Source organism: Shewanella sp. NKUCC05_KAH (assembly GCF_019345585.1).
In the GTDB taxonomy this organism is placed as follows: Bacteria; Pseudomonadota; Gammaproteobacteria; order Enterobacterales; family Shewanellaceae; genus Shewanella; species Shewanella oncorhynchi.
In genome coordinates, this window is record NZ_JAHKQZ010000007.1 from 1 (window position 1) to 115343 (window position 115343).

Annotated in this window: 90 protein-coding genes; 36 read left to right on the forward strand and 54 right to left on the reverse strand. The window is 46.4% G+C overall.

From position 1 onward, the window contains the following. Window positions 1–159: 159 nt before the first annotated feature. The 6 genes from KO533_RS08210 to KO533_RS08235 form a co-directional block, all read right to left on the reverse strand. Complete coding sequence (locus KO533_RS08210; protein ID WP_219253626.1) at window positions 160–543, reverse strand: hypothetical protein; 384 nt, start codon at window positions 541–543, stop codon at window positions 160–162. Between the two features lie 52 nt (window positions 544–595). After that, window positions 596–1537, reverse strand: coding sequence for a hypothetical protein (locus tag KO533_RS08215; protein WP_219253628.1), 942 nt, complete (start codon window positions 1535–1537; stop codon window positions 596–598). A gap of 805 nt (window positions 1538–2342) precedes the next feature. Beyond that, window positions 2343–3173 carry a hypothetical protein gene (locus KO533_RS08220; protein ID WP_219253630.1) on the reverse strand — a complete coding sequence of 277 codons (831 nt, stop codon included), beginning with the start codon at window positions 3171–3173 and terminating at the stop codon, window positions 2343–2345. Between the two features lie 97 nt (window positions 3174–3270). After that, a complete protein-coding gene (locus tag KO533_RS08225) occupies window positions 3271–3984 on the reverse strand; it encodes a LysE family transporter (protein ID WP_219253632.1) in 714 nt (237 codons plus the stop codon). Between the two features lie 137 nt (window positions 3985–4121). After that, a complete protein-coding gene (locus KO533_RS08230) occupies window positions 4122–4964 on the reverse strand; it encodes an AraC family transcriptional regulator (RefSeq protein WP_113939990.1) in 843 nt (280 codons plus the stop codon). Between the two features lie 271 nt (window positions 4965–5235). Next, window positions 5236–7266, reverse strand: coding sequence for a TonB-dependent receptor (locus tag KO533_RS08235; protein ID WP_346014698.1), 2031 nt, complete (start codon window positions 7264–7266; stop codon window positions 5236–5238). A gap of 354 nt (window positions 7267–7620) precedes the next feature. Between KO533_RS08235 and KO533_RS08240 the strand changes: the two genes are divergently transcribed. Continuing rightward, entirely contained in the window at window positions 7621–8436 is an 816-nt protein-coding gene (locus tag KO533_RS08240) for a hypothetical protein (protein ID WP_219236020.1), read from the forward strand. A 147-nt stretch (window positions 8437–8583) separates the two neighbouring features. On the opposite strand, the gene KO533_RS08245 is transcribed toward KO533_RS08240, so the two are convergent. Further along, window positions 8584–9546: a hypothetical protein gene (locus KO533_RS08245; RefSeq protein ID WP_219253635.1), complete on the reverse strand. Its 963-nt coding sequence runs from the start codon at window positions 9544–9546 to the stop codon at window positions 8584–8586. Between the two features lies 1 nt (window position 9547). Beyond that, entirely contained in the window at window positions 9548–9934 is a 387-nt protein-coding gene (locus KO533_RS08250) for a PadR family transcriptional regulator (protein WP_105251375.1), read from the reverse strand. A 411-nt stretch (window positions 9935–10345) separates the two neighbouring features. On the opposite strand from KO533_RS08250, the gene KO533_RS08255 reads away from it, so the two are divergent. The 3 genes from KO533_RS08255 (at window position 10346) to KO533_RS08265 (ending at window position 11614) form a co-directional block, all read left to right on the forward strand. Then, the gene (locus tag KO533_RS08255) at window positions 10346–10999 is read left to right on the forward strand and encodes an excalibur calcium-binding domain-containing protein (RefSeq protein WP_219253636.1); all 654 of its coding nucleotides are present in this window, start codon (window positions 10346–10348) and stop codon (window positions 10997–10999) included. A 55-nt stretch (window positions 11000–11054) separates the two neighbouring features. Then, entirely contained in the window at window positions 11055–11204 is a 150-nt protein-coding gene (locus KO533_RS08260) for a hypothetical protein (protein ID WP_168825540.1), read from the forward strand. A gap of 62 nt (window positions 11205–11266) precedes the next feature. After that, the gene (locus KO533_RS08265) at window positions 11267–11614 is read left to right on the forward strand and encodes a thioredoxin family protein (protein WP_105251374.1); all 348 of its coding nucleotides are present in this window, start codon (window positions 11267–11269) and stop codon (window positions 11612–11614) included. A gap of 19 nt (window positions 11615–11633) precedes the next feature. Here the strand turns inward: KO533_RS08265 and KO533_RS08270 are convergent, their stop codons facing one another. The 3 genes from KO533_RS08270 to KO533_RS08280 all read right to left on the reverse strand — a co-directional run bounded on the left by KO533_RS08270 (window position 11634) and on the right by KO533_RS08280 (window position 14488). After that, window positions 11634–12149 (reverse strand): NifB/NifX family molybdenum-iron cluster-binding protein, encoded by a 516-nt coding sequence (locus KO533_RS08270; protein WP_105251373.1) that lies wholly within the window; start codon window positions 12147–12149, stop codon window positions 11634–11636. Beyond that, window positions 12146–12442 carry a DUF134 domain-containing protein gene (locus KO533_RS08275; RefSeq protein WP_012088215.1) on the reverse strand — a complete coding sequence of 99 codons (297 nt, stop codon included), beginning with the start codon at window positions 12440–12442 and terminating at the stop codon, window positions 12146–12148. Before KO533_RS08275 ends, KO533_RS08270 begins: the two co-directional genes overlap by 4 nt. A gap of 531 nt (window positions 12443–12973) precedes the next feature. Continuing rightward, window positions 12974–14488: an ATP-binding cassette domain-containing protein gene (locus KO533_RS08280; RefSeq protein ID WP_219253637.1), complete on the reverse strand. Its 1515-nt coding sequence runs from the start codon at window positions 14486–14488 to the stop codon at window positions 12974–12976. A 326-nt stretch (window positions 14489–14814) separates the two neighbouring features. Here KO533_RS08280 and KO533_RS08285 point away from each other — a divergent pair, with 326 nt between their 5' ends. Further along, window positions 14815–15066 (forward strand): DUF2999 family protein, encoded by a 252-nt coding sequence (locus KO533_RS08285; protein WP_006083102.1) that lies wholly within the window; start codon window positions 14815–14817, stop codon window positions 15064–15066. A 159-nt stretch (window positions 15067–15225) separates the two neighbouring features. Here KO533_RS08285 and KO533_RS08290 read toward each other — a convergent pair whose 3' ends face one another. The 7 genes from KO533_RS08290 to KO533_RS08320 all read right to left on the reverse strand — a co-directional run bounded on the left by KO533_RS08290 (window position 15226) and on the right by KO533_RS08320 (window position 21443). After that, on the reverse strand, window positions 15226–15612 hold the full coding sequence (locus tag KO533_RS08290) for a carboxymuconolactone decarboxylase family protein (RefSeq protein ID WP_219253638.1): 387 nt from the start codon (window positions 15610–15612) through the stop codon (window positions 15226–15228). A 118-nt stretch (window positions 15613–15730) separates the two neighbouring features. Further along, window positions 15731–16306: a hypothetical protein gene (locus KO533_RS08295; RefSeq protein WP_219253639.1), complete on the reverse strand. Its 576-nt coding sequence runs from the start codon at window positions 16304–16306 to the stop codon at window positions 15731–15733. Between the two features lie 242 nt (window positions 16307–16548). After that, window positions 16549–16818 (reverse strand): hypothetical protein, encoded by a 270-nt coding sequence (locus KO533_RS08300; protein ID WP_219253640.1) that lies wholly within the window; start codon window positions 16816–16818, stop codon window positions 16549–16551. 493 nt (window positions 16819–17311) lie between these two features. Then, entirely contained in the window at window positions 17312–18613 is a 1302-nt protein-coding gene (locus KO533_RS08305; protein ID WP_219253642.1) for a HipA domain-containing protein, read from the reverse strand. A 3-nt stretch (window positions 18614–18616) separates the two neighbouring features. Next, the gene (hipB, locus tag KO533_RS08310; protein ID WP_105253052.1) at window positions 18617–18853 is read right to left on the reverse strand and encodes a type II toxin-antitoxin system antitoxin HipB; all 237 of its coding nucleotides are present in this window, start codon (window positions 18851–18853) and stop codon (window positions 18617–18619) included. A 604-nt stretch (window positions 18854–19457) separates the two neighbouring features. Then, window positions 19458–21095 (reverse strand): chaperonin GroEL, encoded by a 1638-nt coding sequence (gene groL / locus KO533_RS08315; RefSeq protein WP_011847850.1) that lies wholly within the window; start codon window positions 21093–21095, stop codon window positions 19458–19460. Window positions 21096–21152: 57 nt separating this feature from the next. Next, on the reverse strand, window positions 21153–21443 hold the full coding sequence (locus KO533_RS08320) for a co-chaperone GroES (protein WP_006086113.1): 291 nt from the start codon (window positions 21441–21443) through the stop codon (window positions 21153–21155). Window positions 21444–21667: 224 nt separating this feature from the next. Between KO533_RS08320 and KO533_RS08325 the strand changes: the two genes are divergently transcribed. Then, a complete protein-coding gene (locus KO533_RS08325) occupies window positions 21668–23035 on the forward strand; it encodes an MATE family efflux transporter (protein ID WP_173246972.1) in 1368 nt (455 codons plus the stop codon). 1 nt (window position 23036) lies between these two features. On the opposite strand, the gene KO533_RS08330 is transcribed toward KO533_RS08325, so the two are convergent. Next, a complete protein-coding gene (locus KO533_RS08330; RefSeq protein WP_006086115.1) occupies window positions 23037–24026 on the reverse strand; it encodes a LysR family transcriptional regulator in 990 nt (329 codons plus the stop codon). Window positions 24027–24154: 128 nt separating this feature from the next. Between KO533_RS08330 and KO533_RS08335 the strand changes: the two genes are divergently transcribed. The 3 genes from KO533_RS08335 (at window position 24155) to KO533_RS08345 (ending at window position 30006) form a co-directional block, all read left to right on the forward strand. After that, the gene (locus tag KO533_RS08335; RefSeq protein ID WP_173246975.1) at window positions 24155–25237 is read left to right on the forward strand and encodes an efflux RND transporter periplasmic adaptor subunit; all 1083 of its coding nucleotides are present in this window, start codon (window positions 24155–24157) and stop codon (window positions 25235–25237) included. Window positions 25238–25240: 3 nt separating this feature from the next. Continuing rightward, a complete protein-coding gene (locus KO533_RS08340; RefSeq protein ID WP_219253644.1) occupies window positions 25241–28327 on the forward strand; it encodes an efflux RND transporter permease subunit in 3087 nt (1028 codons plus the stop codon). A 692-nt stretch (window positions 28328–29019) separates the two neighbouring features. Further along, window positions 29020–30006 (forward strand): DUF3187 family protein, encoded by a 987-nt coding sequence (locus KO533_RS08345; protein WP_251073392.1) that lies wholly within the window; start codon window positions 29020–29022, stop codon window positions 30004–30006. A gap of 281 nt (window positions 30007–30287) precedes the next feature. Here KO533_RS08345 and KO533_RS08350 read toward each other — a convergent pair whose 3' ends face one another. Next, window positions 30288–30872 carry an FxsA family protein gene (locus KO533_RS08350; RefSeq protein WP_219253646.1) on the reverse strand — a complete coding sequence of 195 codons (585 nt, stop codon included), beginning with the start codon at window positions 30870–30872 and terminating at the stop codon, window positions 30288–30290. 225 nt (window positions 30873–31097) lie between these two features. Between KO533_RS08350 and cutA the strand changes: the two genes are divergently transcribed. The 5 genes from cutA to KO533_RS08375 all read left to right on the forward strand — a co-directional run bounded on the left by cutA (window position 31098) and on the right by KO533_RS08375 (window position 37755). Beyond that, window positions 31098–31421, forward strand: coding sequence for a divalent-cation tolerance protein CutA (gene cutA, locus KO533_RS08355; protein ID WP_113940010.1), 324 nt, complete (start codon window positions 31098–31100; stop codon window positions 31419–31421). Beyond that, window positions 31418–33253: a protein-disulfide reductase DsbD gene (locus KO533_RS08360; RefSeq protein ID WP_219234540.1), complete on the forward strand. Its 1836-nt coding sequence runs from the start codon at window positions 31418–31420 to the stop codon at window positions 33251–33253. Before cutA ends, KO533_RS08360 begins: the two co-directional genes overlap by 4 nt. 181 nt (window positions 33254–33434) lie before the next feature. After that, window positions 33435–35090, forward strand: coding sequence for a cation:proton antiporter family protein (locus KO533_RS08365; RefSeq protein WP_173246987.1), 1656 nt, complete (start codon window positions 33435–33437; stop codon window positions 35088–35090). 295 nt (window positions 35091–35385) lie between these two features. Next, window positions 35386–36531, forward strand: a complete 1146-nt coding sequence (galK, locus tag KO533_RS08370) for a galactokinase (RefSeq protein WP_028761840.1) — start codon at window positions 35386–35388, stop codon at window positions 36529–36531. Between the two features lie 189 nt (window positions 36532–36720). After that, the gene (locus tag KO533_RS08375) at window positions 36721–37755 is read left to right on the forward strand and encodes an aldose epimerase family protein (RefSeq protein ID WP_173246993.1); all 1035 of its coding nucleotides are present in this window, start codon (window positions 36721–36723) and stop codon (window positions 37753–37755) included. Window positions 37756–37889: 134 nt separating this feature from the next. Here KO533_RS08375 and KO533_RS08380 read toward each other — a convergent pair whose 3' ends face one another. Next, window positions 37890–38294 (reverse strand): hypothetical protein, encoded by a 405-nt coding sequence (locus KO533_RS08380; RefSeq protein ID WP_105251357.1) that lies wholly within the window; start codon window positions 38292–38294, stop codon window positions 37890–37892. A gap of 490 nt (window positions 38295–38784) precedes the next feature. Further along, window positions 38785–39786 (reverse strand): NAD(P)H-quinone oxidoreductase, encoded by a 1002-nt coding sequence (locus tag KO533_RS08385; RefSeq protein ID WP_173246996.1) that lies wholly within the window; start codon window positions 39784–39786, stop codon window positions 38785–38787. A gap of 409 nt (window positions 39787–40195) precedes the next feature. Here KO533_RS08385 and KO533_RS08390 point away from each other — a divergent pair, with 409 nt between their 5' ends. Next, window positions 40196–43312, forward strand: a complete 3117-nt coding sequence (locus tag KO533_RS08390) for a M9 family metallopeptidase (RefSeq protein ID WP_219253648.1) — start codon at window positions 40196–40198, stop codon at window positions 43310–43312. A gap of 158 nt (window positions 43313–43470) precedes the next feature. Here the strand turns inward: KO533_RS08390 and KO533_RS08395 are convergent, their stop codons facing one another. The 4 genes from KO533_RS08395 to KO533_RS08410 form a co-directional block, all read right to left on the reverse strand. Beyond that, complete coding sequence (locus KO533_RS08395) at window positions 43471–45288, reverse strand: sel1 repeat family protein (RefSeq protein WP_173247002.1); 1818 nt, start codon at window positions 45286–45288, stop codon at window positions 43471–43473. A 180-nt stretch (window positions 45289–45468) separates the two neighbouring features. Continuing rightward, window positions 45469–48540, reverse strand: coding sequence for an efflux RND transporter permease subunit (locus KO533_RS08400; protein ID WP_219253650.1), 3072 nt, complete (start codon window positions 48538–48540; stop codon window positions 45469–45471). After that, window positions 48540–49754 (reverse strand): efflux RND transporter periplasmic adaptor subunit, encoded by a 1215-nt coding sequence (locus KO533_RS08405; RefSeq protein ID WP_219253651.1) that lies wholly within the window; start codon window positions 49752–49754, stop codon window positions 48540–48542. Before KO533_RS08405 ends, KO533_RS08400 begins: the two co-directional genes overlap by 1 nt. Before the next feature lie 296 nt (window positions 49755–50050). Then, the gene (locus KO533_RS08410; RefSeq protein ID WP_219253653.1) at window positions 50051–51406 is read right to left on the reverse strand and encodes a leucine-rich repeat-containing protein kinase family protein; all 1356 of its coding nucleotides are present in this window, start codon (window positions 51404–51406) and stop codon (window positions 50051–50053) included. A gap of 210 nt (window positions 51407–51616) precedes the next feature. Between KO533_RS08410 and KO533_RS08415 the strand changes: the two genes are divergently transcribed. Next, window positions 51617–53050, forward strand: a complete 1434-nt coding sequence (locus tag KO533_RS08415) for a LysM peptidoglycan-binding domain-containing protein (RefSeq protein ID WP_219253655.1) — start codon at window positions 51617–51619, stop codon at window positions 53048–53050. Between the two features lie 176 nt (window positions 53051–53226). Here the strand turns inward: KO533_RS08415 and KO533_RS08420 are convergent, their stop codons facing one another. Next, complete coding sequence (locus tag KO533_RS08420; protein ID WP_105251349.1) at window positions 53227–54348, reverse strand: sterol desaturase family protein; 1122 nt, start codon at window positions 54346–54348, stop codon at window positions 53227–53229. A 233-nt stretch (window positions 54349–54581) separates the two neighbouring features. Beyond that, a complete protein-coding gene (locus tag KO533_RS08425) occupies window positions 54582–55952 on the reverse strand; it encodes a DUF4397 domain-containing protein (protein WP_219253657.1) in 1371 nt (456 codons plus the stop codon). 372 nt (window positions 55953–56324) lie between these two features. Between KO533_RS08425 and KO533_RS08430 the strand changes: the two genes are divergently transcribed. After that, entirely contained in the window at window positions 56325–59054 is a 2730-nt protein-coding gene (locus KO533_RS08430; RefSeq protein WP_219253660.1) for a DEAD/DEAH box helicase, read from the forward strand. A 46-nt stretch (window positions 59055–59100) separates the two neighbouring features. Here KO533_RS08430 and KO533_RS08435 read toward each other — a convergent pair whose 3' ends face one another. From KO533_RS08435 to ansB, 6 genes are all read right to left on the reverse strand, one after another. Beyond that, window positions 59101–59442, reverse strand: coding sequence for a hypothetical protein (locus KO533_RS08435; protein ID WP_173497146.1), 342 nt, complete (start codon window positions 59440–59442; stop codon window positions 59101–59103). 57 nt (window positions 59443–59499) lie between these two features. Further along, window positions 59500–59943: a hypothetical protein gene (locus tag KO533_RS08440; protein WP_173497145.1), complete on the reverse strand. Its 444-nt coding sequence runs from the start codon at window positions 59941–59943 to the stop codon at window positions 59500–59502. A 230-nt stretch (window positions 59944–60173) separates the two neighbouring features. Further along, window positions 60174–61133: an HTH-type transcriptional regulator YidZ gene (yidZ, locus tag KO533_RS08445; RefSeq protein ID WP_131524386.1), complete on the reverse strand. Its 960-nt coding sequence runs from the start codon at window positions 61131–61133 to the stop codon at window positions 60174–60176. Then, window positions 61108–62298 carry an MFS transporter gene (locus KO533_RS08450; protein WP_173497144.1) on the reverse strand — a complete coding sequence of 397 codons (1191 nt, stop codon included), beginning with the start codon at window positions 62296–62298 and terminating at the stop codon, window positions 61108–61110. The genes yidZ and KO533_RS08450 overlap by 26 nt, the downstream gene beginning before the upstream one ends. A 254-nt stretch (window positions 62299–62552) precedes the next feature. Next, the gene (locus KO533_RS08455) at window positions 62553–65387 is read right to left on the reverse strand and encodes a M16 family metallopeptidase (protein WP_251073395.1); all 2835 of its coding nucleotides are present in this window, start codon (window positions 65385–65387) and stop codon (window positions 62553–62555) included. A gap of 477 nt (window positions 65388–65864) precedes the next feature. Beyond that, window positions 65865–66923: an L-asparaginase 2 gene (ansB, locus tag KO533_RS08460; protein ID WP_219253662.1), complete on the reverse strand. Its 1059-nt coding sequence runs from the start codon at window positions 66921–66923 to the stop codon at window positions 65865–65867. A 556-nt stretch (window positions 66924–67479) separates the two neighbouring features. Here ansB and aspA point away from each other — a divergent pair. From aspA to KO533_RS08490, 6 genes are all read left to right on the forward strand, one after another. Further along, window positions 67480–68919, forward strand: coding sequence for an aspartate ammonia-lyase (gene aspA, locus KO533_RS08465; protein WP_105251342.1), 1440 nt, complete (start codon window positions 67480–67482; stop codon window positions 68917–68919). 114 nt (window positions 68920–69033) lie between these two features. Next, complete coding sequence (locus KO533_RS08470) at window positions 69034–70335, forward strand: anaerobic C4-dicarboxylate transporter (RefSeq protein ID WP_219253664.1); 1302 nt, start codon at window positions 69034–69036, stop codon at window positions 70333–70335. A 139-nt stretch (window positions 70336–70474) separates the two neighbouring features. After that, on the forward strand, window positions 70475–71200 hold the full coding sequence (locus KO533_RS08475) for a fumarate reductase cytochrome b subunit (RefSeq protein WP_219253666.1): 726 nt from the start codon (window positions 70475–70477) through the stop codon (window positions 71198–71200). Window positions 71201–71351: 151 nt separating this feature from the next. Further along, window positions 71352–73361 carry a fumarate reductase flavoprotein subunit gene (locus KO533_RS08480; RefSeq protein WP_219253669.1) on the forward strand — a complete coding sequence of 670 codons (2010 nt, stop codon included), beginning with the start codon at window positions 71352–71354 and terminating at the stop codon, window positions 73359–73361. Further along, window positions 73358–74083, forward strand: a complete 726-nt coding sequence (locus tag KO533_RS08485; protein WP_105251338.1) for a fumarate reductase iron-sulfur subunit — start codon at window positions 73358–73360, stop codon at window positions 74081–74083. Before KO533_RS08480 ends, KO533_RS08485 begins: the two co-directional genes overlap by 4 nt. A gap of 228 nt (window positions 74084–74311) precedes the next feature. Then, on the forward strand, window positions 74312–75379 hold the full coding sequence (locus KO533_RS08490) for a porin (RefSeq protein WP_219253670.1): 1068 nt from the start codon (window positions 74312–74314) through the stop codon (window positions 75377–75379). A gap of 176 nt (window positions 75380–75555) precedes the next feature. On the opposite strand, the gene ssb is transcribed toward KO533_RS08490, so the two are convergent. Together ssb and KO533_RS08500 are read right to left on the reverse strand one after the other, a co-directional pair. Beyond that, window positions 75556–76266: a single-stranded DNA-binding protein gene (gene ssb, locus KO533_RS08495; RefSeq protein ID WP_219253672.1), complete on the reverse strand. Its 711-nt coding sequence runs from the start codon at window positions 76264–76266 to the stop codon at window positions 75556–75558. Window positions 76267–76374: 108 nt separating this feature from the next. Beyond that, on the reverse strand, window positions 76375–77742 hold the full coding sequence (locus tag KO533_RS08500; protein WP_168825599.1) for an MFS transporter: 1368 nt from the start codon (window positions 77740–77742) through the stop codon (window positions 76375–76377). A 403-nt stretch (window positions 77743–78145) separates the two neighbouring features. Between KO533_RS08500 and uvrA the strand changes: the two genes are divergently transcribed. The 6 genes from uvrA to KO533_RS08530 all read left to right on the forward strand — a co-directional run bounded on the left by uvrA (window position 78146) and on the right by KO533_RS08530 (window position 85865). Further along, window positions 78146–81028 carry an excinuclease ABC subunit UvrA gene (gene uvrA / locus KO533_RS08505; protein ID WP_219253675.1) on the forward strand — a complete coding sequence of 961 codons (2883 nt, stop codon included), beginning with the start codon at window positions 78146–78148 and terminating at the stop codon, window positions 81026–81028. A gap of 188 nt (window positions 81029–81216) precedes the next feature. Further along, window positions 81217–82371 carry a M28 family peptidase gene (locus KO533_RS08510; RefSeq protein ID WP_219253676.1) on the forward strand — a complete coding sequence of 385 codons (1155 nt, stop codon included), beginning with the start codon at window positions 81217–81219 and terminating at the stop codon, window positions 82369–82371. A gap of 194 nt (window positions 82372–82565) precedes the next feature. Continuing rightward, window positions 82566–84488 carry a DEAD/DEAH box helicase gene (locus KO533_RS08515; protein ID WP_011847889.1) on the forward strand — a complete coding sequence of 641 codons (1923 nt, stop codon included), beginning with the start codon at window positions 82566–82568 and terminating at the stop codon, window positions 84486–84488. 140 nt (window positions 84489–84628) lie between these two features. After that, window positions 84629–84784, forward strand: coding sequence for a hypothetical protein (locus KO533_RS08520; RefSeq protein WP_173247071.1), 156 nt, complete (start codon window positions 84629–84631; stop codon window positions 84782–84784). Between the two features lie 67 nt (window positions 84785–84851). After that, window positions 84852–85211, forward strand: coding sequence for a hypothetical protein (locus tag KO533_RS08525; protein ID WP_168825605.1), 360 nt, complete (start codon window positions 84852–84854; stop codon window positions 85209–85211). A 141-nt stretch (window positions 85212–85352) separates the two neighbouring features. Further along, entirely contained in the window at window positions 85353–85865 is a 513-nt protein-coding gene (locus tag KO533_RS08530) for a hypothetical protein (RefSeq protein ID WP_219253678.1), read from the forward strand. Window positions 85866–85921: 56 nt separating this feature from the next. On the opposite strand, the gene KO533_RS08535 is transcribed toward KO533_RS08530, so the two are convergent. Together KO533_RS08535 and KO533_RS08540 are read right to left on the reverse strand one after the other, a co-directional pair. After that, complete coding sequence (locus KO533_RS08535) at window positions 85922–86530, reverse strand: HAD family hydrolase (protein ID WP_219253680.1); 609 nt, start codon at window positions 86528–86530, stop codon at window positions 85922–85924. Window positions 86531–86559: 29 nt separating this feature from the next. After that, window positions 86560–87534 (reverse strand): DMT family transporter, encoded by a 975-nt coding sequence (locus KO533_RS08540; RefSeq protein ID WP_219253682.1) that lies wholly within the window; start codon window positions 87532–87534, stop codon window positions 86560–86562. Window positions 87535–87852: 318 nt separating this feature from the next. Between KO533_RS08540 and KO533_RS08545 the strand changes: the two genes are divergently transcribed. Both KO533_RS08545 and KO533_RS08550 read left to right on the forward strand, forming a co-directional pair. Continuing rightward, the gene (locus tag KO533_RS08545) at window positions 87853–88674 is read left to right on the forward strand and encodes a hydratase (protein WP_219253684.1); all 822 of its coding nucleotides are present in this window, start codon (window positions 87853–87855) and stop codon (window positions 88672–88674) included. A 196-nt stretch (window positions 88675–88870) separates the two neighbouring features. After that, window positions 88871–89980, forward strand: coding sequence for an energy transducer TonB (locus KO533_RS08550; RefSeq protein ID WP_219253686.1), 1110 nt, complete (start codon window positions 88871–88873; stop codon window positions 89978–89980). A 7-nt stretch (window positions 89981–89987) separates the two neighbouring features. On the opposite strand, the gene KO533_RS08555 is transcribed toward KO533_RS08550, so the two are convergent. The 7 genes from KO533_RS08555 to slyA all read right to left on the reverse strand — a co-directional run bounded on the left by KO533_RS08555 (window position 89988) and on the right by slyA (window position 97116). Next, complete coding sequence (locus tag KO533_RS08555; RefSeq protein ID WP_219253688.1) at window positions 89988–90317, reverse strand: cysteine-rich CWC family protein; 330 nt, start codon at window positions 90315–90317, stop codon at window positions 89988–89990. 702 nt (window positions 90318–91019) lie between these two features. After that, the gene (locus KO533_RS08560) at window positions 91020–91862 is read right to left on the reverse strand and encodes a hypothetical protein (protein WP_219253690.1); all 843 of its coding nucleotides are present in this window, start codon (window positions 91860–91862) and stop codon (window positions 91020–91022) included. Window positions 91863–92407: 545 nt separating this feature from the next. Next, window positions 92408–93475: a c-type cytochrome gene (locus tag KO533_RS08565; protein WP_131524369.1), complete on the reverse strand. Its 1068-nt coding sequence runs from the start codon at window positions 93473–93475 to the stop codon at window positions 92408–92410. 10 nt (window positions 93476–93485) lie between these two features. Next, window positions 93486–94109 carry a c-type cytochrome gene (locus KO533_RS08570; RefSeq protein WP_219234516.1) on the reverse strand — a complete coding sequence of 208 codons (624 nt, stop codon included), beginning with the start codon at window positions 94107–94109 and terminating at the stop codon, window positions 93486–93488. Between the two features lie 225 nt (window positions 94110–94334). After that, window positions 94335–95363, reverse strand: coding sequence for a DUF2955 domain-containing protein (locus KO533_RS08575; RefSeq protein WP_113940046.1), 1029 nt, complete (start codon window positions 95361–95363; stop codon window positions 94335–94337). 212 nt (window positions 95364–95575) lie between these two features. Continuing rightward, window positions 95576–96634: an HlyD family secretion protein gene (locus KO533_RS08580; RefSeq protein WP_219253692.1), complete on the reverse strand. Its 1059-nt coding sequence runs from the start codon at window positions 96632–96634 to the stop codon at window positions 95576–95578. 8 nt (window positions 96635–96642) lie between these two features. After that, window positions 96643–97116: a transcriptional regulator SlyA gene (gene slyA, locus KO533_RS08585; protein ID WP_105251323.1), complete on the reverse strand. Its 474-nt coding sequence runs from the start codon at window positions 97114–97116 to the stop codon at window positions 96643–96645. 223 nt (window positions 97117–97339) lie between these two features. On the opposite strand from slyA, the gene KO533_RS08590 reads away from it, so the two are divergent. Further along, the gene (locus tag KO533_RS08590) at window positions 97340–99241 is read left to right on the forward strand and encodes a methyl-accepting chemotaxis protein (protein ID WP_219234544.1); all 1902 of its coding nucleotides are present in this window, start codon (window positions 97340–97342) and stop codon (window positions 99239–99241) included. Between the two features lie 56 nt (window positions 99242–99297). On the opposite strand, the gene metF is transcribed toward KO533_RS08590, so the two are convergent. The 3 genes from metF to metB all read right to left on the reverse strand — a co-directional run bounded on the left by metF (window position 99298) and on the right by metB (window position 103971). Beyond that, on the reverse strand, window positions 99298–100185 hold the full coding sequence (gene metF, locus KO533_RS08595; RefSeq protein ID WP_173247104.1) for a methylenetetrahydrofolate reductase: 888 nt from the start codon (window positions 100183–100185) through the stop codon (window positions 99298–99300). Between the two features lie 217 nt (window positions 100186–100402). Then, entirely contained in the window at window positions 100403–102796 is a 2394-nt protein-coding gene (locus tag KO533_RS08600; RefSeq protein WP_105251321.1) for a bifunctional aspartate kinase/homoserine dehydrogenase II, read from the reverse strand. A gap of 11 nt (window positions 102797–102807) precedes the next feature. Further along, the gene (gene metB / locus KO533_RS08605) at window positions 102808–103971 is read right to left on the reverse strand and encodes a cystathionine gamma-synthase (RefSeq protein ID WP_219253694.1); all 1164 of its coding nucleotides are present in this window, start codon (window positions 103969–103971) and stop codon (window positions 102808–102810) included. A gap of 210 nt (window positions 103972–104181) precedes the next feature. Here metB and metJ point away from each other — a divergent pair, with 210 nt between their 5' ends. Together metJ and KO533_RS08615 are read left to right on the forward strand one after the other, a co-directional pair. Beyond that, the gene (gene metJ / locus KO533_RS08610; RefSeq protein WP_105251319.1) at window positions 104182–104496 is read left to right on the forward strand and encodes a met regulon transcriptional regulator MetJ; all 315 of its coding nucleotides are present in this window, start codon (window positions 104182–104184) and stop codon (window positions 104494–104496) included. 134 nt (window positions 104497–104630) lie between these two features. Further along, complete coding sequence (locus KO533_RS08615; RefSeq protein WP_219253696.1) at window positions 104631–105374, forward strand: sulfite exporter TauE/SafE family protein; 744 nt, start codon at window positions 104631–104633, stop codon at window positions 105372–105374. Between the two features lie 106 nt (window positions 105375–105480). Here the strand turns inward: KO533_RS08615 and nrfD are convergent, their stop codons facing one another. The 5 genes from nrfD to KO533_RS08640 all read right to left on the reverse strand — a co-directional run bounded on the left by nrfD (window position 105481) and on the right by KO533_RS08640 (window position 110971). Then, the gene (gene nrfD / locus KO533_RS08620) at window positions 105481–106428 is read right to left on the reverse strand and encodes an NrfD/PsrC family molybdoenzyme membrane anchor subunit (protein WP_219253698.1); all 948 of its coding nucleotides are present in this window, start codon (window positions 106426–106428) and stop codon (window positions 105481–105483) included. A gap of 2 nt (window positions 106429–106430) precedes the next feature. After that, window positions 106431–106997 (reverse strand): 4Fe-4S dicluster domain-containing protein, encoded by a 567-nt coding sequence (locus KO533_RS08625; protein ID WP_219253700.1) that lies wholly within the window; start codon window positions 106995–106997, stop codon window positions 106431–106433. 12 nt (window positions 106998–107009) lie between these two features. After that, window positions 107010–109292: a thiosulfate reductase PhsA gene (gene phsA / locus KO533_RS08630; RefSeq protein WP_219253702.1), complete on the reverse strand. Its 2283-nt coding sequence runs from the start codon at window positions 109290–109292 to the stop codon at window positions 107010–107012. Window positions 109293–109721: 429 nt separating this feature from the next. Further along, window positions 109722–110384: a pentapeptide repeat-containing protein gene (locus KO533_RS08635; protein WP_219253704.1), complete on the reverse strand. Its 663-nt coding sequence runs from the start codon at window positions 110382–110384 to the stop codon at window positions 109722–109724. Between the two features lie 104 nt (window positions 110385–110488). Further along, window positions 110489–110971: an SRPBCC family protein gene (locus KO533_RS08640; RefSeq protein ID WP_198573395.1), complete on the reverse strand. Its 483-nt coding sequence runs from the start codon at window positions 110969–110971 to the stop codon at window positions 110489–110491. 244 nt (window positions 110972–111215) lie between these two features. Here KO533_RS08640 and KO533_RS08645 point away from each other — a divergent pair, with 244 nt between their 5' ends. Together KO533_RS08645 and KO533_RS08650 are read left to right on the forward strand one after the other, a co-directional pair. Further along, window positions 111216–111644: a hypothetical protein gene (locus KO533_RS08645; protein WP_219253707.1), complete on the forward strand. Its 429-nt coding sequence runs from the start codon at window positions 111216–111218 to the stop codon at window positions 111642–111644. Continuing rightward, entirely contained in the window at window positions 111631–112734 is a 1104-nt protein-coding gene (locus KO533_RS08650; RefSeq protein WP_219234510.1) for a phosphoribosylaminoimidazolesuccinocarboxamide synthase, read from the forward strand. The genes KO533_RS08645 and KO533_RS08650 overlap by 14 nt, the downstream gene beginning before the upstream one ends. Window positions 112735–113205: 471 nt before the next feature. On the opposite strand, the gene KO533_RS08655 is transcribed toward KO533_RS08650, so the two are convergent. After that, complete coding sequence (locus tag KO533_RS08655) at window positions 113206–114810, reverse strand: tetratricopeptide repeat protein (protein ID WP_219253709.1); 1605 nt, start codon at window positions 114808–114810, stop codon at window positions 113206–113208. Window positions 114811–115343: the final 533 nt, after the last annotated feature.

Genomic DNA, 115343 nt, shown 5'->3' on the forward strand with positions numbered 1-115343 from the left:
CATGTCTGCATAAAAGTCTCTTTCAAAATACGACCTTGATACCTTCAAATTCTCAATCCGCTATTTGCATAATAAAGTGTCAACAACCAGCATCGGGCTTGTTCAACACTGAGATAAGGTCGCGGCTACGCGCGGCCTATCCTTATTTGTTAGGCATTTCTACTTCCGGCCCCTCGAAATATAGTCGGCATATTCATCTTGAATCATAAACTCGTTCAATAACCTTTCAGATGATCCTGCGAATCGTTGCTCAATAAACTCTATCGCTTGGCCAAATGAAGTGAATGATTTGACCTCATTGGCATCCTCTAGCTCTAGGTCTGGATCTAATGGACCAAACTCATAAATATTAAGGAATGATTCATCACCCAAATCAGCAGTTTCGTAAACTGAAACATCTATTTCGGATTTGGGACCTCGAACGCTTAGCCACTGAATACCAGCACGGCCATACCGTTCACAGCCACCAAGAAAGCACTCAACTGCTTTCCCTCGCTTAAGCGCCGACTCGGCTTCTTGAAGATTAAGGTATCTACGGCTCATTGTGTATGCCTAACGCCGCGCAGCGGAAAATTTGTCCGACAGCAGCGCCTTGTTAACTGCAGAACTCAATTCTATAGCCTCTGGCTGTACTGTATTTTAAATCATTAAATGTGTCGCATATAACGGAACCATCAAAGAAACTAGATGCTTCATTTGTTTTCCCTTTAGTTCCGAGACCAAGTACAAGCCGCTGCAGCACTGGCAAACTATCATTTAGCTCAGAAAACAATACAGGATCTATCTTCGAATTAATTACAGCCAATTCGTTAATTGAGCTGCCTTTAATACCTGACAAAGAGGAAAGTCCATTCATGGTATCCATGACCAAGCTCTTAAGGTGCTTTAGATTGGAAACATCTGGAATGGATGTAACTTGCTTTAGAGTACTTAAATGCAATATCTCAAGAGATGTCAGGTTTTCCAGGGCACTTAGGTCGTGTAATTTCTTTACCCAAAGTATTTCTAGGCTTGTTAACTTAGATAATCCTTTAATAGCATTTAGGTCTTCAAATGTGCCGAAACCCAAATATAAACTTTCTAAATTACTCAGACTAGCAACATGCTCTATTTGTTTTTCTTGATACCCTGAAAGGGTTAGGTCTCTAAGGCTAGTGAGCGTAGCTATAGAATCGATATCTTTCTTATTTTTGACCAAACTCAGAGAATTTAACTTATTCAGATCTGATAGAGGCCTTAAAGATACAGTTTTTTTATTAAGCTCTCCCAGACTCAAAAACTCTATTTCGTTTACATGCTCAGCAATAGCATCAATACTTGTTAGCGCAGGAAGAAAAATCTCTAAAGCTCTAATGCCCGAATAGTGTTTCAGGAAATCTAAACTATAATCGTTACCCGCAGACCATGTAGGACCAAAAGCACCACCTAAGTATGATAGAGATATACCATCGATTTTTCCTTGGCGTATTTCATCCGCGATAGATGAATGTTCTTCATCGCTCAAATTGTCGGCTATCTTTTTTAGTTTTACGCGCATAATCTCAATTCTAGGTAGCAGTTAACGTCTTAGTATTTATGCGCTGCGCTGTTTGCAGGGCATAAATCGCTTGTTGACTAAATCTCAAATATGGCCACTGCCACATCCATGTAAATGGGTATAAATGATGCTATAGGAATTTGCTTTTTTGCGGTAGCGGTTTTTTATACAGTTTGATGGGTAATCACTTGATATCGTTTTAGCTTTCTCATTTTTCGCGCTTATTTTTTGCTGTTCAATCGCTATCTAACGACTCAAAACTCCAAGGAATACACCTCCACTCGGAGTTGCCGCAGGGCGAATAGAGCTCTTGATTTAATAAAAAGTGCGTGAGTTCGGTCATGGATGACCGACTAGCTTTCGCAGGGGCAGGGGCGAATGAACATCGGTGATTTTCGCGCTTATGAGCGAGAGGCTAGGACTGCCGAACTGGAGGGATTTACATGGATGTAAAGCGCATCCTTCGGAAGCAATAGCAAATTTGGCAATGAGCACAAGGGGCTTTCAACTCCGTTGGGGGCGTCTTGGAGCATCCAAAGGCGAAGGCCTACGGCCGCTTTGAGCGCGAGATATGGATATCGAGCTGGCTATTTAACATGGACGTTTTTGATAGGACGAGCAGTCCTCCTTGGTCGGGTGTGGGGTGAAGCCCCACGACTTTGATTTTGATTAAAGCATTCAAACTACGAAACACACTTTGGGGCAATAGCTTCTAGCTAAAGGAAATCGTTAGGATTACTAAAGCAGCGACCATCAACGGATAGTCGCTGCTTTAAATCTCACTCATAGTGATATGGAAACGAGACTAGTTTGCTTTAATGACAGCTTGTGTCAGTATTTCTTGGTCATTCTTAAACACCACTAGCTCGCCTAGAGGACTATCGCTGCCGCCTAAGACGGTGACATAACAATAATACTGGTATGGGCCGCTGCGAAATTGATATGAATGGTTCCCCCCACTGCCATCAAACACGAGTTTGCCTTTATTCAGCACTAAATCTGGCTTGTCGCTCAATGACTTACCCTTTGCCCATGCGGCATAACGGTATTGGCTGTTCCCCATATCATCGACACGAATGGTAAACTTGGCAGTCTCCCAAGATAACGCTGGGCTGACAAACTCACTCACACTCGGATGTAATGCCGTTTGTTGCTTAGCAATAAACTCTGCTTTCAGTTTTGCCTCTACCGGTGTTTGATAGTTAATGGCGATGATCTTGCCATCAAAATCCAGCCACACAACGCCGCTACCGAGCATAATGCCGCGCCAGCCCATTGTCTGCCAATCGGCTTCAATCTTAGAATGGGCGATCTGCTCAAGCAGCTTAGGATCAAAAACCTGATCGAAACGTGCGATCATTTCCTGCATATTTTGAATCGCGGGGATAGGATATTCACGTTTAAGCGGGTAAGCCACACGCTTAGCAATCGCCTCAAGATCATTGGCCTTGGCGGCGTCGATAAGCCCTTGCACCAGAGGGATATATTCCTGTGGCATGGCTTCATCAGCGGCGTTTGCATTGATGCTTAAACCCATAACGCTGAATATTAACGCCGCAGAAAACGCGATATTCATCAGTGTAACTTGGCTGAAAACAGCTAATTTGCTTCCCTTGAGTCGTGAGGCGAATGGCATCTTTATCCCTTACTCCAAATGTCTCTGCTGAGACTAAAGGCCAAGAATACCATAAGTGCCTCAGACTAAAACCTAAGGTGATTTACACTGCGCCTAACTAAGCGGTTAATAATAGGTTTGAGTAAATCGCCAAGGCTACCGACATAAAGATGACACCAATAACCGCATCGATAACCGGTGTTAGTCGCTGCAATTTAAGTTGCACCTGCGCCTTTGACAACATTACCGCTAAAAAGCCAAACCATGCCAATGACAAAGACAACAACAAAATAGCTGAAGCAATTTTAGTGCTCGTTGTAACACTTGGGGTAATCAAGGCCGAAAACAGGGTTAAGAAAAATACTAATGCTTTCGGATTCAATAGATTAGTATAAAGCCCAGTCAAAAAACCTTGCCTGCGTGACATAGCGCCACCTAAGCCACCAGCAACAGACGCCACACCTTCAACGTCACCAGCGCTAATAACAGCATCATCATTTTTCCCAGCATGGACTCTGGCACTCATTTTACGTTTAGCGAGTATCGCAAGACCGGCACGCAGGGCACCAAACCCCATCCAAGCGAGGTAAGAAGCGCCCACAATTTGCACTAAGAGATACAGAGTGTGCGAACTCTTAATGAGTAGACTCACACCGGTCAGACTCAAAATCGTATGAGCTAAAATGGCTATTGAAATCCCCACAGCGGCGGCAACCGCAGTGCTTCTGGACTGCTGAGTCGCAATCTTCACCATAATGGCAAAATCGGGTCCGGGACTGATTAAAGCAACGGCATGGATTACAGCCAAGGTGAGTAATAAAGATAAATCCATAGATATGCGGCTCCGCAAAAAAGGTTAATAACGATAACTGAGGCAGCCAGTATGGCAATTTGTCGCAGCGCTGAATTGTAATAAATTGCACTATTCAGTGTTTTTTAAAATCAGCGGCAGTTGAAAGACGGGGGAAATTAGAGCATACGCCGCTGAAATTGCACTGGCGATAATAGGAATGCCTGCTTAAAAGCTTTGTTTAAATGACTTTGATCGAAAAATCCGAACTGCTGCGCCACATCCGCCACTAACGCGCCATGACTTAAGGACTTTTTCGCCAACTCTAAACGCACCCGCTTGAGATAAGCATGGGGAGTCATCCCTGTTGCCTGTTTAAATTGCCGTAAAAACTGAAACTTACTTAAATTCACTTCATTGGCTAAGGTTTCAAGTTGAGTATTATGCCAAGGCTCATCGTGAATTCGCTGTTTCACTAAGCTCACCTGCAACTTAGATAACCCCTGCGGTTGATTCGGTTTAGATAGGCAAGATGAAATACCGCTTGGGTAACGCTCCAGCAGCAGATGAATAAAATTCAGTAAGTGGGACTCACCCGCAAGCGCACTGCATTGGCCTTGAATTAATAGCTCGTGTAGCTGAATAAAATATTGATAAAGCGTAGGGTCATCCACCATAGGCGCGCTGAAAAAGTGCTCCTTCAAACCCAGTTCTTGACTGACTTCATTCATATATTCCACGGGGATCGACATCACTTTCACCCGATAACCGTCGGCATCGCGGCTCTGACCATCGTGGGTTTCGTCGGGATTTAAGGTCGATAAACTATGCTGACCAAGCTGATAACTGCTGCCCTTATTCACAAACTGCTGCGCGCCTTGAGTGACGACACCTAAGTGGTAATCCAGATGCACATGTTTATCAAAACTGAAATGCGTAAATTCCGCCTGACTCAGTTCTATGCCTGATAAGCTAGGATGACGCCAATAATTAATGTTTTCAATGGGTGTTGCAGTACTCATAACTCGCGGCGATTACCTATAGCATCAGCTGTAAAACAGGGGAAAACTCAGATCAACTCGTCATCATTCTAGCCTCCATTGTCAGCGCGGGAATAGTAAATTATTGCAGCCACATAGTTTGAAGCGATTTGGGCTTAGATTAGTGCTTAAATTAGCGCTTAAATGAGTGCAGCAGAAAAAAGCGCCCAACTATCTGGACGCTTAATGAGATACATTTTTGCTCGGCGAAATACGTAATAACCTTCGATATCACCTTAACCGATGAATACCACTAGAAATGATAACTCACGCTGACTCTCACCATTCGTGGCTCAACAGGATGATAATGCTGATCTTCAACCCCTTCGGCTGCTTCGCCGGGCAAACGAGAGGCATAAAAATAATCTATGTCGTGATCTTTACTATCAAACACATTGAGCAGCTCAAGCTTAGTGTCAAAGCGGCGGAACTCGTATCCTAATGCGAGGTTAACTAATGTGGTCGCATCAGCCTTGTGGTCATTAAAGCTGTCGAGCACCCGCTCGCCAAGGTGCCGCACGCGTACACTCGAATATAGGCCATCGCCGTCGGGTCGATAGGTGATGCCCGCACTGGCAACAAAGGGAACCGCGCCATCGATATACTTGCCCTCTTCAAATTCATTTTCAGTAAATCTGGCGTTAGTCCACGCTAATTCCATATCGATACTGATTGCCTCATTCAACCAATAATAAGCCGTTAATTCAGCACCATAACGTTCAGATGCACGACTCGGCTCAGTGTTCCCCGCATCGCCCACAAATACTAATTCTGAATCTAGTTGCAGATACCAGATCGCAGCAGAGAAATTAATAAAGTCTCTGTCATAGTATTTCACCCCAAATTCGCCGCCATTTGAGCGCACAAGTAGATCGACTTTTTCGACCTCATCGCCACTCACAGGGTCAACCTTGATCGTTGCACCGCGGGCATCGTTCGAATGTAGCCCTTGGCCTGCATTAACATATAACTCAAGATTATCGCTCCACAAATAAGAAGCACCGGCTTTGAGGCTGAACATACCATCGGACGCATCGCCACTGTTAAGCGGATTATCACTGTCGACCTGCACATCAAAATAATCGTAACGCAGCCCAAGATTAAAACGCCATTGATCAGCTGGCAGCCACTCAACTTTGCCAAAGATGCCACTCGACAACTCTTGCACTTCATCAAGCCTTACCGTATTCAGCCGTTGTCGCGCCTGAGTGTTATACAAACCCACTGCGCCAATATCGTCATAACGCACATCGCCGCCCACACTGTAATTCAGTTGAGTGCCACCAAGTAAAGTCTGCCAATCACGCTTAAGATCGCCGCCCCAAATCGTGCGTTCATCGACTTGTTCAAACTCATCACCATTGATGGGATCGTTTAAGAAATAGGTAAAATTAGAGAATAAATTCATAGTCGAGCGAATGGCGTAGACATTTCCCTGCCAATCACCCGCATCGTAATTAGCTGAAACGCTATAACGGTTAGATTCACCGCCGACGTCTTTATCTAAAGATCCATAAAAATCAATTAATCCAGAATCCACCGCACGGGCGGGGATCTGATCCGCCGAATTCCAGCTGTTGTCGTAGGCCATCATAGTGACGCTCAAGTCACCCTCGCCGAGTCGAGTTAAATAACGCCCGACGACACTGATCTTACTCACATCCTCATCAATATCCGTCCACGGGCCATCATAGGTTTGTGCCTCACCACCCCAAATAAAACGCCCCATGTCAGTGTTTAGCTCCTGAGTCGCCACTAGTCGCTGGTAGCCATATTCACCCAACGTCACCCCAACTTGGTTATGGGGGAGTTGATCAGCCAGCAGTAATTGTGCAGCACCCGCGCCAGAAAAATCGGCCACCTCAGGATAATAAGCGCCTTTGGCATAACGGATCTCACCTATAAGTTCAGGGATCAAAAAGTTAAGATCCGTATAACCCTGACCGTGCCCATGGGTTCGCATATTCACAGGCATACCATCGACTCGAGTATTAAAGTCTGTGCCATGATCCAAATTAAAGCCGCGTAAGAAATACTGATTCGCCTTACCCGAACCACTGTGCTGAGTGACTATCATCCCAGGAACAAATTCGAGGATTTCTCCGGTTCGTAATAGGGGTCGACTCTCGATTTCTGCCGCGCCGACTATCCCCTCAGATGCCGAAGTACTATGGCCTAAGGTGTTAATTTGCCTGCCGCGCACCTCAAGGCGTTCGATATTGTCCGTTGCCGCCTCTGCCACTACGGCACTCGATAAACAACAAAGAGGTAATAACCACGTCATTGATAACCAAAGCTTTGATAACCGCATTCCTGATAATCCCAGTCCCGATTTCATCCTTTCTTTCCTACTACAGGTGATAGACGGCAGGGATTTAACGCCTTATTTACAAGCAAAAAACCGATCAAGCTCAAACTCTGATGAATAAAAAACCAGCAAAATACAGGCAAATATCATTTCTATGTGCCGTATCGCACATTTTTAAACCCAAAAGGACAAAATGTCCGCCAGCAGATCACATTTCAACCGTGTGTTAGTGCGAAATCATGGTAATGAAATAATCTTGCTTGAATAAAAATGAACCCATTTATCAGGCTAGCTATACTCTAAATAACTCAACACTTTGAGAGACACGCTATGCAACGATGGAGCAATATGCACATTTGGAGTGTGTGGGTAGGCCTTTTCTTTTGTGTCTCGGTTCATGCAACCAGTAAATCAACAGCAGAAACCACAGCGATGATTGCTGATAAACCTATCATTACGATGGCGTTTTATGAGGATCCCAAACATAACTTCTACTTTAAATGGGCTGAACTGATTTACGCCCAAGCCTTTGAACGCTTAGGATATGACTTCTCCTATCAAGTGGTTCCCGCAGCCCGTGCCAGTATGATGGCGGACTCAGGTAAAGTGGATGGCGAGCCTGGGCGTGTATCTCATTATGGCGAAAAGTTTACCAACCTCATTCGAATTGAAGAACCGGTTATCGATACCCATTTAATAGCCTTCGCGCACAATCCCGAAATCAAAATACCTAACTGGCAAGCGCTGCAAAAGAGTCGATACAAGATCGAATACTATCGAGGCGTGTTCCTCGCAGAACAAAAGCTAAAGGGACTCATTCCTAAGGAGCGTCTGACTGAATCTTCATCCCCTGCGAGCTCCTTTCGTAAAATGCTCCGCGACCGAATCGATATCTATATTGATACGGAGGCAAGCTCATTGGATCTATTACAAACGCCTGAGTTTCAAGGCAGCAAAATAATCGCGATTGCCACCCTAGAAGAACTCACCAGCTATGGTTACTTAAATAAACGTCACGCGGCACTCGCCGTTAATCTTGCTCGGGAGCTCAAACAGATGAAGCAAGAAGGCATATTTGACACCTACAAACAACAGGCTCAAGAATCGCTTAATAATGAAATGAATCATGGCGATACCCCAGAATAAATCAGCATCGAATGTAAATGTCGTGGCTTACTTTTCTCCACAGAAGATGGCACAAATATAAAAAGCCTGTTCAATCATGCTGATCAGGCCATGTATTCGATAAAAAAGTGAATAAAACTCACCTACAAAACCTAGGTTAAACCTTACTTATTTGCTTGCGAGTTTACGCCAACGCACCCCATCGCGAATCACTTCATAGCCAGGGAACATAGCGGCAATCACTAGAGTATAACTTAGCCAATGTTCTAACTGTAATAACGTAAATTCCCCATTTAATTCAGCTCCTTGGTTTTGTACTTGGCTTTGTAATAGTGGCGAACTAAAGGCCAGAAAGACTAAGAACAAGGCATAAGCAAGATTGATCCCCATATTCGCCAGTAACAATTCAGTAGTCCACACTCGGCGGCGTAGTTGCCAGAGACTATTCCCCATAGACAGCAAAATAATAGGGCTAAACCATTGCAGTAATTGCTGAGCATTGACGCTGAAAATCACAGTCCGCGCGGCTAATTGCTCGCTACTCATCCACACAGAACACCAGATCACAAATAAGAGAAAAAGATATGTCGCCAGATCGGTAAACACATCGCTTAAACTAATATGCTGCCAACCGGGCCCAACCTTAGGCAAATTCTGCGGCTGCCATTTTTGGCAATTGCTGCCAGATAGGGGTTTCCCCTGAGCCGAGAAACTCCAAAAGGCCAACAGGATAGCGGTAAAGGCAAGACAGGCATCGCCAATAAAACCTTTGGCAATATGGTGGATAAATCCTAATAGATCCCCCTCTGCAGAGCCCAACCATTGAGTCGTGCCGCCCACAACCTGCAGCACAAACAAGACCCCAAGCACAGTGAAAAGTGTATGTTTAAAAAGCGGAATATCCTCAGAGGCAATAATAGGCACTGCCGGAACAAATTGCTGCGCGACCTTACAGGGATGACCCATTTGCTTTAATACTGCGACAATTTGCGCTTCAGTCAATTCGCCTTGTTCAGATAGGGCATCCAATTGGTCGCAGATATTGGCTTTTAATTCACGGCCAATTTCCTGACGTTTATTCTCGGGCAATTCTCGCTGCACCGCGGCGATATAGCGATCGACTAATTCCATATCAAATCTCCTCTGCACTCTCGTCTGAGCTTTTCATATCTGAGCCATTAGTGTCAGCGCTTTGCTCCAGTAAAAAAGCCAAGGCACCATTAAGTTGCTGCCATTCATCGGTAAGTTGACTGAGCAACTCAGCGCCCAATGACGACAATTGGTAATAACGACGCTCACGCCCTTCGGCCTGTCGCCACTCACTATCCAACAATCCTTGATCGGCTAGGCGGCGCACTAAGGGATACAGAGTCCCTTCGTCAATATCGATACCACCTTCCTGCAACTGTTTGCGGAGCGAATAACCGTAGTGGGCTTGTTTTAATAATCCCAGTACCGCCAACACTAATACCCCACGGCGCAACTCGAGTCGCATTTTGACTAGCTGTGAACTTGTCATTGTCGAATTCCTGTCCTTAACACTGTGTCACACACACTGTGTGCCACACAGCAAATACTATGTAGCACACAGTAAAATTGCAAGTTTTCATGCACGTTTTTTGTTCGATTTGTTTATTATTAATGCAATCTATTGTTTGTATTGAATTTACAAAAATGCCAACCGTTTCTGCTAAGTGCTCACATTTCCCCACCGCCATACACTCAAAGCGAATGAGTCACACATAAGCAAATTCAAGATAAAAAATTGCAAAACTTTCTATGCTTGAGTAACTTAGCTGCCAACATTGAATCGCTGACTCGTCAACCTAAGTACGGTTTGCTCCTTAAAAAAGATAAATCGGAGCGACTCAAGTAAGTATTGATATTCAATAACTAAAAATATTAAGCGGTTAAATTAAGGACATAGAAAATGCTCATGGATAGAGGCGTGCTGGTACGCTGGAACGATGAAAAGGGATTTGGCTTTATTCAGCCTGAAAAAAACGCAGCCCAAGATGTGTTTATTCACATTTCGGTGCTGAAAAAGATGGCGAGAAAACCCATAGTGGGCGACAGCATTCTGTTTCAAACGGAAGTGCAAAATGACGGCAAAAGAAAAGCGGTTATCGCCTCGATTGAAGGCGTCGCTGTCGTTGCAGCGAGTGCAACACCGCGCTCCCACTCTCATGTCCAATCACGCAATGAAAACTTCAACTTCAATAACAAAGATAAAGCGCATCACCATAACTCACGAAAATCGTCCTTTAATACGATAATCCCGCTGCTAATAATCGTGGCCATAGTTATCTTTGGCTTTAAACAATACCAAGAATTCAATGAAGCTCCTGCAATCGATGAAGTACCTGTCCTCACGAATGAAGACACTCAGCCAATGCCCATGTATGAAACTAAAGCGCGAACACAAGCAACGGCAACACCAAGTTTCCAATGTGAAGCGGGTAAAACCCATTGCAGCCACATGAGTTCCTGTGCTGAGGCGACTTTCTACATCCAACATTGCCCCAATACTCAAATGGATGGTAACGGTGATGGCATTCCCTGCGAGCGTCAGTGGTGCAGTTAGCGATGCGACATATGTAAAGTCACGCGGGTAACCTTAAGCCTGAGCAGGTAGTAAAATGATAAATAATCTAAAACAATGGCGAGATAGCCTGACAGGCTTACAGCAAATCGGAGTGATTGCTGCCAGTATCGGGCTTCTCATGCTTGGCTTATTCTACCTTGGTCAATTTATCAGTAGTAGCGTGGTAAAAATGGGCTGGCTTTAACCCTAGAAATACGCAAACTAGCCCATGAATTCATACTCATCACAACTTCCAAATGGCAACGCATGCACACCGATATCATCACGCACATTGATTCACCTGAGATGCTTGAGTCCATGTTAACCGAGCATGCTGCGGTGCTGTTGTTATTTGGCGCGCCAAACTGCGGTGTATGTCAAACGCTCAAACCGAGAATTGCTGAGATGTTGGCGCAAGCGTTCCCGCAGATGCGGATGGCCTATATTGATTGCCAAGCCCAAGGTGAGATAGCGGCGAGCCGCAATGTATTTGCCTTGCCTGTGGTGGAATGTGTGTTTTATGGCAAAACCTTTGGACGGTTTTCCAAGGTGTTTTCATTAGCGGATATTCGAGGGGCGCTTGCCCGCCCCTACGCTTTAACTGTGGAGGAATAATCCAAATTAGACAGTGAGATTATTTATTTACCAGCGGTCTAAACCCAGCGTAATGCACTGACTTATCGAGCTTAACCTGTACTGCTGGCGTGCTTATAAGACGTGTTGAGCTAGGTGCTGCTTTAGCTTTACCGCTGCAACCACAGCCGTCACCTGTAGAATGACAACATCCGCCCTTGGCTGCATGTTTGAGTGAAGCGCGGCCTTGGGATGCATCCGTCAATCTAAGATTAAGATCCGCCGTTTGTGCCAGCAAAGTCGCCACTGTTTGACTCGCACTACCTTTGCTCACACTAATCCCCGCATCGAGCAACTTTCCTAACATGCGCTCACCGATATTCTGCACAAGTACAATGTCGGTACCTTGTTGGATAATCAGCTCTAATAAGGCTTTTTTGGCACTACAGTCACCTTCAATGGCCGGGTTATCGACCAGTTTGATTCGTTGAAACTGTTCATTATAAAAGCCAATTTGTAGGGCTTTCGTAAAGTGACTGGCGAGGCGTTCGCGGCTCATCGGCATGGCAATAATCATGATAAATCCTTGTCTGTTTGGGTTGGCAGCCTCAAGGCTTGACCTTGAGTGATAGCCGTCGCCACCTTTTTACGGGCATTGGCGAGAAGGTATCCAAAGGTTTGCCGAGAGATCCCCATCAAGGCCGCGGCTTCGATCTGGCTTAATCTTTTAACGTCACCCAGTTCGAGGGCCTCAAACTCATCGGCCTCTAATTGAATATGAGTTAATTTAACCGCAGGGATCCCATTAGGCTTAAATAGGCTACAGGGCACACAGCTCGATAATTGACGGCATTTTTTGGGTCTTGGCATAAATGTTTTTATCTTTAAGTCGTCTTATTTGTCTTGAAATCGTGTTTTAGGTCTTAGTGCACATCTTTGGTACAACAAGTGACACTCGGGCTCATCTCGCTAAGGAAGTCCATAGCTCTGGATTCTCAAGCGTGATAACTGACTTGATGAATAAGTTCAGTGGATGAACCATAAAACTGTCACGAGTTTCTGGCCTAGGCCAGAAACTATTATTCGCGCCAACGACATTCAAAACTGTAAGACGGCTCACAGTTACCTATATCAAGCATGACTAATTAACAGAACTGCTGTCTGGCGAATGGGGGATTAAACACTAGGGCGATACCCTCATTATCGATATGTGGTGCATCTCAGTTTTCACTGGAATACGAAAATCTTTCGCACCACAGGTATATTGCCATTGAGCGTGACTAACACACTCAATGGCTAGCGCCCTGTAAAGTCAATTTTAACCTGCGTTGGAGTGCCGAGGGATAATGACAAACTCTGCAAACAAGTAAGCAGCCGTTAAGCTGCTGTGATAGGTGGCATTTACTGATTTAAACGGGTTAAATCCTCAGACTCACAGTAGTTCACCTGTACCGAATAGCCGTCATCTTGCTTGATGAAATCGACAAAGTTTTTAATCGCAGGTAAGGCATCTTCCCTATGGTGCGACACGTACAGCAATTGGCTCAGATGATGCTCGGCTATCATCTCCAGCGCCCGCATCACTAAGGTGCGATTGATAAAATCTAAGCCCTGATACGGCTCATCTAAAATCAGTAACAGTGGCTGTTTAATCAAGGCACGACCTATCAGCAATAACCGCTGCTGACCATAATCGAGCTTCTTAAAGCTGGTGCTCGCCAGCCCTGTCATGTGCAAAATCGCCAACCATTCCTTCGCCAAATCTAGCTGAGGTTTAGTGGGTTTATGGTACAAGCCAATAGAGTCAAAAAAGCCCGAAAGCAGCACATCTAATGCCGAGCAACTGACGCGATATTGCAAGTGTAGCGCCGACGATACTATGCCAATCCGTTGTTTAATCTGCCATATACTCTCGCCGCTTCCGCGAGGTCGGCCAAAGAGCGTGATGTCATTGCTATAGCATTGGGGATGGTCGCCTAAAATCAGCCCCAGCAAAGTGCTTTTACCGCAGCCATTTGGGCCGCGAACTTGCCAATGTTGCCCCGCCTCGATGCGCCAATTCACGCCGCTGAAAATCAGCCCACTGACATATTCCACTTTGCCATTTTTAATCTCGACCAGAGGATCAAACGCCTCAGCGTTGTGCCTTTGCCGCTCCATTAAGGCCAAGAGTTCATCGCTACGTTGGGCGGATAACGCATTCAACTGCGCCATCACAGGATGATTGTGCCATTGCTCAATCGACATCGACGGGCTGAGTTTATGCACACTCTGCCCCGATTTGAGCATCTCGCCATTAAACAGCGCTACATGGCTGATACACGGCGGCAATTCTTCTTGGCGTGAGGTAATGATCAGCAACTGGCTATGCTCGGCCACTTCACTCAGCAGCTCAGATAAGCTCGCCTGATGTTCAGCATCGAGCCCTGCATAAGGGTCATCTAAAATCAGCAATTGCGGTAACATTGCCAGTGCACGTGCCAGCATGACTCTGCGCGTTTCGCCCGTGGATAATTGCCGAAAACCACGCAGGCGCAGCGGCTCAAGCCCAACCTTTTGTAATAATGCTGGGAGTTGCTTGGCATCTTGGCAGCATTCCAATACTAAGGATTCGACACTCGAACCGTAATCCAGTTCGTCTTTTTCTAACTCGCGCTCCAGCAACGCTTGCTGCAGTCCAAGTGACACCCAGCCGATACGTTGCGGCAGGCCAGCAATCGTCCCTTCATCGGGCAGAATATCACCCGTTAATATTCGCCCGAGCAAGGAACCACAATAACTGTCGGTCGCGAAAATCGCCCAATGTTCAGCAGGGTTCAGTTGCCACTCATCGACGACTAACACCTCATTATCACGCCCGTATCGCAACTGTTTAACCACAATACTTTTGTCTTGGTTCGCGACAACATCAAGCATAACCACAGTTCCTTTCTATTTTTAAGGGATGATAAAAGCCAGCGATTACCCAATCGCATTGCGCCATGATATCTAAGGCAATCATATCTAGAGCCGCAAAATCCAATGCAATGGTTCACACAGCACGACAGTCGCTCAGGTTTTATCGGCAGATTTTGGGGAATACTTCACCAGAGTAAAGCTTATTGGGAATAAAATCTAATGCGCTTAATGGCATAGGCAAAGCGTGGCAACATCCAACGGGTACGCATGTGTGAGGCAACCACTCTGGCAGAACTGTGATAAAATCGGCACCTGTTTAACTTTCATATCAACAAGGTAATGCAATGAATCCCATTATTGCCATTTTAAAAGAACACAACGTCAGTGACGCTAAAATCCAAGAACTGTTTCAAACATTAACCGAAAATCCATTAATGGCGATGGGTACGCTCGGTCAATTAGGCATCCCAGCCGAAAAACTACAACAACTGCTGGGGCTAGTGATGCAGAAACCGGCTTTGATCAAAGAAGCCGTGCTCGAACTCGGTTTGGATTTCTCAAAAGTAGAAGCCGCAAAAGCCCAACTGCAAAAATAAGCGCAGACTGTTCAAGTTTGTAGCCATCATGCGCTAGGGGAATCCGCGTAACTCAGCTCCCCTAGCGAATGTTAAAACCACTAAACCGCAAAGTAACTAAATCTCACAGCAACTAAACCTCAAAGCCATTGACGCTCAAAATGATTAATACCAAGTGAGCTAACTGTTTTGCGCCTGCCACTCCTCAATCGCCTCTTTCGCCGCTCGAAAAGCTTCAATCCCCGCTGGCATACCGCAGTAAACGGTGCAATGCAGTAAGACTTCTTGGATCTCTTCAACCGAGCAGCCATTGTTTAGCGCGCCCCGCACATGGCCCTTTAACTCAGTCGGCGCCTTTAATGCCGCCAGCGTTGCTATGGTAATCAAACTGCGCGTTTGCCTTGAAATGGCATCACGCACCCAAACCTCACCCCAGCAATTGGCCGTAACTAAATCTTGCAGCGGTTGCGTAAAATCCGTCGCACTATTGAGCGCCTTATCCACATAGCTATCGCCCATCACAGCACGACGCACCTCAAGCCCCTTCTCGTATTGCTCATCGTTCATCGATGCATCCTTTTTGTTATGTGATTAAGCTATGTGATTAGGCTCTGTGATTAGGCTTATTGAACCGCCGCCAACCAATCTGCCCTATATCCTTACCACCTATAACTGATAACCAACGTTAGATTGAGTGCACCCAAGAAACGAACTCTTCGGCGAGTCTGGGAGGGTTACAGGCCTCTGTCTGATCTGCGATCTCGTTATAGTACTCGAGCTCGTGAACTATGATGGGTACCGAACGACCGAAAACGCGACTAACGGTTAAGTTGGAATGGAGTGTAGAAGCGACAACGCATACTGCGGCAACAAATTGCTCGGTTATCTCCTGACCAAGCTCAAGGCAGCGATCAAAATCGACATCTTCCTCCGCATCACTGTACCCGAGACCGAGATCGGCCACCCAGCGAGCTAAGATATCCGCAGTCTGAGAGTCAGAATCCCCAAAGACGAGGAGTTCGTTTTGAAGCCAGAAGGCATAGTTCCATTTTGCTTCGTCAGAGCTAGAAGCCTTTGGAATCGAGGCATGCCACTCATCGACTGTGTTATAGCCGACTGTCAGCGTAGGTAGACGGGGATCGTCATATTCGTTGTTGATATAGAAAGACAATGCATAGATCTGCTCCGCCTCAGAGGTTGGTATACTCTCTAGCGCTTCGGTAATAGCACTCTGAAGCGCGGTAATCATTGGGATATTCATACTGGGTTTCCTGCTCGTTTAATGCCGCATTTAGCGAATGAAAATAGTGCATTGTAATTGAGAATAAGAGCTTAACCCACTATTTTTGTTCAGCTTAAATGTCTGCCAATATATTAGTATTCAACCAATTTTCCAGTTATCTGTATGCCTTTTTACAAGCATACACTCTGCAAATTTAACAATGGGTGGCTCGTTAAATTTTCCTATACATAACTAAGAGTTTCGACTGTGAACAATTAACTTTATCTGGTGTGTTTCTTCAGCGCTATCCCTGCATCAACGAAGTTACCCCATCCCCAGTGACCTACAGGAATGAACTCTGGGTCTCGCAGTACTTGCTTACATAGCTCTCTTACAGCTTCAGGGCTTAGAGAGTCTAATCTATAAGCGATGTCTGTGAATGAAGCGAAGTGAAAGCCTTTTCCGTTGAGTGGTAGTTGGCGAGACTTTCTATCATGAATAACTGTTCGAATAACTGTCTTGATCTGCTCTAAAGCTTCTTGCATATCCATCCATGAATCTCATACTGCTGAGAATTAAATCAGACTATATCTAAAAATCAGAAAGCAGCGCAATGCAAAGAACAGGCATAACTCTTTTGGGTTTAATAGCCGACGCCAAGGCTACAGAAGTTCACCCTCCCCTGCGAAGTTACCGCAGGGCATTGGAATAAACTGCGTGAGTCCGGATATGGATGTCCGACTAGCTTTCGTAGGTACAGGGACGTTGCCTTCGGAAGCGATAGCTATTTATCCATAAGACCAAGGCTAGTCATCAATGCATGTAACTTCGCTAGGGGCGTCTTGGAGAATCCAAGGAGGGTAGGACGAGCAGTCCTCCTTGGTCAGGTGTGGGGTGAAGCCCCACAACTTTGATTTTGCCTTTAAAAGCAATCAAGAATTATGGGATATACCCAACTCTCTATGGATTAACAAACAAAGCCAAGGTGATAGTATTTCACTCCCCCCCTGCGAAATTACCGCTGGGTGATAAGTGTAGCTAGCACTAAACTTCCACATCCCTGACCTCGGCGGCAAAACTAAGGTAACGATCACATCTCGCCAGCAACTGCGCTTTGTAATGAGCTACAAATACTGTTTCACTCTCATCGAGGGCTGGGAGCATTGAAATCACACCATCTATTGCCTGCGGTATTCTTCGCGCTATTGTCGTTAAGTTACTGATTAATAAATTCCGTGGTAAATCTAAGCCATCAATAAATGCGGCCAATTGATACGCGTAAATGCTGTTTGGATCAAATTCGTCATCGATTGCCATCGCAAGCTGTTGTTCAAAATCCTCATACATAGCCACGCTGACCAAATCGTACCAAGGAGTTGGCTCCATTCCGCTTGGCGTCATAAAAAACGAATAGTTTTTACCGTGTGCATCGGCATTACCGGTCAGTAAATTGAACAGCGCCCATTGCAACATGTCTTGCTTAGCAGCCACTGGATTACGGCATGTTGCAGCAAGACTAAAGAGCCTGTTAAAACTTACCCCTTCACGAATATCTTTAACATCACGCCCTGAACCAAAATTACGTTCATATTTTTTGCTAACACTAAAACCAAGTGCTTGGCAGCTATCGACAATATGCCTTCTTAATACCCTTTGCTCATTTGGCATATAACGTCGGTCAAAGCGTTCGACACAGAGTACTTTGTAATCTTTAAAATGAACAATATCGACATTAGCCACATTCATTCCAATCGCCTTAGCTAGGCGCATCGTCATAAATTCATTAAGCACTAAATGGCGATATTTTTCGAATTTAACAATATGGGTAGATGAAAGCGCGCCTTCGGCAAATGCAAATTCTTCACCGTTATAAAACAGGTTTAATTTAGGTTGTACACCCGCTACCGACAGTCGAGGTTTGCCGTCCCAAATTTCCATAGGCCACATTGTGGGATCTTCAATTCGCTGAATAACTTCTTCAGCCTTAATTGGCCGTAATTGTGTTTCAGGCAGCAAAGTCCCTTTAGGAACAAAAGCAACAGCACCTGCGGTATCGAGACCAATGGCGCGGATCAAGGCAAAGGTATTTCCCTTGGAGACGCCAAGCGATTCAATTAGATAATCTAATCCTTTGTTTTCTGGTAATAAGTTAACCAAAAACATCGATATCTGACTGCTACTTGCTGGGCCATCTAAGGGAATTGTTGGGGATAGTGGGAATCCGCTTTGTTGCCACTTTTCGGTGTAATGCACGGCAAAGGTGTCGGTCGTCGCATCAAAGGACAATTCCCCGATAATTAAATCACCGAGGTACATCTCTAACGTGAGCTTTTTAGAAGTACTCATGGGTTAATACCAGCCGTTAGTTTCGGTGTCGCTGGTTTGAACCGAAACGATATCAATCCCCAGACCATCAAGGATTTTGAATACGGTTGAGATATAAACATCCTCACCTTTTTCAACTCGGATCAGCGTTTTTTTGGTTACGCCGCACAGCATGGCCGCCACGTCTTGGGTAAGAGCAGCACTTTTCCTTCGTTCTTTAATTAACAAGCCTAGGGATTGTTGATTTAGCGGTGATGCCATCATCATCTCCAAAAGTGTAACTTCATACACCTTAGCACTAAAACCAGCCCCATTCAATATAAAAGTGTACAGAACTACACTTTTGGATTGTTGAAAATGACAAGCCATCAAAAAGTGTACAATGTTACACTTTCATGGTCATTTCAGTGCTTAAATCTCAAAAAGTGTAGGTAAGTACACCCAATACTTCCCCAAGTTGCCAGACCAAAAACAAAACCCCGAAACTGTTACCAGCATCGGGGTTTTCTTTTACAAGAACTTTGGTTTGAGGCTTTTAGGCATCAGACCAGCAAAGTATCTTACGTAGGATAAATCGAGTTAGAACAAGGCGCTTTACCACGACGTTCAGCTTTCTGCTCCCAATACAATCTAGAGTGGTTAAGCAACACTTCCTTAGCCCCTCAGATACAAAAAAATCCCTGACACTATTAAGTATCAGGGATTTTTTTAGGTGTCGCTCTTAGCGGACTAAGAACTTAGGCCTAGGGGTCTGACGTTTTTGCGCAGCATAAAACGTTCAGTACAAGGCGCTGTGAGCGTAGCATACGTTGTGTGTATGTGAGCGAGCAGCAACGCCGTAATCAACGTTATAGACCAGCAAAAATTACATCATGCCGCCCATTCCGCCCATCCCACCCATACCGCCCATATCTTGGCTAGCATTTTGTGGGATCTCAGCAACCATAGCTTCTGTAGTGATCATCAGACCTGCGATTGACGCAGCGAATTGCAATGCACAACGGGTCACTTTAGTTGGGTCAAGGATACCCATTTCTAACATATCACCGTAAGTGTCATTACCGGCGTTATAACCGAAGTTACCGCTGCCGTTCTTCACTGTGTTAGCAACAACTGACGCTTCTTCACCCGCGTTAGTGGCGATTTGACGTAGTGGCGCTTCCATTGCACGCAGTGCGATAACCACACCGTGTTTTTGGTCTTCGTTTAATACTTCTACTTCAGCGATCTTAGAAGCTACGCGAACCAGAGCAACACCGCCGCCAGGAACCACGCCTTCTTCTACCGCAGCGCGAGTTGCATGCAGAGCATCTTCAACGCGGGCTTTTTTCTCTTTCATTTCAACTTCAGTCGCTGCGCCAACTTTGATTACTGCTACGCCGCCAGCTAGTTTAGCCATACGCTCTTGCAGTTTTTCTTTGTCGTAGTCTGAGGTTGATTCTTCAACTTGTTGTTTGATTTGGCTTACACGAGCAGCAATTTGTGTTTGCTCGCCGTTACCATCGATGATGGTGGTGTTGTCTTTAGTGATCACAACACGCTTAGCTGTACCTAAATCTTCCAGGGTTGCTTTTTCAAGCTCTAGGCCGATTTCTTCAGCAATAACAGTACCGCCAGTCAGGATTGCTACGTCTTGCAGCATTGCCTTACGACGATCACCAAAGCCAGGTGCTTTAACAGCAGCCACTTTCACGATACCGCGCATGTTGTTCACAACTAATGTTGCTAATGCTTCGCCTTCAACGTCTTCAGCAACGATAAGCAATGGCTTACCGGTTTTTGCCAGACCTTCAAGGATAGGTAACAGTTCACGAATGTTAGAGATTTTCTTGTCTACTAACAGTACGAATGGGTGATCTAATTCAACACTGCCCGTTTCTGGCTTGTTGATGAAGTATGGAGATAGGTAGCCACGGTCAAACTGCATACCTTCTACTACGTCCAATTCGTTTTCTAACGCTTGGCCTTCTTCAACTGTGATCACGCCTTCTTTGCCGACTTTTTCCATCGCAGTTGCGATGATTTCGCCGATAGATTCGTCAGAGTTTGCAGAGATAGTCGCAACTTGTGCAATCGCTTTTGAATCTGCACAAGGTTGTGATAAGGCTTTTAATTCAGCAACAGCTGCGATAACGGCTTTGTCGATACCGCGCTTCAGATCCATTGGGTTCATACCGGCTGCAACGGCTTTTAAGCCTTCAACTACAATGGCTTGAGCCAGTACAGTTGCAGTAGTAGTACCATCACCGGCGGCGTCGTTGGCTTTAGAAGCAACTTCTTTCACCATTTGCGCGCCCATGTTTTCGAATTTGTCTTCTAACTCGATTTCTTTGGCAACAGAAACACCGTCTTTAGTGATCAGTGGTGAGCCGAAGCTCTTGTCTAATACCACGTTACGGCCTTTAGGGCCTAAGGTCACTTTAACTGCGTTTGCGAGAATGTTTACGCCAGCCAGCATTCTTACGCGAGCGTCATTACCAAATACAACTTCTTTAGCTGCCATCTTGATTATCCTTTAAATTTTTAATGATTAATTGGAATGTCGAATTGATGCTGAGGATTAACCCACTACTGCCATCAGGTCAGCTTCCGACAGGATCAAGACTTCTTGACCGTCGATTTTTTCTTTCTTAACGCCGTAACCTTCGTTGAAGATCACCACGTCACCCACTTTGACATCCAGTGGCTTAACTGTGCCATTTTCTAAAATACGGCCATTGCCCACAGCAAGGATTTCACCGCGAGTTGATTTTTCAGCGGCGCTACCGGTCAGTACTATGCCACCCGCTGATGTTGATTCAACTTCTAGACGCTTAACGATTACGCGGTCATGTAATGGACGAATATTCATCTATGAACTCTCCTAATGATTTGATGCCCTACAATCGAGCCTATTTGTGATTAAAAAAACAGACACCTTAGTCTGCTCTTTTGCTGTCTGAGATATGGGGCTGACAGTGTCGAGATCCAAGGGCATTTACAAAAAAAACTTCAATTTTTTGATGTCGGTTTTTTCAAGTCCGCACAATCCTGCTAGAATCTCGCCTCCGCTCGCTAACAAGGCACTATTTTTCCATGAAAGACAGACACGGGCTGCTCACCGCGCCAATTGGTCGTGTACTGCTCAACATGAGCCTCCCCAACTTAATTGGCATTATGACCATTCTAGGTTTCAGCCTCGCTGACACTTTTTTTATCAGCCAATTGGGCACTGAAGCCTTAGCCGCCATCAGTTTTACCTTTCCGGTGACCTTAGTGATCTCGAGCATCGCCATTGGTATTGGCGCTGGTGTCTCGACCAATTTAGGCCGACTTATCGGTTCGGGTAATGCCCACAAGGCCAAAGTGTTCTTGCATGATGCCTTATTGCTCACCTTTGTCTTGATCGCCAGTTTAGCCGCACTGGGTAGCATTTTTATTACGCCATTGTTTCGCTTACTCGGGGCAAACGATGACAGCTTGCCGCTGATCCACGACTATATGATTTACTGGTATGTCAGCGCACCGCTGCTGGTATTGTTGATGGTAGGCAATCAAGGCTTACGTTCCACTGGCGACACCCGCTCGCCGGCGATGATCATGGCGCTGGCGGCACTCATCAATCTTATCCTCGATCCGTTACTGATTTTTGGTATTGGGCCATTTCCACGTTTAGAAATCCAAGGCGCCGCAATTGCAACCCTGTTCGCTTGGTTGATTGCCTTATCTTTGTCGGGATATTTGTTGATTGTCAGGCGCAAAATGCTCGAATGGGCCGCCTTTGACATAGACAGAATGCGCGCGAACTGGAGCAAATTAGCCCATATAGCACAACCCGCCGCCTTGATGAATTTAATCAATCCACTAGCCAATGCCATTATTATGGCCATGTTGGCGCATATCGATCACAGCGCCGTGGCAGCCTTTGGTGCCGGTACTCGGTTAGAGTCAGTGCTATTAATAGTAGTGATGGCACTGTCGTCGAGTTTAATGCCCTTTATTGCGCAAAACTTAGGGGCAGGACAGCCACACAGAGCGAAAGAAGCCCTACTATTATCGATAAAATTTATCTTTATTTTCCAAACCTTACTCTATATCCCACTGATCTTTTTAGCCGAGCCTATCGCGCATTTATTCAGTACCGATCCGCAGGTTATCGAATGGCTTAGTTTTTATATCTTAGTGCTGCCCTGCGCCTACGGACCTTTGGGTATAGTGATTATTGTCGCGACCTCGCTCAATGCCTACCACAGGCCTATGAGTTCATTAGTCATCAATCTGTGCCGCTTAGTACTGCTCATGCTGCCGCTAGCAGCCTTGGGATCGTATATAGGTGACGTTAAAGGCCTGCTGCTCGCGCTACCTGTGACCAATATTTTGATGGGAATTGCCTGTTATTGGCTGGCGCAGCGGATCTGTGAGCCCACAAAGATCACGACCGCAAACGCCATTAGCGAGGGGTAAACTAGCTTGATTTTTTAACGGGAAAGCGCAACACGTCGTCTGAAAACGCTCCCGTAGAGGCTTTGCAGGATCGACGTGGGCCTTGCTCACTCATATTAGTCGGCACGCCGTTTGGCACTAACTCTTGCATGATATAGTCGATAAAGCGCCGACTGGCTAAACTTACGTAACGTCTTGATGGATAAGCTAAGAAGCACTCGCCTTGGTGGGGTTGGATTTCAGGTAATAAGGTCACTAACTCACCAGTTTCCACATATTCGGCAACGACTTCAGAAGGTGCATACACGATACCGCGTCCTTGCAATCCAAACTCAACCGCCACTTCAATACTGTTGGAGCAGAAATTGCCTCTGACTCTCACCTCTTGTTCTGAACCGATAAATAATTCATTAAAGATTTTGCCATTGGATAAACGGAACATAGACACATTATGTGCTTCAATCTCTTTCGGTGTTTTAGGTGTGCCGTGTGCCGCTAAATATTGAGGACTCGCGTAAAAACGTAAGTCAGTGGTAAAAATTGGCCGCACCACTAAATCTAAGGTATCCAACGCAGGCTCGACTACAAAGGCCACATCGAGATTATGTTTCACCATATCAACGGATTCTGAACTGCTGATGACTTCTAAGGTGAGTTTAGGGTGCATATCCATAAAGCGGAAAATGGCTTGCATCAAGATTTTCATGCTGTGGATAGGGAACATTTGAATGCGCAAATGCCCGCTGATCTCAGCATCGTCATTGGTCATTTCGAATAGGGTTTCGTCGAGCTGAGCCAAAATATTCTGCGAGCGCTGGTAAAAATGACTGCCCGCAGAAGTGAGCGTCATAGAGCGGCTCTGACGGTGGAACAATTTAATGTTCAGCTCATCTTCCAAGGCTTGCAAACGCCGACTCACAGTCGATTTAGGTAAGTTAAGTAAATCCGCCGCTTCAATCAAACTACCGGTTTCAGCAATTCGGTGGAATAACGCTAAGTCCTCTGTCTTCATTTTGACCTTAAGTTCAATCTCATTATGTGGGACTGATAATCCCAAAGTATCCCGTTTATTGCAACTAATTTAGCTGGTATCTTCGCGCCCAGAAATGCTGACAATTTGTTAACTAGGAAATATCCACCATGAAATCATATCGACTCTTGCCGCTGACAATGCTGCTTCCAGCCCTGATCAGTGGTTGTTCGCCTGCGGAAAGTTCAGTGCAAGTGGCAACAATTCGTCCGGTTAAACTGTTTGAAGTACTCAATGTAGAAGACGGAGATTTCAGAACATTTCCAGCCCGCGTTGCCGCCAATAGTCGCGCAGAATTATCGTTCCGCATTTCAGGACAATTAACAGAATTGGCATTAGTTGAAGGGCAAAGAGTCACTCAAGGTAGCTTACTCGCAAAACTTGATGACAGGGACGCCCACAATAATTTAATGACCCGCGAGGCGGAGCATGAACTGTTAGCCGCTGACTTTAAACGTAAAGTTGAGCTACTCAATCGCAAGCTGATTTCACAATCTGAGTTTGATAGCACTCAAGCGCAACTCAAATCGGCCACCGCCGCCTTAGCCGCTGCACGCGATCAACTGAGTTACACCCGTTTAACGGCGCCTTTTAGCGGTACAGTCGCCAAACGTTTAGTGGATAACCACCAAATAGTGCAAGCAAACCAAGGGGTATTAACATTACAAAACAATAATTTGCTCGATATTAGCATTCAAGTTCCCGAGTCGATGGCGGCGGGTTTGAAACAATATACCGATCAAGCTCACTTTGCAGCTAAAGTGCGTTTTAGTGCCTTCCCCGAGCAAAGTTTCGATGCCAAATTTAAAGAATACTCGACTCAAGTCACGCCGGGTACTCAAGCCTATGAAGTGGTGTTTTCGTTACCTCAACCTCAAGATATTCAGTTACTTCCAGGAATGAGTGCCGAGTTGACCTTAGCCTTAGTCAAAGATCCTAGTGCCCTCGCGTCAACGGTAGTGCCAGTGACCGCTATCGATAAGCGCGACCAAGATGGCCAAGTGCAAGTGTGGATTTATCAAGCGCAATCGGGTGAAGTAAAACCGACGATGGTGACGCTAGGACGCGTTAGTAATCAAGGTGTTGAGATTTTAACGGGCGTCAACAAGGGCGATCTCATCGTCAGCGCTGGAGTGTCTCAATTATCCGATGGCATGAAAGTTAAACCACTACGCTGGCAGCGTGGGGTGTAATTGATGAACATTGCAGAGTATTCGATACGCCACAAAGTCATCAGTTGGATGTTTGTGTTGCTGCTACTCGTGGGTGGTAGCGTCAGTTTTACCGGTTTGGGGCAACTAGAATTCCCCGAATTTACCATTAAAGAAGCTTTAGTGATCACGGCTTATCCCGGTGCATCGCCTGAGCAAGTTGAAGAAGAAGTGACATTACCGCTCGAAGATGCCCTGCAGCAACTCGACGCCATTAAGCATGTGACTTCAATTAATAGTGTGGGTTTATCACAAATCCAAATCGAGATTAAAGAAAGCTACGATAAAACCAGCCTGCCGCAGGTGTGGGATGAAGTGCGTCGTAAAGTTAATGATGCTGCGGGAAACTTGCCGCCGGGCACAGCAACGCCACAGGTGATGGACGACTTTGGCGATGTGTATGGCATTTTATTTAACCTTTCGGGACCTGATTACAGCAACCGCGAGTTGAGCAATTACGCCGACTATCTGCGCCGTGAGCTAGTGCTAGTACCTGGAGTGAAAAAGGTTTCTGTTGCTGGCAACGTCACCGAGCAAGTCGTGATTGAAATCTCCCAGCAAAAGCTGTCGGCACTGGGGTTAGATCAGAGCTATATCTATGGTTTAGTGAACAATCAAAACGTCGTCTCTAACGCGGGCAGCTTAGTGATTGGCGATAACCGTATCCGCATTCATCCCACGGGCGAATTTAGCAATGTGCAGGATCTCGCGCGTTTGATCGTCAGCCCTCCGGGTAGCTCTGAGCTGATTTACCTTGGCGACATTGCCAATATTGAAAGGGATTATGACGAAACCCCTAACGTGCTTTATCACAATAAAGGTGAAGCAGCATTATCGCTGGGGATTTCTTTCTCTAGCGGTGTGAATGTAGTCGAAATCGGGCAAAAGGTCAGTGACCGTTTAGCCGAGCTTGAATCACAACGCCCAATCGGCATGAATTTAGCGACGGTTTATAATCAGAGTCAGGCGGTCGATGAGACAGTTAACGGCTTCTTAATCAACCTAATGGAATCTATTGCCATAGTGATCGCCGTGCTTCTGCTGTTTATGGGATTGCGCTCAGGTCTATTGATGGGCCTGATCTTACTGCTGACGATTCTAGGTACTTTTATCGTGATGAAAGTGCTCGGGATTGAGCTACAGCTCATCTCCCTCGGCGCACTCATTATTGCCCTTGGTATGTTGGTCGATAACGCCATTGTCGTTACTGAAGGCATTTTAATTGGTATCCGTCGCGGTAAGACCCGTTTAGAAGCGGCCAAACAGATAGTGTCCCAAACCCAGTGGCCGCTATTGGGCGCGACTGTGATTGCCATTATTGCCTTTGCTCCCATTGGCTTATCGCAAAATGCCGCCGGTGAGTTCTGCCGTTCTTTATTCCAAGTGTTGATGATTTCACTGTTTATCAGCTGGATCACCGCCATCACACTCACGCCGTTTTTCTGTCATCTGTTATTTAAAGATGCGCCGAGCGATGAAGAAGCCCAAGACCCCTACAAGGGCTGGTTCTTCAGCTTATATCGCACAAGCTTAATTGTAGCGCTGCGCTTTAGACTGGTGAGCATACTGCTGGTTGTGGCCATGCTGTTCAGCGCTGTGGTGGGCTTTGGTCATATCAAGAATGTGTTTTTTCCTGCTTCTAACACGCCGATTTTCTTTGTGGATATCTGGATGCCAGAGGGGACAGACATCAAGGCGACCGAGCGTTTTACCGCTGATATCGAGAAGTTAATGCTTACGCTGGACGAGCAAAAAGACGTTGGGCTAAAACACTTAACAACCGTTATTGGCCAAGGTTCGCAGCGCTTCGTACTGCCCTATCAGCCAGAAAAAGGCTATCCCGCCTTTGCCCAGTTGATTGTAGAAATGCAGGATTTAGACGCAGTTAAAGCCTATATGCCTGAATTAGAAACCTTGTTAAATCAACGTTTCCCGCAGGCACAATATCGTTTAAAAAACATGGAGAACGGCCCTTCGCCCGCCGCCAAAATTGAGGCACGCTTTTACGGTGATAACCCAGAAGTGCTGCGCGCTTTAGGTGCTCAAGCCGAGGCGATTTTCCACGCCGAACCAAGCATGGATGGCATACGTCACAACTGGCGTAATCAGGTGCCCCTGATCCGTCCGCAACTGGAAAATGCCCAAGCGCGGGAAACGGGGATCAGTAAGCAAGATCTCGACAATGCCCTATTGGTTAACTTTAGCGGTAAGCAAATAGGTTTATACCGAGAAACCAGCCACTTGTTGCCGATAGTCGCCAGAGCGCCCGCCGAAGAACGTTTGCAAGCCGACAGCCTATGGAAGCTGCAAATTTGGAGCAGCGAACACAATACCTTTGTGCCCGCCACCCAAGTAGTCAGTAGCTTCAACACTGAGTGGGAAAATCCGCTGGTGATGCGCCGCGATCGCATGCGCATGCTCGCTGTGATGGCCGATCCTAAGCTTGGTAGCAATGAAACCGCCGATTCTGTACTGCGCAAAATCAAAGACCAGGTCGAAGCGATCAGCTTGCCCGCGGGTTACCGCTTGGAATGGGGCGGTGAATTTGAAACCGCAGGTGAAGCACAAGCGTCGGTATTTAGCTCAATTCCCTTAGGTTATCTGGCGATGTTTTTGATTACCGTATTCTTGTTCAACTCAGTGCGTCAGCCCTTAGTGATCTGGTTTACTGTGCCACTGGCATTGATTGGGGTTTCGGCGGGACTCTTGTTGTTCGATGCGCCCTTCAGCTTTATGGCACTACTCGGATTACTGAGTTTGTCGGGCATGGTGATTAAAAACGGTATTGTCTTGGTCGATCAGATCAACCTCGAGCTCAGTGAAGGTAAACCAGCCTATTTTGCCTTAATCGACTCCTGTGTCAGCCGTGTTCGCCCAGTGATGATGGCCGCGATAACCACTATGCTCGGGATGATACCGCTGATCCCCGATGCGTTTTTCGGTTCTATGGCGATTACAATTATTTTCGGTCTAGGCTTCGCTTCTCTGCTGACGCTCATCGTACTGCCAGTGATGTACAGCCTAGTATTCAATATCAAAGAGACGGCAACAGGAGGTCAATCACCCAGCTAACCTGCTCTGCATTTTATCCAAAAACGCTTCCCGGCGCGGCCGGTCAGTCATTCGTGGCTGGCTGGCCATTTCATTTTTAATCTATTGCGGTTTGAGGGACAATTTAAACAAGCACATCCATTTGATAAACAAGTTTGGCAAACTGAGATTGGTCTTTAATTACGATAACTAATATGACTGATAAATATATTAATTAAAAAATATGAACTATCAGTTCCATATTTTCACCGCTAATACGGGACAATTACCTGTTACACACATTTACACGAGTAAATAGCAGCGGTATATTTAGTGCTGATTATTCATTTACAATGCCATCTGAAATACCACTACCTATAACTAACAGCATAAATAATGTTATTACTTTGTTGAAATACTAATTTATGTTTGAGAAACATCATGAAATTACGCTTTGATAGCGTCCAGACAATGAGTAAACAGACAATATTACTGGCAGTTATTAGCACTTTACTAATACTCACTACAATCCCGTTTATCTGTAGGTCATTCTGGCTCGCACTTGTACTATTATGGTATGTTTTTTGTAGTTTTTAATTATAAAATCAATTAGAAATCTGTCTAATCAAAAACCTTATTGCTTCAAACAGACAAAATTTAAGTCATTTATACATAATATCAGCCTCACTACAAAACATTGCTTTTAATAGAGATTAGCTAAAAAAGAGTTTTCGATGAAATATGCAAAGAAAATTTTATTTGTGACTATTAGAGCACATCTAATTTATGCGGTAATATTTTTACCGAGTACTTTCGCAGAAAATATCAATTATAGTCATTATGGGCCACTTCGTGTGCATGCCCAATCACCTACACATGCGGGTAGCTTAACGCCTCTACTTCGTTCAGGATTTGCACTGCCTGAAGGGAAAAAAGAGATATACGGATCTGCAACAGTAGCAAGTGTATGGGCTGAAACTGACGATTACTATGCTGACTATTATCATAATTCTCTTAATGGCGGAATAAAGTGGCAACTCACTGAAAAATTGATGTTTGATACTAATTATAAGTGGAGTTTTAGTGGGGATAACCATCTTGACTCGGTCACTATCTGGTTTCATGATGCATTTGGTGTGGGTCAAAATGGCCGCGACAATACAATCAAAGACAAAAACCAAATATTTTCAAAGAATGGTATAAATCAACCTGATCTTTCTGGCGATACGCTAACGAATGCCCTAAATTTCTATTTAGAATATCAATTGCTTAGTGAGGATAATTATGGTCTATCAATTGGTGGCAGCTTATATTACAACCATGTTAATTCTGGCCCATTTGTAGATAACCGTTTTGAACAAGCATTACAGCTGAATTATAGCTATACATCTGGAATGCATCATTTTTACTCCACTACAGGTATAAGCTTTAGACAAAATGATGAAAGTCTATCTGGAATAGACTATAAAGATCATGCAGTAATGTTATCTTTAGGTTATGAGTATTTAATGGGACGCCATGGTTGGCTTATTGAATTACATCACTATGAAGGTTTACTCAAAACAGATAATGACTTTTCAAAACCTTCTCACGAAGTATTTCTAGGCTATAGGTATTATCTGAATAACAGTGCAATTGAATTCACTATCGTCGAAAACCTACTCAACATGGACAACAGCACTGATATTGCTTTTTCTCTTGGGTACAGAGTCATGATTTAATAACACTTTACTTTATCGCATGAATGCGATCAAAAAACTTTTCTCTAATATCATGTTAACCCTTATGCTGAGTGAGCGGGTTATTAGGATTGGAGTTTTTTAAGAGTAAAATGGCTATTACCGGGGAGGTGAACCAGCGGCACAGGTCAGATTGATTCTGTGTGCCACTGGTATCTAAGGGATATTAGGGAGCAAACTCAAGCGAATAAACACGATAATCAAATGAGTTAATCCAATAACAAACTAACGCAACAAGCAACTAAGACAATACGAGACTCATACTAAGACTTAGGGTCTTTGTCCTGCGCTTTATCAGAGAGTTGATGGCTAGCGGGTTTGATATCACTTGGATCGACTTTATGTTCAAAGTCTCCCTCAAACACATTACCGTCCTTTTTCACACTATCATCAAATGGCGCTTGGCCAAATGGGTCCTGTGGCTTAGGCCCAAAGGGACCTTGGCCTGCTTGAAAGCCACCGTGCATTGTGCCCTGTAAACCGGCAACAACCCGTAACTGCATACGTTTGAACAGCAAGGCAGCAATGGGACGACGGGTTAATGGCGTCAAGAATAATAGGCCAATGGCATCGGTCACAAAACCGGGGATCACGAGCAAGATGCCCGCCATTGCTAACATCATACCTTCAATGATTTCTTGCCCCGGTGCTTCACCACGAGCCAGTTTTTGTTGTACTTGCATTAAGGTGTTTAAGCCTTGGCTGCGAACCAGAGAGACCCCGAGCACGGCGGTAAACAGCACTAAACCTATGGTAGTCCAAGTGCCAAGCACTTCACCCACACGGATCAGCACCGACAGCTCTATTACTGGGATCAGCACAAAAAGTAAAAATATAATGAAAAACATACCGACCTCAGGTTTATCTGACTATCTCTGTAAACTAAATGGGGGTTATCCGGTCTTAATTCAAGTCAGGATAACCATTAGGACCAAGTAAGGGAGCAAAACACTGATATTTAGCTCACCCTTTTGTTAACCCGCTAATGTATGAGACCATTAAAACACGTAAAGTAGCCTAACGGAGTTGGCTTAAGCGAACTTTAAGATTCTTAAGAGACGATACCTAACACTATGCAGCATCAGTATTTAGTGGTTAGCACTACCTGCCCCGATGAAGTACAAGCCAATACTTTGGCCCGAGCTTTAATTGAGTCGCGTATTGCCGCTTGTGTTCAGATTTCCGCCCCGATACGTTCAATTTATGCTTGGGAAGGAAAAATCTGTGAAGAGCAAGAATTTAGCTTACAGATTAAATGTTTACAAAGTCGATATACAGAGTTAGAACAACTTGTGCTTAGGCTTCACCCTTATCAAGTACCCGAAATTATTGCCGTGCCTGTGACCCACGGGCTACCAGCCTACTTAGATTGGATAAAAGACAACACTCAGCCATGAAAAAACTACTCAGCCTTATTTTCACTTCTTTATTGCTTCTTGCGCCCTTAGCTCATAGTGAAGGAGTTTTCGGTACCAAATTCGACTTCATGAAGGGTGAGCCTGAATTGATGCCTGTCGATCAAGCATTTGCCTTCGATTCCAAGCAAGAAGGTAATCAGGTCAAACTCAATTGGGTGATTGCCGACGGTTACTATATGTACCGCGACAAGCTTAAATTTAGCGTCAATGGTGCCGAGTTAGGCACGGTCGCTCTACCAAAGGGAAAGCCCCATGAAGATGAGTATTTTGGTAAGCAAGAAGTCTATTATACCTATGTCGATATTCCCGTTGGTTTAAAACAGGCCGATGAAAATGCTACGCTCACAGTGACCTTTATGGGTTGTGCCGAAGGTAAATTGTGTTATCCACCGACCAAGCATGAAGTCGTTTTAAAGGCGATTGCAGCCAACGATGGCTTAATTGCAGGCGCCGAATCAACCACAACGACTGAGCAAACCAGCACAGAGCCAAGCACTGCCGATAAAGCCAATACGCAACCCATTACTCAGCAAGATACCCTGAGCCAAATGCTGTCGAACGACAGCTTAATTTGGACTTTAGTGATTTTCTTTGGTCTAGGTGTCGGTCTGGCATTAACGCCCTGCGTATTCCCTATGTATCCGATTTTGTCGGGTATTATTGTCGGCCAAGGGCAAAAACTCTCAACCGCAAAAGCCTTTACCTTGTCCATGGCTTACGTCCAAGGCATGGCAATCACTTACTCTATCTTAGGGTTAGTGGTTGCATCGGCGGGACTAAAATACCAAGCGGCATTACAACATCCTGCCGTATTAGTCGTACTCGCGATTTTGTTCTTTGTGCTCAGCTTATCTATGTTTGGCCTATACGATTTGAAACTGCCATCGAGCTGGCAGGAGAAGATGAACTCAGTCTCGAATAATCAAAAAGGTGGCAACTTAGTTGGCGTGTTCTTGATGGGCGTGATTTCTGGCCTTGTCGCATCACCTTGTACTACCGCGCCGCTGTCGGGTGCACTCGTTTATGTGGCCCAAACCGGCGACCTACTCCAAGGTTTCTTAGCCCTGTATGTACTCAGTATGGGTATGGGATTACCTCTACTGATTATCGGCACCTCAGGCGGTAAATTATTACCGAGAGCCGGCGCTTGGATGGATATCATCAAGACTATCTTCGGCTTCCTACTGATCGCTGTATCTATCGTGATGCTTGGCCGTATTTGGACAGGCGTAGTATCCGATGTGCTTTGGTCATTGTGGGGCGTAAGCTTCACCGGCTACTTGATGCATCAGAACAAACTCAGTGAATTTAACTGGAAACAAACTGTACGTTCAGTGCTATTAACGCTGGCGCTACTGGCGAGCTTCTCCTACGGATTCCAAGCTGTGATGGGACACTTTGGTTTTAATAACAATTCCGTAGGCACTGCGGCGACGACCGAAGAAGTCCATGGCTTTAAACGCATTAAATCGATTGAAGATCTTGAGCAAGAAATTGCAGCCGCTACCGCCCAAGGTAAGCCTGTGATGCTCGATCTGTACGCCGATTGGTGTGTTGCCTGTAAAGAGTTCGAAGCCATCACCTTTAAAGATACCGACGTGTTAGCCCGCATGAATAAAATCGTGCTGCTACAAGCGGATGTGACTAAGAGTGACAAGGTCGATGTGGCCTTACTCGAAAAATACAATGTGCTCGGTTTGCCTACGCTGTTGATGTTTAACGAACAAGGTGAGCAAAGGGAAGATTTACGTGTGACTGGTTTTATGGGCCCCAAAGATTTTGCAACCCATTTAGATCATCTCGTGAAATAGTGACGATTTAGGCTTAGACCAGCGGAGTGATTTAGTTCGCGCGTGTTTTAACAGCCAAGTGTATTTACCGCAACACCAATAAAAAGCGGACTTTTTTCATTAAAAGTCCGCTTTTTTATCCAAGTGTCATAGATTTCTTATACAATCACTTACAATTTTAGACTTTTTAGATTGGAGCATCATGGAACCAGGCATCCTCATTATTACACTCATCTGCGGCATGCTCGTCAGCCGTATAGGACTCCCTCCGCTCATCGGCTACTTAGTGGCAGGCTTTGTACTGTTCATCTTAGGAATAGATAAAGAAAGCCTGCCATTACTGCAAGAACTCGCCAGCCTAGGCGTCACTTTACTGTTATTCGCCATAGGGTTAAAACTCGATATTCGTAGCCTGTTCAAGGCCGAAGTATGGGCGGGTTCGAGTGTGCACTTAGTGCTCTCGATAGTGATTTTTGTGCCGATTCTGAAACTCTTCGGCTTACTAGGTTTAAGCCAACTCACGAGTCTTAACCTTGAGCAACTGACGTTAATTGCCTTCGCATTAAGCTTCTCCAGCACCGTATTTGCGGTCAAAGTGTTAGAAGATAAAGGCGACGTGCAATCCCTCTACGGCCGGGTCGCTATTGGTATCTTGATTATGCAGGATATCTTCGCCGTACTGTTTTTAACCATTTCTAAAGGCGATGTACCTTCGGTATGGGCCTTTGCATTACTCTTACTGCCACTAGCTAAACCGCTCATCTATAAAGCGTTCGACCGTGTCGGCCACGGTGAACTCTTAGTGCTCTTCGGCCTAGTTATGGCACTCGTGGTTGGCGCTTGGTTATTTGAATCTGTTGGTTTAAAACCCGATCTCGGCGCACTGATTATCGGTATCTTGTTGGCGGGCCACAAAAAATCCTCCGAGCTGGCAAAATCCCTGTTCTATTTTAAAGAACTCTTCCTCGTTGCCTTCTTCTTAACCATAGGGCTCAACGGCTTACCTACGGTATCGGATATCGTACTCGCAGCGCTATTGGTGTTGTTAGTGCCACTTAAAATCCTGCTATTTGTTTACATTCTGACTCGCTTTAAACTGCGTTCACGTACCTCTATGTTGGGCTCATTTAACCTAGGTAACTTCAGTGAATTCGGTTTGATCGTCGCCGCAGTAGCCACCTATAAAGGTTGGTTACCTCCTGAGTGGCTAGTGATCATCGCCGTGGCATTAAGTTTTAGTTTTTTACTCGCCGCGCCACTTAACGCCACCGTCGGTAATATCTACCAGCGATTCCAGCAGCGTTTAATCAAGCTCGAAAAACGCCCGTTACACCCAGAAGACAGACCCATCGCCATTGGCAATCCACGCTTTTTAATCTTAGGCATGGGCCGTATTGGTAGCGGTGCCTATGATGAACTCAGGGAACAATTTGACGGCGAAATTCTCGGTATTGAACACAAGCAAGACTTAGTCGACTTACATAAAACAAAGGGTCGCAATGTAGTGCAAGGTGACGCCTCAGATACCGACTTTTGGGAAAAACTCGACAGAGCACCTAATCTTGAACTGGTACTGCTAGCCATGCCGCACCACGCGGGAAATATGTTTGCAGTTGAGCAACTCAAAAAACTGAATTATCAAGGCAAAATCAGTGCAATTGTGCAGTACAGTGACGATGCAGCGGCGCTTCGAGAATCTGGCGTACACAGTGTGTACAACCTGTACGAAGCCGCAGGTGCCGGTTTTGTGGATCATGTTATTTACGAGCTATTGCAAAACTCGGAGAAAAACACAGTTCCAGCGGAAGATACAGTACAAGTGCCTGATCCTAAACTTAATGTGGAGCCACGTAGTTAAGTGCCTGCTAATGCTGCATTAAATTAAAATCACGCCATAACAGGTCGCACAAACGAGCAGTCACATCCTCTGCTAGTTTGTGCGGCACCCAACTAAATGCTGACTAATCTTTACAAATCAATTAACTAGATAAAACACTCAATACGCTATTTTGCCTCCTCATCCCAGTATCGATTTACTCATTGCAGCCTATCGCCATTTCAGCAAAAAATCTCAGTTACATCACTGACTCAGTCGTGATATAAATCGATGACGGTAACGAAATTAGCTCAGCTTTTTTGGAATTTTTTACAGCATGTCAAACCCTGCGCAACGCGCCACTAAGTTATTTGTCCAAACCTTTGGCACTAAAGCCGACGATTTATATCAAGCCCCAGGGCGAGTCAATCTGATAGGTGAATACACGGATTACAACGACGGTTTTGTACTCCCGGCAGCCATTAATTTTCATACAGTGATTGCGGTAAAACGCCGTGACGATACTAAGTTTCGAGCCGTCGCCGATGCGTTTCCCGGACAAATTAAAGAGTGGGTTTTCGGCCAAGAAAACGACATGGACCCGCAAGATGGTTGGGTGAATTACCTCAAAGGTTTTACTGCGGCTATGGCGCAAACTGGCTTATTAGCCAAGGGCTTAGACTTAGCAATTGTGGGCGATGTACCACTTGCCGCAGGTCTTTCATCTTCGGGCGCACTCGTTGTCGCCTTCGGTACAGCCATTAGTGATACCAGCCAACTGCATTTATCCCCAATGGCGGTGGCGCAACTCGCACAGCGCGGTGAGCACAGGTATGTTGAGTCGGCCTGTGGCATCATGGATCAAATGTGCAGCGCCATGGGTGAACAAGACCATGCACTCCTGATTGACTGCTTAGATCTCGATAGCGAAGCCATTCCCATTCCAGAAAACCTAAGCCTTATCATCATAGATGCCCATATCGAGAAACAACGCTTAGCCGCGACCAATGAGCAACGTCGCACTGAGTGTGCACAAGCGGCAGAGTACTTTGGCTTAGATGCACTGCGTCACCTCGATTTACGCCAACTAGAAAGTGCAAAGGCCGATTTAGATGAAGTGCTATACCGCCGGGCGAAACACGTCGTCACAGAGAACCAAAGAACTCAAAATGCTGCTCGCGCCTTAGAGCAAAATAACATCCAAAAATTCAGTCGTTTAATGGCTGAATCCCATGCTTCACTGCGTGATGATTTTGAAGTCACACTGCCCGAATTTGATACTTTAGTTGAAATTGTAAGCCAAGTGATCGGCGAACGTGGTGGCATCCGCATGACCGACGGCTGCGTGGTCGCCTTGGTCGACCATGAACTGACTGACGCTGTTGTTGCCGCCGTTGAACATGAATTCTTCGAAAAAACCGCCATCGATGCCACAGTGTATTTATGTTCCGCCAGCGCTGGCGCAGGGCGCATAGATAACTAGCCAGAACAGGCAATTTGCTAGAACAAGCACTTAGCCGCACTTAAATCAAAAAAACCTAATAGAATGACTACACCGTCGATAACATACGAATTCATCACTGAACTTTATGCTGTTGATGGCAAATAATAGGGTTAACATACTCATTTAACACAATAAGCAGTGAGCATATTCAACACAGAGGGAAGCTAAATGGTACGTTTCAGTGTTTTGGATCCTTGGACCGATCCCCGCGGCGGTGAAATCGAACGGGTTCGGATCGACAATGGCATACTCGCATTAGAAGTCATCAGCTTAGGCGGTATTATCCGCGCTCTGTGGACCCCTGATAAACACGGCGAACGTGCCAATATCGTTTTAGGTTGTGATAGCGCCGAAGATTACTTGACCCAATCGGCTCATTTAGGTGCCATTGCAGGCCGCTTTGCAAATCGCATCGCTAACGGCAAAATGCACTATCAAGGTCATGATTATCAGTTAGATGTCAACCAAGCGACTAACTGTTTACACGGCGGCCGTGAAGGGTTTAATCGTAAAAACTGGCAACTAGGTCAACTCCCCGATGGTGTGCGTTTGACCTTAATGAGCCCAGATGGCGACATGGGCTTCCCCGGTAATTGCACAGTTCAGCTGGATTACCGTCTCGCAGGCAATAATTTGTACGTAGAAATCTTAGCCTCGGTCGATAAAGCCTGTCCCGTAAGCCTCACCCAGCACAGTTATTTCAACCTCGATGGCTCAGAGACCAATCACGAGCATCTGATGCAAATCGATGCCAAGCGCTATCTCACCATGAATGATGTCAGTGTTCCCACTGGGATTGCCGATACAACTGGGTCGATTTTCGATTTAAGTCAACCAATACGCTTAGGTGACAAGCTGCATGCCGCTGAACTCGCAAGCACTCGCGGTTATGATCACTGTTATATGATGAATAATCCCGATGGCTCACTCGCCCGTTTTGGCTGTTTAAGCAGCCCCATTAGCGGTCGTGCTATGACGGTTTATACTAATCAACCGAGTGTGCAGCTGTACTGTGCTAATTTTTTAAATGGCACAGTAGGTCGCAATCAACAGGTATTAAATCAACATCATGCTGTGTGTTTAGAGCCGCAGATGCTGCCAGACTCACCGAACCAAGGCGAGCGCTTTGGTGATGACGTTTGGTTAATGCCAGGCAAGGTTTATCACCACATCAGTCGTTATCAGTTCGATACCGATGCGTAGCAATTCGCAATAAAAATTGAGAAAACGAGGAAAAGCGCGGTTTAGCAGAAGGGAATAAATAAAGCGATAAGGAATAAAATAAACACTACTTTATTCCTTACACTCACAGTGTTAGCCCTTAGGCCGACACTGTGTTAATCATCAAAATCATCGCCCCAATCATCGTCAAAATCCACGCCAACGGCATCAGATTCGACTTCTGGTTCAACTTCAGGCTTCGCCTTACGTACAGGCGCAGTTTCCTTCACGTTGTTCAAGTCAATGCGAGCTTGATGTTTACTCATAAATTGAGATCTTGCCGCCTTCCATGCACCACCAAACTTAGCCTCAGCAGCTTTTAACGCAGCCTCATCTAAGTCGTATAGGTTCACTTTGACTATATCTTCCACATACTCAATGATCGCATCGCGATCGGTATTGTATAGGTAGATACGTCCTGGGGAGGCATCGGGCAGCTGGTTGTCATGGACGACAATCGCGTTGCCTTTCGATGTTCTCAGCTCACCATACCAAACCTGTTTCTTTGCTGTGTTATACATATATGCTAATACCCTTAAATCAACACATACACCATGAGTTTTTTAGCCTGAATAAGCGAAGCATCGCTTGCTTTGATCCACGAATAGCGCCTGAAAGTCTCTGACGTTTTCAACTGGGTATTTTTACAGAATATTTCCGATAATCAATGCCTCATACCATGAAATTTTCACTAATTACGTATTAATTTCTGCCAAAGTACCCAAAAAGTTTAATCATTAACGACTTTAGTCTAAAAAATCGACGCGGCAAGTTTTATTCCCAAGAAAAAGCAATCATATCTATGGTGTTTGATGAGTCATCAACGTTAACAATTCGAGGTTGCTGTAAAGTTAACCATCAAGGTTATCCATGAGGATTTAATTACAGCGCTACAAACTCATATTTACCGAACAATGACTAAGCCACTATGATGTCAGAATGTCTTCTAGATTGACTCGAATGGCAGCGACTTAAAGCAAATATGTCGCTGCAAAACCAAGTATGCCTAGCTCAAATGACAGTCAGTATTACTTTGCCCCTGTGCTCACCCGACTCCATCAAAGCATGGGCTTTAGCGGCCTGTGCGAATGGAAAGGTTGCAAAAATGTTGGGGACAATTTTATGGGCGTTTAACAACGGCCAAACTTTCTCCAATAATTCAACGGCAATGGCGGCTTTGGCCTCCACGCTCTGCGGTCTTAGGGTCGACCCTGTCCACATGATACGTTTTGCCATCAGGCGGAAAATCTCAACCTCGGCTTTAGGCCCCCGTTGCATGGCTACCGACACCATACGCCCGTCCATCGCTAAGGCTTGTAAGTCGAGATTGATAAAATCGCCACCCGCAATATCAAATACCACGTTTACGCCCTTATCTTGAGTGAGTGCCATCACAGGTTCAACAAAGTTTTGAGTACGATAGTTGATGACTTCAGCGGCGCCAAGACTCAAGCAATAATCGCGTTTCTCATCCTGTCCCGTAGTCGCTATCACTTTTGAACCCAGCGCACTGGCCAACTGAATAGCCGTACTACCAATGCCACCTGAGCCACCGTGGATCAGTACCGTCTCGCCCGCTTTCAGTCCCGCACGCATAAACAGGTTACCCCATACGGTGAAGAAGGTTTCTGGCAGCGCAGCTGCCTGCACATAGCTAAAGCCCGTTGGAATAGGCAAACAATGGGCCGCATAGGTAAGCGCATACTCGCCATAACCACCGCCCGGCACTAAGGCGCATACCTTATCGCCAACTTGCCATTGGCTCACGCCGTCACCGAGGGCACAAATATCCCCAGCAACCTCAAGACCAATAATCGGTGATGCACCCGGTGGCGGTGGATACGCGCCCACCCTTTGTTTAACATCTGGGCCATTCACTCCTGCTGCATGTACGCGGATCAACACTTGCCCCGCCGCAGGGACAGGCAAAGGAGAGCGCGATAGCCGCATCACCTCGGGCGCCCCAGGTTGCTCAACATGAATATGGGTGTACTCGCTTGGTAAAGCTGACATAAAAGCTCCTGTGAGAATGGCACCAACCTAATAGCAGATTGCTATGCTTAAACGGTTCGTTTGCTAAACCTTAATGCGGCTAAGCTAGCGCAATTTCAAGCCAAATAGCCACAGTTATTCCATTCTATATTCCATCGCACTAAATCAAGCGGCTGACGTTAACCATTTGAACTGAAAGCTGAACCTAAGCTGAACAGAAAAGATGTGTCAAAAAAATATTATGACAAATACTAGATATATTAAAAACTTACAGCCATTATTCTGAGGCATTATTTGCTGGCTGCGATGTTTGTCGCGCTATTGTTATCACGCAAATAATCCAATGAGGTTTGATGCAAGTCTGTGTTAAATGCATCAAATAACGCCCAAGGAAGATCTGCTTTGCAGACTAGATAACTACGGATACACAATGAAAAACACACTACTCTTCGCAGCAATTAGCTTAGCGATTGCAACTCCCGTTCTTGCCCATAACACTCATGCAAGCCCCCCATTAGGCAACAACACATCAAACAGTTCACCAGCTCAACCCGTCCCGCCACCGCCCTCTGCACCAATTAGCTTAATTGAATCACATAGACCACTGCTACGGGAGACGCCATTGATGGCATCCCCCAATGATCCGACGATGACAGAGCAGCCTAAGATTCATTCGCGCCAAAAACGTCAGATAGAGGTCTCGGAGCAACCCCCACTTAAGTTGCAGAATCGTAGCGCCGCGATGCAAGTCAGCGACTGCAGTGACTTTGTTGGGAAATCAGGTCAGGCACTAGTCAATGAACTGAGCCAATCGACACCCGAATGCGTCGGTAAGCTCTATAGCCTCAAAGGCAGTGCTGCGACCGCGCTATTTAGCGAGGCCAATGTGATCAGTGTGGCTAATGCCATTGCCGCTAAAGCCAAGGACTACACTGGGGTCGATGTTCAGCATCTGGAGTCCCATATTTACTTTGTCCGCGCGGCCCTTTATGTGCAGTTTTACAGCCCAAATGATGTGCCCGCTTACAGCAATGCTGCTAAGGTCAGCTTAAAATCTGCCCTTAATGCGTTATTTGCGAACGCTGCGATTTGGACTGTCTCCGATGACAATGCTGGCGTGTTGAAAGAAGCCTTAATCCTGATTGACTCAGCCGAGCTCGGCGCCGAGTTTAATCATGTCACTATCAAAGTGCTTACGGACTACGACGCTTACTGGCAAGCCAGTTTCGCCATGAACGCCGCAGCAAACTCAGTGTTTACCACCTTATTCCGCGCCCAATGGAATGATGACATGCAGGCGCTGTTCGCGCGTGATCAAGGGATTTTAGATGCGCTGAATAACTTCCAACTCGAACATCGCAACTTGTTAGGCACCAATGCAGAGTACCTTTTGGTCAACTCAGTTAAAGAGTTATCTAGGCTGTATTACATTGATGCCATGCGCCCGCGAGTGACCCAGCTGGTCAAAAACATCCTCAGCAGCACCAGCAAAACCGAACCGAGCAAAGTGCTTTGGTACGCGGCGGCAGAAATGGCAGACTATTACGATCGCAGCCATTGTAACGATTACAATATCTGTGGTTTTAAGGCGCAGTTAGAAGCCGATGCTTTACCTTTTAATTGGAAATGCTCCGACAGTCTCAAGATCCGCGCCCAAGATCTCTATCAAGATCAAGCCAAGTGGGCCTGTGATGTGCTAACCAGCCAAGAAAGTTATTTCCACAGTAAACTCGAAACGGGCATGCAACCCGTGGGGCAGGATAACAACGATGACTTAGAGCTAGTGATCTTCGGCAGTTCGTCTGAGTATAAATCCTTAGCCAACAGTATATTTGGTATCAGTACCGACAATGGCGGCATGTATTTAGAAGGCTCACCCGCCGGACTCAAAAATCAGGCACGTTTCATCGCCTATGAAGCCGAATGGCGCACGCCGGATTTCCACGTCTGGAACCTGCAACACGAATACGTACACTACCTCGATGGACGCTATAACCTGTTTGGTGACTTTAGTCGTGGCACTTCGGCCAATACCATTTGGTGGATTGAAGGCCTCGCGGAATACATCTCTTACCGTGACGCAAACCCTGCGGCAATTGCCATGGGCGAAACCGGTGAGTTTATGTTATCGACCATCTTCAAAAACAACTATGAATCTGGCCAAGACCGCATCTATCGCTGGGGCTATCTGGCGGTGCGTTTCATGTTTGAACACCACAGGGACGATGTGAGACAGATTCTGGCCTACCTACGCAACGATCAATATGCAGAATATCAAGCCTTTATGGATAATATCGGCACACGTTACGATAACGAATGGCAGGGTTGGCTCGCCAGTGGTTTAAGCACGGCTGACGATGGCATAGTCGATAAGGGCCCGAGTGATGTCGACGCTGAGCCTAGTGGCCGCGAAGGCAACTGGACAGGACCAGCAGGCACTATCAGTAAGGATTACTCGCCTTGCCAAGTGACTAACGAAGCCTACCGTTACACAGAATCGGCCAGCCTGAAAATTGATGTGCCGATGGAATGTATCGATTCAAAACTCGGCCGCGCCAGTTTCAGCTTCACCAATACCGATCGCACAGCCCAAGAGCTTTGGATCAAGATTGGCGGTGGTTGGGGGGATGCCGACATTTATTTCGATTCTAGAGGCTGGGCAAGCCCTGAGCAAAACCAAGGCGCTGGTATCGGTAATGGTAATTATCAAGTGATTAAGGTGCAGTTAAACCCTAACGAGTATTGGCACTACATTACCTTATCGGGGGACTTTGGCGGCGTCGATATGCAAGTCAGCACCACTGAGCTATTTGCTGATATCGACCCCGATCTGGGGGATGGCGGCGTGGATCCTGAGCCACCAGCCAATTGCGGCGCAGCGACCTTAGATTACGGTAAGCTCACCCTAGGCAAAAATGAGTGCATCAGTGGCGGGCGTAACAGCTTCTACTTCTGGGTTGAGGAAGATGATACCCAGTTCACTATCACCACTAAGGGCGGCTCTGGGGATGCCAATATTTACTTCAATGCCAGTCAGTGGGCCGACGCAGATAATGCCGATGCAAAGAGCTCTCAAGCAGGAAATCAAGAATCGCTTAGCTTCAGCGCCAATCGTGGCTGGCGTTATATCACGATTGATACTGCCACTGAGTTTAGCGGCGTAACACTGACCTTAAGCACAGGCACGAGTAACACACCCGATCCGGTGCTCATTGCCAACGCCTGCGCGACGCAATCACCCTTAAGTTATGGTGAGCTCAGTGCTGGCAAAGCCATTTGCACCGCCGATGGGCGCAACGATTATTACCTTTGGGTACCAGAGGGAACTAATCAGCTAAGCATCAACTCCGCCCACGGCAGTGGTGATGTTAGCCTGTTTTCGGGGACGACTTGGGCGAATGCTCAACACTTCGATGCAGCCTCTGTGACACCCGCCAACACGCGGGAAAGTATCACAGTCAATGCACCAAACGTGGGTTGGTATTACATCACAGTGCAGAGTGAGCCCCAGAGTGCGGGAGTCGCACTGCAGGTTGATTTACGCTAGTTTGATGACTTGCATCGCTTAAGTAAGCAGTTTTAGCCATTACGCATAAATCAAGCATTTGAATAAATAGCAAAATCCCTGCTTCTGCAGGGATTTTTATTGAAGATAAGCTGAATAAGCGACACTGACGTCATAGAGTCTTTAGCGGCAATACGTTATTAGCGCATCCCTTCGAGCAATTGCACTCTCTCCTTGGCCCTTGCTGCATAGTCGTTTGAAAACCGCTCTGCCATTTCAATGCTCTGCTGATAAAGCGTTAACGCTGCTTTTGCATCGGCCGGTCCACCCTCGCCTTTATCTAACAGGGTTGCGAACTGGAAGTAAGCATTGCCTAGAATATCCGCTTGCAAGCCTTGTTTGGCACCCAAGGTTGTCACTTTTTCTAACCAGTATCTCGCGTTAACCGTATCTCGATAGGGTTCCAATAACAGGATATTGGCAAGTTCAGCGGCGGCGTAAAGATCTCGCTCGGCGGCAATTATCCAAAACTCCTCGCTCTGCTCAAAGTCCTCTTTAAAGTAGTAATAGGTTTCGGCGGCATCTCGCGCTAAATCAGGTTGAGCTTTAACGCTTTGGCGATAATTTTCCAATGCCGTTGTAGCATTAAAATAGGGCGAACAAGATAACACTTGATAAAACGCCATCAGACTTCTTGCCTCAGGCAACCCTTGGTCAACTAGCTGATTTAACTGCTGCCATGCTTGCGTTTCACGAACCTTATCCGCACCTGTATTAACCAAGCCACGCTCAATAACCGATAAAGGTAAACGGATTAACTCAAGCTTTGCCGCATTATCGCCAAAGCTTGCGGCGCGCTCCAGCCAATAGATCTTTTCATCGGCACGCCCCGCGTAACCCGCTTGATCTCGCAGCCAATGCAGCGCCTCAATATCGCCAGCTTCAGCGGCTTCACGGTAATATTTCTGTGCCTTAATTTTATCCTTGGGTAAGGCGTGCCCAAGCTCATAGATACGTGCTAACAATCGTTTATCAGCAGCCTTTGAACTCTGAGCTAAGGTATTGATTTGTGATTCAGGTTTACCATAGGCATACAATTTCACATCACCGTTAGCATAAGTATATTGAGTACCATCGGGATAATTCACCTCAACCGTATCAGGCTGATACCAAACATTGACCTCATACTGTTCGGCAATCTGTGGATTAAAATTCACCCGCATCACAGTCTCATCACCGCGACGAACCGCTTGAGTATAAGGACTAGCCCATAGGCTAGAAATTTGCTGCAAACTACTTTTCAGCCTAGCCTCGAAGGGTTTGTCTTCCTTAGGAGAATGAATAAATACTGGATAGTAAACTGGCGCTAAAGATAAAGGCGTAGTCGCAAGCAACGAATTATCCGCCTCGCTACCCGCATAAATAGGATCGATATTAAGTTCATGACTTAAATAAAAATCATCGTGGGGTGACACTTGAGTCGGCAACGTAGTTTGGCTAGCAACTTGTGCCGCATCCACAACAGAAGTGCGCTGCAACTTAGCAAGATATTGTTGTTTAAGTGCTTTAGCCCTTTGCCACAACGGATGGTTCGGCAGTATTGTCACATCGAGCATTAAATCCTCAAGCCGCCACAGACAATCGCCGCCACCATTCAAAGCTAAGGGCAGCGAAAACTCACTCGCTTTGCTACCACTGCTAATCACTTGCCGCAGCACTGAGGTTTCTTCGAATGTCGCGCGGTAGGGATTAGCAATATCACCACTGGGAAAACGGATTTCCTTTCGAGTACAAACAGATGAGACGTAATAACCGACAAGTTCTAATTGCGTATTAGCAGGTAATACACCAACGAACTCGAAACGCGAACTGTCTACAGGTGCAGTCACTTGATCGACGGGCAACTCACTACGAAATAAAGAATCCCAAAAAGAGGCCATGACGGGAGAGGCAAACATCAATCCAGCCGAGCAAGCCAAATATAAAAAAGCCCTATGAAAGCAATGTAACAAACTCATAATGCCAGCTCTCCGTTGCTGATGAGGCAAATCCACTCGCACTTAAACACTCGCTTAAATACAACAAAGATCATTAAGCCAACGCGTTTAGCCGTTGGCTTAAATCATAACGTATTTACAGGCAAGTTGAACCCATGCCTGTCAGCCTAGGGGCGATAAACCCAGCACATAAAACTCAACTTAAGCACTTCGCAGTCTAGCAAGCACATCCTTGGCCTTCAATTCCGCCATAGCGACATAGGCCACAGGCACTACAAATAACGAGAAGAAAGTGCCCGCTAACAGACCTCCGACTAAGACTAAACCTATGTTAGCTAATCCTAACGAGCCCGGTCCCGATGCCAAGGCTAAAGGAATCGCACTTAAAATCATGGTTAAAGACGTCATTAGAATCGGTCTTAAACGAGATTTGGCACTGCTTCGCGCCGCCTCAATCGCACTCAAACCTTGGTCTTGTTGCTTATTGGCAAACTCCACCAGCAAGATACCGTGTTTAGTCACTAGCCCCACTAAGGTTAATAAACCAATCTGCGAATAGATATTCACACTCTGACCAAACAAGGCTAAGGTCAATAACGCACCGACAATACACAAGGGCACTGTCAGTAAGATAATTAAGGGATCGACAAAACTTTCGAACTGCGCAGCCAAAATCAAATAGATAAACACCAATGCCAGCAAGAATAGCGACTGAGTGCCCGCCTGCGAATCCATAAGATCCTTCACCACACCATTGTATTTAAAGCCTTGGGCATCATTAAGCAATGTCGGCAATTGTTCATCTAAGTAGGTTTTGATTTCATCAGTTGAATAACCGGGCATAATATCTGCCGTCAATTCAGCGCTATCAAGACCCATAAACGTCTTAATGTTAGATTCTGCCGTGGTCTGTTTAATCGACACAAATTGCGACAATGGCAGTGCTTGCCCAGATTCTGAAGTGACATACAGCTTATTCAACACTTTAAAATCACTCAGTTTGTCTAAGTTTACTTGCACTTGAATAGGATAAGTAAAACCATCGGTAGCATGTAAGTCCGCCGCCTTCACTGAGCCAAGAAAGGTAGAAAGTGCATTAGTGACATCACCATAACTCACACCTGAGAGGATAATGGCGTTGCGATCGATAGACAGATCGTAGCGTAGTTGGTCCCTAAGCACTGAGTTGCCCACGTTATTCAGGCCAGGATAATCCTCGAGTAATTTTTGCACTTTGGCGGCGGTTTCGCTGAGTTCGTCCTTATTCCGATCTAAGGTCGTCAGCTCTAAACGCAAGTTATTGGCAATATTGAGGTTATTTGCTGAGCGAATGCTAAACGACATGTTATAGGCAGAAACGTTTTCCTTTGATGTTGTAATCAAGTCGCTGATCACATCATCTATACCCTCACTGCGCTCACCCCAAGGTTTGAGTAGCACATGGTTCACAGGTTCTCCCTCGATATAGGACAAGTTAGCCCCAACCGCGGGATGCTCATCCATCACGCTATTAAGCTCAGCATTGTGATTGAGATGATACTGCCGACCGACACCGGTAGGACCATTAGACGCCACATCGATAAAGCCGGAGTCCTCCGCAGGCAAGAGTATTTTGGGTAATTGCCAGTAAGCAATACCCGCAAGACCCACCAAAACCACAGCTACACCAAACATCAAACGCTTGCGGACAAACCACTTATTCAGCTCATTGATATACAAATGATTTAACTGCTGCAGCGCATTCTCGACTCGGCTAAACCATTTAGGGTGTTGCTCAGTGGTATTGATAAGATAGGCGCTCATCATAGGCGACAAAGTCAACGCCACCACGCCAGAGATCATCACGGCCGCTGCTAAGGTAAAGGAGAATTGCCGAAACAGATCGGCGGTTAAGCCCGACATTAATCCGATCGGTAGATACACGGCGGCGAGCGTTAACGTCATCGCAATGATAGGGAAAATGATCTCCTGACAGCCTTTAATCGCCGCATTGAAAGGCGTTTCACCGTTTTCAATATGGCGATAGCAGTTCTCGACCACCACAATGGCATCATCCACCACCAGGCCAATGGCCAAAATAATCGCCAGAATAGTCAACACATTGATACTAAATCCGAGCGCCGACATCACAGCAAACACCCCAATCACGCACACGGGAATGGTAATAATAGGGATCGATGCCGCCCGCAGGCTACCCAAAAATAACACCACAATCAGCGAAACTAAGATCACTGCTTCAATCAACGCAGAAAACCCTTCGTCGATGGAGGCTTCAATAAAATCAGCTTGGTTGTAGGCCAAGTTCATTTCTAAGCCTTGGGGTAAATGTTTTTGCATGCGTGCAATTTCGGCTTTAATGTTCGAAGCCACTGTCACTGGGTTAGCGTTGCTCAGCGGTAAAATCTGCAATGACATTGCACTATGTCCACCGATAGACAACATACTCGGCGACAGACTTTCCTCGCCCATCACCACATCGGCGACATCGGACACGCGGATGATCTTACCCTCGCTGACCTTAATCACCAGATCCTTCACGTCTTCAAGCGTTTCAACTTGATTCAAAGGGTTAATCGAGAAATCCCGCGACTTACCTTTGATCGCACCCGAGGTAAAACTGGCATTGTAAGAGCCTAACGTGCCCACCACATCGGCAGCTTTAATATTCAACGCCTTCATTTGTTCAGGATTGAGCCAGACTCTGACCGCCTTTTGTGAGCCGCCATAGGGCCCCCAAACAGCACCAACGCCTTGAACTTGTTTGAGTTGCGGTACTAACTGCTGGCTAATGTAGTCGTACATAGCCTGCTTTTCCATGCCACCCGCGTTCACAAAGGTGATGATATTACTGGCCGAATCCGTGGCCGAGGTATCGTCGGTAACTGTGGGCTTATCTATCATGCTCTGGGGGAAATCGTTAATCCCTTCGACGCTGCTACGCAACTTGTTCATTAAGTTGGTGTATTCAATATCGCTGGTGTCATCATTGAATTTAATCGTTAATGAGCAACGCCCCTCGCTACAGTCGGTCGACATGGTATCGACTTTATCTATGCCCGAAGCCGCAGCAATCAACTTATCGGCCACGTTACTCGACATAAAATCGGCGCTCGCCCCTGCAATCGACGCATTCACAGATGCCGAGTGGGTGGTATGCTCAGGGAAGTATTGGATATCGAGTTTTTGAAAGGCAATCAAGCCCAGTAACACAGCCATAATACTGAGTACGGAGGCGAAGATAGGATGACGAATACAGACTTCGGGTAAACGCATTATTCAGCCACCTCAATATTTGGAGTAGCGCCTGAATCAGCACCTTTGTCAGCGCTTGATGTTGCCGCTTTATCTGCAGTGTTTCTATCCTGCACGACTTTGATCTTGCTATCGGACTTGAGGTTTTGCATACCCGTTTTAACGACTAAATCGCCTTCGGCTAAACCTTCAGTCACGACGGCATAACCGTCATTCGTATTTTGAGCGAGTTTAACCACTTGCTTTACTACGCTATCGCCCTGCACTAGCCAGACAAAACGTTCATCGTTATTGGCAATAATCGAATTTTGCGGCACTAATAGACGTTTAATCCCTAGACTATAGAACTGCTTGATGTTGGCGAACATGCCAGGAGCAAGCTTAAACTCAGGGTTTTCAAGGGCAGCATGCACTTCAACCCGTCCTGAGCTTTCATCTACCGCAGGGGCAACATAGTTAACTAACCCTTTGAATACCTTATTACCATAGGCCTCAACAGTCACATTCACCTTTTGGCCCTTTTGCGCCTTGCCTAAATCCTTCTGACTGATGGCATAACGCACTTCGACCGGATTTAAACTATAGAGGGTGACTAAGGCCGTACCAGCACCAATTTGACTGCCGATAGACTGACTAAAGCTGGTCAACTGACCATCGAAGGGAGCCTTGATCAGGTAATCGTTCATGGTTGCTTGTTTCTGGCGAAAATCCGCATCGGCCAGATTCACATTTTCCCGTAGCTCATCCACATCTTGCTTAGCAAGCGCAAAGGGTTCTTTAATCAGTAAGTCTTCGATACGCTCCAGCTTAGTTTTAGCCAGTGCTAAGGTGCTCTTGGCTTTGTCTAAATCAGCCTTGGCTTTAATGTTGTCCTGCTCGGCAATCACTTGACCTTTAGTCACTTTGTCGCCGTTACTAAAATGAATCGCGCTAATTTTTTCGCTAGCATTAAAGTTCAGCGTGGCTGAATCGATAGCGTTGATTTTACCGACTTCATTCACTACATCGGCAAAGGACGTTTCTTTAACGGCCTCGACCGTCACAGGGATGATGTCGACCTTGTCCGCCGACATCACGGCCATAGGGGCTAAAGCGAAAACACTCGCCAGTAGAAACGGCAAAGGCGCGAATAAGGGCGCCTTTGGGAGATGATGGGGATGGCTTTTTAATGAAATATCGCATGCACTGCGTGCTTGTTCAGTTACTCTTTGTGTAAACAGCGTTCGTGTAAACATAGTATGCAAACCTATCGTTCTTACTATTCAACGGACATCCTATCCGACAACAGCAAACCGGATTGAACCCAAAACTAATACCAAGTCCCCCCAAAGTGCCTGTTTCAGCAATTTGAGGTTATTTGGGTATACAGCCTATAGGCTTAATCCCAGTCAGTGCCAGTAAAAACTCGGTTACACAACCAAACAAAACAATAACTTAACGATAAACTTAATAGTGAGCACTTAAATCACACAAACAACCATAAAATACAGCAAACTTGAAACAAGTGTAGAGCCAGCCTATTAGCAAGCCACTATTTACCTTTTAACAGTGCTCCGATGGCCTTTTTCACGTCTGCAAAACAGGGGCGCTGAGCCACATCTAACTGCATGCACTCGTCTTTAATCGCACTCAACTGTGTGTAGTACAGAGGGTCAATCGAGGTATTCACATAGGCAGATGCATCCACATAGGCCAACAGATCTTCAATCAAGCAACCAAGCGCCCGCACTTCAATAGCTTCTATCGCTAAGCGTTCTGCTGTCGATAGATTGCGTAAGTTTGATGCCGCACCAAAATCCCCAAACAATAAGCTCATCTGTTGATTAACCATAATATTATGGGCGTAGACATCACCATGACTTACTTGTTTGGCATGCATGTGCGCCATTGCATCGGCCAACTGGTGTGTGATTTTGGCGACTTCATCAAGGCGAAATTCGCTACCGTCTTTAAAGGTATCGCGAGTGCAGGTGACAAGACTTGGTGGTAGCCCTAAGTTACTAAACCCTGGCGGAATTAGTTCCATTACTAAACCCAATTGATCTTTTTGGCTAATATGCGCCACGACCTTAATAAGGCTGGGATGATCACCCGTTGTGAGACAGCAATCTAACTCGTCAGCGGGATAACCATCGCTCGTCACTTCACCCTTAAAGAGTTTTACCGCAATCTGCGCCGACCCCGTCGCGGCTATCATGGCTTGATTCAACCAATCGCCTCGATAAATGACCCCTGAAGCCCCTTCGCCAAGCTTCTCAGCCAACTTGATATCACCCAGAGTCACATTCGCCACTGTGGCCACATCGGCGTGGGGATCGACTAAGGTATGGCTAAATGGATTTCCCGCAAAGGCGAGCCAAGTCAGTTTGGGCAAACTGAGTAACCAAGCTGGCAGTGCGTGGAGTTGATTGGCCGATAAACGCACTAACTCTAAGTTGCGGCAATTGGCCATCGACTCGGGCAAGGTTGTTAAACGGTTACCCGCTAAAGCTAATTTTTGCAGACGATGTAAATCGCCCATGGCCGCAGGCAATGTCTCAATGAGGTTATCGGTTAGGATGAGCCAGCGGGTTTGCAGCGGTAATGCCGCAGCAGTCACTGTTTTGATTTGATTGGCCTTAAAGCCAATCATCTCTAAATTTGTGCAGCGCCCTAATGCCTCAGGCAAATGTTCAAAGCGATTATTCGAGGCGAAAATTATCTTTAAATGCGATAAGCGGTGTAAATCCTCGGGCAAAGTGCTCAGTTGATTATTCGATAAATCGAGGATTTCGAGGGTATCGGCTAAATCAAAAATCTCCCGCGGGAACTCGGTTAAATCCTCAACCAATTGTAAACGTGTGATCCCTTGTAACTGCCCTGCCCTTAACTGCGCTAACGTCTGCACTTTGCTACCCAAGTTAATGAAAAATCGCGGCTATGGTAGCGTATAAATCGACAAAGCTAAACGCAGGATCAGCAATCAAAGGGCGGCACAATCGGCCTTAAGACAACTTTGATACAATAGGTAAAACTTGGGGGAGCTATCCAGAAACTCGAAAACAGATTAGCATGTGCACCAATATGGAATGCCCAGTCAACTCATCACAGGACAATCATGCGGACACATTTTCGCCAAACGCACTCTTTTACAGTGCTTATGCTTGCCATGCTAATGGCCCTACTGAGCGGTTGCGCTACAACATCAGCAAGCCCATCAACCACTGAATTCAATGCCACAGCAAGTGATGTCAGTAATGATAACCACCACTCGCCACAACAGCATCAAACACCACCCGAAGTGGTTGAGCAGTACAGCGATGTATGGGAAAAGATCCAACACGCCAATACCATTGACGTCCATGATGATGCCGAAGTACGTAAACAGCGTAACTTTTTCGATGATAAACAAAAATTTATGAATCAGGTTGGCGATCGCGCCGAGCCATTTTTGTATTACATAGTCAGCCAGCTAGAAGTGCGTAACATGCCATTAGAATTGGCGTTATTGCCCATAGTCGAAAGTGGCTATAACCCTTTAGCACAAGCTAACGGCCCCGCAGGACTGTGGCAAATGATCCCTGCTACTGGACGTAATTTTGGCTTAACAGTGAATTCTGCCTACGATGGTCGTAAAGATGCGCTGGCCTCAACCGATGCAGTGCTTGACTATCTACAGCACCTATACGACACCTTAGACAAAGACTGGATCAACGCCGTCGCCGCCTACAATACCGGTGAGCTAGTGATCAAAGCCGCCATTGATAAAAACAAAGCCAAGGGCAAACCTACGGACTTTTGGTCACTGGGTATCCCCGCTAAGCGAGTACAAACAGTTCCTAAGTGGCTGGCATTTATTCAGATTATTCGAAATCCCAACCACTACGGTTTAAAAGTCCCCCCTATTGCTAACCGCCCTTTCTTGGAAAGAGTGCCAGCACCTAATGGCGTAGATATCGGCCAGATTGCTAATGCAGCAGGGCTCAGCAAAGCAGAATTTAAAACCTATAACCCAGGCTTTCGCCAAGGTGTAATCCCCAGCAAAGGTAAATATCAAATCGCCTTACCACTGGAAAACATAGGTCATTATCAGGAAAATCAAGACAAGCTCTACGCTCAAAAACGCTATGACAGCCAAAGCTATATCGTCAAATCTGGTGACAGCCTAGGCACAATCGCAGCCAAGTTTGATATGTCAGTGAAAGCATTAAAACAGGCCAACAATCTGACATCTGACCGCCTAAAAATCGGCCAAGAGCTCACACTGTTAACGCCAATGGCGGGCAATGATAATGAGCCAGAACCCACTAAAACCAAGGCGAAGACAGATAAAAAAGTGAGCAATAAGTCGTCGACCAAAGCTAAAGCGACTACCTCAACATCGGCCGATAAACCTGTAGTAAAAGCGACCACTTACAAGGTGAAATCAGGTGATTCGCTGGATAAAATCGCCCGTAAGAATAAGGTTAAACTGGCTGACTTAATGAAGTGGAACCAGCTCAATGGCAAAAGCATTATTAAGCCAGGCCAAGAACTGAAAATTTCCGAATAACGATTGTAGTTTGAACGGCAAAAAGCCCAACAAAGCGCGGTTCCCAAGCGCTGTGTTGGGCTTGTTTCTATCCCAATATCAGAGTTAACCGCCACAGTTCAGCGTTACTGCTCAGTTGACCTAACCAATGCTCTCGGACAATCATTCCAAAACAAACCACTCCAATTGCAGTGCCATTATTTTGTGTCTTTCTTCGCTAAACCAAGGGGATACAATTGCTGCTTAAACATGCCAACAGGCATGTAATCGCCCACGACACCATATTGCTCTGGCCACTCTTTCTGACCTCGAACTGCAGTCCCAAATAGGTAATCTAAAAAAGAAAAATGGGCAGCATAGTTACGGTCGATTGCCGCCTTATCGGAAGCATGATGCCAATGGTGGAATTGCGGACTGACAATTAAGTAACGTAGCCAGCCAAAGTTAACCTGCACATTGGCATGATTAAAGACCGCCTGCACGCCAACGATAATCACATAAATACTGATGATGTCTTTGGAGAATCCCAAGATAAAAATCGGCGTGAGCACTAAACAACGGGTAGCAATCAACTCAAACATATGTTGCCTTGAACCAGCCAACCAATCTAAATGTTTCGCGCTATGGTGCACCGAATGGAAGCGCCACAGGAAAGGAATTTCATGGTAGGCACGGTGCGCCGCATATTGCATTAAATCGGCGACCAATAAAATCAACAACAGTTGCAACGCAAAGGGAAGATCCGCGATAAAGCTTTGCACTGTGCTGGAAATAGCCCAAGAAAAGGTCGACTGCACAAATTGGTTTGCCACCAATAATACAAATCCAATCGCTAAGTGATTCACCAAAAAATGGTTTAAATCCCCTTGCCACTCGGGTCTCAATATTGCTTGTTCTGGTTTATGGGGTAGCCATTTCTCGATAAAAATGAAAATTAAGGTTGAGCCTAATAAGTCTAAAATAAACCAATCTAAACCCAGTGAGACCTTATGATTAGCAAAAGGCTCGACCTCAACTTGATGACCACCAAAGGCAATCGCTAAACTCACAAATACCCAAGCCACAAAGCCGAAACGCTTATTTTTATTTCGAATAAAATTCAATAAACCTAAACTGCCCGACACCACTAAGGCGACAAATATTAAGCTGCGAATAACATCGACATTATAGCTTTGGCGTAATTCTGGAGTGGTGAGATATTCGGGAAAATGAAACGCCAATACACCCAGAAACGATAATATCGCTAACATACACGCTATAGTGCCGCTAATACTGCCTTCACCAATTTGGAAATGGCCGTCTTTAAATCCTTTACTCATCACAGTGAACTCCTTTTCCTATATTGCTCGCGTTACTCACATCACAGCAATGCTCGGCTTAATTTTTGCCGATCAGCCTACATTAACCCCGCAGCCACAATCAATAAAAAGTGAATGCTAAGACAATAATGCTCAATCTACTAAGCCCACTAAAACGAGCACACAAAAACAGCCCAAAAAAAGCGCTACCTAAGTAGCGCTGTTTTATTAGAGCCGTTCACTCACCTTAGCGGTTAGATCTTAATCAAGTTATAACCAAAGCTAGTAGAAGGATCTTTATTCAGCACCATAGTCACATTGTCTTCATTGCTGAAATCCATTAAATCGGATGCATAGACAACGGTTTTAGTACCGTTTTCCACAGCGATAACCTTAATAGAATATTCTCCAGCTGGCACAGTCAATGACTGAGGGCTTGCTGGATTGACTGCGGTGATCTTATTTACAGCCGTTTCAATCGTGTCATTTGCCTTTAAGAAATACACGGTTAGATTGCTTTTATCGGCAAAACTCACAATGTCGAACTTAAAGCTATAGGGACTTGGCGTCTGAGTTTGCTTCATCTCCATCGCCTTCACTTGGCTGCCCTGCTCGGTCGTTTGCTCATAGATGAAGATGGTTTTAATGTCATCTTGGTTAAGGGTGATCAACACGTTATCGAGCAATTTATTTTGCGTACCGTGGTCGAACACACTCACACCAAAATCATTAAACTCAGCACCTTGATAGCTAGTCACCCCAAAAGATGGCACTTCGCTAAACAGAGTATCTTGCTTACTGCTAGCCACTTTCACATCGATAATGTGCGAACCTAAACCGTTAAAGACGCGATAATCGACACTCGCTTCTAATGCTACATGATTGCGAACATTGGTGGTTGAATCGACACTGTCCAAAGTGATTTTTGAATCCGATGCACCAAAACCTTCGCGGATAATCAGCTTATAAGGCACCTTAGAACTGAATTTAATGTTCGCAGTTGTATAAGAAACATTCGTTGTTCCCGCTGGTGCGAGGTAAACCTTATATTCACCCGTATCCATCACTTGCGGCTGCGACACTTCACCGTAGGCCACACTGCCTAACATCACAGCATCGGCAAAGGTTTGGGTCGACTTAGAAACATAAGCGTCAAAGGCTTGGGCATGCACTGCAGTATTGGCAATCAAGAGCTGCATTTTACTGTTTTCAGCCACTTCGTTGAGCTTATCGAGTTCAGTGCGAGAATAGTTGATATTAAGTAATTTAGGTTCGGTAAAATCACCATGTAATACAAAGAAATGGTCCGTTGCAACTTTCAAATCGATATCTTCTTTATAAATAGAGATATCTTTATCAGAGGCATCCTTAGCCATCACTTCAATCGCAGTTACGCCAGCCGTCGACGTAAATCGCGGCATAGTGTCCCCATAGATCACACTTTCATAGGTTTTATCGGCAACTTTGAGTGCAGTAGCAGTGCTTCCAGCTGAAGCATTATAAAATTGCACATAGGTGGCATTTTGATCTGTGCCCTCTTCATTATTATCATCTGAGCCACATGCCGTTACCGCTAAACAGGCAACAGCCACCGCAGCGAATCCCTTTAGCTTACTTTTTATCATTGTTTCCCTCATTAGCAGACAAAAATTCAGTTCAATCTACGCAGTTATACAATGACAACAATGGCAATTTCCACTAAAAACAAAAACAAATATTTTACAAACTCAAACACTTAACAAACATTTCAATAACACACCAAAAAGTGATACAAACCACACTTTTCAGGCCCTTAATTGATACAAATGCGGCTGCTGATACTTTTGCTCGCCTCTCAAAAATTCTGCTCCAGTGGAAAATGACTGTTCTATCGAACACCTCTCTTTTAGGCTTAAAGCGACTATGGATAAACTATCTTCAGACGGTACAAACCTTGTTCGACTAATGCGATTAGGTTACTCTCGCATCGCCAATTAAGCCTTTGGGATGGATAGGATTTGCAAGGGATTCTCAACTACTACAAACAATGTTTTCAACACGATAGTGCCGAAATCAATCTCTGGTCTAGCCACAAGCTTGCCGAGCAAGATCAGCTATTACTCCAACATGAAGACGAGTTAAGCAGTGGCTTCCTACCCCGCTTGCCTGTGCCATTTGCTCCCGCCAGTGCATTACTAGCACGTAGCGCTTTGTATTTACGTGAAAAGGTATTATTGCACTGCTGTCTGTTTTTCTGCGGCACAGTCGACCTTAATGGCGAAAAACGTAAAGTCGTGACGCCACTCCTTTATCGCGAATGCCAATTGCAGGCCGACGGCGATAATCTCTACCTAGAGAGCAATGACACTCTAGCTGGCAGCGGACCATTCACTATCAATGAAGCTCTATTAGAAAAATTAGTCGTTGAAGGACATACCCTAAGCCAAGATTTACGCGATAATCCAACGGATGTCAGTGGCTGGATATCTTGGCTGCGGGCGGGCCAAGCCGATGTTGATACCAGTCACTTATTGCATTTTCCCAAGCTGATCGATGAGACTGAATTCACTAGCTTATGCCGTAAACGTGGGCAGTTTCTTGTCAGTCGAAGCCAAATCATTTTGGCAGAACGTTCGATCGCGAGTCGGGGCATTTTGCACGAACTCGACAAACTAATGACAGCGCCTGAACCATCAGCACCGCTTAAAGCGCTATTCGCAGAAACACAACAAACAACATCAATCAGCGCCAGTGAAGACACACAAGAGGCTTATCTTCCTGGGCTGTTAAGCCGCGCGCAAATTCAGGCCTTAAAGATTGCGGCCAATCATACTTTGGGGCAGGTCTCAGGCCCACCAGGAACAGGTAAGAGTTACACCATAGCTACAGTGGCAGCAGAGCAGGTATTAAGGGGTAAATCTGTCCTCATCGTCGCCCACACTGATGTTGCTGTTGATGTCATTGCCGACAAGTTACAGCAACAGTTCCAGCTTGGGAGCTGTCTTATTCGAGCAGGCTCGCCGCAGTTTATAAAAGTCCTTAAAAACCAGATTGATGAAATGCTCCATGGTCAGCACCCTGCATCTGATGAAGCCGTCTCGGATAGGTTGCTACTCAATGCAAAACAGCAACTTAATACCGTGACTCGACAGCAAGTCAAGATGGAAGCGGGCTTTATACGTCATTGCCGCCATGCCATACGTCGCGGCCAAAAACTGGCGACCTTACAACAAGGACAATCCCGTTGGCGCTTAGGATTTTACAATTGGGCTTACCGTGCAGGTATCAAAAGGTTTGCCCAGCAATGGAATGAACTCGATAAATTAACGGCCCTCATCGCGCAAAAAGAAGACTTAAGCCTCAAATACTTACAATTGGCAACTCACTATCGATTAAACCAATTACTCAAACATAAGCGCAGTACGCTGGTGAGTTTTGCCAGTGCGTTACGTGCTCGCCAGTCCGCTAAGCAACTCGACGGCTTCTACAAGACGGATTTTGATGCCTTAAAACAAACCTTTCCCATTTGGTTATCTAGCCTTGCCAGCTTGCATAAAGTGCTGCCCATGGAGCAGCAAATGTTTGATTTAGTGATTATTGATGAAGCCACCCAAGCCAATATTGCCGCATGTTTACCGGCCTTGCAGCGAGCAAAGGCGGCACTGGTGGTGGGAGATAGCAAACAACTGCGCCATTTCTCGTTTTTATCCCGCGCAAAACAAACTCAAATCCAGACTCAACTCGGACTCGCCCTGGATTGTCGCGGCCTAATGAGCTACCGTGATGCCAGTATGCTCGACTTAGCGTCACTGTCCCTCGCGAGCCAATCCCAAGTGGTATTTTTAAATGAGCATTTTCGGAGTAAACCTGAGCTGATCCAATTTAGTAATCAGCAGTTTTATCAAGGCATGCTGAAGATTATGCAGCACAGACCTTGCACAAGTTCGGGACACTTACACAGAGTCCACGTTACCGGCAGCCGTGATAGTAAGGGAATTAACGCCATAGAAGCGGAGGCATTAATTCAAAAGTTAGCTCAACTGATTGATGAACAAGAGAATGCATTAGTGCCCGCCAGCATTGGTGTGCTTTCCTGTTTTCGCAATCAGACGGAGTATTTATCCCAGCAGATCCTCGCACGCTTTAGCACGCAGCAAATAGAACGTCATCAATTACGGATTGCCACGCCCTTTGGTTTTCAAGGGGAAGAGCGCGATATTATGCTGCTGTCGTTTAGCATTACGGCCAACGACAGCCGCGCCGCCGTGTATTTAAATCGCGCCGATATGTTCAATGTCGCGATCACCCGCGCTAAACAGATGCAGTGGCTATTTTTATCGGTACAAGCACATGAGCTCCTCAACAATAATTTACTGGCAACTTACTTAGCATCGGCGGGCCAATTTCAAGCGGCGCACAATTATGTCGATGCCCTCGATAACTTCGGCCAGTCTGTGGCACACGCGATTGAAGAAAAAGGCATAACTGTCTGGCGCGCTTACCATATGGCGGGACTAGAACTGGATATTCTGTGCCGCTATGGTAACCAATATTTAGCAATAGATTTAATCGGTTACCCAGGACCTTGGGCGGACTTTTTCGATATTGAACTGTATAAACTCTTACAGCGCGCGGGGATTAAACTGATCCCCGTCAGCTATGGGCTATGGTGCCAACAGCAAGAACTTTGTATCCAACATATTTGCCAGCAATTGGGAATAACGCCCGCAGCACGCGCGGCTCTTTAGTGAAGGTGAAGCCGCAACGGAAAAGCCGTTGCTGTGCCTGCGATTGTTATGCATTTAGTAGCTCAGCCTCAAACCAGATATCTTCGTAGTTATTGTCATCAATTAGAAAACGGTAACCAGGAGGCAGATCGAGATACTTTTTTACCTCAGGCAAGTATTCTTGGATGTGCTCGACGTGAAGTGGTGAGAAGAACTCATCCTCTTGTGACATGGATTCCCCACACCAGATATACCAACCGTTCGTTCCATTTTTGGGCATATGCCGGAGCCCATTAATTAGTCCGCAGCCCAATGTACCAAGCGCGATACCCAATTTTGTTCCTGCCTCTGGCTTTTGCGGCCCAACACCCGCCCATGCACAGATTGTTTGTTTGCGCTGTATTATCATAATGTTCCGGATGCATAAAGTTTGAGCTCACGCTGCGGCCAGTCAGGGCCGTCGCGCCTACAGCGAATAGTTAGCCGCCGACGCGCGTTGTGTGAACTCTGTGATCGCCACATTCATCTCGGTGTAGAGACTTATCTCTACAACCGCAATTCCTTCCTTCTTAAGCCTAGCAACGAATATCTCTATGGCTGAGCGAAGTGAAGACCCAAGATATTGCCGGAGATCTTCCTCACGCGCCAAACGCCAAACTGACTCTGGAATTTGGATGTCAGCAGTAAGGTATCGACTTTTCTTGGCAAAGCGTACCCGATGAACCCCCTCAAGACCATAGTTGGCAAATTCTCCATCTACCCTCAGCACCAACGCGTACTGATCTACCGAATCGCAATGCGTAGAGGTGACATGCTTTTCTAACGCGTGGAAGAGCTCCACTTTCAGACAGGATATGCCGCCATCTTCTGGGCCACCACATTCACAACCGATTGAGATTGGACTTTGCACACCCTTTCCTTAGCGGCTAACGTCTTAATATTTATGTACAGCTCGTTTATCTTATTGGACCAGCAAAAACAAGCATAGTTAATTAATTGTAAAAAATGAACTTATCAGCTTTTTATCAAATGCGCCATGCGAAAAACCACGCAATATTGAATACTAGGGTATAACGTTCCTGTTCTGGTCACTCGTTGTGAGTAACTGAAAACAGAACATATAAATGATGGTTAACAGCCTTAATCATGCTGTTGATAAATGGCTTTTATCTTGTTTCGCAACCAAGTGATTTTGGGGTTGTGGCTGTTTCTCTTATGCCAAATCAAGGTAAAAGGAATGGCGAGTTTATTAAGATATTCGCCACTTATCGGGATCGGGCGAGTGACTAAGTCAGGGTGTAATTGGCGGGCATATTGCTCACAATATTGTGGCGCAATTGCCATCATGCTGTGGTGAGGCTCTGCCGCGACAAACAGTGACTGCTCAAAACTGGCCAAGGTCAGCACAATATTACGACTCAGACCAAGCTCAATAAGCACATCATCTAAGGCCCAGGTTTCGCTCTTTTCCCACAAAATATTGATATGCGAATATTTAAGAAAGGTGTCTATATTCCACTCTTCCTGCAAGGCGGGATGATCGCGGCGCAAATACACCTGAGGAAGATCGGTAAATAAAACCTCAAAATCGATAAAATAGGGTAATAAATCAAGGGATTCCTTGGAACGTGGATGACTTTCTCGGCCGGTAAAACCCATATCAGCTTCACCACGCACAATCGCTTCGAGTGAATCGTAATCCCAATTTCGTACCTTCACCTTTGCATCAGGGTATTGAGTATAAATGGCCTGAGTCAGCTCATTAAGCATGATAAGCAACAAAGGCGACTCAAGCATTAACTCGAAGGTGAGCCCTTTGGTCATCTCATCACCGCGCTTAGCCATCAGTTGCTTACCCATTTGCAACCATTCCGATAACTCCTGCTCCATACCGTGAGCCAATGGCGTTAACTGAAATCCCTGCGGCGTTTTGACAAATAAGGGATCGTCAAACCAATCCCGTAATTTGGCCAGCGACTTACTCACAGTGGATGGCGTGACATTGAGCTTTTTGGCAGTCTTAGAGACACTCCGCTCCTGTAATAAAAGCTGCAAAATAAACAATAAGTTAAGATCAAGCCGACTCAGGGATTTGGTCATTAAGTACAATTTCCGGCAATTTAGGAACCGCTAAGATCAGTGTAATGCTCACCAGCGCACCGACAGCGAGGATCACTAATAATATATTAATCGCACTCACTTCGAGCAGACCCATCACCCAAATATATAAAGCTGAAGTACACACTTGGGCAATTCCCAGTAATGAGCTGGCAACTCCAGCCCGAGTAACAAATGGGCTGAGCGCCTGACTCATGGTGACCCCAAATCCAATCGAAAAACCGGAACAAACAAAAGCAAAACCTAACAGGTTGAATGACTGACTAACCCCGCCCAATTGAGTCAAGATAAACACCAATGCCGCTGCGGCAAATAATATCTGAGAGAACAAGATTAACGATTTTTCTTTAAACAGGTTAAGCAAAAAGGGCGTCGAAAATGAGGCTAACATACTCACCAATGCCATCATTGCCATGGTATTGGAATATTGCCCACGGTCAAACCCCATCTGCCCCATGATCAACATGGGAGAGACATTTACATAGCTTAAAATCGTGGTCACACCTAAAGTCGTTATCACCACACGACTGAGAAAAAACCGCTGTTTAAAGGATTCTTTATACCCACCCAGCTCAACTGTGGTGTGAAATTGCGGTTTAGGATAGGTTTCGTGCAATACAAAAATACACAGGATTAAGACCATTAATCCCATCCCCGCCATAGTGTTAAATAGGCTAGGCCATGGGAATTTAAGCATAATTAAATGGCCTATCACAGGCGCTATCACAGGGATAATGCAAGTCACGCCATTGACCATAGAGAGCACTTTTGCTCGGCGCTTATCGTCTAATACATCACGCAAAATCGCAAAAGCCACAACATAGCAAGAACCCGCACCAATGCCTTGTGCAAAGCGTGCCATTAAAAAGAGATCACTGGTTTGCGCACTACCGGCAAAGTAAGAGGCAATAGCAAACAGCAATGCGCCAAACAAGGTAATGGGTTTACGCCCAATCCTATCGGCTAAGCTCCCCGCAAACAGCATAGTGGTCGCCATTCCCGCAAGATACACAGAAAAAGCAATATGCAGCTGCGCCTCACTCGCCCCTAAATCCTGCGCAATTTGCGGCAAACCGACCAAGTACATATCTATCCCTGTCGGGTACAAAAACACTAGACAAAAACTGCACAATAGATATCGAAACATATACCTCACCCCGTTAGCCATCTCACACATAAGTTGCGCCTAGACTAGTTTCACTCGCGCAGATCTGTGAGTGGCATTTTCGACAACAGGTATTTCCATTGACGACCTATGGGTGGGCATAACACCACGAACGTGAAAGAAAAGTTGGTAAAAGAAGATAGAGGAAGAAAGAGGTAGAAAAATATCCCCTGTGGTTTGCGACCACAGGGGATATGTCGGTGAATGATCAGTCTACTATTCTATGAGCCCAATACTCATTGCTGAGGTTCTGGCGGTGCAGGAAGGACTTGGATCATTAAACTGCTATCGTCTTGCAGATATTGCTGCGCCAATTTATTAAGTTCTGCAACTGTCATCTGCTGCGCTAACGCTTGCCTTTGTTTAAAGGCAGCAAAACGACCAGGATGACTCTGGGCAGTTGAGGTGAGATCTAACCAAAAACCATTGGTTTGCGGCGCAGCTTGCATCCACTCAAGCACTGGTTGGCGGGCTCGATTAAGCAAATCCTCACTGATCCCCGAAGGCGCTTTAACTTGCTTAACTGCGGCGGTGAAATACTCGGCAACCGTTGGCAACATGGCTTGAGTCGTCACGCTAAACAAACCTAAGTAACCATAACCGCTGGCATTGAAATCGTTGTAAGAAAAGGCCGATGGCGAATAACTCGCGCCCGCCTTCTCCCTCACGTTTTCCGTTAATAGAATGCTTAGCACTTGCTCCAGCAGACCCAATCCCGCGTGTTGACTCAAGTGAGTCATGTCCGTTGTAGGCCACACCATGGCAAGTGCCGCCATATCAAGTTGACCATAATGCGTTAATGTTTTCTGAACGGGCACTTTCGGAAACACAGGTACTATCGACTGAGCATTAGCAATAGGGCTACGCTTAATGGCGCCAATTGTTTCAGCCACAGCAGCAATGGCACTCGCTTCGTCAAAATCGCCCACAATAGCGAGTTCAATCGCCCCTTGCTCGACGGCCGAATGGAAACTCGGCGCTAATTCTCCAAAGTGACGTTTGAGAATTTCTTCAGGCTCACCATAACCATAGCGTTTATCACCATTATGGGAGATACGGGCAAACTGATTAGAAAACTCAGATTGTGGGTTGCTATGAATACTTTGTTGCTCGGCAATCACTTGTTCACGAAACAATTGCTCAGCCTGCTTATCCATACCCGGCTCAATTAAATAAGCCGTCATTAAGCCAAGCTGCGTGCGTAGCTCTGCGGCATTAGTGCTAATCTCGCCGCCAAAACTTTGCTCACGCAGGCCTAAGTTGATGGAAATATCTTGTCCAGCAAAAATATCCTGCAGACTGTCATAATCATGGGCCTTGAGTCCCCCCTGCACAAACGCACTGTTAAACAGATAAGACAAACCATCCAACTCAGGGAATGGCACTTCACCAAAGCCAATGTTTAGGCTGACCAATGTGGTGCCTTTGTTAAAGTTGGTAGGCTTAAGATTAAGCCGCACGCCATTGGCAAATTGCAGTTGGCGAATCCCCGTTTCCTTATCGCGACTGTCAGCCACTAACTTGCCTTGCTCACCAAACTGAGTATAAGCAAACTCATCAATCGCCTTGATTGCTGGTGCGCTCACCGCTTGTTTACGGCTTTTCTCGTAGCTGGCGATAAGCTGTTTTTCAGCATTTTCAATGGGCTTATTGCTGGTCAGATATAAATACGGCGTAGCGTTCCACGTTTGATTAAACACTTGGCTTAGCTTTTGCGGTGTCACTGTTGGCATTATTTTTTCAAAAAATGCGAGCTGCCAATCAGGTTCGACAGGGACGCGATTGCCCGCCACCGAATACACTAGACTCTCGGCAATATTCACACTGTGAATAGTACTGCTCCCCGCGACACTTAGCTGATATCCCTTATGCATACGTTTGATTTGCTGGTCAATTTCCTGCTGGCTAAAACCAAACTCTTTTGCTTGACGCAGGGTTTTCTCCAAGAGTGCGATTCCCTCTTGCCAGTTATTTTCCTGCGTACCTAGGCTCATTTGTGTGCCATAGGCAATATCAAACTGCGGCCCAACCTGCAGGTTTACACCATATAAACCTTGGCTATGCAGTAATTGCGACTCCATACGGCGATACAAGATGCCGTGGGCGAGCTCGAGCAACATTTCCTGCTCCCGCACAACAGGGCTATCGGTAATCGCTGAGATGGGTTTTAGCATGCCTAGGGAAACTGACGTTGACAGACTTTGATCAAAAAATGCCGCCGCATCGACACTTTGGCGCTCTGCGACAGTACCAATAGCTTGTTCCTTGGTTTTAGCAGCCAAAGGCGCGTCTTTCCAACTGGCAAACTGTTGTTTTATCTTTTGTTCTACCGCGGCGACCTCGATATCACCCACGACAATTAAAGTGGTGCGTGAGGGTGTATAAAAACGCTGATATAAAGACAGCAACGCCTCGCGATTGGCATTACTGATACTGTTCGCCTCCCCCACAGGGAAGCGCTTTGACAGCAATGTGTTTGGCATTAAAAACTGTAATTGGTTACGGTAATTCTCAAGATCCGCACCGCTACGTTCACGCAGCTCAGACAACACTACCGCTTTTTCACGTTCAATTAGCGCTGGGTCAAGTAATAGATTACTGCCAATTTCTCGCATTAAAAACAAAGCAGTATCGATTTTATCTTGGCTATTACTTGGCAAGTTGAATTGATAGACCGTCTGCTGAAACTCAGTCACAGCATTGGTATCAGCGCCAAAACTCAGGCCAAGGCGCTGCAATGTCGGCATCATCTCCCCCGCCGCCAATCCGGTCGAGCCATTAAAGGCCATATGCTCAAGAAAGTGCACTAATCCTTGCTCGGTATCAGACTCGACCAAAGAGCCTACATCCACCCGCATCCGCACTATGACCGCCTGCTCCGGCGTCTTATTGCTCACCAATAAATAACGCATACCATTGGCAAGTTCACCAGTATGGATCCGCTCGCTCATAGGCAAGCCTGTCGTTCCCATCCACAGCGGATCTTCACTCGCCTGCAGTGGCAACGCCATACTCAAAAGCGCCAGCAGTAACCACTGACGCACAAAACTAATTACCTTGAAATTGTTCATTAAAATTCGCACTTTGCCCCCAAAATCAAACAAGAAACCTAGGAAGCGCTCACCTATGTTTCAGATAAAATAAGCTTTCACTATAGTACCTAAAGCACTTTAAGTCACAAAATCAATACCTTATGCCGTACTAAAAATAGTTTATCGCCTTGATATATAGTCAGAATATGCCGAAAAATAATGAGCGTGGAAGGAAGCTGAAACAGCTGTGGATTTAATGGTTACTGTGGAATGGTATGCATATATTAGCGAGATATTGAGTGCTTAATTGGCGAAGCCTTTTCGCCAATCTAGTAATAGAGCAATATCTTGATTGAAAATCTGAGTTGAACCCTCACAATTTTGGCTTTAAAAATCACACCAAAGTTTAGATATTTCGGCTCATGGCCTCGTGAAAAAACCACTTCACAGGTAAGCCATTAATGCAAAAGCCCTACGAATATTCGCAGGACTTTTGTTTTATCACGCAGTTGAATCTTAAAACTGTTGAAACCAACGTTGGATCTGCTGTGGATCTTTGCTTTGCGTTAACGACAGCATCAGTAAAATGCGGGCTTTTTGCGGGTTAAGGTTACCTGCTGCGATAAAGCCATATTTAGCATCGTCTATCTCGGCATCAAGCGTGGTTGCGCCTGTGGGCACTCGGCTAGAGCGAACGACCAAGGTGCCTTTTTGACTTGCCTTAGCTAAAGTGTCAAATATTGAGTGGTAAATATTACCATTACCTACACCGGCGCTGACTATGCCATCAAAACCCGCTTCAACCATAGCTTTGACAGGTAAATCGCTGGCATTAGCGTAGTTGTAGACAATCCCTACCTGTGGCAGCTTGTCGAGTTTGCTAACATCAAAAGGCGTTTGCCTTGTATGTTGACGCTCAGTTTTGCCCATGTATTCAATCTTGCTGTTATGGATAACGCCAAGCGGGCCAAAGTTAGGCGCAGCAAAAGTGTGTACACCTGTAGTGTTAGTCTTAGTCACATCGCGGGCATTCAATACGGTATCGTTCATCACCACCAACACGCCTCGACCTTTAGATTCGAGGTTAGCGGCGGTCGCGACTGCGTTATATAGATTCATCGGGCCATCGGCACTCATGGCGGTTGATGGACGCATTGCCCCAACCAGTACTACAGGCTTATCGCTCTTGATGGTGAGATTTAAAAAATACGCCGTTTCCTCTAAGGTATCAGTACCATGGGTAATGACGATACCGTCGACATCTTTATCAGACAATAACAAATTGATGCGCTTGGCTAAGGCTAGCCAAACTTTATCGTTCATGTCCTGCGAACCGATTTTAACCAGTTGCTCACCTTGAATATCGGCAAGTTGTTTCATTTCAGGCACGGCCGCAATTAAGCTACTAATGCCCACTTCACCAGCCTGATAGTTAGACTCAGTAGCCGATTGTCCGACTCCCGCAATAGTGCCACCCGTGGCAATAATACGTACCTGTGGAAGCGCCTGCGCCGCGGAGGAGAGAAATAACCCTAAAGTGACCGAGAGCAAAAGCTTACGCATTGGAAAATTCATGCTTACATCCTTTGATTAATAATAAACGCCCACAGTGTGCACTATTGTCTAAGCCTCACTGTGATAGCTCTCACTAAAATGAAATAACAGATTTAGCGTTATCTAATTGATTATTTAAACTTTAAGGAAAACACCATGCATTTATTATTGAGTAGATTTAACTAATCAATGATTATTCGCTATTGACGCAGTGACAATTAAATATCGTATGGTTTATTTAATTTTAAAAACACTTGAATAAATATGTCGCCGATTGGTTAACGAATAACAAATCTATAGCTAATTTGCATCAAAAAGTAATGGCTCACACTAGTGATCCGAGTTGAGAGACTTATCTAAGAAAAAAAAGAAATACACTATTTCATACAGTTAAGTGATCACCATCCTAATCCTGTTATTGCCAAAGCGTTAAGATCTACTTCGATAGTCAAGGAGACGATTCTCCTTCATGTTTTCGATGAGTTATTCTTGATGTGTTACGTATACTTATTGTACACATCCACAACTCAATACTCGGAGATATATCTTACTATTAATTGGATTTAATAGGATCGAAATGAAAGATACTAATAGCGTACGGATCGAAGAAGATTTATTGGGCACGAAAGAAGTTTCCAATGAATTTTATTATGGCATACATACATTGCGTGCCATCGAAAACTTTAAGCTGAGTAATCAAAAAATTTCCGATGTACCTGAATTAGTCCGTGGCATGATGCTAACAAAAAAAGCCGCTGCCATGGCTAACAGTGAATTAGGCGCTGTAAGTCCTGAAATCGCTGACAAAATTATTGAAGCGTGCGATCTGATACTCACAACGGGTCGATTTGTTGATCAATTTCCGGTCGATGTTTATCAAGGAGGCGCAGGCACTTCAGTCAACATGAATACCAATGAGGTATTAGCCAACGTTGCACTGGAGATCATGGGGCTAGAAAAAGGCCGTTACGATGTCATCAATCCTAATGACCATGTCAATAAATGCCAATCGACTAACGATGCCTATCCAACAGGTTTCCGTATTGCGGTCATCAACAGTACCGATATTCTGTTAGATGCATTAACCGACCTTATCAGCGCTTTCGACACTAAAGCCACAGAGTTTAAAACCGTCTTAAAAATGGGCCGCACTCAATTGCAAGATGCCGTGCCTATGACCTTAGGCCAAGAGTTTCATGCCTTTGCTGTTACATTGCGAGAAGAAATTAAGTCCATCAAGCGTTGCCAAGAGCTGTTGTTAGAAGTGAACTTAGGCGCAACCGCCATTGGTACAGGGCTCAATACGCCTGTCGGTTATTCCGCATTAGCCATTAAGTATCTGGCAGACATTACTGGCCGCGCCTATGTGCCAGCGGAAGATTTAATCGAAGCGACATCCGATTGTGGTGCCTACGTTATGCTGCACAGTGCAATTAAGCGTATGGCGATTAAAATGTCCAAGATTTGTAACGACCTACGCTTACTTTCATCGGGTCCACGTACAGGTCTGAAGGAGATTAATCTTCCTGAGCTGCAAGCGGGTTCCTCCATCATGCCAGCCAAGGTTAACCCTGTGATCCCTGAGGTCGTCAATCAGGTTGCCTTTAAGATTGTCGGCAATGATATCACTATCACTATGGCCGCCGAAGCTGGCCAATTACAGCTTAACGTAATGGAACCTGTGATTGGACAGGCGATGTTTGAGTCGCTCAGTTTGATGGGCAATGCCTGTATCTCCCTGCGTGAAAAATGCGTTGAAGGTATCACTGCAAATCCAGAGATCTGCATGGCCCATGTGATGAACTCTATCGGGATCGTGACCTACCTTAACCCAATCATCGGCCACCATGAAGGTGACATCATAGGCAAAATTTGCGCCCAAACGGGTAAAAATGTCCGTGAAGTGGTACTCGAACGCGGTTTGTTAACGGTTGAAGAACTCGATGACATTCTCTCAGTTGAAAACCTGATGAATCCTAAGTACAAAGCAAAAAACACCAGCAAAGCCAAAGTGTAACTCAGTGGGGCTGGGGAGCCTTCCCCAGCCCACAACTCGATGATTCAAGAATAAGCCTGCGCAGAGTGAATATGCATAGGCTATTGAAATTAAAAATAAAATAGAGTTAACACTATGATTATATTAGAGATAATTATCGTCCTCGGGGCTATTTACCTTGGTGCAAGGATGGGTAGCATGGGAGTCGGCTTCGCTGGCGGTGTCGGGGTACTGATACTGACCGCGGGGATGGGACTCAAACCGGGCAATATCCCGATTGACGTGATCCTCATCATTATGTCAGTTATCACCGCGATTGCGGCCATGCAAGTGTCTGGAGGGATGGATTATTTAGTCTCACTGGCAGAAAAATTATTACGTAAGCATCCCAAACAAATCACCTTTCTGGCCCCTGTCGTCACCTATTTCATGACACTTTTTGCGGGTACAGGCCACACAGCATTCTCCACCTTACCTGTTATTGCCGAAGTCGCAAAAGAGCAAGGCATTCGCCCCTCTCGTCCCTTATCTATTGCCGTTGTCGCATCTCAAGTCGCCATTACCGCCTCACCGATTTCAGCGGCTGTCGTGTTCTTCTCAGGTATCTTAGAGCCGTTTGGCGTAGATTATTTAGTACTGTTAGCCATTTGTATTCCCTCAACTTTCCTCGCCTGCATGGTCGGAGCCGTTGTTGCCAACTTAATGGGTAAAGAACTGGCCGATGATCCTGTCTATCAAGAACGCTTAGCCAAAGGTTTAGTCAAAACACGCGGTAAAACTGAGATCAAAATTAAAGCCGGCGCGAAACGATCTGTGATGATTTTCTTGCTGGCGATTGCGGCTGTCATGGCGTACGCCACTGCGATATCAGACAAAGTCGGTTTGATTGTTGACCCTGTATTGCCACGCGACGCCGCCATTATGGTGCTGATGCTTACGGCAGCTGCCGCTATTACGATTTTCTGTAAGTTAGACGCAAGCGAAATCTCTAATGCGGCCACCTTCAAGTCAGGCATGTCAGCCTGTGTTTGTGTGTTAGGTGTGGCTTGGTTAGGCGATACCTTAGTGTCGAATCATATCGAGGAAATCAAAGATCTTGCCGGCACCTTACTGCAAAGTCAGCCTTGGTTATTATCGGTAACCTTATTCTTTGCCTCCATGCTGCTCTACTCCCAAGGCGCGACAACAAAAGCGCTAATGCCCGCAGCCTTGGCGATTGGTGTAAGTCCATTGACAGCCGTAGCCTCGTTCGCCGCCGTCAGCGCGCTGTTTGTATTACCGACTTACCCCACGCTACTGGCTGCGGTCGAGATGGATGATACTGGCTCGACTCGGATTGGTAAGGCGGTATTTAACCATCCGTTCCTGGTCCCTGGCGTTGTGACGATTGCCACCAGTGTGGCATTGGCCTTCCTGTTTGGCGGCATGATGCTGTAGCTCAATTTTACCCTAAGTGCTCTCAGGGCTAATGCCTACAAATGGATTAACCCTCTTCTTTTAATCTGTATCTATAGACTTTGTTTTGGCGTGATGCAGGTACATTCACGCCATAGCAAATCGAGTAAGAGGTGAATTAATGTCAGCAAAAACGCGTGTTCCTACCGCCATTAACGGCGGACCATTTGGCCAAGCTTGGTCGGCTAAAGCAGACTGCTTACAAAGTGCGACAGGGCTTATATTAGGTATTTTCCTCTTATTTCATATGCATTTCGAGGCGAGCATTTTATTTGGTAAAGAAACCTTCTTTCACATGGTGCAATTCTTAGAAGGCAGTATGTTTAGCTCGACAGGTCATGGCTTCCCCATAGTGACCCAGATCATTTCAGTCATTATGCTGGTGATTGTTGCAATACATGCCGCCACCGCACTACGCCGTTTTCCAGTGCAATTAGGTCAATGGCGAGCGATGCGTGGCTTCATGTCGACTATCAAGCATAGAGATACCCAAGCATGGTTCTGGCAGATGATCACCGGTTTCTTACTGTTTTTCTTAGTGTCAGCCCATCTTGCCACTATGATTTTAAACCCTGATATTGGCCCTCACCTTTCGGCCGAACGGGTTTACCACGATAACGCTTGGCTCTTATACGTGGTGTTTTTACCTATCGTGTTATTCCACGGCATCGTTGGTTTATACCGAGTGATATTAAAGTGGGGTGTGAGTAGTAACCGTCCACTTATCCGCACTATAGCGCAAGTATTGATCGTCTATTTATTGTGTTTAGGCACATTAAGCCTAGTGACCTATATCAATATTGGTATCGAATTAGTTTTGCCAGTACAACCGTTTATTCCTCAGTAATGGGCATGACGCTATCGGCGCACCTAGCCTATATAGCAAGACAAACAACATACGGATCCTCCTCTGATACATAGTTGCAGCGCATCTATGCCCGAGGAGCGCAATGATAAATCCATGAAATGTTATCTAAATTATTAGATAAGGATCTGATTTGAAAATCATTTATACAGACTCATTAGTCATTGGCGCAGGATTGGCAGGCCTTAGAGTCGCGATTGCCACCAAAGAGCGAGGCCTAGATACCTTAGTGCTATCGTTAATTCCCGCAAAACGTTCACATTCGGCCGCCGCACAGGGCGGAATGCAAGCCAGCCTAGGCAATACCGTTAAAGGCATGGGCGATAACGAAGACATTCACTTTCAAGACACGGTAAAAGGTTCTGACTGGGGCTGCGATCAAGACGTCGCACGCATGTTTGCCCACGTTGCACCGAAAGCGATCCGCGAACTCACCAACTGGGGCGTACCTTGGTCGAGAATATCCGCCGGCCCACGTGAAGTCATCATGAACGCACAAAGGGTAACGCTCAATGAGGCTGAAGAAGCTCACGGCCTGATCAATGCCCGCGATTTTGGTGGCACTAAAAAATGGCGTACCTGTTACACCGCCGATGGCACTGGCCACTCTTTGCTGTACGCGGTCGATAACCAAGCTATCTCCATGGGCATTCCAGTACACGAACGAATTGAAGCACTGTCGCTGATCCATGACGGTAAGCGTTGCCATGGAGTCATTGCCCGCTGTTTAGTCACAGGTGAATTGCGCGCTTATGTCGCCAAATCCACCACCATCGCCACTGGCGGTTATGGCAAGATTTATGAAATATCGACCAATGCCACTATCTGCGAAGGTATAGGCCAAGCGTTAGCACTCGATACAGGTGTCGCCACCTTAGGCAATATGGAAGCGGTGCAGTTTCACCCCACCGCCATAGTGCCTGCGGGGATCCTCACCACTGAAGGATGTCGTGGTGATGGCGGTATCCTGCGCGATAAAGACGGTCATCGCTTTATGCCAGATTACGAGCCAGAGAAAAAAGAACTCGCCTCCCGTGATGTGGTTTCCCGCCGCATGACAGAGCACATGCGTAAAGGCAATGGCGTCGAAAGCCCTTACGGCCCGCATCTGTGGCTGGATATTACGCAGCTGGGCCGTGAACATATCGAAACCAACCTGCGCGAAGTGAAAGAGATTTGTGATTACTTCCTCGGTATCGATCCTTGCAAAGACTGGATCCCCGTCAGGCCTACCCAGCATTATTCCATGGGCGGCGTGCGCACCAATGCCACAGGCGAGAGTCCACAACTCAAAGGGCTGTTCAGTGTCGGAGAAGCGGCCTGTTGGGACATGCATGGCTTTAACCGTTTAGGCGGTAATTCGGTGGCGGAAACTGTAGTCGGCGGCATGATCATCGGCAAATATGTCGCTGATTTTTGTGAGAATAACGACTTAGAAATTGATACCGCGCTGACTCAAAAATTCATTGATAAATTGCAGCAAGAAATCGATGGACTGGTCGAAGGCAACGGCACAGAAAACCCCTTCCAAATAAAGAAAGAAATGCAACGCATCATGATGAACTACGTCGGGATCTTCCGTAATGGACCCGAGTTAGATAAAGCCATTAAAGGCTTGAAAGACTTACTGCTGCGGGCAAAAAATCTTGGCCTTAAATGTAAAAAACGTCACGCCAATCCTGAGTTAGTCGAAGCGCTGCGCGTCACCCGTATGTTGAAAGTAGCCCTAACCGTCGCCTGTGGCGCAGAGGCTCGCACTGAAAGCCGCGGCGCCCATTCACGGGAAGATTACCCACAACGCAACGATAAAGATTGGCTCAACCGCACACTGGCAACTTGGCCAGATGCCGAATCACTTGAACCAGTACTGCGTTATGAAGCGTTAGATGTGATGAAAATGGAGCTACCACCGGGATACCGTGGCTACGGTAACGACAATACTATCGCCCATCCTGATACCGAAAAACGCGTACAAGAAATCAATCAAGTGCTCGCGAGCTTAGGTGATGATCCCGATAGAAACACACTGCAGCGAGCCCTGATGCCATACGAGCTGCCAAGCCACCTGCAGGCTCCTAATGAACGCCTCAGCGATACCTTAGCGATCACTCCAGCCCAACCGGTAGGAAACAAACCACTATGAGCCGTCAAATCAGCTTTAATATCTTTCGCTACGATCCGCAAGATGGCCAAGACAAGCCAAAGATGGAACGTTATCAGTTGACTGAAACACCGGGCATGACAGTGTTTATCGCTTTAAATCAACTACGTGAGCTACAAGACCCTTCACTGCAGTTCGACTTTGTCTGCCGCGCGGGCATCTGTGGCAGTTGCGCCATGGTGATCAATGGTTTCCCCACGCTTGCCTGTCGCACGTTAACGGCAAATTATCCTAATGGCGAAATCACCCTCATGCCGCTACCAGGCTTCGAGCTGATTGGCGACTTATCGGTGAACACGGGTAAATTTATGCGTGAATTAGCCGAACGCTTAAAACTGTGGCTGCACCCTAGACCCGATGATCAGGACATTCATCGTCTCGAAAATCCAATGGCACCCGAAGAAGCCGCACGGATCTATGAGCTAGAACGCTGCGTCGAATGTGGCGTTTGCGTGTCGGCCTGCGCCACCAAACAAATGCGTGACACCTTTGTCGGCGCGGTTGGCATGATGAAAATCGCCCGCTTTGAAATGGATAGCAGAGACAGCCGCAGCGCGGATGATTTCTACCATGTGATTGGCAATCAAGATGGCGTATTTGGCTGTATGACGCTACTCGGCTGCCAAGATAACTGCCCCAAAGATTTGCCGCACATGCAGCAAATCGCTTACCTGCGCCGCAAAATGGCCGCGACCATACTCTAATCCTCCCTCTAACGTCCCGCTGTTTTGGCGGGATTGATAGGATTGCACCTTTCCAAAACCAGCTGACAGCTTTTATCTGTCAGCTGCTGAGTTACGAAGCCTAATTTTCTTAGTTAGGCGCCTCCCCAGCACTATCACAAGTGCAGCTCCTTACTACTAGCGATACAGCTCAATCGGCAACAAAATCCATTAGCGTAACGCGAGTAGTTGTTATGTAAGGAAACATAAATGAAACCGTCTAAACTCACATCAGCCATACTTGTGCTGAGCTTTGCCACACCTATCTTTGCCGTTCAAGCCAATAATACAGCAGAAACCAATGACGAATTACGCACTGAGTTACAACAAATTCAGCAAAGACTCGCCATGCTCGAAGCTCAAGAAAATGAGCCATCAGTGCCATCGGATACCCAGTTTAATTTTTATGGTTCTTTACGCCCAACCTTCGGCCTGACCCACACTAACTCGGACGATGTATGGGATGTAGGCGATGCAAACTCGCGGATAGGTTTTGCTGCAGAGCACCAACTCGGTAATGGCTTAGTCGGTTTTGCGAAAGGGGAATTTAAGGTCGATATCAAAGATGACGGTGACTTTGGCGATGCGCGCAAAGCCTATGTCGGATTAAAGGGATTTTTTGGTAGCGTTGCCATAGGTAAACAAGCCGTCACACAGGAAATGATTTCCGATCCCGTTGATATCTTTAACCGCTCAGGAACGCCTCTGGCCTATGACAGTGCGAGCCCATTCAGGCTCAATAATCTCGTGACCTATCGTAAAGAGTTTGGCGACCTGTTATTTTCGGCCGATGCACAATTCGACGGCAATAAAGGTAGTGGCGGCAGTGACTTCGTTAACACGGGTATCCGTTATAAAACCGACTTCATCTACATTGCCGCGGCTTTTTATAATAAAGAGTTAGAGGACAACAAGGATGAAAATACATTCGGTGTAACCCTAGCGAAAAATTTCAATTCTCTGTTCCTCGCCGCAGCCTATCAAAACATTGAAAAAGACAACGTCGATGGCACAACATTGGATGGTTCAACACTGGATGTAGTTGCAAGCTATCCCATCACTGACAGCTATAAAATCAAGCTAGGCGTGTCCAGATATGACGATGGCGACAATGACATCACCTCTGCGAAATACAATGCCTATAACACTACGCTGGAATGGCATAAAACACCGAAATTCAGCACCTTCATCGAATATCAAAAAACAGATTTTGAATACCGCGAAACCAATGACCAGATCATGCTAGGCATGCGTTATAACTTCGATTATACGTTCTAAGTTTCTATCTCAAACGTATCGTTATGTGAGCAAGCGAGGTGAAAGATTTAGCAACCTCGCCCACAGGCTCACAGCACTAAACTTAAAAGCATAAAAACAAGAAACAGCAAAGCCACGACTCGCGTGGCTTTGCTTATTTAAGACGATACCGTCTTTACACTTCAATACGTTCCAATCTAGAACGGAATATCGTCATCCCAGCCATCATCCAAATCTGGAGTGAAGTTTTGCTGTGGTTGCGGCGCTGGACGCTGTGCCGGTGCTGCAGGCGCTTGATAAGCTGGCGCTGGCGCGGCTTGTGGCTTAGGCGCATAACCACCTTGTTGTGGTTGTTGAGCCTGTGGCTGACCATAACCTTGCTGCTGGGCAGGTGCTGGCGGAGCATATTGTTGCTGAGCTGGCGCTTGGTAAGCAGGTGCTGCTTGAGGCGCTGGCGCATATTGATTTTGCGCAGGAGCGGCCTGTTGTGGTGCAGATTGATAACCTGCGTTTTGTGGCATGCCACCGCCCATTGACGCGCCTTGTGCTTGTCCACCTTGACCACGGCTACCTAGCATTTGCATGCTACCGCTTTGGTCGATAACCACTTCAGTGCTGTAACGGTCTTGACCACTTTGGTCTTTCCACTTACGAGTTTGCAGTTTACCTTCAAGGTAAACCTGTGAACCTTTACGCAGGTATTCACCTGTAATTTCAGCTAATTTGCCGAACAGAACCACACGGTGCCATTCAGTACGCTCTTGCTGTTGACCCTGTTGGTCTTTCCACGATTCGCTAGTCGCTACTGTGATGTTTGCGACTGCATTACCGTTTGGCATATAACGCACTTCTGGATCTTGTCCCAAATTGCCAACCAAAATTACCTTGTTAACACCACGACTGGCCATTGAAATCTCCTGCGATTCTTTAAATAATCTATTAATTCAGTATGTTGTTTATCTTTATTGCCATAGAGGAAAATCAGCTTCCCCAAATACCACACGGCAGACCAGATATTATTGAGCAGAGCCTAACACAGCTCGTGCTTCTCTTAAATCGAAATGCTCGTCTACCTTGAGATAAGCTACTTTCTCGTCCAGTACGACTATGGCTTCAACAACGCCCATTAATTGGGATAACTGGGTTGCCATATCGCGCGCTTGCGCCTTGTCTTTCACTTCAGCTTCTAAGGTGTAACTCTTTAACAACACAGGATTTTGCATGCCTAATGTCAGGAATAACCAAATAGACATTAAGATCACGGCAACAACAAATACCCCGACTGCGCCCACGAGCTGGAAAGCACCGCCACCGAGCATACCACCACAAAAAGCCCCTAAAAACTGGCTAGTTGAATACACGCCCATAGCCGAACCTTTTTCGCCGACGGGGCAAAATTTGGCAATCAAACTTGGCAGTGAGGCTTCTAAATAGTTAAACCCAGTAAAAAAGAGCACCACGGCAAAACTCAATACCCAAAGATTGCTCGCAAATGCGGCCATCGCCAGCAATGCCACTATCATTATCACGAGGGCAATTTGGAACATCGCCTTAGTATTTTTGCGCTTAACCCCTATGATGATTAACGGCACCATCAAAATAAATGCGCCCACAAAAGCGGGGAAATACAGCATCCAATGTTTTTCTTTCACTAGACCCGCATCCACCAGATCCAGCGGTAATGCCACAAATACTGCGGTGAGCACTAAATGCAGGATAAAAATCCCAGCGTTAAGCCTAAATAATTGCGGCTCGAGGAACATACGTTTGAGCTTAGCGGGCGTTGCTAAAGTGTCTCCTTTGGGTGCCTGAGTGATGGGATTAGGCACTAAAAACTGGATCAACAGCATACCGACAATAGCCAATACCGCCGTTAGCCAAAACAATCCAGTCAACCCAAGATGTTGCGCAACGATAGGTCCCATTAGCAAAGACAGGGCAAAAGATAACCCGATACACATGCCAATAATCGCCATCACCTTAGTGCGCTGCTCGTCGCGGGTTAAATCCGCGGCAAGCGCCAGCACGGCAGCGGCAATCGCGCCCATACCCTGTACAGCTCGACCAAAGACAACGCCATAAATCGTATCTGCGTTAGCAGCGATAACACTGCCAATAGCAAACAACACTAAGCCACCAAGAATAATCGGCTTACGACCATATTTGTCAGATAAAATCCCCATAGGGATTTGCAGCACGGCTTGAGTCAGACCATAGGCGCCGATAGCAATACCCACCCACAGAGGCGAAAAGCCTTCGAGATGCTGACCATAAAGTGCAAAGACGGGCATGATCATAAACAAGCCCATCATACGCAAACCAAATACACTGGCTAAAGAAAACGCGACTTTTTTCTCAGTACCCGAAAGTCCGTTGTTACCCATGATTTTGCCCTGGATTGAAGTCTTTTAAGGGGCGCATGTTACCACACCCAAAAGGATTTGCTCAAAAGGAAATAGTGGCCTAAACCACTGACTATACACTTAGCTTTTATCCCGTTTATCACGGACCTATATTGACTGTGTCTGAGTTAACATCTTTATTTTTAACGCTCAGGCACAGGGGTATGAGTCTAACATAGTGTTCACAATTGTCCTGTGAGTCAGTGCGCAACAACAGTATTAATCTTAGTTAATCCATTCCATCCACAACATCCCGCAAAGCAGGCCGACTTAAAGCCAGTGCCAGCCCTAGGATTGGTGCAGATCACAGAATCAACTAAACTCAGCGGCGGAACTGTGCGATACTTGTGCTCATTTTTTTAAGCATATGGCATTAGAGCGATAGATGGATAAGATTGAAATACGCGGCGCACGCACCCACAATCTCAAGAATATCAACCTGACTATCCCAAGGGATAAACTGATTGTCATCACGGGCTTATCGGGATCTGGCAAATCCTCCCTCGCTTTCGATACTTTATATGCCGAGGGCCAGCGACGTTATGTCGAGTCCCTATCTGCCTATGCTCGCCAATTTTTGAGTTTAATGGAAAAGCCCGATGTGGACCATATCGAAGGCTTAAGCCCGGCGATATCCATAGAGCAAAAATCCACCTCCCATAACCCACGTTCAACCGTGGGCACGATTACCGAAATTTATGATTACCTGCGCTTGATGTTTGCCCGTGTGGGTGAGCCGCGTTGTCCGACACACAATCAACCCTTGGCGGCACAAACCGTCAGCCAGATGGTCGATAAAGTATTGGAAATGCCCCAAGACAGCCGCTTGATGCTGCTCGCACCTGTGGTCAACGCCCGTAAGGGTGAACACGTTAAATTGCTCGAAGGTCTATCGGCGCAGGGTTATATCCGCGCGCGTATCGACGGTGAAGTGTGCGACTTAACCGATCCGCCAACCTTAGACTTACACGTTAAACACACGATTGAAGTGGTCGTCGACCGTTTTAAAGTGCGTGACGATATCAAGCAACGCTTAGCGGAATCCTTTGAAACCGCGCTAGAACTCTCCGGCGGCATAGCGACCGTTGCCAGCATGGAAGACGACACGGGTACTGGTAAATCCAAAGGCGAAGAACTGATCTTCTCGGCCAACTTCGCCTGCCCGCATTGCGGTTATTCGATGGCGGAATTAGAACCAAGGATCTTCTCCTTTAACAATCCAGCCGGCGCGTGCCAAACCTGTGATGGTTTAGGGGTACAACAATTTTTCGATCCTGAGCGCGTGATCACCAATACCGAGCTTTCACTGGCGGGCGGTGCGATTCGCGGCTGGGATAGACGCAACTTCTACTATTTCCAAATGCTTAGCTCACTCGCCGAACACTATAAGTTCGATGTCGAAGTGCCCTACGAGCAGCTTAGCGAAAAAGTCCGCAAAATCGTACTTTACGGCTCAGGTAAAGAAAGTATTGCCTTTAAATACATTAATGACCGCGGTGATGTGGTGGTGCGTAATCACCCCTTCGAAGGCATTCTAAACAACATGGACAGGCGCTATCGCGAAACCGAAAGTAACTCGGTACGTGACGAATTAGCCAAGTTTATCAATACCCAAGCTTGTCAAAGCTGTGGTGGCTCGCGCTTACGCGAAGAAGCACGTAACGTGTTTTTAGGTGATATCAACCTGCCACAACTCACCACTTGGTCGATTGGCGAAGCCTTGGACTACTTCGAGAAAGTCGAATTTAGCGGCCAAAAGGCGCAGATTGCCGAGAAGATTTTAAAGGAAATCCGCGATCGCTTAGGCTTCCTCGTCAACGTGGGTCTCAATTATTTGAGCCTATCGCGCTCAGCAGAAACCCTCTCCGGTGGTGAAGCCCAACGTATTCGACTGGCCAGCCAAATAGGTGCAGGGCTCGTCGGCGTGATGTATGTGCTCGACGAACCCTCAATTGGTCTACATCAAAGGGATAACGAGCGTCTGCTGCAGACGCTTATCCACCTGCGGGATTTGGGCAACACTGTGATTGTGGTTGAGCATGACGAAGATGCGATTCGTATGGCGGATCACGTGATCGATATCGGCCCTGGCGCTGGCGTACACGGCGGCGAAGTGATTTGTGACGGTCCAATTGAGAAGATCATCGCCTGTGAAGAATCGGTCACCGGCCAATATATTTCCGGTAAGCGCAGCATTCATATCGATACGCCGCGCATTCCATTCGACAAAACTCAAGTGATTGAGCTATTTGGCGCTCGCGGTAACAACTTGCGTAATGTGGATTTAACCATTCCCATTGGCCTCTTCACTTGTGTGACGGGCGTATCGGGTTCGGGTAAATCGACCTTAATCAACGATACCTTCTTCAAGATCGCCCATAGAATGCTCAACGGAGCGACTGTGGATGAGCCATCACCCTATGACCGTATCGAAGGGATGGAACTGTGCGACAAAGTGGTCGATATCGACCAAAGCCCGATTGGCCGCACACCGCGCTCGAATCCTGCCACTTATACGGGCATCTTCACCCCAATTCGCGAGATTTTTGCCGGAACCCAAGAGTCGAGGACTCGCGGTTATCAGGTCGGCCGTTTCTCCTTTAACGTTAAAGGTGGCCGCTGTGAGGCTTGCCAAGGCGATGGCTTGATCAAGGTAGAAATGCACTTCCTACCCGATGTGTATGTGCCCTGTGATTCCTGTAAAGGTAAGCGCTATAACCGCGAAACCTTAGAAGTACGCTATAAAGGCAAGAATATTCACGAAGTACTGCAGATGACAGTGGAAGATGCGCGTCAGTTCTTCGATGCCGTACCTGCCATTGCCCGTAAGCTACAAACCTTGATGGATGTAGGTTTGTCCTATGTGCGTCTCGGCCAAAGTGCGACCACACTTTCGGGCGGTGAAGCCCAAAGGGTGAAACTTGCCAAAGAGCTGTCTAAGCGTGACACGGGCCAAACCTTGTATATCTTGGATGAACCGACCACGGGCTTACATTTTGCCGATATTCAATTGCTGCTCGACGTGTTGCATCGTCTCAAATCCCACGGCAACACGATTGTGGTGATTGAGCATAATCTGGATGTGATCAAAACCGCAGACTGGATTATCGACTTAGGCCCAGAAGGTGGCGGTGGTGGTGGTATGATTTTAGCCACAGGCACGCCGGAAGAAGTCGCCGAGCATCCAACCTCCCACACGGCACGCTTCTTAAAGCCACTGCTAAAACGGGATATCGAGCTTGCAAAGGCCAATAAAGCTAAGGCTTAACATTCGGCTCACGCCACCGTTGGTCTGAATAATAAAAGCGCAGTCGCCCTAAGCACTGCGCTTTTTTTCGCTCAGCAATCCAATATGCTTAAGCTATCGCATACATATAGATCTCATTGAATTAGAATCGGATTTAGGCAAAGATGATATTCATCTTCTGGCGAAGGCTTCAGCGATAAGGAATGTCCATGCGTGATAGCACTCAGTCCCCAGTGACTCACCTTATATTACCGAAGCAGTATCAATCACTTTTAAGTAAAAACCTAAGCGACATAAACCTAAGCGCATCGACTCTATTCAACCACAGTCGTATCGGTCAGCTGCTCGCCAAGTTCAAGATCACGCACCTTATAAGACATCAATCCCAAAGACTTGGCTTATTAGCACTGGCCTGCGTTGTTACAACGACCCTCACTGGCTGCGCTAACTCAGCCGAAACCTGTGCACGCACAGAGCTAAAACTCACTTGGGCCGAGCCCACAGAGTTACAAGCGACAGTCACAGTATTAAGTTCGGATGAATTTGAAGGCCGCAAAACCCAAACCCAAGGTGCGGCAAAAAGTCGTGACTATATAAAGCAGCAATTTCAGGGGCTAGGTTTACAGCCTTGGGGAGCGGACTTTATCGTGCCCTTTGAATATCAAACCTTCTTCACCCAAGAAACTGGCGCCAACGTAGTCGCCACCGTGATGGCGGCAGAACCGACGAATCGATGGCGCATTATCGTCGCCCACTATGATCACTTAGGCATGAGCGGCAGTAAGATTTACCACGGCGCCGATGATAATGCCTCCGGCGTCGCTGCTATGCTCGCTATTGCCAAACATTGGCAACAGCAATTTGCCCTACAACCCAATACCTTGCCTAAGGTAAACCTGATGTTTGTAGCAACCGATGCCGAAGAACCTGGGCTCTATGGCAGTATCGCCTTGGTAGAGCAACTCACAACCCGCCTGCCAGAAGCGACTTTTGAGCTGATGTTGAATTTAGATATGGTGAGTCACCCCGGCAGGCCCTATGCGATTTACCTCGAAGGCAGTCGAAACTTCACTCAGTTCAATCAATTTAAACCCCTACTGAATCAGCAGAACCGACTTTGCATTAAACTCACTCACCCTAAACCCGTTGGTCGAAGCATACAAAGTACCGATTGGCTGCGGGCGTCGGATCATTACCCCTTCCACAAAGCGAATATCCCTTGGCTGTATTTTGGTGTGCCGACCCATCCCCAATATCACACACCAGAGGATACCGTCGCGACAATCGACATCACTTTTCTTGCGGCAGTGACAGAGTCAGCATTCGAGTTACTTCAATTAAATGTTGAATATTTAAAGAATTAATGGGAAGTGGCGCGTTTCTTGCTCAGTTTTAGCGAAAAAAATGCAGAAAACAGGTTAAATAGCGTGACTCTGATTGGTAAAGTGGCCGCCATGCTGCTATAATCCGTCGTTCGCGGGAAATCGACACGGGGTTGATTTTCTGTCTGTGAAACTTTAGCGCCATTTCGCGCGCGCATCCACAAGGCTACAACCCAATGTCATCCGATGAAAGAACTTTCCGTGAACTCGGCCTATCCGAGAATTTGTTGCGTGCTCTTGACGAGCTAGGTTATGAAAAACCAACGCCAATCCAATCAGCCAGTATCGATCCACTTATGGCTGGCAAAGATATTTTAGGTCAAGCGCAAACAGGTACAGGTAAAACTGGCGCCTTCGCGTTACCACTATTAAACAAAGTTACCAGCCAAACGACACCGCAAATTTTAGTATTAGCACCAACACGTGAATTAGCCGTGCAGGTTGCTGAAGCGTTCAGTAGCTATGCCAAATTTATGAAGAATTTCCACGTTCTTCCAATTTACGGCGGCCAAAGCATGCAACAACAGTTGAATGCCCTGAAACGCGGCCCACAAGTTATCGTTGGTACGCCTGGTCGTGTAATGGACCATATGCGTCGCGGCACCTTGAAACTCGATTCATTACAAGCCTTAGTGCTCGATGAAGCCGATGAAATGTTAAAAATGGGCTTCATCGATGATATCGAATGGATCCTTGAGCACACGCCAAGCGAACGCCAACTGGCGTTATTCTCTGCCACTATGCCAGAGCAAATTAAGCGTGTTGCTAACCAGCACTTACGTAATCCTGTACATGTTCGTATCGAATCAAGCCAAACTACGGTTGAGTCAATCGAACAGCGTTTCGTACAAGTATCACAACACAACAAACTTGAAGCTTTAGTACGTGTATTAGAAGTTGAAAACACTGAAGGTGTGATCATATTCGTGCGTACTCGTAACTCATGTGTTGAGTTAGCTGAGAAGTTAGAAGCCCGCGGTTATGCTTCATCACCACTACACGGTGACATGAACCAGCAAGCCCGTGAGCGTGCAGTTGACCAACTGAAACGTGGCAAGTTAGACATTCTGATCGCGACTGACGTTGCGGCCCGTGGTCTTGACGTTGAGCGTATCGGTCACGTTGTGAACTACGATATTCCGTATGATGCCGAAGCTTATGTACACCGTATTGGCCGTACAGGCCGTGCTGGCCGTACTGGTATGGCGATCCTGTTTGTGACTAGCCGTGAAATGCGCATGCTGCGCACTATCGAACGCTCAACTAACAGCCGTATTTCACCGATGAAAATCCCAAGCCCAGAGACTGTTGCAGAACGTCGTCTGTCTCGCTTAGGTGAGCAATTGGCTGAAACAATCAACGGCGATTTAGATTTCATGAAAGAAGCTGTTGCTCAATTATGCCAACAGTTAGAAGTCGATACCGATCTGCTAGCCGCTGCATTATTACAGCAAGTTCAGCAAGAACGTCCTTTGCAATTGCCAGCCATTCAAGAACGTGTTCGTGATGAACGCAGTGAGCGCACTGAACGTAGCGACCGCGGAAGTGATCGTAATGACCGTGGTGGTGAGCGTGGTGAACGCAGAAGTCGCGAACCGCGTCCAATGCCAGCAAGCTTAGGCTCAGCTGAAGCGTTGAAAGACAACCCAGATTTAAAAATGTGCCGTTACGTGATCGACGTAGGTCGTGAGAATGGTGTAGGTGTGGGTAACATCGTTGGCGCTATCGCGAACGAAGCTAACATCGACAGCCGTTACATTGGCGCAATCCAACTTTACGATGCAGTGACCACTGTTGACCTGCCAGACGGCATGCCAAAAGACGTGTTACAGCACCTACGTAAAGTACGTGTTTGTGGCAAGCCATTGAACATCCGCGAAGCTGGCGATCAAGTATTTGTTGATTCAGGCCGCAGTGCTCGTTCAGACCGTCCTGCTGGTGACCGTAAACCACGTGGCGATCGTCCAACAGGTGACCGCCCAGCGGGTGATCGTAAGCCTCGCGCTGCGTCTACTGGTGATAAGCCATTTGCTGACCGCAAACCTCGTGCAGACAAACCTGCCGGTGAGCGTAAGCCACGTAAACCACGTGAAGACTAATCTAGCTTAAGCTAGAGACTAAAAAGGAGCCTAGGCTCCTTTTTTGTTGGCTTAACATCGCACTAGCTCAAAGCACACTGGCCAGTTGATATTTCAAGCTGATATAGTCAGTGCAAGAACGCCTAGCTTAAGGATATAAAATGGATTTTTTAGCACTGATCACTTCCCCATTGACCTCGGCACTGCCTGAACTCGCTAAGTCATGCCACAAAGATAAAACGTTATTAATCATGGTACTTGTCGGTTGCACTCTGTTTGCGGGCTTTATTGGAATGTTAGTCGCAATGGCAAATTAACTTGCAGTTAAGCCAACATGTCTATTAGTGTCGACTTAGTCTTTAGCAACGCATCTAGTGTATTTCGATGAAAAAAGCCTTTAACGCCGGCCTGTTATCCGCCTTTGTCGCCCCCGGCAGCGGCCATTTTTACCTAAAACATAAACGCTCGGCACTGGTATTTTTTAGCTTAGCGGTCGTGAGTCTTGTGCTGTTGCTATCGCAAATCTATCAAGTGGCGCAAGTCATCGCCTTAGATATTCAAAACGGCATCTTACCGCTAGATATCGGCGTAATTTCTGCCGAAATCACCCAACAAACCCAGACCACAATTGCCAATGCCAATGAACTGCTCTACGGCTTTATCCTCTGCTGGTTAGTGGCATTACTCGACAGTATTCGGCTTGGGCTTAAGCAAGATAAGCTGGATACACAAAGTAACCGCTAAATACCTTCTGACTCTTAGCGAGGCCGTAGCGACAAAAGCGATTTTGATATTGACCTAACATTTTTAATCAATTGAAAAATTGGATATTAACCTTTAGCTACCATGAAAATAACACCATAAACAGTCAAGATGGATGACGATATGTTAACTGAGCAACAACACAATTTTATCCTAAGTGAAGTGTCACAACCCGTGATTACCATTGCCCGTGAGGTTAATTTTGCCGAGCGCTATGCCTCCATGTTAGCGCGCTTTCCTAAGCTCCCTGGCGATTTTAATCCTAAGGTGCCGACGGAGCGTCAACAAATATTGGTTGCCCAGTTCCCTTACCCGATCCGCTTTTACAAAAGTGAGGGGGGGTATTACATGCTAAATGAGAAAAAGTTCGCCTACCCGCATATGACGCTTATGATGGAGATGCGGCAGTGGGTTCGCTTTCGTTTCAACCTATGGCGTGAAGATAAGCGCATCGGTGGCGGTTCTTATCAAGATATTGCCGTGGCGGAGCGATTAGCGCGAGGTGAAGAGATTGACTGGGACAAAGACTGGAATGTACCAAACTCCCCATGGTGCTATAACGAAGATCAATTACAAACGGTGCTAACCGAAAGTTTTGCACTATTTGATGACCTTTGTAAGCAATTACCTAAATAGTCACTTGAATTAATTGAGATATAGGCGGCTAAACAGGTTAACCGCCAAGGTATAAATTATTTAGGCCATGCTTGAATCAGGCTGTGGTAGCAAGAGACCAGTAAATCCGCCGCTTGGGCATAGTCGGGAATAGTTTCAGGACAATAGAGGGCGCAGTGACTACCCGCATTGCGCGCAGTTTGCAGATCAAACAGATAATCGCCCACATACAAGATCTCTGCGGGCGCGAGTTGCCACTGCTGGCAAATAAGATGAATACCTTCGGGATGCGGTTTAGGCTGCGCATCATAGCGCGTTAATACCAGTGCGATATCTATGCCGAGTTTATCGATAGTGATTTGCGCCGCTTCTGGCATATTGCGAGTCAAAATAGCCAAGGGCAGTGACTTGGCCCGTAGGCATTCGATAAGCTCCCTCGCGCCATCAACCCAACTGGCCTTGAGTGAACTTTGTCTTTCGTACTCATGGACAATGTCTAACGCTTGAGCACGTGCTTCATCAGTACTAAGACTCTTGACATGGGCCAAGATATCTGTACCAGAATGAATCCCCAACTCCCGCCGCAGCCCTGCAAAATCAGGATTAGAATGCGCTAAGGTGCCGTCGAGATCGAAGATGACGCCACGGATATCCTGAAGTTTTAATTCGCTGAGTCTAGTGATCACTGGCCTTTCCCATAGATAAAATGTATGCGTTAGACAGCCTGCAAACGCTTCGCCTGACGATTACGGTACATAGGCAGCAATTGCACCACCATCACAGAGACAATAATCACGCCAATCCCCAGCAGAGATAAACCATCTAATTCATCAGCGCGGAATACTTCTGGCCACCAGCCAAGGCTCACCACTAACGCCGTGGCACTAAAGCTAAATACTGGCGTTAGGGCCAACATGGCACTGACCTGCGCCGTCGGCCAATACTTCATCGACTGGCCAAAACAGCCATAGGCGATCAAGGTATTGGCGGCGCAAAACAGTGCTATCTGCCAATCGAAGCTGTCCATACGGACAAACTGACTAAAGTCGCTAAAGGGAGCCATTACGAAAATACCTAAGCCATAGATCACTAAGAGCACGTTCGCGGGCGACAAACGATTCAGTAAGGATTTTTGCAATAAGGCATAGCTAGTCCACGACAGTGCTGAGAACTGGATGATCATCACCCCAATCCAAACCTGATGATTATTAGCCCCAGAAAAATTTAAATTAGGATGGAAAAACATCAACATACCTAAAGCTAAGGTTGCAAAACAGCTGAGTTGCACCGCATTAAGCCGTTCCTTAAAAAACAACACACAACCAAACGCGAGGAAAAAGGGCGAAGTCTGGAAATTCAGTTGGGCGGCGCCCGGGGCGAGGTAATCGAGTGAATAAACAAAAGACACATAATTGAGCATCAAGAAGATGCCAGCAAGCACTAACCTTAACCAAACTTTGGCATCGAGTGCTGCAAATTGCTTAAGACTACCTGCGCTCCATTGGATCACTATGCTGACTAAAAGCGCGACCAGAAAACGAAACCAAGTAAGAGTTACGGGATCAATAAAGGCCGCCGAGAGCTTTAATGCTATAGGTAACATGCCCCAAAATAAAACCGCAACTGAGATGAACAGGAGCCCGAGTTGAGCATGATTATTTGCCTGAGGGGCGTTATGGCTAAGGTTCACGGAGGAGTCCAGTAGAAACCACAAAATGGACAGCCATTCTGGCACTGAGCCAGCACAATATCTAGCGGATCATCATGGAAACATTCGCGTTAGCTTGGATACTTTAGCTGACACTTATGTGGGGCAAGTTTCAGCATCTTACGATAATTGGAATATTGGCCGCACTCTTGATTCAACTGCAGCAGATTTACCCCGAAAGCCAACATTGGCATTTCCAGCGTTGCCAATAACCGAGTATATTTGGCCCATAAAAATGGCTTCTGCCACACTCTCTCTAGGCCACTTCTTTTTAAGCTAACGCTTTAAATAGGAAAGTTAATGTTATCTACCGCCACGATCGAACAAGTTAAAACGCATATTAATATCGCAGCCAAAGAATTAGCCGAGCGCCGCGCAGCAGGCACGAGCGGCGATTTACTAATCCCAGAACTAAGGCCAACCAGCTTCGAACAGGCCTTCGCTATTCAACAAGCCGTAGCAGAAATATTTAAGGCAAGCGATAAAAATCCTATCGCGGCGTGGAAATGCCTATTACCCACGGCGGAAAAAACCGTCGTAGCGCCTATTTATCAAGCTGATGTATATCAACAATCGGCCACTTGCCCGCTCTATCCATCGACTAAAGGCCTGGCCCGAGTCGAACCCGAACTCGCCTTCGAGATTGCTCGCGATTTACCGCCAAGAAGCACGCCTTACACTGAGGCTGAAATCGACGAGGCCTTAGGCCACACACGCTTAGCCTTGGAATTGATCAAAAGCCGCTACCACACACCCAGTGAAGCGACGCATTTTGATGCCCTCGCCGATGGCTTAGTCAATCAAGGACTGTGGTTAGGGCCAGTGCTTAATCCGCAAGAAGGTTTAGAAATGAGTCATTTTGAACTCAGCATTGATATTGCCAATGGCGAGCACCAGCAAAGCGACACACTGCAAAAATCCGCCATTCATCCTAACGGTTTCCCTAAGGCGGGACTCTACTGGTTAGTTAACTTTTTATCTGCCCAAGGCATTGGCTTAACTCAAGGGCAATATGTGATCACAGGCTCTTACGCTGGCGTCCTTGATCTGCCATTGGCACAGGTCTGCAAATTTGAATACGGCGCGCTTGGGCAGTTTGCCGTGACTTTCACGGCTAAGTGATTGCGACTTATAAAGCGACAAGGCACTGATAAATAAGCGAACTCTGTTTCAGTTGGGCTCGCTTATTTTCAATCTCAGTTCTCAGTGCTCAGTTATCTGCATTCACCACAAGCATAATTAACAAAAGCCAAACTAACTTGCCTCAAAATGTCCACCTATGTATCATCTAAATTCATCAATAATAAGGATATATAGAATGTCACACGGAAAAATGCTGCCAATTGCCTGTCTTCTTGCCCTCACTTTAGGCACTTCTCTTAGCGTGCATGCCTCAGAAAATAGCTTTGCCAAAGCCTATAGTGACTATCAAGCCGCCGTAGAAAAAGGCGATGCTGCAAATATTGAAGCAAGCGCAAAAGCCGCTTATCAACTCGGCGAAGCCCAATATGCCAAAGACAGTGTCGACTTAGCTAACCTCGCCATGAACTGGGCCGCGGCGATAGAAAAGCAAGTCGCCCCTTACCCATTTGCAGAAAAGAATCTGCCAAAAACGGCGAAGGCAAATGAGTTGTATCAGCTCGCTCTTGCAAACTATAAAGTTCATTATGGCAAAGAAGCGCTTGAGCTTATCGACCCCTTACTTGGTGCTGCACAAACCGCCGTTGAAGCCAAAGATGCGAAAAATGATTTGCTTACTGCTATCGCAATTGCTGAAAAATCCGATAAAAAGAAACTGCTCGCCGATGTAAAAATGGCCGCCTTCAACCGCTTATCAAATACAGAGCTATACACCAAAAGCGTAAGACGCTATGCCTTCGATGCCTATGATATTTATAAAGAGATTTTACCAGAGAACGCCATAGACAGAGTCAAGGCAACCTATGTGGTGGGTGCAGTTGAGTATGCAGAAAAGCATGATGACAAGGCGATGCCATTGCTTTTAGAAGTCGTGAAGCAGTTTGAAGCCCTTAACTTTAGCCATCCCTATGCCTTAAGTGCCCACGCTTATTTAGTCGAACTCTATGAGCGCCAAGGAAAGCGTGACGAGTCCACCGCCCACTGTATTGCTATCGGCAAAATGCGTCCTTGGGCCGACGCACAGGAACAACAACCTATTTTCCGTATCGTACCAGACTATCCAATGTCCTATGCTAAGCAACGTAAAAGTGGCTGGGTTCAGCTTAAATTTACTGTTGATGAACATGGATTCGTGAAAAATCCTGAAATTTTAGCCTCTAAGGGTGGTGCTTTATTTGAAAAAGAGAGTATTGAAACCTTAAATAAATGGCGTTACGCACCCAAGTTTGAAAATGGTATAGCCGTGGAAGCACAAACTAGCGTGCAAATGGATTACACCATAAACTAATAGCCCGCTATTTCACCTCATAACCTAGCCCGTCGCTCACACTCGATGGGCTTTTTTCATCCTGCTCTGCGATCTGCCCCAGATTTAACCCCTGCTTAAGTTGGATTAAACAAGCTTGGCAAATACACGCATCGGCAGACGGTAAAATATGGTTGATGACCCCTAGCGGCGAATCTGATGCTTGCGCTTGCAAGGCGGCCAAAGGTGGAAATGTTTGCAGAGCGCACCAACAATCCTCAATACCCTTACCTAAAATCACAGCACATTGATTCGCGCCTTGGCACAAAGGGCAAATTTGTGCAGTTTCTAACTTAGGTTCTTCCAATGGCTGAGACACGGTAATCCTTATAGCAAGATAAGTTGTTATAACGCGGAGATCATAATAGATTTTTGCAACTCAGGCTGAGTTGTTTCCCACCAAAGCAAAGCTGCTGAGTTATGCAGCATTAATTGCCATTGTTTTCCCAGTGACACGCCTGCTTATGATTTAAAAAGAAGTGTTAATAATGTCCTAGGCATTATAGTGATATTCTCTATGCCACTATCGGTCAGATACAATAAAGTATCCTTTCTGATTTGCTAAAAGATTAAGTACTTGTATTCCAGTGACACGCCAACTTTGATTTAGAAATGAGTCATCCCTGAGGGCTCGACGGTGGCATCCTTGCCGCCAACGGTCACTTCCATGCAAGTACTTAATCTCGTTAATTCCCGAGTATACCTGTCACTAAATTTAACTATGGATGTTTCAATAAAGTTCAATTGGTTGTATTCATCAAGTTATCTAACTTAAATGATATTTGGGTGTATTCATTTGGCTCAGTGAACCGCATTCCTGTGTTATAGCAAGTGTGTTCACAGATGCATACATGGTGAATGCAATATTTGACAATTGAAAAGGTATTAAACCTTAAGCCGACATCACTTCAAACAGTGGACATGTTTGCATGGTTGGCATTCGTCTAAATCTATTTCATTCAGTTTTGAGTAATGCCTAGCTCTTCGTCAAAGTGAAAGCACAAATGGAATTTGTAATGATTTACTTGTTTATCTTTGCGATTTGTCGCTGAAGCAATTCATACATAACCCCATCAAAAATCGCCCCCTTATCTCTAGCAACTGTACACATTTCCCAAATAACACCAGCGTTAAACCATTGCAATTCTGTATGGTTGTAGACCTTCATCATTGTTAAGAACAGTTCCCATCCTTCATCGTCAGGCTTTACCTTAATTGATTTGACTGATTGGTAGGCTATTACAGAAATACCCAGAAGTAGGAAGAACTCCTTACTCTCATTATGAGCAAAAATCATCCCTAAGCAGATAAGTACCCATTTGAGTAAGAACAAAGCGACTTTGAAAATGGATTTCCAATGAGTTCCGTATAACTTCGGGTACCGATCTTTAACTAATAGGTTTTCTCGGTAACTCGATATCTCTGCGTAGATGAGGGCATCAGTGAGTAAATAATCTATTGATTTTGTTTGCATATATGACGTATCAAGGTACACGCGAACTTCAGAAGCTAGTTCATCTTTTAACATCGGCCAGATTTCTTGTTTTGTATCGAAGAGCCCTCCTAAATAGCTTGCTTTGTGATACCAAAATGTTTGGTCGTTAAAAGTTTCCTTTTGTTTGTCGGTCATTTTTTCTTCGTTGTTTAACCATCCACGAAGATTGTCAAATACATCCCTTGCTTTAGTGATTCTCTGGTTATAAGCATCTGTTGAAATACCTTCCTCCATCGATCTCTCTCGAAGATTTTCAAGCATTTCTTTTGCTAACGAATAGTATTGACGATTTTCCCACCGATCTTCAGGTTCTTCCGGCCAGTTCCCTAACCATTGCTGTTCTTCTTCAAGATAAGGGGCAATATCCATTTCAACTCCATGTGATAGATCGCTGCGATGACTATGATTCCTCTGATTATCAAGATAATAAAGCAAGTTCTCAACTTAAGTAATATCAGCGCTTCCAATCTCAACCAATTCAGTTGATTGTTTCTAACAATAAAAAAATACAGTAAGGTGTAACAATTCCCTATTAATTTTTCCGAAAAACCATCGTAAATCAGCTTCTTAGAAAACGTAGAGAGGGTTCGACTCCCTCAATACGTTTTGCACATTCGAGATAGTGAATAAGCCACTTATAGCGAAAATCTCCGTATGCTTTTAAAGCGACAGTTAACACTGATGTCCGAAGGTGAGTCATGGTGATTTGCGAGACGACCGTCCGCCCCATGGACGGGGCGGTCGAGCATCCACGGATGGACTAGCTGCGTGTCGGTGAGAAAGTGCCATGACAAGCCTAAACTCTTGGGCTAATTAATAAAAAAGCCAGCAAAGCTAAATGCTTGCTGGCTTTTCTGTCTAACTTATTCACTCGCTTTATAACATCACACGAGCACTTAATCTCAGCGACTCAACTATGACTTCTTAGGGAAAATCGGATAGGACTCAGTGCCTAACACTTTGCCATCAACAGTGAGACCATAGTAATCGCTGTCATTATGGTATTTTTCCTGCGCTTGCTTCACATCACCTTTGCTACGTGGGTCCTGCGGACGCTCGTGGGAGTTGATGTAAGCGGCAACATCCCAAGCCTGTTGGTTCGTCAGCTGCATGCTCTTACCAAAGGGCATATTTTCATAAATGAAAAATGCGGCAGTATTGACCCTGTGCATTCCCGCTCCCCAGTTATAACTTTGAGATCCCCACAGCGGCGGCAGTGCATACACACCCGCAATGGCTTGACCTTGCCCATCAACACCATGACAAGTTTGGCAATGGGCGACATACACGGCTTTACCTCGTTCAGGTGAATAGGCTTGTTCGGGTTTTGGGATCTCAGGATAAGCTCGACCCGGCAAGTTAGCACGTTGCTCAACTGTCATCGCCTTAGCTAATGCCTCTGGTAGTGGGAAGTCATCCCGCTTAGCACCTTTGACTAACTCAGCATCACTGATCTCAGGAACAGGGCCACTGATATTAGCCTCATCCATCAAGCCGCCCATGCCTAACCAATAGGCGTAGGCAGAAAGCGCCACTAACTCAGGGCTACCTGATGCAGGGGCTTTACCATTCATCGAATAGTTAAAACAGCCTTGGATGCGTTCTTCAAAGCTACTGACTTTATTGTCTTTTTTACGATACGCCGGATAAGCAAAATACGCGCCCCAAAGGGGTGATGCATTGGCTTTACGGCCTGCATCCATATGGCAATTGGTACAGTTAAGCTCATTACCTACATACTTATCACGCAGCTGTTGGGTATTCACAAACAGTTGATAACCTAAACGCACTTTGTCACCAAAGGCGCCTTCGGGAATCGCACTCAAAGGTCTAGGGGTAAGATAGGTTTGATCTGCTACCTTAGGGAAAGAAGGCAGCGGAGCTTGCTTATCTGGGCGTTCTTGTACTGGCTCAGTTTCAGCTTGCGCCTGAACGGTTAACGACCCCATCGCGGCCAGTAATAACATTGCGGAATATTTCATGGCCGGCTCCTTATTTTAAATTCGCAAAATAGTTGGCTAACGCATCAATCTCGGCGACGGTGAGCTTATTCGCGACGCTCCCCATCATGCCATCGACGTCACCTTTACGTGTTCCCGACTGCCATGCCAATAATTGCGTTTTGATATAACTCGCCTGTTGACCTGCTAAGCGAGGAAATAAGCCGCCACCTAATGCAGAAGGACCATGGCAGGTCACGCAGGCTGGTAAACCACGGGACCAATCACCTTGATAGGCTAAACGAGCAGTATCGTCATTAAAAACAACTTGTTCACCGCGGATAACAGGCTTGACGTCATTGGCAGGCTTTGCAGAAAAATAGCTCGACACTTGCTCAATACCGTCACCTTGGAGTGTCATTGCCATCGGCATCATGGTCGCGTTTTGGCGAACGCCCGCTTGGAAATGTTGCAATTGTGTCGAGATATATTCTTTAGATAATCCCGCTAATCGAGGGCCGAGTGGTTCAATACCCTCGCCCCCTGCCCCATGGCAAGACACACATAACTGTGCAGCTTGTGGGATAACGTTCATCGATTGTTTGTCAGAAGGCTCGGCGGCAGCGGCATAGCCGCTACATAGCGTTAAGCCTATGACTAATGTTTTAATCTTCATGTTCTATCCTTGAAGAGAATTAAGCTCTAAAGCATAGGGGTTATTGTTATTTATGTTTGTGCTCACACACTAAACCCATTTTAAAATCAGCCGCTCATTTTTAAAACAGCCAATAAATGAGCCTTAACATTCATTAAGAGTCACTTATTGTTCAATTCAAACGGGATAAATTTACCTTACTCTGTACAAGGTTAAGCTGCAAGCCTTCAATACTTAGTGGCCTGCTCAATAACCAAATCGCGTCGATTCGAAACGATTCAATAACTTATGTATCAAATAGCATAAAAGTAACGTGCCGACGATAGCGATTAAAATACTGCTCACTCGGTATAAGGCACTGAAGATTAAGTCGTTACCTGGGGTCAAATACTGTCCAAACAAAATCCCTAACGTGGTCATAGCACCAAAACCGACACCTGATCCATTCGCCTCGCGCACATGGGCTTGGCTAAAAATCATCAGTCCAATCCACAACAAGGGGACAACTAACATCAATAACCCAGACCAATCATAGAGCAGCAACTGCACGAGTATCCCAAACGACACCCCCAACAGGGTGCCTATGGCGCGCTTACGGGCATAGTCGAGTGCACCATTCCAATGCATGGGAAACAATAGCAAAAGAGTGGTCGCTTGAGCCGACATCGAATCCCGCAGATCAAATATTTGAAACACCAGAAACGATGCCGTCGCTATGGTCGCACCGAGCAAGGCTTCGTGGCGCATTCGATGCGGCGCCTTAGGCCCAGGTTTGTAAGCCGCTCTTGGTTCCACATCGGGCCAGAGTGCCGTCATAGCGTAGGCGATAACAACTGACAGTGCGGTCGCCCAAAAGTTACTGAAAACTAAGTCGTTTAAGTCAACGCCTGGATAGCTAGCAAAGTGCAGCATGATACTGAGACTCAGCACACCGTTGGCACCAAAGAGAAACAAACTGCCGCGGGACATGGCCGCAAAGCGGTATAAAAATAATAGGAAAACGATGGGAGTCATCATGCCGGGATGGCTGCCAAAGAAACCGCCGAGTAACCCAACCTCTAACCCAGCCATGGCAGATGAAGCCAATAATTGGCGCATAGCATGGCCATTCATCACTGGCACTAATCCGAGTAGTAGCATAGGTGTCACAGTGAAGAAGACTCCATTGCTCCAACCAAAAATTTTACACAGGGTAAAACCTAAGGTCGCGCCAGTCGCAATCCGTAAACACTGGCGTAAATCGTTGGCCGTCAATGGGCTATGGCGTAGTAACATGCTCGTCGCCTTGTTCTATCGATACATTAAATGAGGATGTTTAACTAACTCTGCTACGTGCACACTTATGTTGCTTTGAAGCGTTCACTCAAGCGACTCGCGACAAATACAAACCACCTCGAGTCACTCGTGCTCGTCAACACAGATAAGTACTAATGGATATGCCGATAAATATGCTGGTAAATACGCTAGTAAACATTCTAGTAAATAGGCTAGTAAATATAGTGCAGCAGGCTGATTGCTTTAATCTGCACCTTAGCGAGCATGCTAAACAGGCTATTCTCGGGCAGCAATTGCACGGTCGCGCGCGCACCGGCTGGTAAGCTGTTCATCGCCATCCCATCTAACTCCAAATGCAGTCTCAATCTTTGGGCATCACGTACCCAACGGTCCGATTCCTGCGGCGCGGCTAAACGGCCATTGGCATCGAATTGCCCTGCACTCACGCCCGCATCGACGCTGCTCACCGTCGCCCGATATAAACGCCCAGGTTCGCCATCGAACGCAATCAAAGCGGTCGAAGAAGCATTCACGCCACGCAGGCTCTTCTCACGAAAATCGGCAATAATATCCACTTTATCCGATACCACAGCCAACAGAGGTTGCCCCACGGTCGCAAAACTCCCGACTTCTAACTGCAGGTTAGTCACTATCCCATCTTGATCGGCATGTATTTGGGTGTAAGACAGATTAAGCTCGGCTTGAGCTAAATGGTTTTGCGCCTGACGCACTTTAAGATTCTCTTCGCCATAACTGCCGCGACTCACTTTGAGTTTTTCTAAACGCGCATTGGCGGCAAGCAAATTGGCTTCAGCAGCTGCGGCATCGCTATCGGCTAGCTCCTTTTGCTGCTGCGATACGCCATGGGTGGCATACAGGGCATCGAGACGTTTAGCCTCGCTGCGTTTTTGTTGTGAGGTGGTTTTATTGGCATTGACCTCGGCCTTAGCGGCCAGTAGCGAGGCATCTAACTCAGCATTATCTTGACGGGCTTGCTCTAAGGCCAATTTAGCCTGCGATACCGCTAACTCATAGGGTGCGGGATCGACTTGAAACAACAAATCACCCTTGGCAACCGCTTGGTTATTGGTCACGGCTATGGTCTGGATTTTACCGCTGATCTGCGGTGTCACTTTCGTCACTACACGGGTCGCCATTGCTTGAGGCGTCAATGGCATCATAGTGTCGGCCAGCATGAAATAGCCAAAAACCATCACAAAGCCAAACATGGCAAATTTTACTAAACGGGCAAACTGTTGATCCGGTGTCATCTTCTTTCTCACAAAAGGGTGTCTGTAACCTTGGTTAATTTGGCGCTGGCGTTGTCGCTGATCAGGCTAATAATGCGTTCAAATTCGCTCAACTCTTCGGCACTGATCCCGCCTAATAACTCACGGCGCACTTGAATAATCCGCGCTTCCATTTGCTTTAAAACATCTAATCCCGCTGGCGTCAGGCTCACAATCCTTGCCCGCTTATCTTTGTCACAACAATGACGCTCGACTAAACCTTGCTCTTCTAATTGCCCTAAGGTGCGCATTAGCGAAGCCAATTCAATTTCTAAGGCATCGGCCAATACTTTCTGGCTCACGCTGTCGCCTAAACGCAGCAGTTTCCATAGGGCAGTCCAACGAGGATGAGTTAATCCTAAAGGTGCTAGCTCAACATCGGCCACGGTACGCCACAGTCGATGCAGACGGCCTAAATGCTCCGCCAGTGATAACTCTTTTAGTCGCTCTAATTCTTTTTGCATCTTGCCCACCCACTTAGTTAGCGTGCTAAGCATTATACTTAGTTAGCAGGCTAAGTAAATATTTAGGCCCAAAATAGATCTGTGTCCAAGGGCACGAAACGAGCGTAAGAGGGAATAAATAACTTAAAAAGGTTCGCGCCCTCTCAAATCTTATCAAGTTGTATCTCTATAATATCAAACGGATAAATTGAGTTGATTTGCACATGAATTGGAGGCTGTTTTGATAAATCTAAAAATTAGTACGAGGATCGTTATTGGGATCTGTCTATTACTGTTAACAGTAATGAGCTTTATCATGCCGCTCGTTCTCTCTGAATTCAGTCGCCAAGTTGCAGAATCCGAGCAAAGAGAACTCCATAAGATCTATGAAACCGCTGTTGCCGAGATAGCCTCATCGGGCAAGTTAGCCGAAGCAATGGCAACCATCATCTCACTCACGCCAGAAGTTCAAAGCACCTTTGCAACAGGCGAGCGTGATGAACTTACCGCCCGTACCTTACCTATATTTACCCAACTTAAGCGCGATTTTGCGGTTCAGCAATTCCAATTTCATAGGCCACCAGCCACTTCTTTTCTACGCTTGCATCGTCCCGACAAATTTGGCGATGATCTCACCAGCATACGCAAGACCATAGTTGAAACAAATAGCCAAAAGCGCCCTCTTTATGGCTTGGAATATGGAGTGGAAGGATTAGGTATTCGTGGTTTAGTTCCAATGACTTACAACGGACAACACACAGGCTCAGTTGAGTTTGGCATGTCCTTCGGTCAACCCTTTTTTGATAATTTTAAACAAGCCTATCAAGCAGAAATTGCCCTCATCTTGCCAGATGATTCTGGATATAAGTTATTTGGCGCTACATTCACGCCTGATACCCAAGCGACAGATGAACTCAATAACGTCATGCAAGGCCATGAAGTCATACGCACTATTTCCTTAAATAACAAAACCTATGCTCTGTATCGCAACGCCATAAAAGATTACTCAGGAAACGTGTTTGGCGTACTCGATATTGCGATGGATAGAACCCATTCAGAACAAGCGATAGCGGATATTCGCCTTAAGTTGATCCTTATCGGTTTAGTGGCTCTGGTCATTGGAACTGCCATTGCTTGGTTTATTGCCAAAGGGATTACTCGCCCTATCGCTGAAACCACCCAAGCCATGAATGATATCGCTGAAGGTGAAGGCGATTTAACCCGCCGAATCGCGGTAAAAGGTAAGGATGAAATTGCTGAATTATCGATGGCATTCAACCGCTTTGTAGAAAAAATTCACAACACAGTTTCCCACGTCGCCGACTCAACAAGCCTGCTCGCCACCTCTGCTGAAGAAATGTCGAGCATTACGCGGGAAACCCAGAAGATGGCGAGTCGTCAGCACCTCGAAACCGAGCAAGTTGCCACCGCAATGAATGAAATGGCCGCAACGGTACAAGAAGTTGCCCATAATGCGACCGATGCGGCCGATGCCGCCAATCATGCCAATGACTCAACCGAACAAGGCAAATTGGTTGTACAAAAAGTGGTAACCACTATCGCCATACTGGCCGAGGAAATAGCCACAGCAGCGAGTGAAATCAATGAATTAGAGCGTAATACCGCTGAAATCGATTCTGTACTTGTGGTTATCCGTAATATTGCCGACCAAACTAATTTACTCGCACTCAATGCGGCAATTGAAGCCGCAAGGGCGGGAGAACAAGGTCGAGGATTTGCGGTCGTTGCCGATGAAGTACGCACTCTGGCGAGCCGCACTCAAGCATCTACGACGGAAATTCAGCAGATGATCGAAGCGCTTCAGCATAAAGCTAAGTCCACAGTCAATGCGATGGAAACCAGCACCCGCACCACCCAAAGCTGTGTATCCCAAGTTCACCAAGCGGGTGAAGCACTCGAAGCCATTACCCATGCGGTTTCCACCATTAGCCAGATGAATATCCAGATCGCCAGCGCTGCAAATGAGCAATGTGCGGTTTCGGCAGAAATTAATAAAAATGTTAATAACATCAATGATATTGCGACCAATGCGACAGATAGTGCGGTACAAACTGCACGCGCTGGCGATGAACTTGCCCAACTCGCAGCCCGTTTAACAACTTTATTAGCTCAATTTAGAATTTAAACAAAACAAAACGCCGCATTCTCTGCGGCGTTTTTATTAGCTTATTTTATAAGGTTTTATTTAGGACGCACGCCTAAAGTGTGGCAAATCGCGTAGGTCAATTCGGCGCGATTTAAGGTGTAAAAATGGAAATCCTTCACGCCTTCGCGGGACAGCACTTTCACCATGTCGATGGCCACGTTTGCCCCCACCAATTGGCGTGTACCCGCATCGTTTTCTAGGCCGTCGAATTGCTTATGTAACCAATTAGGTAACGACACATTGGTCATGCCCGCGAAACGTTTTAGCTGGGTAAAGTTAGTCACAGGCAAGATGCCCGGCACGATTTCAACGTCGATACCGGCGGCAACGCAGCGATCACGAAAACGCAGGTAAGATTCCACATCGAAGAAAAATTGGGTAATAGCACGGCTGGCACCCGCATCAATCTTGCGCTTAAGGTTGATCAAATCCGCCTGTGCATTGCTCGCATCGGGATGCACTTCTGGATAGGCCGCAACGGAAATATCAAAGTCAGCCACAGAGCGCAGTAAACGCACTAAATCCGCCGCAAAACGGGTTGGCTTGGGGCTGCCCGCAGGTAAATCACCACGTAGCGCCACTATGTCACGAATGCCCGACTTCCAGTAATGCTTAGCCAGTTCTAATAACTCTTCATCGCTGGCATCCACTAAGGTTAAGTGCGGCGCGGCAACGAGGTCGGTTTCTTGTTGGATACGTTCAATCACGCCATGGGTGCGGTCACGTACGCCTGAGTTAGCGCCGTAAGTCACAGACACAAACTTAGGATTCAGCGGCTCTAAACGACGGATAGAATTCCACAGTATCTGTTCCATTTCGGGGGTCGATGGCGGGAAAAACTCAAAAGAAACATTAATATCGCCATTAAGCTCAGACAAGCTCTGGTTCAGCGATTGTGAATGTTGTGCGTGATGAAAAGCCATGTGTATTTCCTCAACCGCCCTTGGCGCTACTCTTTGCTAGTGTGAATTAGTTCAAATGGACGTTTGGACGTCTATATGTCCATATACTAGAGAAACTGAGATGTAAGTCAAGCCAAAAAATACCCATAAACCGCATTTAATCTCGGTTAATTCGATAGATTTATTCTAGCCAATAAAAAAGGACTCGAATGAGTCCTTTAAGAAGCTTGATACCGCGTTATTCCTGCAGCAGATCGCGACAGATCTGGGTCAGATCCGACTGCACCGCCGCCGCGGTCACTTCGCGTCCTGCGCCCGGTCCACGGATGATCAGCGGATTACCTTGGTAGAAGACACTGCGGATCACAAACACATTATCACCAGGGGTTAAGTTGGCGTAAGGGTGATGGGTATCAATCCACTGCAAACCCACCTCGGCCTTGAGCTCTGGGCCGCTGTTGTCTAAGGATGCCACATATCTGAGCACCTTATTTTGCTCCGCCGCCGCACCATACTGTTGCAGCAGATCGGCATCTAACTCGGCAATGCGGGTGAGAAATTGATCTAAGGGAATATCCGCCAAAGCGGCTGGTACGAGTGAGCGCAGCTCAATATCTTCAAGCTCGATTTCAAGGCCAATCTCACGGGCTAAGATAAGCAGTTTACGCTGCATATCACGGCCGGAGAGATCGTCGCGGGGATCGGGTTCAGTAATACCTAAGCCTCTGGCTTCAATCACTAATTCTGAAAATGGCTTGCTGGTATCGTATTTCTCAAATAACCAACACAGGGTGCCGGAGAAAATCCCGCCCACGGCTTCAACACTATCACCGCTGTTACGCAGATCATTTAGCGCATGTTGGATGGGTAAACCTGCGCCACAGCTGGCGTTATAGCGCCAAAATAAGCGACGATTACCCAGTTGCTGCTTTAACTCTCGATAGAAAGGCAGTGGACCCGAGCCCGCAAGTTTATTCGCGCTCACCACATGGATGCCACGCTCGAATAGCTCTGGATATTGCAGCGTCAAACTGGCGCTGGCACTGATATCTAAGGCCACCAGCTCATCGCAGTTAACTTGCTCTAATTGCTCGAATAAATGTTCATACTGCCAAGGCGTTGCTTCAGTATTAAACTCTGTTTGCCACGCGGCAAGATTAATGCCAGTGGATTTAATCAAGGCTTTACTCGAACTGACTAAACCGACTAACTCAACACTAGCTTCGAGTTCATGGTCTAGTGAGGGTGAAACCGACTTAAACAGATCGATCCAAGCCTCACCGATATTACCCACACCGAGCAGCAGGACGCCAATGCGTTTACGCGGGCCAGCGCAGCGACGGTGAACTTTTTGGGTTAACAGATTCACCTGTGACTGGGGCACTAACGTCACTAAACTTAAATCGCCACTGAACAAAGGTTTAGCATCACGGCTCAGTAAACGCGCGAAGCTGCGGCGATAATGTTCGGCGTCGGCACTTACTAATGCGACTAAACCAAAATCTGTGTTGATCTGCTGCTCGCTGATCCCTAATGCTTCTGCCTCGGCATCGAGTAATCTTTGAACTTGTTTTTGATTCTCAGCGGTATAGGCAAGTTCAACCCTTTGATGGGCAGAGGTCCAATGGGCCAATGGCGTTAAACCCGCGGCAATCAATAAATCTAATAAACGAGTTAACTCCCCTGTGAGTTTAAAGCCGAACAGGACAACAGCATTGAGGTTAGTCACCACAGGCGCGCTCGCCGACGAACTGTGGGGTGCGATTAAGGTAAAGTCGGTGTGGGATGCATAACTTGAGCGTACCGCTAAACTCACTTCGGTATTAAACAAAGGCTGCAGAGTGCGCGAATGTAATACAGGCGAGCCTAAACGCGCTAGGCGATCGGCTTCGGCAAGTGACATGCTTTTCAGTAACTTGGCATCGTTGATTTTATTAGGATCGGCGTTGAACACCCCTTCCACATCGGTCCAAATGGTCACGCGCTCGATATCAGCGAGACTCGCAATCAGGCTGGCGCTAAAATCTGAACCATTACGACCAAGTAACAAGGTATCGCCACGCTCGTTAGCGCAGATAAATCCTGTGATCACTAAGCGTTCATTGGGATGCGCAGCTAATAGGGCTTGTACTTTAGCGCGGGATTCCTGTACCCGAATTTGTGGCACAGCGGCTTCATCGGCCACTAAAATTGAACAGGCATCCACATGGCTTGCTGCCACGCCAGATTCGCGCAGTAGCGCCGCCATTAAACGTGCCGACCAACGTTCGCCAAAGCTCACCACATGGTTGATTTGGTATTCGTTGCGCTCGTCTAAGGACAACAAGCTGATGAGTTGCGCTTTATCAGTGGCCAAACGCTCACGCAGATCGCGGGCTTGTTCATTCGACAACAACTGCTCAATCAACCCCTGTTGGTAACTGATCAGCACTTGTAATTCTTCTTGCCATAGCTGACCCGCATCACGCAGCGCTAATAATTTATACAGGAAATTCGTGCTTTTACCCGCCGCAGAGACCACCACGAGATCATCACTATGACCGTGGGTTAATAGGATATGGGCGACTCGGCGATAACAATCGGCATCCGCTAAACTGGAGCCACCAAATTTATGTAAGTGACAACGTGCCATCTATTATTCCTCTACTGACAAGCCGCAACGGCGGCTAATCCTGCTTGAATATCTGCAACTAAATCGGCGGCATCTTCAATACCCACCGATAGACGCAATAGGGTGTCCTTAATACCAGCCTCGAAGCGCGCCTGCGGCTCCATGGCTCTGTGGGTCATAGTTGCGGGCACGGCCACTAAACTTTCGACGCCACCTAAACTTTCCGCCACGCTAAATAAGCTGAGTGCACCTAAAAAGGCCACCACTTCGGCCTCACCGCCTTTGAGCTCAAAGCTCAGCATAGCGCCAAAGCCCTGTTGTTGCTTGGCCGCAATGGCGTGACCTGGATGATCCGCAAGCCCTGGGTAATAGACTTTACTCACCACAGGGCTTTGCGTTAATAACTCAATAATACGCTGGGCATTGGCTTGATGCTCGCGAATACGCACCGCTAAGGTACGTAGGCCGCGCAGGGTCAGATAACTGTCGAAGGCTGACCCCGTTAAGCCTAGAGTGTTCGACCACCAATGTAAGCTTTCGCCGATTTGCGCGTCTTTGGCGACCACTGCGCCGCCGACCACATCGCTGTGACCATTGATATATTTAGTGGTGGAGTGGATAACGATATCCGCGCCTAACAATAGGGGTTGTTGCAATATCGGCGATAAAAAGGTGTTATCGACCACCACCAGCGCGCCGACACCATGGCTCGCCTTAGCAATGGCTTCGATATCCACCACACGTAATAACGGGTTTGATGGGGTTTCGAGCCACACCATCTTAGGATTCTGCGCAATAGCGGCGGCTAACGCTTGGCTGTCGGTTTGGTCGACCACAATGAGCTTAAACTGGCCTTTCTTCGCCAAGTTGGTAAATAAACGGTAGGAACCACCATAGCAATCATGGGGCACAACTAATAGGTCACCGGGGCCGAGCAAAGTGGTCACTAAGGTGATGGCCGCCATGCCAGTGCACGTCACTATGCCAGTGGCGCCCTTTTCTAATTGGGCTAATGCTTCGCCTAAAATGCAGCGCGTTGGGTTGCCTGAACGACTGTAATCGAATTCGCGGGGATTTTTATGACCATCGAAGGCGTAATTAGTCGACAAATAAATCGGTGGCACAACTGCGCCATATTGAGTATCGCTTTCGATACCCTGACGCACTGCCAGTGTGGCTAATTGACGCTCTGCCATGGGGACTCCTAAATTCGGTAGACTGATAGAGATGTCTGGACGTCTAAATGTACCTAAGCCCAACGCCATCGTCAATAGGCGTTAAGACGTTTAGACGTCTGAACATAAAGAAATCTGTTTGCAATCACAAAGAAATAGTAGCAATAATTTGACTGTTCTTTGTAAGGGTTTAAAATCTGCCCCGAATTTAGCGTTATAACAGGTGAGTCAATGACTGAATGGAATGGGGAATACATCAGCCCCTATGCTGAACATGGCAAGAAGAATGAACAAGTAAAAAAAATTACTGTGTCTATTCCGCTCAAAGTGCTTAAGGTCCTCACGGACGAACGTACTCGTCGTCAGGTCAATAATTTGCGTCACGCCACCAACAGCGAGCTGTTGTGTGAGGCATTTTTGCACGCCTACACTGGCCAGCCATTGCCCAACGATGAAGATCTGTCAAAAGATAATCCAGACAGCATTCCCGCCGAAGCCAAGTTGTTAATGGATCAAATGGGAATCGAGTGGGAAGACATGGAATAGCGACTCGTCGCTTTCAAAGTCATATCACAGTGCTCATCAATAGGGATCGTTAACGATCCCTTTTTGTTTATACCCAAGCGACTTCAAACTTTAAATTTCACCATCTTGAGTTGGTTTGGGATATAGGAAATCCTATGTTTTCTATGATAGATCCACAGACACTCGCCTTAGCCTCGCTGGTCGTGTTTCTGGGCGCATTAACCCAAAGTCTGATTGGGTTTGGGCTTGCGGTTGTCGCCAGTCCTTTGCTGTATATCGTCGATCCACAACTTGTACCTGCGCCTGTTATTGCTATGGGTTTCTCCATCGCCCTGCTGACCTTAGTGCGTGAGCGCGGTCACTTAGAATTCAATGGCTTGCAATATGCGCTCCTAGGCCGCGTGCCCGGTGGTTTTATCGGCGCGAGTTTATTGCTGTTTGCGCCTCAACCCATACTGGGTTTATCCATCGCCGCCATTGTAACTGTCGCAGTGATCCTCAGCCTGAATAAATTCAGCCTGCCAGTGAATAAGAAAAGCCTCTTCGGTGCGGGTGTGGTTTCAGGGATCTTCGGCAATATCGCCGCGATTGGTGGCCCGCCGATGGCGATTTTGTTGGCAGGCAAAGATGCCTCGCAGTTTCGCGCTGCCCTGTCGGCCTTCTTCATTTTTAGCTCCATGATTGCATTGGTCATTTTAGCGATCACTGGCTTATTAGAATTAAAACATCTGTGGCTGTCGTTGATGCTGCTCCCCTCAGTGATTTTAGGTTACTTAGTCGCAGGACGATTAGTGGGCCGTGTCGATAAAGAGAAGACAAAGATGGCGACGTTAGTCCTGTGCAGTATCAGCGCCTTAGTGCTAACGGTGAAGTCGGTTATCGAGTTATTACCCCAATAAGCGTCCCGCTTGTACTGGCAAACCTTCTCACGATTCAAACAATAAAAAAGCACTGACATTGCCAGTGCTTTTTCTTTATCTATCAATATGTAAAGCCAGATTACACTCAGCTTAAATAGCTTTGCCCTGCGTACACAATAAAGTGTCTTAAGGCGAGTACGCCCGTTAAGCTCGCACAAGCCACCATGATCATTGCGCCCTTAGTGTGGCGAGTCGCGGCGGGTAGCAGCATAAACAGCAAGGGAATACCAAAACCTATACCGACAACGCCTATCCAGAACACGCTTGCCCATAACCCAGAAGTTAACGATGCTAAGGCCGCAGCCGCCGCGCCGCCCTTGAAGTACAAGGCGCAGAACAACATGAACAGGAACAGAATTTCAATCGCCATCACAGGCAATTCTAAACCGTGCATCTTCACTAAAGTTTTGTCGTGGCTGTCAGTCTTAAACATCAGCAACGCCAGTACCGCATTGGCCGCAGCGCCCGCCGACAAACCCGACACTAAAAACAGCGCAGGCAGTACCGCAGTGTTGAGCATAGGATAGGCATTCATCGCCGAAATTAAGAAGCCAGTGTAAGCCCCCACGCCAATGGCGAGAACAAACAACAATACTTCAATCAGCTTTCGAAATGGCATAAGTAACTTAGCGATAGGCGCTAGGAAACCTAAACCCCATTTTGGTAAGTCATCCCGCAGCACAATAATGGCGTACGCAAAAGCTAAGGGAGAATACGCCAGCAGCGCCAGCACCCCAATGGCCATCACAGACTGGAAGTTATAGTGAATTAAGATCAACCAGAAGTGGAATGGTTTGGTTAAGTCAAACACTAAGCAAGCTAGACCTAAGCTAATTGCTACAGGCCCAATAATTGCTGCCGCCTTAAGAATGCTGCTTTCGGCTCCCGCGCTGAGTTCCTTATTCGCCCAGCGCAAACCAATGCCAATCAGTAAACTGCCCGCGGATAACCCCGCCATAAACAGGTAAACGGCGATGACCCAGTGCCAAGTGACAGGATCATATTGCGCCATGTCGCCCCAAGTATTGTTCATAATCAAATCCCCCCTCTTTTGGTAGGAACGCGATATACCCTAGGTTTAGTGCCCAAATGGGTTTTATCTTGGTAAGTGATTTTAGTGTTGAGCATGATGGCCACTTCACTGCTTGGATCATTGGCATCACCAAACACTAAGGCATCGGTTGGACACACAGTCACGCACGCTGGCTCTTCGCCCCGTGCTAAACGCGTATCCTTACAGAAGTTACACTTATCCGCCGCCTTGGTTTCTGGGTTCATAAAGCGCACTTTATAAGGGCACGCTGCCACACAGTACATACAACCGACACACTTCTCGGTATGGATAGAGATAATGCCATCTTCACCCACATAGGCCGCGCCTGTTGGGCACACTTTAACGCAGGGTGCATCTTCACATTGCTGGCAAGATACCCTGTGATATTTGAAATGCAGATTGGGCATCTCACCAAAGGGGCCTTCCACACGCACTTGCAGACGAGTTACGCCTTCGGGTACGCCATTTTCACTGCGACACGCCACGTTACAAGCTTGGCAGCCGATGCACTTATTCTCGTCGTGCACCATTACATATCGTTTATTCATTTAAGCCTCCGATTAGCGCTTTGCCAGCGTGACGCCCGTGGTGTGCACTGTCATGCCACACACAGGAGCAGTAACGTGCGGCAGTAAGTTACCGCAGTGGATACCTTTGCCCGTTGCTCTGACCAACTCTTTGTTTTTAGAACCAAAGCCCATGTAAGCAAACACAGTATCTTGGCGAATACCCGGCGTGACTAAGGCGTGGCCTTCTTCTGTGCCAACACTGCTGGTGAGGCGGATTGGGTCGCCATTGCTGATCCCTAACTTGCCCGCAGTAACAGGGTGAACCCACACAGCGTTATCCGACATCAGGTTAGCGAGCATAGGCACATTGTGGGTTGCACCATTGGTGTGCACCGCCACTTTGCCTTGGATAAAGTACAGCTCATCTGCTTTTTTAAGATTCACTTCGCGGAACTTGATCACCCCACGGCCCGGTGCCATGGCTTCGACTTTCGCGGAAGTGAGTTCAATTTTGCCACTCGGGGTTTTAAAGGTCAGTGCACTGGCGTAAGTGCCGTCTTCATCGGCAGGTCGCGCATTGGGGTATGCCTTAATAAACTCGGTAACCATCTTAGGCTCGCACAACATAATTGGCTTACCGAAGCTCACAAAACCTTCGTCTTTGATCCGGCGCAGCAGGTCAGTGTCGCGGTTCACCTGCAGCATTTGCAGGGTTTCCATGTTTTCCCATGGATAGAACTCGCCAAGGCCCATAGCCACACCCACATCCTTAAAGATCTGCCAAGAAGGCTTAGTATCACCTAATGTTTCAACGACCCGTTGGCGCACATAATAGGCCGGATTTTTACCTGACTTATCAGCAATTTCTTCATCACGTTCAAGATAAGTCGACTCAGGTAAAATCACGTCCGCATAGGCGGCGGTTTCGCTGATATACACATCACACACGGCGATAAAGTCGAGCTTTTTCATCGCTTCAACAACGCGCGCTCTGTCTGTCATGGTTTGCATTGGGTTAGTGCGTGACATCACCCAGCCGTGTAACTGGTAAGGAACAGCGCTTAATGTGGCATCGAGAATGGTTTGGTAAACGCCGCCCGATGTCCACATCATGGCGTACTGCTCTTCCACCTGATCGATACGTTTCGCTGCTGGTTTTGGCATGTCTTTCACGCCAGGTTTTGCCAATACGGGCGCAACCGCTTCACCGGCAAGCTTGTTGTAATCACCGGGTTTCTGGCCGATATAAATCCCGCCTTTACGCTCAATATTACCAATCAAGACGTTGGCGGCGTAAAGGGCGCGGCGCATCTCAAACTCTTCGGTGGTAAAGGTGGCTCTGTGACCAAAATCGACCACAGCATGGGGCGCTTTAGCAGCATATTCGTGGGCGATACGACGAATGTCTTTGGCAGGCACATCGGAGATGGTTTCAGCCCATTCAGGGGTATAAGCTTTCACTTCGGCGGCAAAGGCTTCGAAGCCTTCCACATAACGCGCGACAAATGCCTTGTCGTAAAGATTATCTTCAATCAATACATGGCATAACGCCAAGGCGACGGCCACGTCGGTACCGGGGCGAATGGCATACCATTCATCAGCTTTATCGGCCACAATGGAGAATCTTGGCTCGAACACCACCAGCTTGGCACCTTTGTCCATCTGCGCCGCCATCATGCCGCGGGTTTCGGACATATTGATGCCTTCGTACAGGTTATGGCCGAAGTTAATGATGTATTTAGAATTACTTAAATCACGTTTGACCTTAGTGCCAAAAATAGCCTTAGCGGCAATTTCATAACCACCAGGGCAAGTCGACGCGTGGGTAAAGGTATTTGGACTACCAAAGGCGGTCGCAAGGTGAAACAAATGCTTTTCTTGTGAGCCAGATTTTGACGAGAATGCCACGGCTTCTGGGCCATGTTCTTTTTTGATTTTATTGAGGTTTTCAGCAATTAATTTATAAGCCTCATCCCAACTGATCTCAGCCCATTTGCCTTCGCCGCGCTCACCGACCCGCTTTAACGGTTTAACGATACGCTGTGGATCGTACAATAAACTATGGCCTGCGCCGCCACGGGCACACACTTTACCGCCAAAGGATTTAGCGGCCTTGTTGCCACTAATGAAGACGTTTTTGCCCTCAATCACCCGCGCCGAAATCGGGCAGCGAGTCGAACACATTTCACAAATACTGGCAATGTCTTTGCCCATGCCCTTTAGCTGCTTATTCTCTAATGCCGCTAAGCTGCCCGGCAGCAGACTGGCCAACGCACACGTGGCGCTGCTCGCTCCTGCTCCCTTTAAAAAGGTTCGCCTATTAAGCTCAATCATGGTTACCTCCATCACGCTCATCCCACCCGTCTGTCGCCATTTTTGGCGCCATCGAGCAGAGGTTTGCTCACTGATTTGATTACTTTTTTAGTTATAAAGCGTTAAAACAGCGCCACCATATCTTCAAAATACACGGCATACGCTGAATACACTGCTCATCCACAGAGATTGTTATCCCGAAAGAGGTAGGTGGGTATTGTGGTAAACCACATGGGGAAGCTCGGTGTGATCTACCGCAACTAAAACCTAAGACTGACCTTGAAATACGTGAATAAGATCAATAGGTCCTAAAACACGAGCAGAAAAAAGCCGCCAGATGGGGTAAATGGCGGCTTAAAAAAAACAGATATCTCAGTAAATTGCGATAACACTCGTGGGATGAGCATCACTATGCTGAGTGAAAAGCTGAGTAAAAACCTACCACAATCCTTAATCCATTAATTCTATATCGAGGCAGTTGAGCAGCCGAATCGCTTCGTCGCGGCTAAACTTAGCGCCTTTGATTTTATTGTTAAAAATGTCGATATCGTAATTGGATGCCTCGCTGAAATCCGCCTCCAATAATTGAGTTCGGCCAAACAGACTATGACTAAAATCCGTGTAGGTGAAATTGGCTTGATTAAAACTGCCCTCGCGAAAATCGACATCGTGGGCCTTGCACTCTTCGATGATAATTTCATCGAGGGACAAACCTAAAAATGAGCAATCATTTAAGATGGATTGCTTAAAGGAAAAGGGCGCGGCAAAGGATAAACGCGACCACGCGGCGCGGGTCCAATCGATACCGACTAACTTACATTCTTCAAACTCCACCCCGCAGAACTGACACTGGGGCACTTTCACTAAACTTAAGTTGCAACGCACAAAGCGGCAATCGATAAACTTGCATTTACGGAAAGTGCTCTCGCTAAAATGGCAATCTTGAAAGCAGCAATCCTCGAACTCGATGCCCTGTAGATCTTGGGCTAATTCCGACAAGCCATTGAACTGTTTTGATAAAAAACTATTGCCTTGCAAAGCCGCACTTTGCGCGAGTTGCGATGGCGCAAGCACTGATTGTTTAAGTACAGGCACTTCTTTCTGTGACGACATAACACCTCTAATCCTGCCCAATCCCCAGCAATAAAATATGCAGGGCAATTGGGCTAGATACTACTTATTGTTTACTCTCTGATACGAGGCTTGAGACTCACCGGCTAAATGCTCGCGACGAGTTCCTCAAGCTGATCGGTCGCCTTAGACCAACCCTGATGAAACCCCATATCCTCATGATTCTGCCTATCTTCGCTATTCCAATGCAGCACCCGCGCAGTGTACTTGGTCTTACCATCTATAGGTTCAAACATGATGGTTGCCGTCATAAAGGCTTTATCGGACGGCACCCAAGCCTCAGTAAAGGCATCGGTAAATACGATGCGCTCATTCTCAACCACCTCGAGATATACGCCACGATTCGGGAAATCCTGCCCCTCAGGGCTGCGCATCACGATCACATTTGAACCACCGGCACGCACATCTAAGCTCGCGCTTGCCACAGTCCACGGCCTTGGCGTAAACCAGATTTTGAGGAGTTCTGGCTCGGTCCACGCGCGGAACAGCTTTTCTGGCGGCGCATCGATAATCCGCTCTAATACTAGCTCTCGTTGATTATCATTATGTACATGCTGACTTGTGCTCATATTCCCTCCATTGGATATTTGGCTTGATGGTCTTGTCGGCTGCTACATCATAAGCTCGCATATCAGCGCGCTAAAATACAGCCCTTCAACATTAGCTCGTCCGCAGAACACCAGCCCTCCATGATGCTCAGCACTGAGTGTTAGCGCGTGATTCCCTTGCAAATCCTTATGCCAGCTAGATTCAAGCCACAGAACTATATAAAGAGCAGTGTAAAGGGCTGTGTAAAGATCTGTGCAAAGAGCGATGCAAATAGCCGTGGCAAATTTTGTCAAAAAAGGTAGAATGTCGCCACTTTTTCGCGGCAGTCTAGAACAAGGTTCTCTCGGATTAATGGTTAGCATTTTCGAGCAAAATGGCACGGGCCCAGCCCGCTTTCGCAGACCACTTTCACTGTGGTGCCAACCTTGCCCTGCGTTTGTTCCCTCCCTTGCATTATCTCCACCCAACCCAATTCAAACACCGCCCGAAAATACAATTTTTGCTGTTCAAGATTTAACATCAAATCCCGCAAACTGGCTGAGCGATTTACGCCCTAAGCCAAGCGCGAATAATAAAGCGGTTGCAATGAATCTGGCTGTTGCTAACGCCATAGTCCATCTGCAAACCGACACTTATAAAAACCTTATCCCTACACTCTCTATCCTAAGGAATACTCGTCATGAGTCTTGCTGATTCCGTATTAGCCGTGAATAACGATTTGCCAATCCGCACCGACAGCCCAGTCCACAGCGGCAAGGTTCGCAGCGTTTACTGGCTAACCGATGCCGACAGCCGCCGTTTAATCAAAACCAAGGGTTATAACGTCCCCGAAGATACCCCGCTCGCCATCATGGTGATCAGCGACCGTATCTCGGCCTTCGACTGTATCTTCCACGGTGAAGGTGGCCTCAAAGGCATTCCCGGTAAAGGCGCGGCATTAAACGCGATTTCTAACCACTGGTTTAAACTGTTCGCCGAAAACGGCCTAGCCGACAGCCATATTTTGGATATCCCGCACCCGTTCGTATGGATAGTCCAGAAAGCCCGCCCCATTAAAGTCGAAGCCATTTGCCGCCAGTACATCACAGGCTCAATGTGGCGCGCTTACTCTAAGGGCGAGCGAGTATTCTGTGGCATCACACTGCCAGAAGGCTTAGAGAAAGATCAAAAGCTCCCTGAGCTGTTAATTACCCCATCGACTAAGGGCATTTTAACCGGCATCCCAGGCGTGCCAGCCCAAGATGACGTGAACATCAGCCGCAGCGATATCGAAGCCAACTACCAAGCCTTTGGCTTTGAAAAGTTAGAAGATATCGACCTGTACGAAAAGCTGTTAAAAGATGGCTTTAAAGTGATATCAAAAGCACTGGCCGACATTGACCAAGTGTTTGTCGATACTAAATTTGAGTTTGGCTATGTCACTGATAAAGATGGCAATTCAAAACTGATTTACATGGATGAAGTCGGCACTCCAGACTCATCACGTATTTGGGACGGCGCCGCCTACCGCGATGGCAAGATTTTGGAAAACTCCAAAGAGGGTTTCCGCCAATTCCTGCTAAATCATTTCCCCGATCCTGATGTGCTGCTCAACAAAGACAGAATGCCAGAGCGTGAAGCCCTCGCCCGCGACAATGACCTGCCACTTGAGGCCATGATGCAAGTGTCACGCACTTACACCGGCGTTGCCGAGAAAGTGACTGGTGCTCCAATCCCGCTGCCAGCGAATCCAAAGGCAGATATTATTAAGATACTCAAAGATGAGTATGATCTGATTGTGTAATAGAGAGTTGTAATCAAATCTGAGGTTTTGGGTGGTTTACCCATAACTGAATAGTAGAAAAAGGCGCTTAGGCGCCTTTTTTGTTTACTTCGAAAAAGTAGATTTTCCAAACTTCGTTTGGATCAAAGTCGTGGGGCTTCACCCCACACCCGACCAAGGAGGACTGCTCGTCCTATCCTCCTTGGATGCTCCAAGACGCCCCTAACGGAGTTGAAAGCCCCTTGGGCATTTAGCGTCCTTATGCTATCGCGTCAGACGCTCGTCCCTGATTCGACTGACGCTATCTCGGCATCCATGCCTCGATCACGCAACGAACGCAAATACCCTGCGGCAACGCCGAGGGGACGCTGAACTCCTGTCACATTAGTGTTGTTTGTAAGCCATCGAAAGCAACCTGAATGATGCCAACCATCTCTTTTAGAAAATTTAACAATGGCTTATTAAATCCTTATGATTGGCTCGTTAAATTCCTTAGGCCTTTTTCGGGGATAAGAACAAGCTGAAATCATCCTTTAGCTCTTTAGATAAAACCTTGAGTTTCCCTTCACTTTCAGAAAAATAACCAATGCATGCCTTGTTCGTATTTCCACCCACGCCAAGTAATGTGTTTGAGGAATTGTCATTTCTCTTGCGCGAGTATGTGCCATCAAAGGTAGCGCCAGATACTTCTCCTACAAGTTCTACTGTATATATTCCCCCTACCAAAGCACCTGTTTCTTCAGTCCAACTGGCTTTAAGTGAGTAGTTATCGATCTTTATAGTTGTGGCATGTATACCATTTACTTCCCAGTCACCCTCTAGAACCTTCGCGTTACCGAGATAAAGTTGCTCGGTATACTCGCGAATCTTCTTCTGCCTGTTTAGTGCTTTTTTACCTAACTCTTCCCAGTCTTTGTCCTGCTTTTCTCTACTTTTGCTAATCTCAGCAAGCAAGCTATGTATATTTTCGTGGGGATTATCTTTCTCTAATGCTTCTTTAGCTATTTTTTCTGCTTCGTCAGTAAAACCCGCTCCAAGAAGCAAGTAACCTAAGTTCGCCATTGCCAACGTATTATTGTGTTCAGCTGACTTCTTGTATTGATCAATAGCCTTTATTTTCAATCCAGCCTCCTGAGCTCGTACTCCAAGATTGTTCAATGCAGTCGAGTTATCTTCATCAATTCGAATGAGTCTTAAGTAATTGCTTATTGATATTTCATCAATACCTTCATTGCTTGCAGAATAAGCAGAATTAAAAAGCTCACCTCTATTATTCGTGTTAAATTCCAAAAACTTGTCTTTGCAGTAAATAGACAGATACTTGTTTCCTAAAGAGTCCTCTATCTTTGAAAGTGCCTCAAAGATCAACCCTTTTTGCGCACCATCGTCTATACTCTTCAGTCGTTCTATCAGGATATTCTTAGCTTCAATTGAGGATTCTTCTTTATTCAGGGAGTATGCAATATTTACTATAGCTCTTGTCTTTAAAGGCTCAGATTGCGTTTCCTCAAGAGCAGACCGCCACATTTCAGTCTCCTTGTGATATTGCATTCCTTTCCTAAGGCAGAATGAAATCCAATCTAGGGTATTAAATTTAGACACTTCATTTTTAGCTGTTCGAGCTAGCCATTCCAATTCACTAATTGCTGAATTATCTTTACCTTTATTAAACCTAAAATATAGATAAGCAGCTTTACTGTTTTCCAGCTTTACTTCATCTTTCTCGCCTATAGCGTATTTTTTGAATTCAGCTTCTGCATCATCTAGGCGCCCTTCACTAAATGCTTTTTCCATTGCAAGGAACCAGTCCCCCTCATTTTTCTCTATTTCTGCATCTTTATCTTCGGAGGATGGCTTATCATCTGTAGTACGTAAATCGATCTTTTCTTTATCTTGTGTTGGAGCAGCGGCTTCCATACCAAGTTCAGACTCCCCACTTTTATATTTCAGAGAAGTGAGCCTTGAAACGAAGCTTGATATGGCATTTCTACAAATAAACAATAAAACCAGAATAACAATGGTTTTTGAGTTACTCGATAGGAACTCGATAAGTATTCTGAAAGCTTCTAATGCTGTGCTTGGTGGTGATTCATTCATAGATTAATCTCTGAGGCCTAACATTTCTATAGTGCACATGCTCGTTCACCTCATTAGACCAGTAAAAAATGCAAAATTAACTAACTGTAATAAAAGGAACTTATCAGTTTTTTATCAAATACACCATGCGGAAAATGCACATGCGCGTTATCCAAACTTATTATCTAACCAATATAAAATTTAAGTAATTAATTTTTAATAGTTTTATTGATAAAAGATGGGACATATATGGTCACCTCGGGTTTAGCAAGGGAAAAGATCGGATAGGCATAACTCTTTTGGGATAACAGCCAACACTTAAGCCGCCGAAGTTCACCTTCCCTGCGAAGTTGCTGAAGGGCGTTGAAGACTCTTTTTTGAAAGAATGGGGCGTGACGCAGACAGGACGTCTGCGTAGCTTTCGGGGGGAAGGGGCGAATGAAAATCGGTGATTTTCGCGCTTATGAGCGAGAGGCAGGGACTGCCGAACTGGGGGGCTTTACATGGATGTAAAGCGGGGCCATCGGAAGCGTTAGCTATTTTCGAATAAGCAC

Excerpts from the sequence above, each read along its gene's own strand:
- KO533_RS08435 (WP_173497146.1), bottom strand. The coding sequence starts at position 59,442 with ATGATAATACAGCGCAAACAAACAATCTGTGCATGGGCGGGTGTTGGG.
- metF (WP_173247104.1), bottom strand. The coding sequence starts at position 100,185 with ATGGCTTTTCATCACGCACAACATTCACAATCGCTGAACCAGAGCTTG.
- KO533_RS08645 (WP_219253707.1), top strand. The coding sequence starts at position 111,216 with ATGCAAATAGCCGTGGCAAATTTTGTCAAAAAAGGTAGAATGTCGCCA.
- KO533_RS08305 (WP_219253642.1), bottom strand. The coding sequence starts at position 18,613 with ATGAGTACTTCTAAAAAGCTCACGTTAGAGATGTACCTCGGTGATTTA.
- KO533_RS08270 (WP_105251373.1), bottom strand. The coding sequence starts at position 12,149 with ATGATTATTGCCATGCCGATGAGCCGCGAACGCCTCGCCAGTCACTTT.
- KO533_RS08250 (WP_105251375.1), bottom strand. The coding sequence starts at position 9,934 with ATGACAAGTTCACAGCTAGTCAAAATGCGACTCGAGTTGCGCCGTGGG.
- nrfD (WP_219253698.1), bottom strand. The coding sequence starts at position 106,428 with ATGAACAATACTTGGGGCGACATGGCGCAATATGATCCTGTCACTTGG.
- KO533_RS08500 (WP_168825599.1), bottom strand. The coding sequence starts at position 77,742 with ATGGGTAACAACGGACTTTCGGGTACTGAGAAAAAAGTCGCGTTTTCT.
- KO533_RS08300 (WP_219253640.1), bottom strand. The coding sequence starts at position 16,818 with ATGGATATGCAAGAAGCTTTAGAGCAGATCAAGACAGTTATTCGAACA.
- KO533_RS08285 (WP_006083102.1), top strand. The coding sequence starts at position 14,815 with ATGAATCCCATTATTGCCATTTTAAAAGAACACAACGTCAGTGACGCT.
- KO533_RS08550 (WP_219253686.1), top strand. The coding sequence starts at position 88,871 with ATGTCACACGGAAAAATGCTGCCAATTGCCTGTCTTCTTGCCCTCACT.
- KO533_RS08455 (WP_251073395.1), bottom strand. The coding sequence starts at position 65,387 with ATGAACAATTTCAAGGTAATTAGTTTTGTGCGTCAGTGGTTACTGCTG.
- KO533_RS08235 (WP_346014698.1), bottom strand. The coding sequence starts at position 7,266 with ATGACGTGGTTATTACCTCTTTGTTGTTTATCGAGTGCCGTAGTGGCA.
- KO533_RS08420 (WP_105251349.1), bottom strand. The coding sequence starts at position 54,348 with ATGAGTAAAGGATTTAAAGACGGCCATTTCCAAATTGGTGAAGGCAGT.
- KO533_RS08490 (WP_219253670.1), top strand. The coding sequence starts at position 74,312 with ATGAAACCGTCTAAACTCACATCAGCCATACTTGTGCTGAGCTTTGCC.
- KO533_RS08215 (WP_219253628.1), bottom strand. The coding sequence starts at position 1,537 with ATGCGCGTAAAACTAAAAAAGATAGCCGACAATTTGAGCGATGAAGAA.
- KO533_RS08615 (WP_219253696.1), top strand. The coding sequence starts at position 104,631 with ATGTTTTCTATGATAGATCCACAGACACTCGCCTTAGCCTCGCTGGTC.
- KO533_RS08330 (WP_006086115.1), bottom strand. The coding sequence starts at position 24,026 with ATGAAGACAGAGGACTTAGCGTTATTCCACCGAATTGCTGAAACCGGT.
- ansB (WP_219253662.1), bottom strand. The coding sequence starts at position 66,923 with ATGAATTTTCCAATGCGTAAGCTTTTGCTCTCGGTCACTTTAGGGTTA.
- KO533_RS08655 (WP_219253709.1), bottom strand. The coding sequence starts at position 114,810 with ATGAATGAATCACCACCAAGCACAGCATTAGAAGCTTTCAGAATACTT.
- KO533_RS08565 (WP_131524369.1), bottom strand. The coding sequence starts at position 93,475 with ATGAAATATTCCGCAATGTTATTACTGGCCGCGATGGGGTCGTTAACC.
- galK (WP_028761840.1), top strand. The coding sequence starts at position 35,386 with ATGTCAAACCCTGCGCAACGCGCCACTAAGTTATTTGTCCAAACCTTT.
- KO533_RS08265 (WP_105251374.1), top strand. The coding sequence starts at position 11,267 with ATGCACACCGATATCATCACGCACATTGATTCACCTGAGATGCTTGAG.
- KO533_RS08640 (WP_198573395.1), bottom strand. The coding sequence starts at position 110,971 with ATGAGCACAAGTCAGCATGTACATAATGATAATCAACGAGAGCTAGTA.
- KO533_RS08475 (WP_219253666.1), top strand. The coding sequence starts at position 70,475 with ATGTCAGCAAAAACGCGTGTTCCTACCGCCATTAACGGCGGACCATTT.
- KO533_RS08245 (WP_219253635.1), bottom strand. The coding sequence starts at position 9,546 with ATGGAATTAGTCGATCGCTATATCGCCGCGGTGCAGCGAGAATTGCCC.
- KO533_RS08295 (WP_219253639.1), bottom strand. The coding sequence starts at position 16,306 with ATGAATATCCCAATGATTACCGCGCTTCAGAGTGCTATTACCGAAGCG.
- KO533_RS08425 (WP_219253657.1), bottom strand. The coding sequence starts at position 55,952 with ATGATAAAAAGTAAGCTAAAGGGATTCGCTGCGGTGGCTGTTGCCTGT.
- KO533_RS08510 (WP_219253676.1), top strand. The coding sequence starts at position 81,217 with ATGCGTGATAGCACTCAGTCCCCAGTGACTCACCTTATATTACCGAAG.
- yidZ (WP_131524386.1), bottom strand. The coding sequence starts at position 61,133 with ATGACCAAATCCCTGAGTCGGCTTGATCTTAACTTATTGTTTATTTTG.
- KO533_RS08405 (WP_219253651.1), bottom strand. The coding sequence starts at position 49,754 with ATGTTTACACGAACGCTGTTTACACAAAGAGTAACTGAACAAGCACGC.
- KO533_RS08390 (WP_219253648.1), top strand. The coding sequence starts at position 40,196 with ATGAAAAACACACTACTCTTCGCAGCAATTAGCTTAGCGATTGCAACT.
- KO533_RS08365 (WP_173246987.1), top strand. The coding sequence starts at position 33,435 with ATGGAACCAGGCATCCTCATTATTACACTCATCTGCGGCATGCTCGTC.
- KO533_RS08530 (WP_219253678.1), top strand. The coding sequence starts at position 85,353 with ATGTTAACTGAGCAACAACACAATTTTATCCTAAGTGAAGTGTCACAA.
- KO533_RS08325 (WP_173246972.1), top strand. The coding sequence starts at position 21,668 with ATGAAAGACAGACACGGGCTGCTCACCGCGCCAATTGGTCGTGTACTG.
- KO533_RS08225 (WP_219253632.1), bottom strand. The coding sequence starts at position 3,984 with ATGGATTTATCTTTATTACTCACCTTGGCTGTAATCCATGCCGTTGCT.
- ssb (WP_219253672.1), bottom strand. The coding sequence starts at position 76,266 with ATGGCCAGTCGTGGTGTTAACAAGGTAATTTTGGTTGGCAATTTGGGA.
- KO533_RS08290 (WP_219253638.1), bottom strand. The coding sequence starts at position 15,612 with ATGAACGATGAGCAATACGAGAAGGGGCTTGAGGTGCGTCGTGCTGTG.
- KO533_RS08345 (WP_251073392.1), top strand. The coding sequence starts at position 29,020 with ATGAAATATGCAAAGAAAATTTTATTTGTGACTATTAGAGCACATCTA.
- metB (WP_219253694.1), bottom strand. The coding sequence starts at position 103,971 with ATGGCAGAGCGTCAATTAGCCACACTGGCAGTGCGTCAGGGTATCGAA.
- KO533_RS08260 (WP_168825540.1), top strand. The coding sequence starts at position 11,055 with ATGATAAATAATCTAAAACAATGGCGAGATAGCCTGACAGGCTTACAG.
- KO533_RS08545 (WP_219253684.1), top strand. The coding sequence starts at position 87,853 with ATGTTATCTACCGCCACGATCGAACAAGTTAAAACGCATATTAATATC.
- KO533_RS08230 (WP_113939990.1), bottom strand. The coding sequence starts at position 4,964 with ATGAGTACTGCAACACCCATTGAAAACATTAATTATTGGCGTCATCCT.
- KO533_RS08220 (WP_219253630.1), bottom strand. The coding sequence starts at position 3,173 with ATGCCATTCGCCTCACGACTCAAGGGAAGCAAATTAGCTGTTTTCAGC.
- KO533_RS08560 (WP_219253690.1), bottom strand. The coding sequence starts at position 91,862 with ATGGATATTGCCCCTTATCTTGAAGAAGAACAGCAATGGTTAGGGAAC.
- KO533_RS08350 (WP_219253646.1), bottom strand. The coding sequence starts at position 30,872 with ATGTTTTTCATTATATTTTTACTTTTTGTGCTGATCCCAGTAATAGAG.
- aspA (WP_105251342.1), top strand. The coding sequence starts at position 67,480 with ATGAAAGATACTAATAGCGTACGGATCGAAGAAGATTTATTGGGCACG.
- KO533_RS08635 (WP_219253704.1), bottom strand. The coding sequence starts at position 110,384 with ATGTCGTCACAGAAAGAAGTGCCTGTACTTAAACAATCAGTGCTTGCG.
- KO533_RS08395 (WP_173247002.1), bottom strand. The coding sequence starts at position 45,288 with ATGAGTTTGTTACATTGCTTTCATAGGGCTTTTTTATATTTGGCTTGC.
- KO533_RS08575 (WP_113940046.1), bottom strand. The coding sequence starts at position 95,363 with ATGTTACTACGCCATAGCCCATTGACGGCCAACGATTTACGCCAGTGT.
- KO533_RS08580 (WP_219253692.1), bottom strand. The coding sequence starts at position 96,634 with ATGACACCGGATCAACAGTTTGCCCGTTTAGTAAAATTTGCCATGTTT.
- groL (WP_011847850.1), bottom strand. The coding sequence starts at position 21,095 with ATGGCAGCTAAAGAAGTTGTATTTGGTAATGACGCTCGCGTAAGAATG.
- KO533_RS08320 (WP_006086113.1), bottom strand. The coding sequence starts at position 21,443 with ATGAATATTCGTCCATTACATGACCGCGTAATCGTTAAGCGTCTAGAA.
- KO533_RS08255 (WP_219253636.1), top strand. The coding sequence starts at position 10,346 with ATGCTCATGGATAGAGGCGTGCTGGTACGCTGGAACGATGAAAAGGGA.
- KO533_RS08525 (WP_168825605.1), top strand. The coding sequence starts at position 84,852 with ATGAAAAAAGCCTTTAACGCCGGCCTGTTATCCGCCTTTGTCGCCCCC.
- KO533_RS08450 (WP_173497144.1), bottom strand. The coding sequence starts at position 62,298 with ATGTTTCGATATCTATTGTGCAGTTTTTGTCTAGTGTTTTTGTACCCG.
- KO533_RS08380 (WP_105251357.1), bottom strand. The coding sequence starts at position 38,294 with ATGTATAACACAGCAAAGAAACAGGTTTGGTATGGTGAGCTGAGAACA.
- KO533_RS08275 (WP_012088215.1), bottom strand. The coding sequence starts at position 12,442 with ATGCCAAGACCCAAAAAATGCCGTCAATTATCGAGCTGTGTGCCCTGT.
- KO533_RS08485 (WP_105251338.1), top strand. The coding sequence starts at position 73,358 with ATGAGCCGTCAAATCAGCTTTAATATCTTTCGCTACGATCCGCAAGAT.
- KO533_RS08470 (WP_219253664.1), top strand. The coding sequence starts at position 69,034 with ATGATTATATTAGAGATAATTATCGTCCTCGGGGCTATTTACCTTGGT.
- KO533_RS08385 (WP_173246996.1), bottom strand. The coding sequence starts at position 39,786 with ATGTCAGCTTTACCAAGCGAGTACACCCATATTCATGTTGAGCAACCT.
- KO533_RS08600 (WP_105251321.1), bottom strand. The coding sequence starts at position 102,796 with ATGGCACGTTGTCACTTACATAAATTTGGTGGCTCCAGTTTAGCGGAT.
- KO533_RS08210 (WP_219253626.1), bottom strand. The coding sequence starts at position 543 with ATGAGCCGTAGATACCTTAATCTTCAAGAAGCCGAGTCGGCGCTTAAG.
- metJ (WP_105251319.1), top strand. The coding sequence starts at position 104,182 with ATGACTGAATGGAATGGGGAATACATCAGCCCCTATGCTGAACATGGC.
- cutA (WP_113940010.1), top strand. The coding sequence starts at position 31,098 with ATGCAGCATCAGTATTTAGTGGTTAGCACTACCTGCCCCGATGAAGTA.
- KO533_RS08650 (WP_219234510.1), top strand. The coding sequence starts at position 111,631 with ATGAGTCTTGCTGATTCCGTATTAGCCGTGAATAACGATTTGCCAATC.
- KO533_RS08335 (WP_173246975.1), top strand. The coding sequence starts at position 24,155 with ATGAAATCATATCGACTCTTGCCGCTGACAATGCTGCTTCCAGCCCTG.
- KO533_RS08340 (WP_219253644.1), top strand. The coding sequence starts at position 25,241 with ATGAACATTGCAGAGTATTCGATACGCCACAAAGTCATCAGTTGGATG.
- uvrA (WP_219253675.1), top strand. The coding sequence starts at position 78,146 with ATGGATAAGATTGAAATACGCGGCGCACGCACCCACAATCTCAAGAAT.
- KO533_RS08360 (WP_219234540.1), top strand. The coding sequence starts at position 31,418 with ATGAAAAAACTACTCAGCCTTATTTTCACTTCTTTATTGCTTCTTGCG.
- KO533_RS08240 (WP_219236020.1), top strand. The coding sequence starts at position 7,621 with ATGCAACGATGGAGCAATATGCACATTTGGAGTGTGTGGGTAGGCCTT.
- phsA (WP_219253702.1), bottom strand. The coding sequence starts at position 109,292 with ATGATTGAGCTTAATAGGCGAACCTTTTTAAAGGGAGCAGGAGCGAGC.
- KO533_RS08570 (WP_219234516.1), bottom strand. The coding sequence starts at position 94,109 with ATGAAGATTAAAACATTAGTCATAGGCTTAACGCTATGTAGCGGCTAT.
- KO533_RS08375 (WP_173246993.1), top strand. The coding sequence starts at position 36,721 with ATGGTACGTTTCAGTGTTTTGGATCCTTGGACCGATCCCCGCGGCGGT.
- KO533_RS08515 (WP_011847889.1), top strand. The coding sequence starts at position 82,566 with ATGTCATCCGATGAAAGAACTTTCCGTGAACTCGGCCTATCCGAGAAT.
- slyA (WP_105251323.1), bottom strand. The coding sequence starts at position 97,116 with ATGCAAAAAGAATTAGAGCGACTAAAAGAGTTATCACTGGCGGAGCAT.
- hipB (WP_105253052.1), bottom strand. The coding sequence starts at position 18,853 with ATGGCATCACCGCTAAATCAACAATCCCTAGGCTTGTTAATTAAAGAA.
- KO533_RS08400 (WP_219253650.1), bottom strand. The coding sequence starts at position 48,540 with ATGCGTTTACCCGAAGTCTGTATTCGTCATCCTATCTTCGCCTCCGTA.
- KO533_RS08520 (WP_173247071.1), top strand. The coding sequence starts at position 84,629 with ATGGATTTTTTAGCACTGATCACTTCCCCATTGACCTCGGCACTGCCT.
- KO533_RS08415 (WP_219253655.1), top strand. The coding sequence starts at position 51,617 with ATGCGGACACATTTTCGCCAAACGCACTCTTTTACAGTGCTTATGCTT.
- KO533_RS08280 (WP_219253637.1), bottom strand. The coding sequence starts at position 14,488 with ATGCTTGATGTTGTCGCGAACCAAGACAAAAGTATTGTGGTTAAACAG.
- KO533_RS08625 (WP_219253700.1), bottom strand. The coding sequence starts at position 106,997 with ATGAATAAACGATATGTAATGGTGCACGACGAGAATAAGTGCATCGGC.